Annotated in this window: 115 protein-coding genes and 1 tRNA gene (2 of these 116 running past the window's edge); 43 read left to right on the top strand and 73 right to left on the bottom strand. The window is 67.2% G+C overall.

Going from position 1 to position 108,998, the window contains the following annotated elements:
• The 7 genes from ACAM54_RS23350 to ACAM54_RS23380 all read right to left on the bottom strand — a co-directional run.
• Positions 1-134 carry the start of a hypothetical protein gene (locus tag ACAM54_RS23350; RefSeq protein ID WP_369649087.1) on the bottom strand. It extends 547 nt beyond the left edge of the window, so only the first 134 of its 681 coding nucleotides appear in the window; its start codon is at positions 132-134; its stop codon lies beyond the left edge, outside the window.
• Between the two features lie 35 nt (positions 135-169).
• Positions 170-784: a DarT ssDNA thymidine ADP-ribosyltransferase family protein gene (locus ACAM54_RS23355; protein ID WP_369649088.1), complete on the bottom strand. Its 615-nt coding sequence runs from the start codon at positions 782-784 to the stop codon at positions 170-172.
• A 337-nt stretch (positions 785-1,121) separates the two neighbouring features.
• On the bottom strand, positions 1,122-2,936 hold the full coding sequence (locus ACAM54_RS23360; RefSeq protein WP_369649089.1) for a 3'-5' exonuclease: 1,815 nt from the start codon (positions 2,934-2,936) through the stop codon (positions 1,122-1,124).
• 521 nt (positions 2,937-3,457) lie between these two features.
• Positions 3,458-6,061, bottom strand: a complete 2,604-nt coding sequence (locus tag ACAM54_RS23365) for a DEAD/DEAH box helicase (RefSeq protein ID WP_369649090.1) — start codon at positions 6,059-6,061, stop codon at positions 3,458-3,460.
• Between the two features lie 3 nt (positions 6,062-6,064).
• Entirely contained in the window at positions 6,065-8,200 is a 2,136-nt protein-coding gene (locus ACAM54_RS23370) for a site-specific DNA-methyltransferase (RefSeq protein WP_369649091.1), read from the bottom strand.
• Positions 8,201-8,677: 477 nt separating this feature from the next.
• Positions 8,678-8,752: transfer RNA gene (locus ACAM54_RS23375), tRNA-Arg, on the bottom strand.
• A 43-nt stretch (positions 8,753-8,795) separates the two neighbouring features.
• A complete protein-coding gene (locus tag ACAM54_RS23380) occupies positions 8,796-9,470 on the bottom strand; it encodes a TetR family transcriptional regulator (RefSeq protein WP_369649092.1) in 675 nt (224 codons plus the stop codon).
• A gap of 176 nt (positions 9,471-9,646) precedes the next feature.
• Between ACAM54_RS23380 and ACAM54_RS23385 the strand changes: the two genes are divergently transcribed.
• The 4 genes from ACAM54_RS23385 (at position 9,647) to ACAM54_RS23400 (ending at position 16,259) form a co-directional block, all read left to right on the top strand.
• A complete protein-coding gene (locus ACAM54_RS23385; RefSeq protein WP_369649093.1) occupies positions 9,647-10,936 on the top strand; it encodes an efflux RND transporter periplasmic adaptor subunit in 1,290 nt (429 codons plus the stop codon).
• A gap of 16 nt (positions 10,937-10,952) precedes the next feature.
• On the top strand, positions 10,953-14,117 hold the full coding sequence (locus ACAM54_RS23390; RefSeq protein ID WP_369649094.1) for an efflux RND transporter permease subunit: 3,165 nt from the start codon (positions 10,953-10,955) through the stop codon (positions 14,115-14,117).
• Positions 14,110-15,534 (top strand): efflux transporter outer membrane subunit, encoded by a 1,425-nt coding sequence (locus ACAM54_RS23395; protein ID WP_192328235.1) that lies wholly within the window; start codon positions 14,110-14,112, stop codon positions 15,532-15,534. Before ACAM54_RS23390 ends, ACAM54_RS23395 begins: the two co-directional genes overlap by 8 nt.
• Before the next feature lie 116 nt (positions 15,535-15,650).
• Positions 15,651-16,259, top strand: a complete 609-nt coding sequence (locus tag ACAM54_RS23400) for a cytochrome c5 family protein (RefSeq protein WP_145739720.1) — start codon at positions 15,651-15,653, stop codon at positions 16,257-16,259.
• A 67-nt stretch (positions 16,260-16,326) separates the two neighbouring features.
• On the opposite strand, the gene ACAM54_RS23405 is transcribed toward ACAM54_RS23400, so the two are convergent.
• From ACAM54_RS23405 to ACAM54_RS23415, 3 genes are read right to left on the bottom strand one after another with little or no spacing between them, the layout of a single operon-like run.
• Complete coding sequence (locus ACAM54_RS23405; RefSeq protein WP_369649095.1) at positions 16,327-16,878, bottom strand: DUF2946 family protein; 552 nt, start codon at positions 16,876-16,878, stop codon at positions 16,327-16,329.
• 5 nt (positions 16,879-16,883) lie between these two features.
• Positions 16,884-17,894, bottom strand: a complete 1,011-nt coding sequence (locus ACAM54_RS23410) for a YheT family hydrolase (protein WP_369651011.1) — start codon at positions 17,892-17,894, stop codon at positions 16,884-16,886.
• 50 nt (positions 17,895-17,944) lie between these two features.
• A complete protein-coding gene (locus tag ACAM54_RS23415; protein WP_145739714.1) occupies positions 17,945-18,397 on the bottom strand; it encodes a nuclear transport factor 2 family protein in 453 nt (150 codons plus the stop codon).
• 218 nt (positions 18,398-18,615) lie between these two features.
• Between ACAM54_RS23415 and rutA the strand changes: the two genes are divergently transcribed.
• From rutA to rutF, 6 genes are read left to right on the top strand one after another with little or no spacing between them, the layout of a single operon-like run.
• Positions 18,616-19,728: a pyrimidine utilization protein A gene (gene rutA, locus ACAM54_RS23420; RefSeq protein WP_369649096.1), complete on the top strand. Its 1,113-nt coding sequence runs from the start codon at positions 18,616-18,618 to the stop codon at positions 19,726-19,728.
• A 13-nt stretch (positions 19,729-19,741) separates the two neighbouring features.
• Positions 19,742-20,533 carry a pyrimidine utilization protein B gene (gene rutB / locus ACAM54_RS23425; protein ID WP_369649097.1) on the top strand — a complete coding sequence of 264 codons (792 nt, stop codon included), beginning with the start codon at positions 19,742-19,744 and terminating at the stop codon, positions 20,531-20,533.
• Between the two features lie 36 nt (positions 20,534-20,569).
• Positions 20,570-20,962: a pyrimidine utilization protein C gene (rutC, locus tag ACAM54_RS23430; RefSeq protein WP_307704067.1), complete on the top strand. Its 393-nt coding sequence runs from the start codon at positions 20,570-20,572 to the stop codon at positions 20,960-20,962.
• A gap of 2 nt (positions 20,963-20,964) precedes the next feature.
• A complete protein-coding gene (gene rutD / locus ACAM54_RS23435) occupies positions 20,965-21,765 on the top strand; it encodes a pyrimidine utilization protein D (protein WP_369649098.1) in 801 nt (266 codons plus the stop codon).
• Complete coding sequence (locus ACAM54_RS23440; protein WP_369649099.1) at positions 21,762-22,361, top strand: malonic semialdehyde reductase; 600 nt, start codon at positions 21,762-21,764, stop codon at positions 22,359-22,361. Before rutD ends, ACAM54_RS23440 begins: the two co-directional genes overlap by 4 nt.
• Before the next feature lie 39 nt (positions 22,362-22,400).
• A complete protein-coding gene (rutF, locus tag ACAM54_RS23445) occupies positions 22,401-22,931 on the top strand; it encodes an NADH-dependent FMN reductase RutF (protein WP_369651012.1) in 531 nt (176 codons plus the stop codon).
• Between the two features lie 131 nt (positions 22,932-23,062).
• Here rutF and rutR read toward each other — a convergent pair whose 3' ends face one another.
• Positions 23,063-23,785: an HTH-type transcriptional regulator RutR gene (rutR, locus tag ACAM54_RS23450; protein WP_145739703.1), complete on the bottom strand. Its 723-nt coding sequence runs from the start codon at positions 23,783-23,785 to the stop codon at positions 23,063-23,065.
• 202 nt (positions 23,786-23,987) lie between these two features.
• On the opposite strand from rutR, the gene ACAM54_RS23455 reads away from it, so the two are divergent.
• The 7 genes from ACAM54_RS23455 to ACAM54_RS23485 all read left to right on the top strand — a co-directional run bounded on the left by ACAM54_RS23455 (position 23,988) and on the right by ACAM54_RS23485 (position 31,181).
• Entirely contained in the window at positions 23,988-24,992 is a 1,005-nt protein-coding gene (locus ACAM54_RS23455; RefSeq protein WP_369649100.1) for an isopenicillin N synthase family dioxygenase, read from the top strand.
• A 339-nt stretch (positions 24,993-25,331) separates the two neighbouring features.
• Positions 25,332-25,718: a VOC family protein gene (locus ACAM54_RS23460; RefSeq protein WP_209536506.1), complete on the top strand. Its 387-nt coding sequence runs from the start codon at positions 25,332-25,334 to the stop codon at positions 25,716-25,718.
• Between the two features lie 64 nt (positions 25,719-25,782).
• A complete protein-coding gene (locus ACAM54_RS23465) occupies positions 25,783-26,892 on the top strand; it encodes a BMP family ABC transporter substrate-binding protein (RefSeq protein ID WP_192328220.1) in 1,110 nt (369 codons plus the stop codon).
• Between the two features lie 12 nt (positions 26,893-26,904).
• Positions 26,905-28,437: an ABC transporter ATP-binding protein gene (locus ACAM54_RS23470; RefSeq protein WP_369649101.1), complete on the top strand. Its 1,533-nt coding sequence runs from the start codon at positions 26,905-26,907 to the stop codon at positions 28,435-28,437.
• Positions 28,430-29,581 (top strand): ABC transporter permease, encoded by a 1,152-nt coding sequence (locus ACAM54_RS23475; protein WP_369649102.1) that lies wholly within the window; start codon positions 28,430-28,432, stop codon positions 29,579-29,581. Before ACAM54_RS23470 ends, ACAM54_RS23475 begins: the two co-directional genes overlap by 8 nt.
• Positions 29,578-30,510 (top strand): ABC transporter permease, encoded by a 933-nt coding sequence (locus tag ACAM54_RS23480; protein ID WP_369649103.1) that lies wholly within the window; start codon positions 29,578-29,580, stop codon positions 30,508-30,510. The genes ACAM54_RS23475 and ACAM54_RS23480 overlap by 4 nt, the downstream gene beginning before the upstream one ends.
• Positions 30,507-31,181 (top strand): cysteine hydrolase family protein, encoded by a 675-nt coding sequence (locus ACAM54_RS23485; protein WP_369649104.1) that lies wholly within the window; start codon positions 30,507-30,509, stop codon positions 31,179-31,181. Before ACAM54_RS23480 ends, ACAM54_RS23485 begins: the two co-directional genes overlap by 4 nt.
• A gap of 4 nt (positions 31,182-31,185) precedes the next feature.
• Here the strand turns inward: ACAM54_RS23485 and ACAM54_RS23490 are convergent, their stop codons facing one another.
• Positions 31,186-31,935 (bottom strand): hypothetical protein, encoded by a 750-nt coding sequence (locus tag ACAM54_RS23490; protein WP_369649105.1) that lies wholly within the window; start codon positions 31,933-31,935, stop codon positions 31,186-31,188.
• 56 nt (positions 31,936-31,991) lie between these two features.
• On the opposite strand from ACAM54_RS23490, the gene ACAM54_RS23495 reads away from it, so the two are divergent.
• Genes ACAM54_RS23495 through ACAM54_RS23505 form a run of 3 tightly spaced genes read left to right on the top strand, consistent with a single transcriptional unit; the run spans position 31,992 to position 34,057 of the window.
• Entirely contained in the window at positions 31,992-32,585 is a 594-nt protein-coding gene (locus ACAM54_RS23495; RefSeq protein WP_145740549.1) for a LemA family protein, read from the top strand.
• Positions 32,586-32,597: 12 nt separating this feature from the next.
• Positions 32,598-33,530 carry a YgcG family protein gene (locus ACAM54_RS23500; protein ID WP_145739680.1) on the top strand — a complete coding sequence of 311 codons (933 nt, stop codon included), beginning with the start codon at positions 32,598-32,600 and terminating at the stop codon, positions 33,528-33,530.
• Between the two features lie 2 nt (positions 33,531-33,532).
• Positions 33,533-34,057 carry a TPM domain-containing protein gene (locus ACAM54_RS23505; protein WP_369649106.1) on the top strand — a complete coding sequence of 175 codons (525 nt, stop codon included), beginning with the start codon at positions 33,533-33,535 and terminating at the stop codon, positions 34,055-34,057.
• 115 nt (positions 34,058-34,172) lie between these two features.
• On the opposite strand, the gene pdeM is transcribed toward ACAM54_RS23505, so the two are convergent.
• Positions 34,173-34,856, bottom strand: a complete 684-nt coding sequence (gene pdeM, locus ACAM54_RS23510) for a ligase-associated DNA damage response endonuclease PdeM (RefSeq protein ID WP_192328205.1) — start codon at positions 34,854-34,856, stop codon at positions 34,173-34,175.
• Between the two features lie 76 nt (positions 34,857-34,932).
• Between pdeM and trxC the strand changes: the two genes are divergently transcribed.
• On the top strand, positions 34,933-35,382 hold the full coding sequence (trxC, locus tag ACAM54_RS23515; RefSeq protein WP_209501056.1) for a thioredoxin TrxC: 450 nt from the start codon (positions 34,933-34,935) through the stop codon (positions 35,380-35,382).
• Between the two features lie 6 nt (positions 35,383-35,388).
• On the opposite strand, the gene ACAM54_RS23520 is transcribed toward trxC, so the two are convergent.
• From ACAM54_RS23520 to ACAM54_RS23530, 3 genes are read right to left on the bottom strand one after another with little or no spacing between them, the layout of a single operon-like run.
• Positions 35,389-38,154 (bottom strand): ligase-associated DNA damage response DEXH box helicase, encoded by a 2,766-nt coding sequence (locus ACAM54_RS23520; protein ID WP_369649107.1) that lies wholly within the window; start codon positions 38,152-38,154, stop codon positions 35,389-35,391.
• Positions 38,151-39,806, bottom strand: a complete 1,656-nt coding sequence (locus ACAM54_RS23525; protein WP_369649108.1) for an ATP-dependent DNA ligase — start codon at positions 39,804-39,806, stop codon at positions 38,151-38,153. The genes ACAM54_RS23520 and ACAM54_RS23525 overlap by 4 nt, the downstream gene beginning before the upstream one ends.
• Positions 39,803-40,951 (bottom strand): ligase-associated DNA damage response exonuclease, encoded by a 1,149-nt coding sequence (locus tag ACAM54_RS23530; protein ID WP_369649109.1) that lies wholly within the window; start codon positions 40,949-40,951, stop codon positions 39,803-39,805. The genes ACAM54_RS23525 and ACAM54_RS23530 overlap by 4 nt, the downstream gene beginning before the upstream one ends.
• Before the next feature lie 136 nt (positions 40,952-41,087).
• On the opposite strand from ACAM54_RS23530, the gene ACAM54_RS23535 reads away from it, so the two are divergent.
• The 8 genes from ACAM54_RS23535 (at position 41,088) to hpxZ (ending at position 48,224) form a co-directional block, all read left to right on the top strand.
• A complete protein-coding gene (locus ACAM54_RS23535) occupies positions 41,088-41,993 on the top strand; it encodes a LysR family transcriptional regulator (RefSeq protein ID WP_192328193.1) in 906 nt (301 codons plus the stop codon).
• A 137-nt stretch (positions 41,994-42,130) separates the two neighbouring features.
• Positions 42,131-43,297 (top strand): ring-opening amidohydrolase, encoded by a 1,167-nt coding sequence (locus ACAM54_RS23540; protein WP_369649110.1) that lies wholly within the window; start codon positions 42,131-42,133, stop codon positions 43,295-43,297.
• Positions 43,298-43,460: 163 nt separating this feature from the next.
• Positions 43,461-44,675 (top strand): FAD-dependent oxidoreductase, encoded by a 1,215-nt coding sequence (locus ACAM54_RS23545; RefSeq protein ID WP_369649111.1) that lies wholly within the window; start codon positions 43,461-43,463, stop codon positions 44,673-44,675.
• On the top strand, positions 44,672-45,217 hold the full coding sequence (locus ACAM54_RS23550; protein ID WP_369649112.1) for a VOC family protein: 546 nt from the start codon (positions 44,672-44,674) through the stop codon (positions 45,215-45,217). Before ACAM54_RS23545 ends, ACAM54_RS23550 begins: the two co-directional genes overlap by 4 nt.
• Entirely contained in the window at positions 45,204-46,211 is a 1,008-nt protein-coding gene (locus tag ACAM54_RS23555) for an ABC transporter substrate-binding protein (RefSeq protein WP_369649113.1), read from the top strand. The genes ACAM54_RS23550 and ACAM54_RS23555 overlap by 14 nt, the downstream gene beginning before the upstream one ends.
• An 8-nt stretch (positions 46,212-46,219) precedes the next feature.
• Positions 46,220-47,053 (top strand): ABC transporter ATP-binding protein, encoded by an 834-nt coding sequence (locus ACAM54_RS23560; RefSeq protein WP_209501071.1) that lies wholly within the window; start codon positions 46,220-46,222, stop codon positions 47,051-47,053.
• Positions 47,050-47,826, top strand: a complete 777-nt coding sequence (locus ACAM54_RS23565; RefSeq protein ID WP_369649114.1) for an ABC transporter permease — start codon at positions 47,050-47,052, stop codon at positions 47,824-47,826. The genes ACAM54_RS23560 and ACAM54_RS23565 overlap by 4 nt, the downstream gene beginning before the upstream one ends.
• Positions 47,827-47,834: 8 nt before the next feature.
• On the top strand, positions 47,835-48,224 hold the full coding sequence (gene hpxZ, locus ACAM54_RS23570) for an oxalurate catabolism protein HpxZ (protein WP_261380204.1): 390 nt from the start codon (positions 47,835-47,837) through the stop codon (positions 48,222-48,224).
• Between the two features lie 12 nt (positions 48,225-48,236).
• Here hpxZ and ACAM54_RS23575 read toward each other — a convergent pair whose 3' ends face one another.
• The 17 genes from ACAM54_RS23575 to ACAM54_RS23655 form a co-directional block, all read right to left on the bottom strand.
• Complete coding sequence (locus tag ACAM54_RS23575) at positions 48,237-48,764, bottom strand: DUF3617 domain-containing protein (RefSeq protein ID WP_369649115.1); 528 nt, start codon at positions 48,762-48,764, stop codon at positions 48,237-48,239.
• Positions 48,765-48,844: 80 nt separating this feature from the next.
• Positions 48,845-49,552: a phosphatase PAP2 family protein gene (locus ACAM54_RS23580; RefSeq protein WP_369649116.1), complete on the bottom strand. Its 708-nt coding sequence runs from the start codon at positions 49,550-49,552 to the stop codon at positions 48,845-48,847.
• 49 nt (positions 49,553-49,601) lie between these two features.
• Positions 49,602-50,765, bottom strand: coding sequence for a Gfo/Idh/MocA family protein (locus ACAM54_RS23585; RefSeq protein ID WP_369649117.1), 1,164 nt, complete (start codon positions 50,763-50,765; stop codon positions 49,602-49,604).
• A 57-nt stretch (positions 50,766-50,822) separates the two neighbouring features.
• Positions 50,823-51,785 carry a substrate-binding domain-containing protein gene (locus tag ACAM54_RS23590; protein ID WP_055808012.1) on the bottom strand — a complete coding sequence of 321 codons (963 nt, stop codon included), beginning with the start codon at positions 51,783-51,785 and terminating at the stop codon, positions 50,823-50,825.
• 47 nt (positions 51,786-51,832) lie between these two features.
• A complete protein-coding gene (locus ACAM54_RS23595; RefSeq protein ID WP_369649118.1) occupies positions 51,833-52,834 on the bottom strand; it encodes an ABC transporter permease in 1,002 nt (333 codons plus the stop codon).
• Positions 52,821-54,359 (bottom strand): sugar ABC transporter ATP-binding protein, encoded by a 1,539-nt coding sequence (locus tag ACAM54_RS23600; protein ID WP_369649119.1) that lies wholly within the window; start codon positions 54,357-54,359, stop codon positions 52,821-52,823. The genes ACAM54_RS23595 and ACAM54_RS23600 overlap by 14 nt, the downstream gene beginning before the upstream one ends.
• Entirely contained in the window at positions 54,356-55,525 is a 1,170-nt protein-coding gene (locus tag ACAM54_RS23605; RefSeq protein ID WP_369651013.1) for an ROK family protein, read from the bottom strand. The genes ACAM54_RS23600 and ACAM54_RS23605 overlap by 4 nt, the downstream gene beginning before the upstream one ends.
• 237 nt (positions 55,526-55,762) lie before the next feature.
• Positions 55,763-56,182 carry a F0F1 ATP synthase subunit epsilon gene (locus ACAM54_RS23610; RefSeq protein ID WP_145739649.1) on the bottom strand — a complete coding sequence of 140 codons (420 nt, stop codon included), beginning with the start codon at positions 56,180-56,182 and terminating at the stop codon, positions 55,763-55,765.
• Between the two features lie 12 nt (positions 56,183-56,194).
• Positions 56,195-57,595, bottom strand: coding sequence for a F0F1 ATP synthase subunit beta (atpD, locus tag ACAM54_RS23615; RefSeq protein WP_124958922.1), 1,401 nt, complete (start codon positions 57,593-57,595; stop codon positions 56,195-56,197).
• A 127-nt stretch (positions 57,596-57,722) separates the two neighbouring features.
• A complete protein-coding gene (locus ACAM54_RS23620) occupies positions 57,723-58,112 on the bottom strand; it encodes a hypothetical protein (protein ID WP_145739647.1) in 390 nt (129 codons plus the stop codon).
• Between the two features lie 87 nt (positions 58,113-58,199).
• A complete protein-coding gene (atpG, locus tag ACAM54_RS23625; RefSeq protein WP_145739645.1) occupies positions 58,200-59,075 on the bottom strand; it encodes a F0F1 ATP synthase subunit gamma in 876 nt (291 codons plus the stop codon).
• 21 nt (positions 59,076-59,096) lie between these two features.
• The gene (gene atpA / locus ACAM54_RS23630; RefSeq protein ID WP_145739643.1) at positions 59,097-60,650 is read right to left on the bottom strand and encodes a F0F1 ATP synthase subunit alpha; all 1,554 of its coding nucleotides are present in this window, start codon (positions 60,648-60,650) and stop codon (positions 59,097-59,099) included.
• A 48-nt stretch (positions 60,651-60,698) separates the two neighbouring features.
• A complete protein-coding gene (locus ACAM54_RS23635; protein ID WP_145739641.1) occupies positions 60,699-61,229 on the bottom strand; it encodes a F0F1 ATP synthase subunit delta in 531 nt (176 codons plus the stop codon).
• Positions 61,230-61,237: 8 nt separating this feature from the next.
• Complete coding sequence (locus ACAM54_RS23640) at positions 61,238-61,708, bottom strand: F0F1 ATP synthase subunit B (protein WP_007830193.1); 471 nt, start codon at positions 61,706-61,708, stop codon at positions 61,238-61,240.
• 77 nt (positions 61,709-61,785) lie between these two features.
• Positions 61,786-62,052, bottom strand: a complete 267-nt coding sequence (gene atpE, locus ACAM54_RS23645; RefSeq protein WP_172672154.1) for a F0F1 ATP synthase subunit C — start codon at positions 62,050-62,052, stop codon at positions 61,786-61,788.
• A 57-nt stretch (positions 62,053-62,109) separates the two neighbouring features.
• Entirely contained in the window at positions 62,110-62,979 is an 870-nt protein-coding gene (gene atpB / locus ACAM54_RS23650; RefSeq protein WP_145739640.1) for a F0F1 ATP synthase subunit A, read from the bottom strand.
• 4 nt (positions 62,980-62,983) lie between these two features.
• Positions 62,984-63,469, bottom strand: a complete 486-nt coding sequence (locus ACAM54_RS23655; RefSeq protein ID WP_015867635.1) for an ATP synthase subunit I — start codon at positions 63,467-63,469, stop codon at positions 62,984-62,986.
• Between the two features lie 158 nt (positions 63,470-63,627).
• Here ACAM54_RS23655 and ACAM54_RS23660 point away from each other — a divergent pair, with 158 nt between their 5' ends.
• Genes ACAM54_RS23660 through lipA form a run of 4 tightly spaced genes read left to right on the top strand, consistent with a single transcriptional unit; the run spans position 63,628 to position 66,526 of the window.
• Positions 63,628-64,521, top strand: a complete 894-nt coding sequence (locus ACAM54_RS23660; protein ID WP_369649120.1) for a D-amino acid aminotransferase — start codon at positions 63,628-63,630, stop codon at positions 64,519-64,521.
• Positions 64,518-64,832, top strand: a complete 315-nt coding sequence (locus tag ACAM54_RS23665; protein WP_369649121.1) for a YbeD family protein — start codon at positions 64,518-64,520, stop codon at positions 64,830-64,832. Before ACAM54_RS23660 ends, ACAM54_RS23665 begins: the two co-directional genes overlap by 4 nt.
• Positions 64,833-64,854: 22 nt before the next feature.
• Entirely contained in the window at positions 64,855-65,535 is a 681-nt protein-coding gene (gene lipB / locus ACAM54_RS23670) for a lipoyl(octanoyl) transferase LipB (RefSeq protein ID WP_369649122.1), read from the top strand.
• 7 nt (positions 65,536-65,542) lie between these two features.
• Positions 65,543-66,526 (top strand): lipoyl synthase, encoded by a 984-nt coding sequence (gene lipA / locus ACAM54_RS23675; RefSeq protein ID WP_062364250.1) that lies wholly within the window; start codon positions 65,543-65,545, stop codon positions 66,524-66,526.
• 17 nt (positions 66,527-66,543) lie between these two features.
• On the opposite strand, the gene ACAM54_RS23680 is transcribed toward lipA, so the two are convergent.
• Positions 66,544-68,112, bottom strand: coding sequence for an MFS transporter (locus tag ACAM54_RS23680; RefSeq protein WP_369649123.1), 1,569 nt, complete (start codon positions 68,110-68,112; stop codon positions 66,544-66,546).
• A 113-nt stretch (positions 68,113-68,225) separates the two neighbouring features.
• On the opposite strand from ACAM54_RS23680, the gene ACAM54_RS23685 reads away from it, so the two are divergent.
• The 6 genes from ACAM54_RS23685 to ACAM54_RS23710 all read left to right on the top strand — a co-directional run bounded on the left by ACAM54_RS23685 (position 68,226) and on the right by ACAM54_RS23710 (position 73,947).
• Positions 68,226-69,131 carry a LysR family transcriptional regulator gene (locus ACAM54_RS23685; protein WP_369649124.1) on the top strand — a complete coding sequence of 302 codons (906 nt, stop codon included), beginning with the start codon at positions 68,226-68,228 and terminating at the stop codon, positions 69,129-69,131.
• Between the two features lie 110 nt (positions 69,132-69,241).
• On the top strand, positions 69,242-70,774 hold the full coding sequence (locus tag ACAM54_RS23690; RefSeq protein WP_369649125.1) for a class I adenylate-forming enzyme family protein: 1,533 nt from the start codon (positions 69,242-69,244) through the stop codon (positions 70,772-70,774).
• A complete protein-coding gene (locus ACAM54_RS23695; RefSeq protein ID WP_369649126.1) occupies positions 70,755-71,891 on the top strand; it encodes an SLC13 family permease in 1,137 nt (378 codons plus the stop codon). Before ACAM54_RS23690 ends, ACAM54_RS23695 begins: the two co-directional genes overlap by 20 nt.
• Positions 71,892-71,928: 37 nt before the next feature.
• On the top strand, positions 71,929-72,636 hold the full coding sequence (locus ACAM54_RS23700; RefSeq protein WP_369649127.1) for an AraC family transcriptional regulator: 708 nt from the start codon (positions 71,929-71,931) through the stop codon (positions 72,634-72,636).
• 71 nt (positions 72,637-72,707) lie between these two features.
• A complete protein-coding gene (locus ACAM54_RS23705) occupies positions 72,708-73,550 on the top strand; it encodes a DMT family transporter (RefSeq protein WP_369649128.1) in 843 nt (280 codons plus the stop codon).
• Between the two features lie 73 nt (positions 73,551-73,623).
• Positions 73,624-73,947, top strand: coding sequence for a hypothetical protein (locus ACAM54_RS23710; protein WP_145739624.1), 324 nt, complete (start codon positions 73,624-73,626; stop codon positions 73,945-73,947).
• A gap of 41 nt (positions 73,948-73,988) precedes the next feature.
• On the opposite strand, the gene ACAM54_RS23715 is transcribed toward ACAM54_RS23710, so the two are convergent.
• The 16 genes from ACAM54_RS23715 to ACAM54_RS23790 all read right to left on the bottom strand — a co-directional run bounded on the left by ACAM54_RS23715 (position 73,989) and on the right by ACAM54_RS23790 (position 88,929).
• Positions 73,989-74,999, bottom strand: a complete 1,011-nt coding sequence (locus ACAM54_RS23715; RefSeq protein ID WP_369649129.1) for a fimbrial protein — start codon at positions 74,997-74,999, stop codon at positions 73,989-73,991.
• A complete protein-coding gene (locus ACAM54_RS23720; protein ID WP_369649130.1) occupies positions 74,996-77,647 on the bottom strand; it encodes a fimbria/pilus outer membrane usher protein in 2,652 nt (883 codons plus the stop codon). The genes ACAM54_RS23715 and ACAM54_RS23720 overlap by 4 nt, the downstream gene beginning before the upstream one ends.
• Before the next feature lie 18 nt (positions 77,648-77,665).
• A complete protein-coding gene (locus tag ACAM54_RS23725; protein WP_369649131.1) occupies positions 77,666-78,460 on the bottom strand; it encodes a molecular chaperone in 795 nt (264 codons plus the stop codon).
• A 160-nt stretch (positions 78,461-78,620) separates the two neighbouring features.
• The gene (locus ACAM54_RS23730) at positions 78,621-79,181 is read right to left on the bottom strand and encodes a fimbrial protein (RefSeq protein ID WP_369649132.1); all 561 of its coding nucleotides are present in this window, start codon (positions 79,179-79,181) and stop codon (positions 78,621-78,623) included.
• Positions 79,182-79,350: 169 nt separating this feature from the next.
• The gene (locus ACAM54_RS23735; RefSeq protein ID WP_369649133.1) at positions 79,351-80,394 is read right to left on the bottom strand and encodes an NADP-dependent oxidoreductase; all 1,044 of its coding nucleotides are present in this window, start codon (positions 80,392-80,394) and stop codon (positions 79,351-79,353) included.
• Between the two features lie 116 nt (positions 80,395-80,510).
• Entirely contained in the window at positions 80,511-81,911 is a 1,401-nt protein-coding gene (locus ACAM54_RS23740) for an ATP-binding protein (protein WP_369649134.1), read from the bottom strand.
• A complete protein-coding gene (locus ACAM54_RS23745; RefSeq protein ID WP_369649135.1) occupies positions 81,908-82,606 on the bottom strand; it encodes a response regulator transcription factor in 699 nt (232 codons plus the stop codon). The genes ACAM54_RS23740 and ACAM54_RS23745 overlap by 4 nt, the downstream gene beginning before the upstream one ends.
• A gap of 50 nt (positions 82,607-82,656) precedes the next feature.
• Positions 82,657-83,064 carry a hypothetical protein gene (locus ACAM54_RS23750; protein WP_369651884.1) on the bottom strand — a complete coding sequence of 136 codons (408 nt, stop codon included), beginning with the start codon at positions 83,062-83,064 and terminating at the stop codon, positions 82,657-82,659.
• Positions 83,058-83,558: a DUF4260 domain-containing protein gene (locus ACAM54_RS23755; RefSeq protein WP_369649137.1), complete on the bottom strand. Its 501-nt coding sequence runs from the start codon at positions 83,556-83,558 to the stop codon at positions 83,058-83,060. Before ACAM54_RS23755 ends, ACAM54_RS23750 begins: the two co-directional genes overlap by 7 nt.
• The gene (locus tag ACAM54_RS23760) at positions 83,551-84,018 is read right to left on the bottom strand and encodes a Spy/CpxP family protein refolding chaperone (protein WP_145739614.1); all 468 of its coding nucleotides are present in this window, start codon (positions 84,016-84,018) and stop codon (positions 83,551-83,553) included. The genes ACAM54_RS23755 and ACAM54_RS23760 overlap by 8 nt, the downstream gene beginning before the upstream one ends.
• 45 nt (positions 84,019-84,063) lie before the next feature.
• Positions 84,064-84,435, bottom strand: coding sequence for a DUF4148 domain-containing protein (locus ACAM54_RS23765; RefSeq protein WP_145739612.1), 372 nt, complete (start codon positions 84,433-84,435; stop codon positions 84,064-84,066).
• A 123-nt stretch (positions 84,436-84,558) separates the two neighbouring features.
• Positions 84,559-86,352: a phosphoenolpyruvate--protein phosphotransferase gene (gene ptsP, locus ACAM54_RS23770; RefSeq protein WP_145739610.1), complete on the bottom strand. Its 1,794-nt coding sequence runs from the start codon at positions 86,350-86,352 to the stop codon at positions 84,559-84,561.
• Positions 86,353-86,455: 103 nt separating this feature from the next.
• Positions 86,456-86,725 (bottom strand): HPr family phosphocarrier protein, encoded by a 270-nt coding sequence (locus tag ACAM54_RS23775; protein WP_124958946.1) that lies wholly within the window; start codon positions 86,723-86,725, stop codon positions 86,456-86,458.
• Positions 86,694-87,149: a PTS sugar transporter subunit IIA gene (locus ACAM54_RS23780; protein WP_124958947.1), complete on the bottom strand. Its 456-nt coding sequence runs from the start codon at positions 87,147-87,149 to the stop codon at positions 86,694-86,696. The genes ACAM54_RS23775 and ACAM54_RS23780 overlap by 32 nt, the downstream gene beginning before the upstream one ends.
• Positions 87,146-88,393 (bottom strand): MFS transporter, encoded by a 1,248-nt coding sequence (locus ACAM54_RS23785; RefSeq protein WP_369649138.1) that lies wholly within the window; start codon positions 88,391-88,393, stop codon positions 87,146-87,148. Before ACAM54_RS23785 ends, ACAM54_RS23780 begins: the two co-directional genes overlap by 4 nt.
• Positions 88,390-88,929, bottom strand: a complete 540-nt coding sequence (locus ACAM54_RS23790; protein WP_369649139.1) for a hypothetical protein — start codon at positions 88,927-88,929, stop codon at positions 88,390-88,392. Before ACAM54_RS23790 ends, ACAM54_RS23785 begins: the two co-directional genes overlap by 4 nt.
• Before the next feature lie 89 nt (positions 88,930-89,018).
• Between ACAM54_RS23790 and ACAM54_RS23795 the strand changes: the two genes are divergently transcribed.
• Both ACAM54_RS23795 and ACAM54_RS23800 read left to right on the top strand, forming a co-directional pair.
• A complete protein-coding gene (locus ACAM54_RS23795; RefSeq protein ID WP_124958950.1) occupies positions 89,019-89,516 on the top strand; it encodes a TlpA disulfide reductase family protein in 498 nt (165 codons plus the stop codon).
• 275 nt (positions 89,517-89,791) lie between these two features.
• Entirely contained in the window at positions 89,792-90,379 is a 588-nt protein-coding gene (locus tag ACAM54_RS23800; protein ID WP_369649140.1) for a GNAT family N-acetyltransferase, read from the top strand.
• 12 nt (positions 90,380-90,391) lie between these two features.
• Here ACAM54_RS23800 and ACAM54_RS23805 read toward each other — a convergent pair whose 3' ends face one another.
• The 23 genes from ACAM54_RS23805 to ACAM54_RS23915 all read right to left on the bottom strand — a co-directional run bounded on the left by ACAM54_RS23805 (position 90,392) and on the right by ACAM54_RS23915 (position 107,488).
• Positions 90,392-90,898, bottom strand: coding sequence for a peroxiredoxin (locus ACAM54_RS23805; protein ID WP_369649141.1), 507 nt, complete (start codon positions 90,896-90,898; stop codon positions 90,392-90,394).
• A 96-nt stretch (positions 90,899-90,994) separates the two neighbouring features.
• Positions 90,995-91,264: a 30S ribosomal protein S17 gene (gene rpsQ / locus ACAM54_RS23810; protein WP_015867662.1), complete on the bottom strand. Its 270-nt coding sequence runs from the start codon at positions 91,262-91,264 to the stop codon at positions 90,995-90,997.
• A 9-nt stretch (positions 91,265-91,273) separates the two neighbouring features.
• Complete coding sequence (gene rpmC / locus ACAM54_RS23815; protein ID WP_026284221.1) at positions 91,274-91,483, bottom strand: 50S ribosomal protein L29; 210 nt, start codon at positions 91,481-91,483, stop codon at positions 91,274-91,276.
• 55 nt (positions 91,484-91,538) lie between these two features.
• Positions 91,539-91,955 carry a 50S ribosomal protein L16 gene (gene rplP / locus ACAM54_RS23820; RefSeq protein ID WP_015867664.1) on the bottom strand — a complete coding sequence of 139 codons (417 nt, stop codon included), beginning with the start codon at positions 91,953-91,955 and terminating at the stop codon, positions 91,539-91,541.
• A 28-nt stretch (positions 91,956-91,983) separates the two neighbouring features.
• Positions 91,984-92,910 carry a 30S ribosomal protein S3 gene (gene rpsC, locus ACAM54_RS23825; protein ID WP_015867665.1) on the bottom strand — a complete coding sequence of 309 codons (927 nt, stop codon included), beginning with the start codon at positions 92,908-92,910 and terminating at the stop codon, positions 91,984-91,986.
• A 17-nt stretch (positions 92,911-92,927) separates the two neighbouring features.
• Positions 92,928-93,260, bottom strand: coding sequence for a 50S ribosomal protein L22 (gene rplV / locus ACAM54_RS23830; RefSeq protein ID WP_007838134.1), 333 nt, complete (start codon positions 93,258-93,260; stop codon positions 92,928-92,930).
• Positions 93,261-93,269: 9 nt separating this feature from the next.
• Positions 93,270-93,548: a 30S ribosomal protein S19 gene (gene rpsS, locus ACAM54_RS23835; RefSeq protein ID WP_007838132.1), complete on the bottom strand. Its 279-nt coding sequence runs from the start codon at positions 93,546-93,548 to the stop codon at positions 93,270-93,272.
• 10 nt (positions 93,549-93,558) lie between these two features.
• Positions 93,559-94,383 (bottom strand): 50S ribosomal protein L2, encoded by an 825-nt coding sequence (gene rplB / locus ACAM54_RS23840; RefSeq protein WP_015867666.1) that lies wholly within the window; start codon positions 94,381-94,383, stop codon positions 93,559-93,561.
• Positions 94,384-94,385: 2 nt separating this feature from the next.
• Positions 94,386-94,721 carry a 50S ribosomal protein L23 gene (gene rplW / locus ACAM54_RS23845; RefSeq protein ID WP_007838129.1) on the bottom strand — a complete coding sequence of 112 codons (336 nt, stop codon included), beginning with the start codon at positions 94,719-94,721 and terminating at the stop codon, positions 94,386-94,388.
• A complete protein-coding gene (rplD, locus tag ACAM54_RS23850; protein ID WP_013543942.1) occupies positions 94,718-95,338 on the bottom strand; it encodes a 50S ribosomal protein L4 in 621 nt (206 codons plus the stop codon). Before rplD ends, rplW begins: the two co-directional genes overlap by 4 nt.
• Positions 95,338-96,018 (bottom strand): 50S ribosomal protein L3, encoded by a 681-nt coding sequence (gene rplC, locus ACAM54_RS23855; protein WP_145739596.1) that lies wholly within the window; start codon positions 96,016-96,018, stop codon positions 95,338-95,340. Before rplC ends, rplD begins: the two co-directional genes overlap by 1 nt.
• Before the next feature lie 235 nt (positions 96,019-96,253).
• Positions 96,254-96,790 carry a hypothetical protein gene (locus ACAM54_RS23860; protein WP_369649142.1) on the bottom strand — a complete coding sequence of 179 codons (537 nt, stop codon included), beginning with the start codon at positions 96,788-96,790 and terminating at the stop codon, positions 96,254-96,256.
• Positions 96,791-96,804: 14 nt separating this feature from the next.
• Positions 96,805-98,406, bottom strand: a complete 1,602-nt coding sequence (locus ACAM54_RS23865; protein ID WP_369649143.1) for a hypothetical protein — start codon at positions 98,404-98,406, stop codon at positions 96,805-96,807.
• A gap of 147 nt (positions 98,407-98,553) precedes the next feature.
• Positions 98,554-98,868 (bottom strand): 30S ribosomal protein S10, encoded by a 315-nt coding sequence (gene rpsJ / locus ACAM54_RS23870; protein ID WP_007838118.1) that lies wholly within the window; start codon positions 98,866-98,868, stop codon positions 98,554-98,556.
• A gap of 21 nt (positions 98,869-98,889) precedes the next feature.
• Positions 98,890-100,083 carry an elongation factor Tu gene (tuf, locus tag ACAM54_RS23875; RefSeq protein ID WP_369649144.1) on the bottom strand — a complete coding sequence of 398 codons (1,194 nt, stop codon included), beginning with the start codon at positions 100,081-100,083 and terminating at the stop codon, positions 98,890-98,892.
• A gap of 140 nt (positions 100,084-100,223) precedes the next feature.
• Positions 100,224-102,323, bottom strand: coding sequence for an elongation factor G (gene fusA / locus ACAM54_RS23880; RefSeq protein WP_369649145.1), 2,100 nt, complete (start codon positions 102,321-102,323; stop codon positions 100,224-100,226).
• 96 nt (positions 102,324-102,419) lie between these two features.
• Positions 102,420-102,893 carry a 30S ribosomal protein S7 gene (gene rpsG / locus ACAM54_RS23885; protein ID WP_013543947.1) on the bottom strand — a complete coding sequence of 158 codons (474 nt, stop codon included), beginning with the start codon at positions 102,891-102,893 and terminating at the stop codon, positions 102,420-102,422.
• Between the two features lie 150 nt (positions 102,894-103,043).
• The gene (gene rpsL / locus ACAM54_RS23890) at positions 103,044-103,421 is read right to left on the bottom strand and encodes a 30S ribosomal protein S12 (RefSeq protein WP_013543948.1); all 378 of its coding nucleotides are present in this window, start codon (positions 103,419-103,421) and stop codon (positions 103,044-103,046) included.
• A gap of 191 nt (positions 103,422-103,612) precedes the next feature.
• Positions 103,613-104,782 (bottom strand): D-alanyl-D-alanine carboxypeptidase family protein, encoded by a 1,170-nt coding sequence (locus ACAM54_RS23895; protein WP_145739587.1) that lies wholly within the window; start codon positions 104,780-104,782, stop codon positions 103,613-103,615.
• 55 nt (positions 104,783-104,837) lie between these two features.
• Positions 104,838-105,470, bottom strand: coding sequence for an alpha/beta hydrolase (locus ACAM54_RS23900; RefSeq protein WP_369649146.1), 633 nt, complete (start codon positions 105,468-105,470; stop codon positions 104,838-104,840).
• Between the two features lie 72 nt (positions 105,471-105,542).
• Complete coding sequence (locus ACAM54_RS23905; RefSeq protein ID WP_015867673.1) at positions 105,543-105,896, bottom strand: ferredoxin; 354 nt, start codon at positions 105,894-105,896, stop codon at positions 105,543-105,545.
• Between the two features lie 33 nt (positions 105,897-105,929).
• Positions 105,930-107,045 carry a VanZ family protein gene (locus ACAM54_RS23910; RefSeq protein ID WP_369649147.1) on the bottom strand — a complete coding sequence of 372 codons (1,116 nt, stop codon included), beginning with the start codon at positions 107,043-107,045 and terminating at the stop codon, positions 105,930-105,932.
• A gap of 14 nt (positions 107,046-107,059) precedes the next feature.
• Positions 107,060-107,488, bottom strand: coding sequence for a CopD family protein (locus ACAM54_RS23915; RefSeq protein ID WP_015867675.1), 429 nt, complete (start codon positions 107,486-107,488; stop codon positions 107,060-107,062).
• 363 nt (positions 107,489-107,851) lie between these two features.
• On the opposite strand from ACAM54_RS23915, the gene hemB reads away from it, so the two are divergent.
• Both hemB and ACAM54_RS23925 read left to right on the top strand, forming a co-directional pair.
• The gene (gene hemB / locus ACAM54_RS23920; RefSeq protein WP_145740538.1) at positions 107,852-108,841 is read left to right on the top strand and encodes a porphobilinogen synthase; all 990 of its coding nucleotides are present in this window, start codon (positions 107,852-107,854) and stop codon (positions 108,839-108,841) included.
• Between the two features lie 3 nt (positions 108,842-108,844).
• Positions 108,845-108,998: the beginning of a magnesium transporter CorA family protein gene (locus tag ACAM54_RS23925; protein WP_145739582.1), read on the top strand. 1,007 nt of this gene lie beyond the right edge of the window; the window shows 154 of its 1,161 coding nt (coding positions 1-154); it begins with the start codon at positions 108,845-108,847; the stop codon falls past the right edge of the window.

Genomic DNA, 108,998 nt, shown 5'->3' on the forward strand with positions numbered 1-108,998 from the left:
ACCTTATCCACATGAATCTGCCGCTTGGCTCCCTCGTGCAGGGACGCGATGGACTTACGTGACTGACTCATCGCCATGCCTGGGAACCACTCGAAGTCTACGTGGTGCGTGCGTACGAGCAGCGTGCCGCTCATTGAAGGGGAGAAGATAGGGCGCCTAGCCATGGCAGTCACCAGTGTTGATAGTCCTTACGCCAGCGGTGGTAGGCGGCCATTGCCCTGATGTCGACGCCGGGGAACTTCATGAGTAGCTCTAATCTTACGGCCTCATTCAGAGTGATGATGCCCATGATGTAGTTCCGAGGAACACCGTTCAGCATCAGAACCTCTGCTTGGGGATTTGTCGGATACGCGTCCGGGATCGCGAGGTCCGCGCGCGCTTTAGTCGGCCAGTCCGCATACATCCCTTGCATCGCAGCCAGTCCCTTACGGTTGGCAAGAGGGATTGCTGTCACCATGTTGGAGGCAGCGTTAGTGACGCAGAACGCGCAATCAAGCATCCACAGCGCGGCAGGACGAATTACGAGAACGACCCACCTCTCGTCAGGGTGGTCCTTCTTGCATCCGTGGAACATCTTGTAGTTCGGAAACCCGATCGTCACGCACACCGCATTCGTCTGATCGAAGCGGTACTGATCGTTGAAGCTGGCGTATCCCTCCGCGACTAGCGTGTTTCGCGGCACCAAGCCGCGAGCCATGATCGAGTCTAGATTGCTGACGCGAGTGAAATGCATCAAAGAATTGATGCCACGTTCGGCCACGTACTCTTGTACTGTTGTTGCCATGGAGCCTCCTACGAGGCCAATGCTACTGGATGTTTCATCTCAGACGAGCCCCTCGACTTCCCTCGTGACCCACAACTAGCGTTCGGATGGGGAAGGATCCGGTTTGTCAGGGTGGTGAAGGTCCGCTTCGGGCGGGCTTCTGCCGCTCCTCTGCTCGGACCGAACGACCAAGTTCAGTCTGAAGCGGACCCATACGAAGGGCGCCCACGCAGCGATAGTGCCAATTCGCCTGAACGCATCAAGCGTCGGCAAACCTCGCCGTCGGCGCCCATCCACGACGCAACATGTTCCGGCGCAGGTTGCCGGTTCTGCAGATCGATCAGCAGGTAGGTCTTGGTCACTGCCGGATGGCGTTGGCCACAATGAGGCGGGACGTGGCGCGCGTGGCACCGACGTAGAACAAGCGCATCTCTTCCAATGCGTCGTCGTCCTTGTCGAGCACCTCTTGGCCCGACACCGCCTGGCGCGCCCCCATCACCGCGACCACCGGGAATTCCAATCCCTTGCTGACATGAAGCGTCATCACCTTGATGGTGTCCGCGGCGGGGTCAAAGTCGTTCGTGCCCTTGCGTACCTTGTGCGGCAAGCGACGACGATCCAAGGCTTTGGCGCATTCGTCCATCAACGCCCAGCTTCGGCACAGCACCGCCATATCGCCCCAGGCGTGCCCTTCGTTGTGCGCGCTGGCCATGAGTTCTGCGATCCGGTCGGCCTGCGCCCGGGTGCTCGGCAGGTCGATGACGATGGGCTCCGGCCCCTCCCGGCCGCAGCTCACGGGCTGGACGACCGGGACGCCGTCGTCGTCCTTCTCCTGGGGCCGCAGCAACTCGGTCGCCATCGCGCTTGCCGTTTGCAGGATCTGCCGGGTGTTACGGTAATTGATCTTGAGGATGGTCGTGCGGCCTTGGGCCTGCACGCCCACGCTCTTGAAGCTGAAGGCCTTGCCTCGGCGCTTGTCGTAGATGCTCTGGGCATCGTCGTACAACAGCAGCAAGCTGTTGGTCGTGGGGTCAACCATCTGGGTGACCAGCTTGAGCCATTCGGGCGCAAAGTCGTGGCCTTCGTCGACGAGCACCGCCATGTACTGGCCTGACGGAATCATCTTGCGGTCCACGCCGTCGATGACGTTTTGCACCATCTGGTCCATCTTGGCGCTAACTGCCAAGTCGTTAGGCGGCAGCGGCTGACCGAACGCCACCAACTGGTCCCGGCACCATTTGTGAAAGTGGCGGACATGGACGCGCTCGGCCAATCCCTTGGCCTGCATGGTGACGTGCAGCTTGACCGCCAGCGGTTCGTTGTAGCAAAGCACGAGCACGGGCTTGTGCAGGTCGGTCGCAGCCTTGGCCAGGTACTCGGCGCGGTAACCCAGGATCATGGTCTTGCCGGATCCTGCGACGCCATGAATGACCCGGTGGCCCTCGCCCAGGCTGCGTGCCAGTTGTTCCTGCTGCAGGTCCATCACGCGCAGCAAGTCGGGGATGGTCGCCTTGTCGTCCGCATCGTCGAAGAGCGCGCCCTGCTCGGGGACGCGCACCTCGGGAAACAGGTTCCAGCGCACCCGGTCGATCTGGGGCAACGACAGCGTGCCGCGCATGAGTTGCGGAAACATGTCCCAGAGCCGGCTCTGAAAAGCCTCGGGCTCGGCGTCCTCCAGCATTTCGTCGGAGCAGACCACACGGTTGGGCTCAATCGCGCTCCCAAGGCCTGCGGCCTCGAACTGCTTGCGCGTGATGCGCGTGAAGACGACGCCATAGCTCCACGGGAAGGTCAGCATGCCTTGCCACTTGCCTTCGTGCTGGATCAGCTGGGCATCACGCTTCAGAGCATCGACGACCTGCAGCGCTTGATGCCTGGCTTGCTCGATCGGATTGGGGACGCTCTTGGGAACACCGTCGGGCGCGATCAACCAGTCGCCGCGGCTGGCTTTCTGGATGGTGTCCAGCCGCCAATCCTTGGTTTCGAGAATAAGCAAACCGCGGCGAGGGTGCAGTACGACGAAGTCGGGGTGGCACTGCTTGGGGCCGATGGGGACGTCGAACCACAGCAGGTAATCGTCGTCGAGCTTCTGCTGCAGCCGCTCCGCCAGACGGCGCTCGCCGGAGGTCATGCGGGCGACGCAAGTGCTCAACGCGGGAATCAAGACAGCCATGGAAGATTCGGTCGCCTAGTTTGGTCGACTGGACAAGGTTAGAACCACAACGTACCGTAACATGTCGATACAGGCAATCGCGGTAACCCCGCCCCTCGTTGCACATCGGCCTTCAGCATGTACGGTTGCCTGATCTCATAGCGATTGGCGTGGACTCGACGCCGACGAGCAACGGGTAACTTCGACAGCCAGAGTCTTCGGGATTGCATTGCAGCGGTTGCTAACGTCCACATCGACAAGATCCGATTGTTTTGAAAAATCGGCACTGTGGCACTGCATGACGCAATGCGGCCCTCACAGAATCGACCTAAACGGCCAGGAGACGCGATCGGCATCGAGGCAATGATTTGAGCACCCCCCAAAAAATTGCTTCGAAGAGTTCCGGGAGGAGGTTTTTCAACACAATCGGCCGATAGGACCCATTCAGAAGAGAGCTTGGTCCACTGATCCGCAGGTCTGCGTCAGGAATGACGGCACTCGACTGCCATGCAGTGCCCCGATCCAGCAGCATTCCGAGACGGCTACTGGTAATCGCCGGCGAAATCGCTGCGGTAGAGGGCAAGCACATCTTTCGCTTGGGTTACAGCCTCACGAACGTCTGCGCGCCCCAGGTCAAGTACCCGCAGTTGCTTGTCCACTTCGGCGATCGCTTCGACTCGCCTGAAGGCTTCTGCATGTGCAGCGGCGTACTCGGCCAAGCCCTGCAGTTTCGGCAGCGCGTCCGCCAAGTGATAGCCGTGGGGATCGACGATGTCCGCAACCATTGTGCCGTCTTGCTGCTTGGCGAAGAAGACGAAGTCGGGACGGACGATCTTGTATTGGTCGCCGGCGCGGTAGGCCACGCCCAGCGAAGACTGGCCCGGCTGCTGTGGGTTGCGGTACCAACAGACGAAGCCGGCGCGCTGGCTTTCCGTTGCGATGACAGCCTGCTCCCAGTGGTTAAGGTCGGCCGGATAGTTGCCCTTGGCGTCGCAGAGCAGGTGGTCACGATAGGTCGGCAGCGGCGTGGCCGTTTCGTTATCCAGTGTGGAAGTAGCCTCGTCTCTAGCCTCGGGCCTGATCAGGCCCGAGCTTTGCGGCTCGCTGCTCATCTCCCTGACCTGCCGGTACTCCTCCTGTCGCGCGTCCGACAGGCCCTTGATGGCCACGCGGTACTTCGACAGCCAAGCCTTGGTGATCTTGTCAGCCTCGTCGTCCAGGTACGCTTGTAGATCCGACAGCAGGCCCAGCGCGGCGATGGCAACGCGGGCCTCATTCAGGGCTTCGAGGTACTCCTCGCTTTCCACGTCAGCCGCTTGCCGCAACGCCAGTGCGGCAGTGTAGGTGCGGGCGATGTCTGGCGTAAGGACACGGGCGGCGCGTCGGAAGGCGTCGTCGATCACCGCCATGTCGGCCTCTTCCCAGAACTGGTTGAAGGTCTTGGCCTGGCGGCGCATGTCGGCCACCAGCGACTGACCTTCAACTTTCAACACCTGATCGCGATGAGCTGCGATCTCGTCGCACCATCGGGCTTGCGCGGCGTCCAGCACCTTGTGCAGTTCTGCATGGGCCTTCTTGCCTGCGTCGGGTAGCAGGTTGTCGATGGCCAGTTCGTGGGCCAGCGCGGTCAGGCGCCGAGGTGGCCGCGCGCCCCGCTGTGGACGGGCCTGGCTGGGCAACGACTCAAATTTATCCCAGACTTCTTCGGGCACGTCTGGGTTGGGCGTCATCGTCGCCGGGTTGACGAGCACGCGCCCGGCCTGGGGCTGGTCGTTGTCGTTGTCGTCCCCGCTGCTGCTACCCTTCATGAGCGCATCGGCTACCGCCGCGGCGGTCTTGGGGTCGAACAGCGGCAGCAGGCACTGCACCGTGTTCAACTGGTCATTGCCCGGGATGCGGCGGGCCAGCGGCGTGCGCACCATGCGGCCCAGCAGTTGCGTGATGTGCGTGCGGTCTAACGCGGCGCGGAACGACACCATCACTTCCGCGCGTGGGCAGTCCCAGCCGGTGCTGATGGCGTCTTTGGCCACAACTACTCGCACCCAGGTCGAATCCTGCACCCGCTCGGGCGAGATGTACGGCACCGAGTAAGGCCCAAACTGTTGTGTGGTGTGTTCGCCGAAGACGTGGGCGACGCAGTCGGTCGGCAGTTCCGGGCACTGCTGGAAGATGGTCGCCAGCGCCTGACCGACGTCCCGCGGGTCCGGTGTGTTGGGCACCTGCAGCACCATCAGCGGAACGACCGGCTCGGCATCGCCCTGGCGCTGGGCGTAGTCCGTCCAGGCCATTGTCGCCGCCTTCAGCTTGTCGGCTGCGCGCCGCACAATCACGGTGTCGAACTTCTCGCCGTCCTTTGGAATGTCCAGAACGATCGTGTCCTTGAGCAGGCCTGAGTCCTGCACCTTCTGCGCGTCCACTACCACGTTGGGCAGGGTGCCCCGGCCCTGCGCGCCAGACATGGCGAGGTTGAAGCGGTTCACCGTGGCCGAAATGCCCCACACCACGGGAATGCCCGGCACTCCGTGCGCGCCATTGATCAGCCGCAGCACCAGCGTAGCCTTGGCGTTCTGCGCGGCCTTCGTCGGGTTGCCCATGCCGCGGTGTGCCTCGTCGAGCACAAGGTACAGCGTCAACGCCGGATCTTCGATCGTGTTGCGGATCGTGTCCCAGATGGTGTACGCGTGCATGTCCGGGCGTGATTCGGGGAAAAGGCCGCCGCCTTCGTCGCCGTCGAAGCCACGGACCAACAGGCTATTCTTGCCCAGCTTCTGTGTGTTCAGGAAGTAGATCTTCCGTGGCTCGAACTTCGGTCGATTGAACGTGGTTTCGATCACCACCAGATCGCTGTGCGGTACGCGGTCCGAGGCTTCCATCAGTCGGAAGCGCGTCTGCTCGTTCAGCGCTGGGTCATCACTGAACCAAATGACTACCGCGCCAGGCTCGGCGTCGAAGTCGTACTCGTCGGCCCCGTAGAACAACGCCTCGAAGACGGCGGCGGCCATTACGGTCTTGCCTGCGCCCGTGACGGCGGTCAGCGAGAAGGCATGTTTATCGGCGTCCTCGTGCCAGCGCCTGCGGGCCTTCTTCAGGTTGGTCAAGGTATCGTGAACCGCGTCGTTCTGATAGTCCTTCAGTGTGAATTTCATGGCTCAGTCCCCATTAACAAAACTGAAGTTGGTCAGGTACGACTCGTACAGCCGTACCGGCTCAACCCCACGGGGCAATTGGCGCGTGATGGCTTGGAAGCGTCGTTCGTCATCGGTCACGATGTAAGCGATGCGTAAACCTTCCGCTACGGCGACGGCCTTGCAGAAGGGGCCAGCGGAGTCCACGTCAGCCAGCAGGCCGTAGGCGTCCACTACTGCCCAGCCAGCGGCAGGAAGCCTTTCGATGCGGCGCCCGCGACTGCCCGCACGCAGCCACAGTAGAGGGGCGATGCGGGCGAAGGCGGCGTGGTGACTAACGGCGACGGGTGCTTCATAGCTCAGATTGAAGAACTCAGCGTTCTCCTCGAAGCCTTCGGCTATTGGGAATTCGTCGGTGAACTTGTAGTCGCCTTGGATTGGCTCGCCGTCGGGAGTGAGGCCGGTGATGGCAGCGGCCACGCGAGGCTTAGTGATGTGGTCGCAAATGCCCCACTGCTCCCATTCGGCATCGCCGGGGCGCAGCCCCCTCTCACGCAGCGCCTTCTGTTCGTCGGCCGCGACCTCGTTGTTGGTGACGCAAATGCATTGGCGCTGGCCTCCGTCCTGACGGTTTAATCGCATTACAGCGTGTGCCGTGGTACCGGAGCCGGAAAAGAAGTCGAGGACAACTGCATCTCGATTCTGACTGACAAAGAAGCGCAATGTGTCCTCTACAGCGAACACTGACTTTGGAAATGGGAACCGGCGTCCGGGGATTAGCTTGCTGAGAACCAGGGAGCCGCCGCTCTCAGCGTTATGCGCGGGCACGTTCCAAACGCGCTTGGGGATCACGCCCTTGCGATCAAGGTAAACGCCTCGGACCGCGCCATCCGGATCGCGCCCGGTAATTTCGATCTGCCCCTCTTTGATCGCGTCGACAGTCCCGCTCGGAAGGTAGTGGATTGCCGCTTGACTGAGCGCAGGGTTGTGGTTCCTGGACCGAATGAATCCCTCTTGCAAGTAGCGCGACGCCGTTTCAGGTGTGATGCCCCAAAGTCCTTCATTGCCGTTCGGCCGCAACGGCCAGACTGCGAACGTCCCCTTAGGCGCGACTACCGTAGTTCGATCAACGTCATCGGTGATCGCTGCGCCGATGGAACGAATGTGTCCCGATTCCACGCCTACGAAGATCGGGTAGAACTGATTTGGGCGAGCACCCCGGCGCGCGGTCGGTTCGCGGCGGCGCAGGCCGAGCCACTCAATCTCACGGCCTATCTGTGCTGTGGCAGACCGGGAATCATCCAACATGTTGCGCTCGCCAAGTTGAACGACGGACGCACCTATACGAACGAAGTAGATGAACTCCTCGACGCGCGAAAACTGACCAAAGCGCGCCACGCCCTTCGCGCTAATGACCGACGTCACCATCTCCATAGATGCTTCGGGAAACACCTGCTCCAGCAACAAGCCCAGCCGCAGGTACTCCTTCTCGTCGATCGTGACAATCAGCACCGAGTCGATCGGATTGAGCAGTTCCTTTGCGACCAACAACCGTCGCTCCATCATCGCCAGCCACTTGCTGTGACGGTACAGATCATCGCCTTCAACATAGTCGTTGTTGTACTTCCAGTCCTTCGCCCCAGTGTTGTACGGCGGATCGATGTAGATCACGTCCACCTTGCCGCGGTGCGTGTAGGTCAGGGCCTTCAGCACGTGGTAGTTCTCGCCGTTGATCACGGTGTGGCAGGGCTTGGCGCCGCCGCGCTCCACGCGTCCGGTGCTGACCAGTCCGGGATAGATCGTGTCGCGGAACTCAGCCACCACCACCAGAGCGTCCAGGGCCACGGTCTGCGCGTCGGCCCGAGGCTCGTCCAGTAGTTCCAGGTCGGCCACCTTGTCTTGGCCAGACTTGTGGATGCGCGCCACGCGCCACAACCGTGTGTTGCCGTTCGTAGCGGTGCCGCGCGCTGGCAGCACACGTACTTTGTCGCCCTTACGCACCGGCCGTCGGGGCAGTTCCACGGCTTCGGGGCTGTGCCGCTCGAAGTTCAGGCCGAAGGGCAGGCGCGCGGACAGCACTTTGAACTCGCGCTCAAGGTCGGCGCCAAGCTGTGAATCCTTGGCCTTGGCTTGGGAGATCAGGTCGGTGAGTCGAGACATGGAAATGGACTTCTTGTTGTCGTAGCGTCCGCATCATGGAAGCGGCGGAAAATCTTAGATGGTAGGCCATGCCTCAGGTTGCCCCGCCCAAAACGTGGTGCGGTGAGGTGCTGTTTTTCGGCTCGTCGCCTGGAAGCTCTAGACCATGCCCGCCAGGCGCACCATCCAGCCCTATCGCTGCCATTGACGTCGAACAGTCGGTGTTCGACCAAGCAGTCGCTGCCCGAGACCGGCGTCAACGACCGCCCCCCAGTCTGAAGCCGAGTTTGGCGGACTTGAATGAGCTTACCCAGTCCGCTTTTCGCATATCCCTTGGTCATCGTTGCATCCTTAAGCCCCAAACTCGACGCGCCTCCTGGTGTACGGCATCCGACACCGCGCCAAAAAAATGGAGAGGGGAAGTTGGAAAGGTGTTTCCCAGACAGCAAAACAAAAAGCCGGACACCTTTGAAAGTGTCCGGCTTGATGCTTGATATCTGGTCCCGCCGCCAGGAATCGAACCTGGATCTCAGCCTTCGGAGGGCCGAATTCTATCCGTTGAAATACAGCGAGGAATCTGGGCTCCGGCAGAACCGGAGCCACGCATTATCGCCCATCAGGCGGCGACTTCTTCAGCTTCGTTTCCGATGCCCGCCGCCAAGTTCCGCGCAAAGCCCAGTCCGGCCAGGTAAACGTTGAAGGTGCGCCGGCCGGTGGGCACCAGGTCGAAGGCGGTGGGGTCGAGCAGCCAGTTCTGGATGAGGCCGCTGATCAGCGCGTGCAGGCCCTGGGCCGCCACGTCGCCGGGCACGGGCAGCCTGATGTGGTCGCGCCGCGCGGCCAGGCGCAGGGCTTTTTCGAAATCGCTCACGCAGGCGTTGCGCGCGCTCAGGTGGCGCTGCTGCACCGAGGCCATGTCGTGGGTGTATTCGACCTTGTGGGTGGCCACGTCGAACACGCGGCGCACCTGGGGGTCGGTGGTCATGAGGGTGAGGGCGTGCACCATGCCCTCCTCTATTTCGGCCAGAGGGTCGTCGTCGGGGCCCGCGGCCACGGCGGCGGCCCGGGGGCCGGCCTCCAGCGGGAGGATGACGCGCTCCATCATCGCGTTGAAGAGGGCGGCCTTGTCCTTGAAGTGCCAATAGATGGCGCCGCGCGTGGCTCCGGCCTGCTGCGCAATCTGCTGCAGCGTGGTCTGCGAGACGCCTTGCGCCTGAAACAGCAGCTCCGCGGCATCGAGCAAGCGATTCCGCGTGGCCAGTGCCTCTTCCTTCGTACGACGTGCCACCAAGTCTCCCAATTTGTAAAGCCAAGCCCTTTCCGATTCGTGGGGCCATTCGATGCTGTCACTATACATCCATGAATGTATGTAAACTACCGGGCTTCCCCGATGGCCCGGCTGTTTATGCTGGCTTTCTGTTCGCTCCGCGAACGCGCCATCTCCCGTCTTTGCTTCAAAGGATTCGCATGCCTCTCCTGCATGTTTCGCGTCATTCCTCGTTTTCGCCGCGCCTCGCGATCGTGGCCGCTGCTGTGGTGTTGGCGCTCGCGGCCTGTTCCAAGGCCGATGCGCCGGCCGGCCCGGGTGGCGGTGCCGGCGGCGGCGCCCGCCCCGCGCCAGAGGTGGGGGTGGTGGTTGCCACACCGGGCGACGTGGGCCTGGTGACCGAGCTGCCGGGCCGGCTCGAAGCCTCGCGCGTGGCGCAGGTTCGCGCCCGCGCCTCGGGCATCCTGCTGAAGCGCGAGTTCCGCGAAGGCAGCGACGTGAAGGCCGGCCAGCTGCTGTTCCGCATCGACCCGGCACCGCTGGTGGCCGCCGCGCAGAACGCGCAGGCCACGCTGGCGCGCGCCGAGGCCAACGCGGTGCAGGCCAAGGCCCTGGCCGACCGCTACAAGCCGCTGGTCGAGGCCAATGCGGTGAGCAAGCAGGAATACGCGACGGCCGTGGCCTCGCAAAAGACGGCCGAGGCCGATGTGGCCGCGGGCCGCGCCGCGGTGCAGACGGCCAAGATCAACCTCGGCTACGCTGACGTGACCTCCCCCATTTCGGGCCGCATCGGCCGCGCACTGGTGACCGAGGGCGCGCTGGTGGGCCAGGGCGACGCGACCGAGCTGGCGGTGGTGCAGCAGATCAACCCGGTGTACGTGAACTTCACGCAGTCGGCCTCCGAGGTGCTGAAGCTGCGCCGCGCACTGGCTGCGGGCCAGTACAAGCGCGCGAGCGGCGAAGAGGCGGCCAGCGTGACGGTGGTGCTGGAAGACGGCACCGAGTACGCGCTGCCCGGCAAGCTGCTGTTCTCCGACCTGACGGTGGATTCGACCACCGGCCAGGTCACGCTGCGCGCCGAGGTGCCCAACCCGAAGGGCGAGCTGCTGCCGGGCCTGTACGTGCGCGTGCGGCTGGAGCAGGCGCAGGCCACCAACGCGATCACGATTCCCCAGCAGGCGGTCACGCGCACGCAGCAGGGCGACACGGTGTCGGTGGTGAGCGCGGACGGCAAGATCAGCCAGCGCACGGTGAAGATCAGCGCCGCCAAGGACAACCAGTGGGTGGTGCTCGATGGCCTGAAGGCGGGCGAGCAGGTGATGGTCGACGGCTTCCAGAAGCTGCAGATGATGCCGCCCGGCACGCCGGTGAAGGCGGTGCCCTGGAAGAAGCCCGCGCCCAACGGCGCGGCACAACCGGCAGCGCCGGCGGCGTCTGCCGCGGCGGCGCCAGCGAGCGGTCCGGCGCCTGCCACGGCCGAGAAGAAGTAATCAGGAGCGCGCCCGCATGGCCAAATTCTTTATCGACCGACCGATCTTCGCCTGGGTGATCGCGCTGTTCATCCTGGTGGGGGGCAGTGTCGCCATCACCCAGCTGCCGATCTCGCAGTACCCGCCGGTGGCTCCGCCGGCCATCGTGATCAACGTTGCCTACCCGGGCGCCTCGGCCCAGACGCTGGAGGACAGCGTGCTGTCCGTGATCGAGCGTGAAATGAACGGCTCGCCGGGCCTGATCTACATGGAATCGGTGGCCCAGGCCGACGGCACGGGCACCATCACCATCAGCTTCGAGGCCGGCACCAACCCCGACCTTGCGCAGGTGGACGTGCAGAACCGGCTCTCGCGCGCCACGCCGCGCCTGCCGGCGGCCGTGACGCAGCAGGGCGTGCGCGTGGACAAGTCGCGCAACAACTTCCTGCTGTTCGCGATGCTGTCTTCGGACAACCCGAACTTCGACCCAGTGGCGCTGGGCGACTATGCTGCGCGCAACATCGTGCCGGAGCTGCAGCGCGTGGTGGGCGTGGGCCAGGCGCAGCTGTTCGGCACCGAGAACGCGATGCGCATCTGGATCGATCCGGCCAAGCTGCAGGGCTACAACCTGTCGGCCACGGACGTGAACAACGCGATCCGCGCGCAGAACGCGCAGGTGTCCTCGGGCACGCTGGGCGACCTGCCCAACATTCCCGGCCAGGCGATTGCGGCCACGGTGGTGGTGAACGGCCAGCTGGCCAATGTCGACCAGTTCAAGGAGATCGTGCTGCGCGCCAACACCGACGGCTCGACCGTGCGGCTGAAGGACGTGGCGCGGGTGGAGCTGGGCGGGCAGTCGTATGCCACCTCGGCGCGCCTGAACGGCGTGCCCGCGGTGGGCATTGGCGTGCAGCCCACGCCCAACGGCAACGCGCTGCAGTCGGCCAAGGCGATCCGCGCCAAGATGACGGAGCTGGAGCGCTTCTTCCCGCAGGGCGTGAAGTGGACCATTCCGTACGACAGCTCGCGCTTCGTGCAGATTTCCATCACCGAAGTGGTCAAGACGCTGCTCGAAGCGATTGCGCTGGTGTTCGTGGTGATGTTCCTGTTCCTGCAGAACTGGCGCTATACGATCATCCCGACCATCGTGGTGCCGATTGCGTTGCTGGGCACCTTTGCCATGCTGCTTGCCATGGGCTTCTCGATCAACGTGCTGACCATGTTCGGCATGGTGCTGGTGATCGGTATCGTGGTGGACGACGCCATCGTGGTGGTGGAGAACGTCGAGCGCATCATGAGCGAGGAGGGGCTGTCGCCGCTCGAGGCCACGCGCAAGGCGATGAAGCAGATCTCGGGCGCCATCATCGGCGTGACGGTGGTGCTGATCTCGGTGTTCGTGCCGCTGGCGTTCTTTGCGGGCTCCACGGGCAACATCTACCGCCAGTTCTCGGCGGTGATGGTGACCTCGATCGCCTTCTCGGCCTTCATGGCGCTGTCGCTCACGCCGGCGCTGTGCGCCACGCTGCTCAAGCCGGTGGAAGCCGGCCACCACCACGAGAAGACCGGCTTCTTCGGCTGGTTCAACCGCGGCTTCACGCGCACGGCCAAGGGCTATGAAAGCGTGGTCGCGCGCATCCTGCGGCGCGCGGCGCGCTACCTGATCATCTACGTGGCGATCATCGGCGCGGTGGTGTTCACCTACCTGCGGCTGCCGAGCTCGTTCCTGCCGGCGGAAGACCAGGGCAACATCATCGTGAACGTGCAGCTGCCCCCGGGCGCGACGCAGGAGCGGGCGCTGTCGGTCATGCAGCAGGTCGAGGCCTTCATCCTGAAGCAGCCCGAGGTGCAGAGCATGGTGGGCGTGATGGGCTTCAGCTTCTCGGGCCAGGGGCAGAACGCGGGCCTTGCCTTCGTGACGCTGAAGGACTGGGAAGAACGCAAGGACCCGGCCCACTCGGCCAGCGCGCTGGCGGGCCGCGCCTTTGGTGCGCTCTCGGGCATCCGCGACGCGTTCATCTATCCGCTGAGCCCGCCGCCCATTCCTGAACTGGGCAATGCCAGCGGCTTCAGCTTCCGGCTGCAGGACCGCTCGGGCGCAGGCCACGAGGCGCTGATCAACGCACGCAACCAGCTGCTGGGCATGGCCGGGCAGAGCAAGATCCTGTCGCAGGTGCGCCCCGACGGCCTGGAAGACGCGCCGCAGCTGCAGATCGACATCGACCGCGACAAGGCCAATGCGCTGGGCGTGACCTTCGACGCGATCAACGCCACGCTGTCGACGGGCCTGGGTTCGAGCTACATCAACGACTTTCCGAACCGCGGCCGCCTGCAGCGCGTGGTGGTGCAGGCCGATGCGCCGGCGCGCATGCAGCCGGACGACCTGCTGCAGCTGAACGCGAGCAACACCAAGGGCCAGCCGGTGCCGCTGTCGGCCTTTGCGACCACCAAGTGGGTCAAGGGCGCGACGCAGACGGTGCGCTACAACGGCTACCCGGCCATCCGCATCAGCGGCGACGCCGCCGCGGGCTACAGCACGGGCGCCGCCATGGCCGAGATGGAAAAGCTCGCCGGGCAGCTGCCGCAGGGCTTCGGCTTCGAATGGACGGGCCAGTCGCGCGAAGAGAAACTCGCAGGTTCGCAGGCCATCATCCTGTACGGCTTTGCGATCCTGGCGGTGTTCCTGTGCCTGGCCGCGCTGTACGAGAGCTGGTCGATCCCGCTGTCGGTGATCCTGGTGGTGCCGCTGGGCGTGCTGGGCGTGCTGCTGGCGACCATGCTGCGGGCCTACTCGAACGACGTGTACTTCCAGGTGGGGCTGATCACCATCATCGGCCTATCGGCGAAGAACGCGATCCTGATCATCGAGTTTGCGAAGGACCTGCAGGCGCAGGGCCGGGGCATCGTCGAGTCGGCATTGGCCGCGGCCCACCTGCGGTTCCGCCCGATCATCATGACCTCGCTGGCCTTCGGCCTGGGCGTGGTGCCGCTGGTGCTCGCCTCGGGTGCCGGCTCGGCCAGCCAGCGCGCCATCGGCACGGGCGTGCTCGGCGGCATGGTGACGGGTACGGCGCTGGCCGTGATCTTCGTGCCGGTGTTCTTCGTGGTGGTGCGCAGCCTGTTCAAGGGCAGCGCGCGCCAGCACGAGGCCGACAAGCGGCACGCGGAAGCAGCCGGCATCACGGAAGAAAAAGCACATGACTAAGAAACTGATTCCCACAGCCCTGGCCGCGGCAATGCTGCTGGCCGGCTGCTCGCTGATTCCGACCTACGAACGCCCGGCGGCGCCGGTGCCCACCACCTTTCCGGGCGACCCGGCGCAGCCGGCCGGCCCGGCCGCGGCGGCCGTGCCGTGGGAAGACTTCTTCACCGATCCGCGGCTGAACGGGCTGATCCGCACCGCGCTGGAAAACAACCGCGACCTGCGCGTGTCGGTGCTCAACATCGAGCAGGCGCGCGCGCAGTTCCAGATCGAGCGCGCGGCGCTGTTCCCGGCGCTGGGCCTCACAGGCAGCGGCTCGCGCTCGAGCCCCAACCCGTACCAGGCCTTCGACAGCAGCGCGGGCAGCGTGTCCTCGCAGTACAGCGTGAACCTGGGCGTGACCGCCTGGGAGATCGACTTCTTCGGCCGCGTCCGCGCGCTGAAGGACCAGGCGCTGGCGCAATACCTGGCCACCGAGGAATCGCGCAAGGCCGCGCAAGTGAGCCTGATCGCCGCGGTGGCCACCGGCTGGCTCACGCTGATTGCCGACGACGAGCTGCTCGAACTCACGCGCCAGACGCTGGTCACGCGTGAGGAGTCGGTGCGCCTGACCAAGATGCGCTTCGACAACGGCGTGTCGTCGGAGCTCGACTTCCAGGCCGCGAACTCGCTGGCCGAAACCGCGCGCGCCTCGTATGCGCAGCAGCAGCGCACGCGCATGCAGGACGAGAACGCGCTCGCCCTGCTGCTGGGTGCGCCGGTTCCGGCCGACGCCACGGCGGGCGGCATCAAGGGCCTGGACAGCGTCAAGCCGATGCCTGACGTGCCGGCGGGCCTGCCCTCCGACCTGCTGACGGAGCGGCCCGACATCCGCGCCGCCGAGCAGCAGCTGATTGCGGCCAACGCCAACATCGGCGCGGCGCGCGCCAACTTCTTCCCGCGCGTCTCGCTGACCACCACGCTGGGCACCGCGAGCAGCGAGTTCTCGGGCCTGTTCGACCGCGGCTCCAAGGCCTGGTCGTTCGCGCCCTCGGTCACGCTGCCGATCTTCGACGCGGGCCGCAACCGGGCCACGCTCGACTCGGCCAAGGCCGGGCGCGAGATTGCCGTGGCGCAGTACGAGAAGTCGATCCAGACCGCGTTCCGCGAAGTGGCCGATGCGCTGGCGGGCCGCGCCACGCTGGGCGAGCAGGTGCGTGCGCAGCGTGCGCAGGCCGACGCCGAGGCCGTGCGCTTCCGGCTCTCGGACATGCGCTACCGCAACGGGATTGCCAGCGCGCTCGACCTGCTCGATGCGCAGCGCTCGCTGTACACGGCGCAGCAATCGGCGGTCACCACGCGGCTCTTGCAGCTGCAGAACCAGGTCACGCTCTACAAGACCTTGGGCGGCGGCTGGGCCACGCCAGGCAGCAAGGGCTGAGGCTTTCGCGCGACGGACTCGAAGAGGCCTTCCGTCCTTTGGGCGGAGGGCCTCTCTATAATCGCCGGTTGATTCGAAAAAGCCCCCCGACGAGCCCCCGTTAATTGAGGACGCCAATGAGCGCAGACCCGCATTACCAGGCCACAGAAGAAGCCCACACCGGCCCGATCAAGAACCCGAAGCAACTGCTGCTCGCGGTATTTTTCTCCTTCGTAGCACCCATCCTGATCATCGTGGGCCTTGTGGCCTATGTGGTGTCGGGCAACAAGCCCGCGGGCACGGCCGAGGGCGACAACATGTCGCTGTACGGCGTGTCGAAAGATGCGCGCGACCGCGAAGTGGCCGAGCGGCTCAAGAAGGTCGGCGCCATCGAGATCCGCGATGCCAACCGCCCGCTGGCGGCCGGCGAGGCCGTCTTCAAGGCGCAGTGCGCGGCCTGCCACGCGTCTCCCGGCATTCCCGGCGCCCCGCACTACGGGGACGCTGCAGCCTGGGGCCCGCGCATCGGCCAGGGCTACGAAACGCTGCTCGACCATGCACTGCATGGCAAGGGCGCGATGCCGGCCCAGGGCGGCGGCGACTTCGAAGACCTCGAAATCGGCCGTGCCGTGGTCTACATGGCCAATGCCGGCGGCGCCAAGTTCGCAGTGCCCGAGCGTCCCGCAGCGGCAGCGGCTCCCGCCGATGGCGCGGCTTCGGCGCCCGCGGCGGCCGCCAGCAAGTAAGCGAGCCACGCCCCCAAAGACAAAGCCGGCCTCGAGCCGGCTTTTTCATGGGCGCTGCAAGCTGCAGCTACTCTTTTGATAGCGCGATGAGCCGGCGCCCCGCCGGGCTCAGCACATGGCCGAAGCGCTGCGGCAGATCGGCCGCTTGCACCGGCTCGGGGGTCCACAGGCCCTGCTCCACCGCGTCGGCGGCCAGGCCCACGTCCTGCGTATGGACCAGCCCGAGCCCGAGGGGCGCGGCCAGGAAGAGGCGGCCCTGCTCGTCGAGCAGGCAGGCCGAGATGGCGCCCGACGGCTGCCCGGTGTGGGCCGTGACGGCAAAGCCCGCGCCATCGGCAATGCGCCAGACGAAGGGCGCGGCCTCCAGCTCGACATACACGCGCTGCGGACCGTTCTGGAAGAACCACTGGCCTTCGTCGTCGTGGTCGTAGTTGCGCTGGATGAAGTCGATCAGCTTCTCGTGCCGCAGCATCGAGCCCTTGGCCACGGGGAAGGCGCCTTCGGCCTGGGTGCGGTCGTCGCGCATGTACCAGTTGCCGCGCGCGTCCAGGCCGAGCCAGCCGTAGCAGTGCGGCACGTTGGGCCACTTGGCGAGCGCCTGTTTGACGATGTCGTCCATGGGAGCTATTTTGCGCGCGCCTGCGGCGCAGTGGGTGGTGCAAACCCGGCCAGCCAGCCGCCCACGCGCTCCGGCATGCCGAGCACATGGCCGGGCGGCGGCCCGAGCGGAAAGCCCACGTGGCCGCCGTGCGCGGGCTGCCACAGCGTGACGTGCGGGCCGACCTCGCCGGGGCCGGGCAGGCTGCTGGCGGGGATGAACGGGTCGTTGAGCGCATTGACCACCAGCGTGGGCACGCGGATCGCGCGCAGGTGCGGCTTGGACGAGCCGCGGGCCCAGTAGTCGTCGGTGTTGCGAAAGCCGTGCAGCGGCGCGGTGAACACGTCGTCGAAGGCGTAGAGGTCGCGCGCCGCAAGCAGCCGCTCGCGGTCGAACAGGCCGGGAAACTGCGCCAGCTTGGCGAGCGCCTTGGGCTTCATGGTCGAGAGGAACATGCGCGTGTAGACCAGCCGGTTGAAGCCGCGGCCGATGGCCGCGCCGCCGGCCGCCAGGTCGAGCGGCGCGGACACCGAAGCCACCGCGTTGACCACATCGCGGGCCGTGTCGCCAGCCTCGCAGGCCCAGCGCAGCAGCGCATTGCCGCCGAGCGAGACGCCCACCGCCAGCACCGGTCCGCCGCCCTGGCGCGCGTGCTGGTCGTGCATGCGCTGCAGGATCCAGCCGATCTCTTCGTAGTCGCCCGAGTGGTAGGCGCGCGGCGCCAGGTTCATCTCGCCGCTGCAGCCGCGGAAATGCGGCACCGCGAAGGCCATGCCCTGCGCGGCGGCAAAGGCCGCGAACGCCTCCGCATAGTGGCTGCGGGAGGAACCCTCCAGCCCGTGGAACAGCACCAGCAGCGGCCGCGGGCCGGGCAGGTCCGCATCGACGAAGTCGACGTCGATGAAGTCGCCGTCGGGCGCGGTCCAGCGCTCGCGGCGGTAGGCGGGCGCGGGCCCCTCGAAGCGGCGCGCATAGAGCGCCGGCCAGATGGTCTGCAGGTTGCCGCCGGGCAGCCAGCGCGGCGCCATGTAGCCCATCGACGCCGGCGCGGAGGATGAAGGTGAAACGTCGGCGCGCATCGCACGGCTCAGTGCAGGGTCTGGGGCAGCTCGTTCAGGTCGCTGGGCTCGCGCGCGCTGCCGGGGCTCGCGTGGTGCGCCACCAGGCGCCACCCTTCGACGGTCTTGTGATAGACGTTGGTAGCCAGCACGAAGGCATGCTTGGGGCCTTCGGCCGTGAGCACCTCGATGCGCTCGAGCACGTTGTGCACCGCGCTCGCCAATGATTCGATCTTGCGCACGCGCGCCGGCGTCGCATGGATGGCGCCGTTGCCGAACATCTGCTCAAAGGCCGCGCGGATCGCGGTGGCACCCACCAGCCGCGGGCCGCCGGGATGCACGCAGAACACCTCGTCCTCGTCGGCCCAGCAGGCCATCAGGGCATCGATGTCGCCGCGCTGCAGCGCTTCGTAGAAGGCGGCTTCGATGTCGTCGGCAGTGCCGCCGATGGCCGCGGCGGCGCGAAGTGGGGTCTTGGGCATGGGGTGATTTTGCCGCGCGATCGGTGACATGGGGCTGCACCGCTTTGGCCTTGCGGCGCACCGCGTTGCCGCAGCGCGGGCGGTTCGCCTGCTCCACTTTGGACCAAATGGTCAAAACACAACATCTGAAAACTCTCAAGCCATTGATTTAAAAGGGATTTTCCAATTGGCACGGGCCATGCATAGGGCTTTGCGACCTCGCAACAGGAGCTTTTTGCATGAACGTCGGCATCTTCATTCCCATCGGCAACAACGGCTGGCTGCTCTCGGAAAACGCGCCGCAGTACAAGCCCAGCTTCGAGCTCAACAAGGAGATCACGCTGAAAGCCGAACGCTACGGCGTGGACTTCGTGCTTTCGATGATCAAGCTGCGCGGCTTCGGCGGCAAGACCGAGTTCTGGGACCACAACCTCGAGTCGTTCACGCTGATGGCCGGGCTCGCTGCGGTCACCACGAAGATCAAGCTCTTTGCCACGGCTGCCTCGCTGGTGATGCCGCCGGCCATCGTCGCGCGCATGGCGTCGACCATCGACTCCATCTCCAACGGACGCTTCGGCCTGAACCTCGTCACCGGCTGGCAGCGGCCCGAGTATTCGCAGATGGGCATGTGGCCCGGCGACCAGTTCTTCGGCACGCGCTACCAATACCTCTCGGAATACATCCAGGTGCTGCGCGACCTCTGGGGCAGCGGCCGGTCGGACTTCAAGGGCGAGCATTTCAAGATGGACGACTGCCGCCTGAGCCCGCAGCCGAAGGCCGACATGAAGGTGATCTGCGCGGGCCAGAGCGATGCGGGCATGGACTTCTCGGCCAAGTACGCCGACTACAACTTCTGCTTCGGCAAGGGCGTGAACACGCCCAAGGCCTTCGCGCCCGCGGCCGAGAAGCTCATCGAGGCCACGCGCAAGACCGGCCGCCACGTCACCACCTACGTGCTGATGATGGTGATTGCCGACGAAACCGACGAGGCCGCGCGCGCCAAGTGGGAGCACTACAAGGCCGGCGCCGACCACGAGGCCATTGCCTGGCTGGGCCAGCAGGGCGCGGCCGACACCAAGTCCGGCGCCGACACCAATGTGCGCCAGATGGCCGACCCGACCTCGGCCGTCAACATCAACATGGGCACGCTGGTCGGCTCCTACGCCACCGTCGCGCGCCTGCTCGACGAAATGGCCGAGGTGCCGGGCACCGAGGGCGTGCTGCTGACCTTCGACGACTTCGTGCAGGGCGTGGAGGCCTTCGGCGAACGCATCCAGCCGCTGATGAAGAGCCGCGCGCACGTGCAGAGCCCCGTGCCGTCGCAGGCCGAACCCGAGCGCCTTGCGGCCTGAGCAGGAGCGTCACGTGAGCACTCCGGCACGCAACACCACCCTCACATCGAGCACCCCCGTTGGCGCGCCGCGCCTGCCCGGCGCCCCGGCACCGCGGGTGCTGCCCGCGCGGCCCGAGCCGCTCGCGCTGCATGCCACCGACTCGGCCCTGATCGTGGTCGACATGCAGAACGCCTATGCGTCGATCGGCGGCTATGTCGATTCGGCCGGCTTCGACATTTCCGGCGCGCAGGGCACCATTGCCAACATCGCGCGCACCATTGCGGCGGCGCGCGCGGCCGGCATGCTGGTGGTGTTCCTGCAGAACGGCTGGGACGCCGCGTATGTCGAAGCCGGCGGGCCGGGCTCGCCCAACTGGCACAAGTCGAACGCGCTCAAGACCATGCGCGCGAAGCCCGAGCTGCAGGGCAAGTTCCTCGCCAAGGGCGGCTGGGACTACGAGCTCATTGCCGAGATGAAGCCGCAGCCCGGCGACATCGTGGTGCCCAAGACGCGCTACAGCGGCTTCTTCAACAGCACGCTCGACAGCACGCTGCGCGCACGCGGCATCCGCCACCTGGTGTTCACCGGCATCGCGACCAACGTGTGCGTCGAGTCGACCTTGCGCGACGCCTTCCACCTCGAATACTTCGCCGTGATGCTGGAAGACGCGACGCACGAGCTCGGCGGTGCAGCCATCCAGAAGGCATCGGTCTACAACGTCGAGACCTTCTTCGGCTGGGTTTCCACCGTCGACGACTTTGTCCGCAGCTTCGCGCCGGCCGCCACCGCGCAGCCCGCGCCGAGCGTTGCGCTCGCCGCCTGATTCCGTCATTCAACCCACACACAGGAAGGAGCTCCCATGCCCAAGCAAGCCATCATCCCCGCCGGAACCACCACGCCGATCGCTCCCTTCGTGCCCGGCACCATGGCCGACGGCATCGTCTACGTGTCGGGCACGCTGCCCTTCGACAAGGACAACAACGTGGTCCATGTGGGCGACGCCTCGGCGCAGACGCGCCACGTGCTCGAGACGATCCAGCGCGTGATCGCGACGGCCGGCGGCACCATGGACGACGTGACCTTCAACATGATCATGATCAAGGACTGGGCCGACTACGCGAAGGTCAACGCGGTGTACGCCGAGTTCTTTCCGGGCACCAAGCCCGCGCGCTACTGCATCCAGTGCGGCCTGGTGAAGCCCGATGCGCTGGTCGAGATCGCCTCGATCGCCCACGTCGGCAACAAGGCCTGAGCATGCCGCTGCACTATGAAGTGCACGGGCCGGCCGATGGCGAGGCGGTGCTGCTGTCGTCGGGCCTCGGCGGTTCGGCCGCCTTCTGGCAGCCGCAGCTTGGCGCGCTGGTCGAAGCGGGCCATCGCGTGATTGCGTACGACCAGCGCGGCACGGGCCGCAGCCCCGCGGCGCTGGACGCGGGCTACGCCATTGCCGACATGGCGCGCGACGTGGTGCAGATTCTCGACGCCACCTCGACGCCGCGCTGCCACCTGGTGGGCCATGCACTGGGCGGGCTCGCGGGCCTGCAGCTGGCGCTCGACGAGCCCTCGCGCGTGGCGAGCCTGGTGCTGGTCAATGCGTGGTCGAAGCCCAATCCGCACTCGGCGCGCTGCTTCGATGCGCGGCTCGCGCTGCTCGATGCCTGCGGCCCGCGCGCGTACGTGGAGGCGCAGCCGATCTTCCTGTACCCCGCGGCCTGGTGCGCGGAACATGCGCAGCGCGTGGCCGACGAGGTCGACCATGCGTTTTCGCATTTCCCGGGCGAAGCCAACATGCGCGCGCGCATCGGCGCGCTGCGCGCCTTCGACATCGACGCGCGCCTTGGCGACATCACCGTGCCCACGCTGGTGGCCGCCGCCATGGACGACGCCCTGGTGCCGTGGACCTGCTCGCAGCGCCTGGCCGACGGGCTGCACGACGTCACGCTCCACTTCATGCCGCACGGCGGCCATGCGCACAGCGTGACCGAGGCCGACGCCTTCAACCGCAGCCTGATCGACTTTCTCATCCGGGTCAACGCACCCGGCGTTCCCGCATGACCATGATGAAACCTGCTCTCGACGACGCCGCACTGGCGCTTCTTTTTACCGAGGCGCGCAGCCACAACGGCTGGACCGCCGAGCCCGTGACCGACGCGCAGATCCGGCAGATCTACGCGCTTGCCTGCATGGGGCCGACCTCGGCCAACTGCTCGCCCGCGCGCTTCGTGTTCGTTCGCACGCCCGAAGGCAAGCAGCGCCTCGCGCCGGCGCTTTCCAAGGGCAACCTCGACAAGACCATGACGGCACCGGTCACGGTGATTGCCGCGTGGGACCGCAAGTTCTACGACAAGCTGCCCATGCTGTTCCCGCATGCCGACGCGCGCAGCTGGTTCACCGGCAGCCCCGAGGCCGCGCACGAGACCGCCTTTCGCAACGCCAGCCTGCAGGCGGCCTACCTGCTGCTCGCCGCGCGCGCGGTGGGGCTCGATGCCGGGCCGATGTCGGGCTTCGACAAGGCGAAGGTCGATGCCGCGTTTTTCGAGGGCACCGACTGGAGCGTCAACTTCCTGATCAACCTCGGCCATGGCGATCCGGCCAAGGTGTTCGGCCGCCTGCCGCGGCTGGGCTTCGACGAAGCCTGCCTCCTCGCCTGAATCCCGTCACAGGAATTCCTCCTCATGCTGCTGAACGCAATGGCACCCCACCACGTCATGCCGGGCGGCGCGCCTGCCGCGCTGCCCAAGGCCGACTACCGCAACGCCATGGCGCGGCTGGGCGCGGCGGTCAACATCATCACCACCGACGGCCCCGCGGGCCGCGCCGGCTTCACGGCCTCGGCCGTGTGCAGCGTGACCGACGAGCCACCGATGCTGCTGGTGTGCCTGAACCGCTCGGCCTCGGTGTACCCCGCGTTCACTGCCAACGGCGTGCTCTGCGTGAACGTGCTCGCGGCAGGACACCAGGCGCTCTCGGGCCTGTTCGGCGGCAAGACGCCGATGGACGAGCGCTTTGCCGCGGGCCGCTGGAGCCGCAAGGCCACGGGCTCGCCGGTGCTCGAAGATGCTGCGGCCTCGTTCGATTGCCGCGTGGTGCAGGCCACCAGCGCGGGCACGCACGACGTGCTGTTCTGCGAGGCGCTGGCGATTGCCATCGGCGGCAAGGCGCAGAGCCTGATCTATTTCGATCGGCGCTATCACGAAATCGCGGCGCCGCCGCAGCACTGACCGTCCCTGGGGCGTTTGCATGGCTCCTTCCCCCTCTGGGGGAAGGTTGGGATGGGGGCAGGCAGAGCGCCCGACAGGTACGCCGCTTGCCCCCACCCCTGCCCTCCCCCGGAAGGGGAGGGAGCAACTCCCTAACGCGGCGTGATGCCCTGCAGCACGATGCGCTGCACGTTCTCCACCGTCTGCTCGAAGAAGGCCGGGTCTTCGAGCGTATGCCCCGTCAGCGCCTGCACCTGCACGCCGAAATCGGCGTAGTGCTGCGTGATGGCCCAGAGCGCGAAGATCAGGTGGTGCGGATCGACCGGCGCGAGCTTGCCGGCGGCGATCCATGAACGGATGACCTCCGACTTGCGCTCCACCAGCGTGCGCAGTTCGCGGTCGAGCTCGTCGCGCAAGAGCGGCGCGCCCTGGATCATTTCGAGGCAGAACAGGCGCGATGCATCGGGCCGGTCGCGCGAGACCACGAGCTTGCGGCGGATGTAGCCGCCGATGGCTTCGCCCGGATCCTGCTCGGCGCTGAAGCCTCGCAGCGGCTCGAGCCACAGCGCGAGCAGGTCGCGCAGCACGTTGACGTACAGCTCTTCCTTGTTGGCAAAGTAGTAGAGCAGGTTGCTCTTCGACACGTCGGCGCGCGCCGCCACCTGGTCGATCGACGTGCCATGCAATCCGAAGCGCGAGAACAGGCCCAGCGCGGCGCCGAGGATGGCGCTGCGCTTGTCCTCGATCTGCCGCAGCCTGCGGCTCACCGCGGACGCGCTGCGCACGGCGGGCTTCGCGCGCTCGCGCGCCGGGCCCTTCACCGGGATCTTCTTCTTGGTGCTGCTGGCTGCGGCCAGCGCCTTGGTCTTCGGCATCTTCCCTCGCTTCGTCGATTACTTGCGGACTCTTCTTCCAACGCGCACCACTGTAAGGCCGCGGTGCATCGCGTTGCGCCAGCGCGGCCTCAAGGCACGGCCGGCACGCACCATGCTGACGCGGCCAACGCGTTTTGTCCATTTGGTCCAACTGGCACAGACGTTGCATGGCGAAAGGCATGCCAAGCACGAGGACCGACACATGAGCACCCTGCTGTCCGTACCCATCATCGATCTCGCGCCCTACTTCGCCGGCACGGCCGAAGGCAAGGCGCAGGTTGCGGCCAAGGTCGACGAGGCCTGCCGCAGCATCGGCTTCCTCGTCATCACCAACCATGGCATTCCCGCCGAGCAGATCGCGCGCGTGTCGCAGCTCTCGCGCCAGTTCTTCGACATGCCGCTGGCCGAGAAGCGCAAGGTCGACCGGCCGCGCGAAGACGCGGTGCGCGGCTACAGCGCGGTCGGCGAAGAAGGGCTTTCCTACAGCCTGGAAGAGGCCGCGCCCGGCGACCTGAAGGAATCGTTTTCCATCGGTCCCTCGAACGTGCCGGACGACGACTACCACCGCGGCCCCGCCGCCGGCCCGCACTTCGAGCCCAACAGCTGGCCGCCGATCGACGGTTTCCGCGAAGCTTATGAAAGCTACTTCGAGGCCATGAGCGATCTCTCGCGCTCGCTGATGCGCATCTTCGCGCTCGGCCTTGCGCTGCCAGAGACCTTCTTCGACGACAAGATCGACAGGCACATCAGCATGTTCCGCGTGCTGAGCTATCCGCCGCAGCGCGAAGCGCCGCTGCCGGGCCAGCTGCGCGCGGGAGCGCACAGCGACTACGGCAGCCTCACCATCGTGCTGCCCGACGACAAGGGCCTGCAGGTGTTCAACAAGGCGGGCCAGTGGGTCGACGTGCCGCAGGTGGAAGGCGGCCTGGTGGTCAACATTGCCGACCTGATGATGCAATGGACCAACGACCAGTGGGTGTCCACGCTGCACCGCGTGGTCAACCCGCCGTTCGAGGTGGCCAGCACCAACCGCCGCCAGTCGCTCGTGTTCTTTCACCAGCCCAACTATGACGCGATGGTCGAGTGCCTGCCGAGCTGCCTGGCGCCGGGCGAGCAGCCGAAGTACGCACCCATTTCTTCGGGCGACCATCTCACGTCGAAGTTCGTGAAGCAGACGACCTTTGGTGGGACCAAGGTGGCGGTCTAGATGAAGTCCTGTTTCTATGTTCGTCGCGTTGGTTGTCGTCCAGGGCGCGCTCCCGCCGACGGGGTACGCGGCGAAGCGAATGTCCTCCGGCCTGCGGCCTCCCCCTTGATTTCGCTGCGCAAGGCACCCCATCGACGTGATCGTTGGTCAGAGCAGTCGTTGATCGGCGATGCAACAGCAGCGTGTCCAGGTGCACAGAGCATCGGGTGCTCCCCGCAGCGAAATAAAGGAGAAGGCCGAAGGCCGGGGGACATTCGCGGAGGGGAGTACCCGATGCTCTGTGCACACGCCCCGAGCAAGAACGCCAGAACCACCACGAACGCGCAATGAGCACTTGACATGCCCCATCTCTCCTACGTCAACGTCTTCGCAAAGGACGTGGTCGCGCTCAGCGGCTTCTACCAGCGCGTGTTCGGCTTCCCCGAGATCGAGGCGATCCGCTCGCCGATCTTCCGCGGGCTCGACACCGGCAAGTCGAGCCTCGGCTTCAACGCGCTCGAGGCCTACGAGCTGCTGCACCTGGCCGAATTTTCCGACACACGTGGCGTGAAGTTCCTGCTGAACATCGACGTCGACAGCCGGGACGAGGTGGACCGCATGGTGCCCGTCGCGCTCGAGGCCGGCGCCACGCTGGTGAAGCCGCCCTACGTCACCTACTACAACTGGTACCAGTCGGTGCTGCTCGACCCCGAGGGCAATGTGTTCCGCATCAACTTCATGATGTGACGCGCGCGGCGCGCCCTTCCCTTCTTCCTTCCCTCTCGACACGCTCCCCACGAAAGGTTGCTCCATGCTGCTGCGCACTCCCACACACGGCTTCGCCCTTGGCCTTGCATCGGCGCTCGCGGCCGGCGGCGCGTTGTTCGCGCTGCCCGCCGCGGCGGCCGACGGCTTCACGCTCAAGGACAAGCCGAAAATCGCCATGCTCTACTTCGGCCCGAAAAACGACGGCGGCTGGACGCAGGCCTTCGACGAAGCGCGCGTGAAGATCGAGAAGGAGATCGGCCAGAAGATCCAGTTCGTCGAGAACGTGCCCGAGGACGCGTCGGCCATCAAGCCCGCGGCCGAGAAGTTCATCCAGCGCGGCGCCAACATCGTGATCGGCACCGCCTTCGGCTACTCCGACAGCTTCAAGGACCTGGCCGCCAAGTACCCCGGCGTGGCTTTTCTCAACGGCTCGGGCACCACCAACGGCAGCAATCTCGAATCCTTCTACGGCCGCACCTACGAGAGCCAGTATCTCTGCGGCATGGCCGCGGGCGCAGCCTCCAAAAGCGGAAAGCTCGGCTTCGTCGCGGCCAACCCCTTCGGCGTGGTGAACTGGACCATCAACGCCTTCGCGCTCGGTGCACAGAAGATGAACCCCAACGCCACGGTCAACGTGATCTACACCGGCGCCTGGAACGACCCGGTGAAGGAACGCGCCGCCGCGGCCGCGCTGATCGACCAGGGCGCCGACGTGATCGGCCAGCACGTCGACTCGCCCACGCCGCAGATCGTGGCGCAGGAGCGCGGCGTGTACGGCACCGGGCACCACCGCGACCTGCGCCAGTTCGCGCCCAAGGCCACGCTGTGCTCGTCGGTGTGGGTGTGGGACCGCTTCCTGACGCCCGAGCTCAAGAAGATCATGGCCGGCAACTGGAAGCCCGGCCAGTACGGCGCCTTCATCGAGATGAAGGACGGCGGCACCGACATCGCGGGCTTCGGCCCCGCGGTGCCCAAGGACAAGGCCGCGCAGATCACGGCCGAGCGCGACGCAATCATGAAGGGCAAGCAGGTCTACGCCGGCCCGCTCGCCGACCGCGACGGCAAGGAGCGCGTGGCCAAGGGCGCGGTGCTGTCGGATGCCGATCTCTGGAAGATGGACTGGTTCGTCAAGGGCGTGGTCACGCAGAAGTAAGCAGGCCGGCCAATGCCCAACGCGCTCCAGCTCACCGGCATCCGCAAGTCCTTCGACGGCTTTGCGGCGCTGACCGACGCGCACTTCGAAGCGCGCTGGGGCGAGGTGCATGCGCTGCTGGGCGAAAACGGCGCGGGCAAGTCCTCGCTCATGAACATCGCGGCCGGGCTCTATGCGCCGGAAGCGGGCCAGCTGCTGGTCGACGACAACCCGGTGCACTTTGCCGGACCGCGCGACGCGGCCAGGCACCGCATCGGCATGGTCCACCAGCACTTCAAGCTGGTGCGGTCATTCACGGTGGCGCAGAACGTCCTGCTGACCGCACCGGCGCCGGCCGAGTTCCAGAGCCATGGGGAGCGCCTGCGCGAGATCTCGCGCGACATCCGCAACAAGGCCTCGGAGCTGGGCTTCGAGATCGATCCATCGAAGCGCATCGATGCGTTGTCGATCGCGGAACAGCAGCGCGTCGAGATCCTCAAGGTGCTGCTCGCGGGTGCGCGCATCCTGATCCTCGACGAGCCGACCGCGGTGCTCACCGACCAGGAAGCCGCGCGCCTGTTGCAGACGGTGCGGGGCCTCGCGCGCGGCGGCTCTGCCGTGGTGCTGGTCACGCACAAGATGGCCGACGTGAAGACCTATGCCGACCGCGTGACGGTGATGCGCGGCGGCCGCACGGTGGCCACGCTGGAGCCCGGCGCCACCTCGGTGGCCGAGCTCGTGAAGCTCACGGTGGGCGAATCGGTTGCCACGCAGGGCTTCGAGCCCGCGAAGTCGCCGCGTGGCCCGGTGCGGCTCACGGTGCGCGGCCTGCGCTCGGCCGCATCGCCCGAGGGCCGCCGCGTGCTCGACGGGGTCGACCTCGAACTGCATGCGGGCGAAATCTATGGCCTGGCCGGTGTCGGCGGCAACGGGCAGGGCGAGCTGGCCGGCGCCATCATGGGCCTGCCGGATGCCGGCGGGCCGCTCGAAGGCGAGATCCATCTGAGCGGCCACGGCGACCTCAAGGCCATGCCCGCGCCGGAGCGCCGCAACGTGGGCATTGCCGCGATCCCGGCCGACCGCTACGGCCTCGCGCTGGCCGGCGGCCTTTCGGTGGCCGAGAACTACGCGATCGGCCGCGTGCACACGGGCCGCTACGGCCCCGCCTGGCATCTGCGGCGGCGCCGCATCCAGGACGATACGCAGGAAGCGGTTCGCGCCTTCGATGTGCTGGGGGTGCGCTCGGTGGCGCAGAAGGCCGCGCTGCTGTCCGGCGGCAACGCGCAGAAGCTGGTGCTCGCGCGCGAGTTCGGCAAGGCCCCCTCGCTGGTGCTCGCGCACAGCCCGAGCCGCGGGCTCGACGTGCGCGCGAGCGCCGAGGTGCATGCGCGGCTGCGCGCCGCACGCGACGGCGGCGCCGCGGTGCTGCTGATCAGCGAAGACCTCGACGAGGTGCTGCAGCTGGCCGACCGCGTGGGCGTGATGACGCGCGGGCGCATTGCCGGCGAATTCGCGCAGCCGGCCGACCGGCAGGCCATCGGACAGGCGATGGTGGACCATGGTTGACGCCACGCTCGCGGCCATCGCGCAGCCGGCGCAGACCGATCCGGAGGCCGCGCTCCGGGCGCGGCGCCAGCCGCTGGCGCGCCGGCGCTATGCGCTGGAGATCCGCCAGCACATGGGATGGCGGCGGCAGGCGCTGATCCTTGCGGCAGCGCTCCTTGCCGGCCTTGCGATTTCCGCCGCCATCCTGGTGGCGGCCGGCGTTCCCGCCAACGAGCTCGCCAACGAGTTCGTGATGCAGACCTTCTTCGACGGCCAGAACTTGCGCGCCGTGCTGTTCCAGGCTGCGCCCATGATCCTCGTGGGCCTGGCCGGCTCGCTGGCGTTTCGCGCGCGCTTCTGGAACCTGGGGCTCGAGGGCCAGATGATCTGGGGTGCCATCGGCGCGACGGCCGTCTCGATGTGGCAGATCGGGCCCGAGCCGCTGCGCCTGCCGCTGATGTTCGCGGCCGCCATCGGCTGCGGGCTGCTCTGGGTGCTGGGGCCGGCGTGGCTGAAGATCAGGCTCGGCGTGAACGAGATCATTTCCACGCTGATGCTCAACTACATGGCGGCCAACTTCCTGCTGCACCTGGTCTATGGCAGCTGGAAGGACCCGAAGGACAACTTCCCCTATTCGCCGCAGTTCCGCGCCTTCGAGCGGCTGCCCGAACTGGGCGCCGGCGTGAGCAGCGCCATCGCGCTCGCGGCCGTGGTGGCGCTCTTCGCATGGTGGCTGGTGGGCCTGAGCCGCGCCGGGCTGTACCTGCGCTTCGTCGATGCCAATCCGCGCGTGGCGCATGCCAATGGGGTGCCGGTGCGCCGCACCATCTACGGCGCCGTGCTGCTCTCGGGCGCGATGGCCGGGCTGGCGGGCTTTGCGGTGGCCTCCGGGCAGGAAGGGCGGCTCACGCAGGCCTTCTACCAAGGCTACGGCTTCTCGGGCATCCTGATTGCCTTTCTCGCGCGCAACAACCCGCTCGCGGCCACCGTGGTGGCGCTGCTGGTGGCGGCCCTGTTCGTCACCGGCCGCAGCCTGCAGGTGTTCTACCAGGTGCCGTTCTCGATGGTGCAGCTGATCCAGGCCATCATCGTGGTGTGCGTGGCGGCCAGCGATTTCTTCATTCGCCATCGGCTGCGCCGCGTGGGTGCGGAGGCCGCGCAGTGAGCGGCAGCGTCGTTCTCAACTGGCTCGCGAGCACGCCCGATTTCGCGGTGCCCTATGCGCTCGCCGCGCTGGGCCTGATCATCAGCGAGCGCGCGGGCGTGCTGTCGCTCGGCGCCGAAGGGCTGATGTTGGTCGGAGCGCTCGCGGGCATCGGCGCGCAGCTTGCCATGGGGCAGCCGGCCGTGTCGCTGGTGATGGCGATGCTCGCGGCCAGCGCGGTGTCGCTGCTGTTCGCGGTGATGGTGATCTGGCTGCGCGTGAACCAGGTGATCGCGGGGCTCGCGCTGGTGTTCTTCTGCCAGGGTCTCACGGCACTCGTCGGCTCGCTGGCCGAATGGACCAACCATGCCACCGAGGGCATCGGCACGATGGCGCTGTGGCCGCTGTCGCTCCTGCCCGGCGCCGGCCGGCTGTTCGAGCAGAACGCGATGGTCTGGCTCACGCTGCCGATCTTCCTTGCCGTGGCGTGGTTCTTCTCGCGCACCTCGGCCGGGCTGCGGCTGCGCGCGGTGGGCGAGAACCCGCAGGCGGCCGATGCGGCCGGCATCCGCGTTGCCATGTGGCGGCTGGCCGCGGTGCTCGCGGGCTCGGCGCTGGTGGGGCTGGCGGGCGCATACATCTCGGTGGTCAGCACCAAGCTGTGGATCGCGGGCATGACCGGCGGGCGCGGCTGGATCGCGGTGGGGCTGGTGATCTTCGCGCGCTGGTCGCCGTGGAAGGCGCTCGCGGGCGCGCTGCTGTTCGGCTGCATCGAGGCGCTGATCCCGCAGCTCGCGGCGGCCGGCGTGCAGCTGCCGCAGTACTTCGTGATGATGACGCCCTATGCGGTGACGCTCGGCGTGATGGTGTGGGTCGCGCTCTCGCGGCGCGGCGCCGAGGAAGAGCCCGGTGCGCTGGGTCAACCCTATGTGCGGGAAGAGCGCAGATGAAGGCCTGGGTCTACAACGAGGAGCGCGAGCTCGACGCGGCGCAGTTCGCCGACTACCTGGACCCGGCCACCACCGCGGTCGTGTCCATCGACATGCACCGGGGCCACCTGGACGACAGCCCCGACTGCCCCTGCCCCGCCCCGCGGGCGCGCGACGTGGTGGCGCCCATCGACACCTTCCATGACGCGGTGCGCGCGCTGGGCGTGCGCATCGTGCACATCAGGTCGGTGCTGCGGCCCGGCGGCGTGGACGACGTCCACGGCATTCCGTCCGCATGGCGGCGCACCTTTCCGCTGCACGTGGGCGCAATACCGAATGCCGACGCGCACGCCATCGAAGGCTCGAAGTGGACCGAGTGGGTCACGCGCGTTGCGCCCGGCGACATGCGCGTGGACAGCAAGCGGCGCCTCTCGGCCTTCTACCCGACCGACCTCGACTTTCTGCTGCGCAACCAGCGCATCGAGACGGTGGTGCTCAACGGCGGCTTCACGGACTGCTGCGTGCTCAACACGGCCTTCGACGCCAGCAACCGCAACTACCGCGTGATCGTGCTGCGCGACCTGGTGCGCGGCACCGATGCGCATCTGGAAGGCGCGGCGCTTGCGATGGTGTCGCTGCACCTGGGGCTGGTGCTCGACTCGGCTGAAATGCTGCGACAGTGGCGCCGCTGAAAAGCTAGCCGAGCCAGCGGCGCGCCACGGCCTGCATGTCGCCCTGCGCAGCCTCCCACACCAGCTCCGGCGCCGCCACGTGCACACCCGGCGGCGCGATGCGCAGCGCCAGGTCGACCAGCTCGGCCACCTTCGACGCACGCACCGGCTGCTCGCTCGTCGGCACCATGAAGCGCACGATCGAGAGCATCCACGCCGCGAGCCTTTCGGCGGGGTTGGCGAACTTCGCGTTGAGCGGCTTGCGCGCCGAGCGCACGAGGATCACGCGGTCGAAGCCGTTGGCGACCACGGCCTGCTCGTCGAGGCTCGCAAGGCCGCGCTTGAGCGCCTCGGGCAGCTTGCCCTGGTCGTGCGGCTGCACGATGGCCAGCGTTTGCACGCCGCAGGCGCGCAGCCAGCGCGCGAGCTCGGGCAGGTCCGAAGGCTGCGGCACCCAGAGCGCGCGTTCGCGGTCGTGGTAGAGCCGCGGCGGGTCGAAGGCGATGACCGCGCTGTCGGCCGATATCAGCGGCCATTGCGCGATCGGCAGGCCGGGGGCGAGGTAGGTTTCAACGCCGCGCAGCCCGTCGCGTATGGGCTCGCGCGCCAGCACGCGCGCATGGGCGAAGCGGTGGCTGCCCGCAAGCCGGCGCAGCAGCTCCTGGCCCAAGGCGCCGGTCGCGCCGGCCATCAGCAGCGTGCCGGCGCCTGCCGCCGCAGCGGGCAATGCTGCGCGGTTCGCGCCTTGCAGCGCATGGAGAGGATCGAGGGCCATGGAGCCTTCTATGCTAACTTCGGCTTCCTTCTGCGGAGGTAATGCAAATGACGATGATGAAACGCTGGCTCCTGATTCTTGCAGCGGCGCTGTCGCTGAGCGGCTGCGGCTACAACCAGTTCCAGTCGCTCGACGAGGCCAGCAAGTCGGCCTGGAGCGAGGTGCTCAACCAGTACCAGCGGCGCGCCGACCTGGTGCCCAACATCGTGGCCACCGTGAAAGGCGAGGCCAGCTTCGAGCAGGACACGCTCACCAAGGTGATCGAGGCGCGCGCCAAGGCCACCTCGATCCAGGTCTCGCCCGAGACGCTCAACAACCCCGAGGCCTTCAACAAGTTCCAGCAGGCGCAGGGCGAGCTTTCCTCGGCGCTCTCGCGGCTCATGGTGGTGGCGGAACGCTATCCGGAGCTGAAGGCCAACCAGGCCTTCCGCGACCTGCGCGTGACGCTCGAAGGCACCGAGAACCGCATCACCGTGGCGCGCAACCGCTACATCCAGACGGTGCAGGAGTACAACGTGCTGGCGCGCAGCTTCCCGACCAACATCACGGCCAAGATCTTCAGCTACCAGCCCAAGCCCAACTTCTCGGTGCAGAACGAAGCGCAGATCTCGACGCCGCCCACGGTCGATTTCAGTGCACCTAAAAAGTAAGACGCCCGCCTGATGGCTCTTGCCCTCTTCCGCCGCGCACTGGCCACCGTCCTGCTGGCTGCGGCCGCATGGGGCGGTCTTGCGGCGGCGGCATGGGCGCAGGGCCTGCTGCCGGTGCCGGCGCTCACGGCGCGGGTGATCGACCAGACGCAGACGCTGGCCGACTCCGAGCGCGCCGATCTCGAAGCCAAGCTGGCCGCATTCGAACAGCGCAAGGGCTCGCAGATGGTGGTGCTGATGGTGCCCACCACCGAGCCCGAAGACATTGCGAGCTATGCCAACCGCGTGGGCAACGCCTGGAAGATCGGGCGCAAGGAGGTCGGCGACGGCATCCTGGTGATCGTGGCCAAGAACGACCGCAAGATGCGCATCGAAGTGGCCAAGGCACTCGAGGGCGCAGTGCCCGACCTGGCGGCCATCCGCATCATCGACGAGGAGATGAAGCCGCGCTTTCGCAACAACGACTTCGCGGGCGGGCTGAACGCGGCCGTGGCCCGGCTCATCGGGCTGGTCGACGGCGAGGCGCTGCCCGCGCCTTCCAGTGGCGACGGCGGCAAGGATTCCAGCGAAGGCATCGACTGGGAGAACCTCGCGATCTTCCTGTTCGTGGGCGTCTTCATCGCGGCGCCGATCGTGCGCTCGATCGTCGGCAAGAAGCTGGGCTCGGTGGTCATGGGCGGCGGCATCGGCGTGATTGCCTTCCTCATCACGACCAGCATCGTCATCGCGGTGCTGGCGGGCCTGGCGGCGCTGATGGTGTCGCTGTTCTCGGCCGTGGCTGCGACGAGCCCGGGACGCCGCGGCGGTGGTGGTGGCGGCTTCGGTGGTTGGGGCGGCGGCGGTGGCGGCGGCTGGAGCAGCGGCGGCAGCAGCGGTGGCGGCGGTGGCTTCAGCTCCGGCGGCGGCGGCGATTTCGGGGGCGGCGGCGCCTCGGGGGACTGGTAGGCATGGCAACGGCAACGCTTTTCTCGAAGCTGGCCCGCATCTGGCGCCACCAGTGGATGGATGAAGCCGATGTGCGGCGCGTGCTGCCCGATGCCGCCATGGAACGCCTCGCGGCGCGCGTGGCCGCGAGCGAGCGCCGCCACAGCGGCGAGATCCGCATCTGCGTGGAGGCGGGCCTGCCATGGTCCTACCTGCGGCGCGATGCTTCGGCGCGCGAGCGTGCCGTCACGCTGTTCGGCAAGCTGCGCGTGTGGGACACCGAGCACAACAACGGCGTGCTGATCTACCTGCTGCTGGCCGAGCATGCGATCGAGATCGTGGCCGACCGCGGCATCGATGCGCGCGTCGACGATGCCGAATGGGCCGCAATGGCGCAGCGCATGGGCGCGGCCTTCCGCGAAGGCCGCTTCGAGGACGGGCTCACGCAGGCGCTGGAAGAGATGTCGGCCTTGCTGGTGGCGCACTTTCCGTTGGCCGAGGACGCACCCGACACCAACGAACTGCCCGACGAGCCTGTGGTTCTTTGAATTTCACCCTCCCCTCCCGGGGGAGGGCCGGGGTGGGGGCAAGCGGCGTTGGCAGTGGGCACGCTCTGCCTGCCCCCATCCCAGCCTTCCCCCGGAGGGGGAAGGAGCTAAATCCTTACTCCGATGACGGCAGCGCCCACACGGCCGCGCCGCCCACTGCGTAGAAACGCCGCCCCGGCGCACGCTCCATCAGCCACCCGCCCGTGAACTCGCCAAACGCCGGCAGCACGGCCTGCTGCGCATCGCTTGCAAAGCACGGCAGCCGCACGCTGTCGCGTCCCGGGCCATGCAGCCTGCACACGGGATGCAGGTGCCCCGCGAGCACGAAGTGCGTGGCATGCGCCTGCGGATGGTGGCAGCAGGCAAAAGGCCCGAGCAGATAGGGCTCGTCGACCACCTCGATACCGAGCGCGGCGGGCGGATCGCCCGCGCGGCTGTCGTGGTTGCCCCGCACCAGCACCATGCCGACGGAGGCATGCGCGGCGCGCCAGGCGGCCAGCGCCGCCAGCACCTGCGGCGTGCGCGCCTGCGCCGCATGCAGGAAATCGCCAAGGAACACGATGCGCTGCGGCGCATGGGCCGCGACGAGCGCGTCGAGCCGCGCCAGGTTCTGTTGCGTGGTGCCGCCCGGCACCGGCTGGCCGAGCGCGCGGTAGGTCGCGGCCTTGCCGATGTGCAGGTCGGCAATGAACAGCACGCGGCCTTCGGGCCACCAGACGGCATGCTCGGGCAACAGGTGCAACAGTTCGCCGGCCCACTGGACGGGGAGCGCCGATGCGGGGAGATTCGAAGCGGTCACGGGCCACGAGTGTCGCAAAAGACGGCCGGGCCGGCGGCCGTCTTGCAATTCACCCCGCGGACCCCAGTTCTTCGTCATGACCGAAACGCCTTCGCTGCACATCGTCTGCCCGCACTGCCACACGACCAACCGCGTGCGCGCCGCGCAGCTGGGCAGTGCGCCCGACTGCGGCAGCTGCCACCGCGCGCTGTTCACCGGCCATTCCGCCGCGCTGCCGGACGAAAAGACCTTCGACCGCCACATTGCGCGCAATGAAATCCCGGTGCTGGTGGACTTCTGGGCGCCCTGGTGCGGCCCCTGCCGCCAGATGGCGCCGGGCTACGAACAGGCTGCAGCCCAGCTCGAACCGCAGGTGCGGCTGGCCAAGGTGGACACGGAAGCCGTGCCGGCGCTGGGCGCGCGCTTCAACATTCGCAGCATCCCGACGCTGGCGCTGTTCCGCGGCGGCCGCGAAGTGGCGCGCCAGGCCGGCGCCATGGGCGCGGCGGACATCGTGCGCTGGGTCAAGGCGCACGGCGCGGGCTGAGCACGCTCACAACGGCGGCAAGGGCCGCGACGGCCGCCTGCGTTCGCGGCGCGGCGCGGCCGGCGGCTTGCCCGGGCCTTCCTGGCCGAATGCGAGCGTGCGCTTCACGCGCTCCACGCCCCCGGCCGTGACCACGCCGCCCGCGGCCTTTTCGAGCTGCTCGACCATGCGCGCGATGCGGTCGGCCACGTTCTCGTTCGACAGCTTCTCGCGGAACAGCTCGACCATGAGCGGGAACGAGAACGGCGTGGGCCGCTCGAGCGGCTTCAGCACCAGCTGCTGAGCCGCCATGCGCGCGAGGCTGGCACCCAGGCGCCCGATCTCGAGTTCCTGCGCAAGCAGTTCCTGCTCGGCCTGCAGCAGCAGCTTGTTCGCCGGGTCGTACTTGCGGAACACCTCCCAGAACAGCGACGAGGAGGCCTGCAGTTGCCTGCTGCTGCGCTTCTCGCCCGGATAGCCCTGAAAGACCAGCCCCGAGACGCGCGCAATCTCGCGGAAGCGGCGCTGTGCCAGTTCGCCCGCGTTGAGCGAGGCCAGCACCTCGTGCAGCAGCGTGGCATGCGCATCCTCGCCCTGGGGCAGGCGCAGCACCTGCGGCAGCAGCGCGAGCCAGTCGACCGGCGTGGCGCTCAGCAGCTCGAAGCCGTAGTCGTTCACCGCGATGGAGAAGGTGCGCGCCTCGTGCTGCGCCACGCGCCAGGCCAGCAGGCTCGCAAGCCCCATGTGCACGTGCCGGCCCGCGAAGGGATAGAGGAACAGGTGCGAACCTTCGCGCGTGGCGAGCGTTTCGGCCAGCAGGGTCTCGGGCGTGGGCAGGGCCGACCATTGCTGCTGGATCTCGAGCAGCGGCCGCACGCATTGCAGCTCGGGCGATGGATAGCGCCCCTCGCCGGCCAGCGCGAGCTGCTGCACCACTGCGTCGGCCAGCGTGGTCGACAGCGGCATGCGCCCGCCGTTCCAGCGCGGCACCGCGGCGCGCTTGCCAGTGGCGCGCCGCACCCAGGCCGTCATGTCGTGGATGCGCACGAGCTCGAGCAGCCGGCCGCCGAACAGGAAGCAGTCGCCGGGCTTCATGCGCGCGACAAAGCCCTCCTCGACGCTGCCGATCCTGGCGCCGCCCATGTACTGCACCGCCATGCTGGCGTCGCTCACGATGGTGCCGATGTTCATGCGGTGCCGCCGCGCAAGCCGCGCATCCGGCACGCGCCAGACGCCCTCTGCATCAGGCACCGCGCGGCGGTAATCAGGATAGGCGGCCAGCGAAGGCCCGCCCTGCGAGACGAAGGACAGACACCAGGCCCAGCTCTCGCGCGACAGATCCGCATAGGCGGCGGTGCCGCGCACTTCGGCATACAGATCGTCGGGCACGAAGCCGCCGCCGAGCGCCACCGTGACCAGATGCTGCACCAGCACGTCGAGCGGCTGCAGCGGCGTGTGGCGCGCCTCGATGTGGCCGGCCGCGATGGCCGCGCGCGCCGCGGCGCCTTCGACCATCTCGATGCTGTGCGTGGGCACGAGCGTGATGCGCGAGGGCTGGCCCGGCGCATGGCCCGAGCGCCCCGCGCGCTGCAGCAGCCGCGCCACGCCCTTGGGCGAGCCGATCTGCAGCACGCGTTCGACCGGCAGGAAGTCCACCCCCAGGTCCAGGCTCGAGGTGCAGACCACGGCCTTGAGTTCGCCGTTCTTGAGGCCCAGCTCGACCCACTCGCGCACCGCGCGGTCGAGCGAGCCGTGGTGCAGCGCGATGATGCCGGCCCATTCGGGCCGCGCCTCGAGCATGGCCTGGTACCAGATCTCCGATTGCGAGCGCGTGTTGGTGAACACCAGCGTGGTGCTGCTGGCGGCAATCTCGTCGAGCACCTGCGGCAGCATCGTGAGGCCCAGGTGGCCGCCCCACGGAAAGCGTTCGGCACGGCCGGGCAGCAGCGAATCGACCACCAGCTTCTTGGGCACCGCGCCCTGCACCAGCACGCCCTCTTCACGGCCCAGCAAGGCGTGCATGGCCTCCTGCAGGTTCCCCAGCGTGGCCGACATGCCCCACACGCACAACGAAGGATTCCAGCGCCTGAGCCGCGCGAGCGCCAGCTGCACCTGCACGCCGCGCTTGTTGCCAAGCAGCTCGTGCCATTCATCGACCACCACCATCCTCACGCGGCCCAGCACCTCGCTGGTATCGGCGCGTGCGAGCAGCAGCGACAGGCTCTCGGGCGTGGTGACGAGCACGGTCGGCAGGCGCTCGTTCTGCGCGCTGCGCTCGGCCGGCGAGGTGTCGCCGCTGCGCGCGCCGGCGCTCCAGCGGTGCACGTCCGCACCCTGGGCTTCCATCGCCTCGAGCGGCTGCTGCAGCGCGCGCAGCGTGTCGGCCGCGAGCGCGCGCATGGGCGTGATCCACAGCACGGTGAGCGGCGGCGGCGTGGTCTTTCCGCTGCGCGAGGGTGGCGGTGCCGCGGACGAGAACGCCTGCAGCGCGCCGAGCCACACGGCGTAGGTCTTGCCTGCGCCGGTGGTCGCATGCAGCAGCCCCGAGCGCCCTGCAGCCACCGCCTTCCACACGTCGCGCTGGAACTTGAAAGGCTTCCAGCCGCGCGCTGCAAACCAGGCGTCGAGCGCCGCCTTGACTGCTGCTGCCCTGCTCCTTCCCCTTCCGGGGGAAGGCTGGGATGGGGGCACGCGGCCTTCGAGAGGCGGCGGATCCTTGATACGCCGCTGGCCCCCACCCCGGCCCTCCCCCGGGAGGGGAGGGAGAGATGCGGGGTCCGGCTGCGTGGTCATGACGGCAGCAGCGCGGCCAGCGTCTGCAGGGTGTCGGCTTCCGCCACCGGCTTGTCCTCGCGCCAGCGCAGCATGCGCGGAAAGCGCACCGCGATGCCGCTCTTGTGGCGCGTGCTGCGCGCGATGCCTTCGAAGCCCAGCTCGAACACCAGCGTGGGCTTGACGCTCTTCACCGGGCCGAAGCTCTCGACGGTGGTCTTGCGGATGATCGCGTCCACGCGCGCCATCTCGGCGTCGGTGAGGCCCGAATAGGCCTTGGCAAAAGGCACGAGCTTGCGGCCTTCCTGTTCGGGCGGGCCGTCCCAGACGGCGAAGGTGTAGTCGGTGTAGAGGCTCGCGCGCCGGCCGTGGCCGCGCTGTGCGTAGACAAGCACGGCGTCGATGCTGAGCGGATCGATCTTCCACTTCCACCACACGCCCACGTCCTTGGTGCGGCCCACGCCGTACTGCGCGTCGCGGCGCTTGAGCATCATGCCCTCCACGCCCATGCTGCGCGCCGCTTCGCGCCGGCGTGCGAAGTCGCTCCACTCGATGCCGGTGAGCATGGGGCTCGGCAGCAGCGAGGGATGCTGCATGCGCGTGACCAGCTCGTCGAGCAGCAGCCGGCGCTCCGATTGCGGCAGCGCGCGCAGGTCGCGCCCTTCCCATTCGAGGAGGTCGTAGGCCAGCAGCACCACCGGGATCTCGCGCAGCAGCTTCGCGCCCAGCGTCTTGCGGCCGATGCGCTTCTGCAGCTCCGCGAAGGGCTGCACCCGGTCGCCGCGCCAGACGGCAATCTCGCCGTCGAGCACTGTGCCGTCGGGCAGCGCATCGCCCAGCACGGCCAGCTCGGGGAAGCGCTCGGTCACCAGCTCCTCGCCGCGCGACCACAGCCATGCGGCGCCTGCGCGCTTGACCAGCTGCGCGCGGATGCCGTCCCACTTCCATTCGACGATCCAGTCGGCCGGCGGGCCGAGCACGGCATCGAATTGCTCGAGCGGCAGGTTGAAGGCATGCGCGAGAAAGAACGGGTAGGGCTGGCCGCTGGTCTTCTGCACCTGCTCCGCACCCGACTCCGGCGCGATCAGCGCGCGGTAGTCTTCCACGCGCGGCCGGCCGCCGATGTGGGTGTAGCCCATGAGGCGCTGCGCCACGCGCTTGGGATCGATGCCGCCCACGCCCGCGAGCGCCTGCGTGACCTGCAGCTTCGACACGCCCACGCGGAAGGCGCCGGTGATGAGCTTGAAGTACACCAGCCGTTCTTCGGCCGCGAGCTGGCGCCACTGCGCGCGCAGCCGTGCGGGCAGTTCGTCGGGCGCCGCCTTGCCGGCCTCGCGCAGCGGCAGCAGGTGCTCCTCGACCCAGCGCGCCAGGCCGAGGTCGTGCGCCTCGGTGGGCGGCGGCAGCAGCAGCGCGATGGTTTCGGCCAGGTCGCCGACCGCCTCGTAGCTCTCGTCGAACAGCCATTCGGGCAGGCCCGCGGCCTCCTGCGCGAGCAGCCGCAGCAATTTGGTGGGCACCAGCTGGCGCGGCTTGCCGCCAGCCAGGAAGTACACGGCCCACGCCGCATCGGCCGGATCGGCCTCGCGCAGGTAGCGCTGCAGCGCGGCCTGCTTGGCGAGGCTCGAAGTGCTGGCGTCGAGCTCGCGGTAGAGCGCGGCGAACGCTTTCATGCCTTCGCTCCTTCCCCTTCCGGGGGAAGGTTGGGATGGGGGCTCTCGGCGTCCCCATCGAGCGCCGCCAGCCCCCTCCCCGGCCCTCCCCCGGAAGGGGAGGGAGTCTCCTGGTCGTCCTCGTCGCCGTACTCGGTCCTGAAGCCCTGCGCATCCAATCCGTTCTCGCTGAGCCAGCGCACCATCACCGCCACGCTGCCGTGGGTCACGAACACCCGCTCGGCCCCCGTGCCCGCAATGGCCTGCTGCAGGCCGGGCCAGTCGGCGTGGTCCGACATCACGAAGCCGCGGTCCACGCCGCGCCGCCGGCGCGTGCCGCGCAGCTGCATCCAGCCGCTCGCGAAGGCGTCGGCATGGTTGTTGCCGAAGCGGCGCATCCACGGCGTTCCCTGGGCCGAGGGCGGTGCCAGCACCAGCGCGCGCTTGAGCAGCGCGGCATCAACGCCCGGATCGGTCACGCGCAGCGTCGGCGGCAAGGCCACGCCCGCGGCGCGGTACACCGCGTTGAGCGGCTCCACGGCGCCGTGCACCACGATCGGCCCGATGGAGGCATCCACGCCATGCAGGATGCGCTGCGCCTTGCCGAAGGCATAGCAGAACAGCACCGACGCGCGGCCGGCCTCCGCGTTGGCGCGCCACCAGGCGTCGATCTCTGCGAACAGTGCCGCCTGCGTGGGCCAGCGGTAAATCGGCAGGCCGAAGGTCGACTCGGTGATGAAGGTGTCGCAGGGCACGGGCTCGAAGGGCGCGCAGGTGCCGTCGGGCTCGGTCTTGTAGTCGCCCGAGGCCACCCACACGCGCCCGCCGTGTTCGAGCCGCACCTGCGCCGAGCCCAGCACGTGGCCGGCCGGATGCAGCGAGATGCGCACGCCGCGGTGCGCGATCGCCTCGCCGTACGGCAGCGTCTGCAGCGCGATGTCGCCGCCAAGGCGGGTGCGCAGCGTGCCGGCGCTGTCGGTGTGCGCGAGGTAGTGGCCGTGGCCGGCGCGCGCGTGGTCGGAGTGCGCATGGGTGATGACGGCGCGCGCCACCGGCCGCCAGGGGTCGATGTAGAAATCGCCCGGCGGGCAGTAGAGGCCCTCGGGGCGCGCCACCACGAGGTCGCCAGGGCGCAGGGCGGAACTGTGGGGCAGCGGCGCGGTCATGGCCCGACATCGTAGGCCGGCGCGGTGGTCCGCGTGCCGAAGGCCGGGCGCGAAGCGGTGTGGGCGGCGGCCTACGCTCGCTTCGCCGGCCCGGCTGCGCATGGCCCTGTGGAACAATCTTTGCCACCCACTCCCCATGCTGCATCCGCCTCGCCACTTCGTCTACCTCGATGCCGTCGCGCGCGCGGGGTCGATCCGCAAGGCAGCCGAGAAGCTGCACGTGGCCTCGACGGCGCTCAACCGCAAGATCCTCGAGATCGAGTCCGACATCGGCACGCCGCTGTTCGAGCGCCTGCCGCGCGGCGTGCGCCTCACGGCAGCGGGCGAGGTGCTGATCACCGCGGTGCGGCGCAGCATGGCCGACATGCGCTCGGCCGAGTCGCAGATCGAGCAACTGCGCGGGCTGGTGCGCGGCACGGTGCGCATCGGCTGCGCCGAATCGGTCGCGACCGACCTGATCCCCGGCACCATCGCGCACTACCAGCAGACGCACCCGGGCGTGCAGTTCCAGATCGTCTCGGGCGTGACGGGCAACCTGGTCGCGTCGCTGATGGCCGACGATGTGGAACTGATCCTGGTGCACGACCCGCAGCCCTCGGAGACGCTGCGCGTGATCAGCGCGATCGCGCAGCCGCTGTGCGCAATGCTGCGGCCCGACCATCCGCTGGCGAGGCGCGCCACGCTGCGGCTGGCCGATTGCCAGAAATACACCGTGGCGCTGGGCGACCGGTCGTTCGGCAGCCGCCGGCTGCTCGACGACGTGATGGCGCGCTCGCGCATCGCGCTGCAGGTCGCGCTGGAGGCCAGCACCGTGCAGACGCTCAAGGAGTTCACGCGGCAGACGGGCGCGATCAGCTTCCAGTTCCAGATCGGCACGCTCAACGAGGTGCGGCGCGGCGAGCTGGTGTCGATCCCGCTGTCGGACCGGGCGCTGGCGCACAGCCAGCTGGTGCTGGCGGCGCGCGCCGGCCGCATGCTGCCGATCGCCACGCTGTCGTTCATGGAAACGCTGGTCAACCGGCTGGCAGCGTTGCCGGGCTGAGCGGCCCGCGGCCGCGCGCCGTCCACGCGGCGAATTTCGTACTGCACACAATTTGCGCTCGGTCCGAGCGAAACATTGCGCTGGAGGTTTGCACCCCGGCTGCCCATACTGCGTTCATCTGTTGCACCGCAGCATCCATGGACGCCCACACCCTCCTTCCCCCAGGCACCGCGCCGACGCAGGCCGCCACGCGCCCCCGCCTGGCCGTGCACCGGCTGACAATGGCCCATCCGGGCGACCTCTCGGCGCTCGCCGCGCTGTTCGACGAGGGCGTGATCGAGCCCGCGCAGGTGGTGGCCGTCATCGGCAAGACCGAAGGCAATGGCGGTGTCAACGACTTCACGCGCGGCTACTTCACCCAGACGCTGATGAGCCTGCTGGCCGCGCGGCTGGGCCGGCCGGCCGCCGAACTGCTGCGCGAGCTGCCCTGCATCCTGTCGGGCGGCACCGAGGGTGTGCTGAGCCCGCACTACGTGGTGTTCGCGCGCACCGGGCAGCCCGCCGCGGCCGCCGGGCCCGGCCCGGGCGCACTGGCGATCGGCACGGCCGTCAGCGCGCCGCTGCCCGCGCAGCATGTCGGGCGCTGGGCGCAGGTGGCGTCGGTGGCCGGCGCGGTGCGCGAGGCGATGCGCGGCGCCGGCATCGCCCGCGCCGAGGACGTGGCCTTCGTGCAGGTCAAGTGCCCCTGCGTGACGGCCGCGCGCGCCCAGGCCGCCACCGCGGCCGGCCACACGGTGCTGACCGCCGACTCCGGCCGCTCGATGGCGGCGGCGCGTGCCGCCGGCGCTTTCGGCGTGGCGATCGCACTGGGCGAGCTGCCCGACGACCCGGCGCTGGAGGCCTCGATGCTGGCCGACTTCGAGCGCTTCTCCCGCCGTGCGAGCATTTCGTCGGGCGTCGAGGTCGAGGCCAACGAAGTGATCGTGCTCGGCCACAGCGCGGCATGGGAAGGCACGCTGCGCATGGCCTGCGCACCGATGCGCGACGCGCTGGACATCGGCGCGGTGGCCGAGGCGCTGCGGCCGCTGGGCATGAACGCGGCGCCCCAGCTGAGCGCGGCCGATGCAGCACGGGTGGCGGCGGTGTTCGTCAAGTGCGAGCCCGACCGCCGCGGCCACGTGCGCGGCCTGCGCCACACCATGCTCGACGACACCGACATCAATGCCCAGCGCCACATCCGCGGCGCGGTCGGCGGCATGGTAGCCGGCGTGCTGGGGGACGCGCGCATCTTCGTTTCGGGCGGCGCCGAGCACCAGGGGCCGGACGGCGGCGGACTGGTCGCGGTGATCGCGCACGCGGCATGACAGCACGCTTGCAAACCGATGCCGGCGCGGACTTGGTACGCATCCTGCAGGTGACCGCACCCACCATGCACGCCACCGGCCACGCCTTCGAACAACGCCATCCCCGGCAACGCCGGCGTCGCGCGCCTGCCGCGGCGGCGCCTCTCAGCGAGACCTCATCCGCATGAAGATCGTGATCATCGGAGCCGGCGTGGCCGGCGCCATCCTGGCCCGCCGGCTCGCCGCGCTGCCTGGCGTCGAACTGCATTGCCTGGAGCGCGTCGGCCCCGACGACCACTCCGAGGCCGGCACCGGCCTCAACGTGGGCCCCAATGCGGTCAAGGCGCTGCGCCTGTGCGACACGGCGCTGGCCGCCGAGGTCGAGGCCGCGAGCCTGCCGTGGAAGCACTGGCAGATCGCGCTGACCGACGGCACGGTGCTGTTCGACCTGCCGCTGTCGCAGGTGGCGGACAACCCCGGCATCCGCATCCGCTGGTCGGAGCTCTACCGCGTGCTGCGCGAAGGCGCGGGCGCGGCGATCCGGTACGGCTGCGAGATCGCGTCGATCGCCGCGGCCACGGGCGGCGGCGGACGCACCGCCGTGCGCTACATCCAGGGCGGCGTCGAGCACCGCATCGACGACATCGACCTGCTGGTCGGCGCGGACGGCCGCTATTCCGCCACCCGTGCGTCGTTCTCGGGCCTGCCCGAGCCGCGCCATGTGGGCGTGGCGATCCTGCGCACGCTGGTGCCCGACACCAGCGCCGGCCTGATCGACGACTACGGCCAGTGGTTCAACGGCCCGCACCGGCTGCTGGCCTTCCGCGTGCCGCCGGGGCATGTCTACATCGCGGCGACCTACCCGGTCGAACCCGGCGCGCCGCTGCGCGACGAATGGAAGACCGAAGCCACGATGCGCGCCACCTACCGGCCCGCGCAGGGTGCGCCGAGCGCGCAGGTGCAATGGCTGATGGACGCCATGTGCGCAAACCTGCCGCACAGCCACTGGGCCCGCATGCAGGAGTCCGACGTGCTGTTCGGCGAAGCCGATTTCAATGTGATGTACCTGGGCGACAGCGCCCACGGCATGGCCCCCACGCTGGGCCAGGGCGCGACCCAGGCCATGGAGGACGCCTGCGCCGCCGCGCTGATCCTCGAGCGCGAGATCCGCGCCGGCCGCCAGGCGCCGCGCGACTGGCTGGCGCTGGTGGACGCCGCGCGGCGCGAGCGCATCCGCTTCGCGATGGCGCTGTCGATCACGGCCACCGACACCATGCTGGCCGGCGCCGATCCGGTGGCCGGAACGCGCTGGAAGACCGGGCCCGGGTTCCTCGGCGACCTTTCCACCCTGTTCCGCGACGTGTCGCTGGGCCAGCGCGAGCCGGTGCCAACGCCATGACAACGACGAACGCCGCCATCACGCACGGCCTCTTCCATCTCGCGATCAAGACCGCGGACCTTGGCCGCACCCGCGCCTTCTGGACCGGCGTGATCGGCCTGCGCGAGATCGCGCGGCCCGACTTCGGCTACCCCGGCGCATGGCTGGCCTGCGGACAGCCGGGCGGCCAGGCCATCATCCACGTCTATGCCGGCGGCCCGGCGCTCGGCCAGGGCGGCCAGGTGCCGCACGGCAGCGGCGCCATCGACCATGTGTCGCTGGCCTGCTCGGGCTACCACGCATACGTCGCGCGCTTTCGCGCCGCGGGGCTGGACTGGCGCGAATTCCTCGTGCCCGGCACCACGCTGTGGCAGCTGTTCGTGTACGACCCGAGCGGCGTGCAGCTCGAGCTCACCTTCGAAGGCGCGGTGGAAGACGGCGCGCCGCCCGACATGTCGGCCGCGCGCGTGTACCGCGCCGGCAGCTCATTCTTCGATCCGCTGACCTATCCCGCCCTGACCCCGCCACCCCGTTCCGGAGAACCCCACGATGCCACGCCCTGAGCTTTCCTTCGCCGCGCCCCTTCGTGCCGCCGCCCGTCTCGCCGGCGCCGCGGCCTTCGTCCTCGCCGCGTTCGCGGTGCTGCCGGCCCAGGCGGCCGACCGGATCAAGGTCGGCGTGTTTCCCTCGAGCGCGGCACTGCCGTTCTACGTGGCCGTGAACCGCGGCTACTTCAAGGAGGCCGACCTGGAGATCGAGGAGGTGCCCATGACCAGCCACCCGCTGACCGTGCAGGCGCTGGTGTCGAACGGCATCGACGCGGCGGTGAACCTGGTGACGCTCGAAGGCGCCAACATGGAATCGCGCCGGCCCAACACGCTGAAGTACATCTCGCTCAACGGGCAGAACGCGCAGCACGTGATCGAGCAGTTCGTCGTCAAGGCCGACAGCCCGGCGCGGACGCTGAAGGATTTCAGGAACGGCTTCAAGCTGTTCTCGGCGCCCGGCCCCGCCAACATCGGCGCTGCGCGCGCGGTGCTCAGGAAGGTGGGTCTGGCCGAAGGCCGCGACTTCACGATCCAGGAGCAGCAGATCGGCGTGCACCTGGGCGCGCTGCAGTCGGGCAACTTCGACGGCGGCTACACGCTCGAGCCGTCGGCCACCATCATGGTCGCGCAGAAGATCGGCAAGCGCATCGAGGCCGGCGTGATCTCCACCTACCTGCTGGGCAACAAGAGCGCCTCGGCCTTCGCGGCCGGCGCCGTGATGTCGGGCAGGTTCATGGCCGACAAGCCCGACGTGGCCAGGCGCTTCGCCGCCGCCTGGGCGCGCGGCGTGAAGGAAGCGCAGGCCGACAGCAGCGCGCGCGGCTACCTGGTGCAGGGCATGAAGGTGCCGCCCGAGCTGGCCGCCACCGTGCCGCTGCCGCGCATCGTGATGGCCGAGGACATGACCCCCGCCGATGTGGGCGACTTCCAGAAGTTCCTCGACATCGGCACCGAGCTGGGTGTGGTCAAGGACAGGATCGACGGCAAGGCGCTGGTGCGGGCCTTCTGATGCGCACCATGAGCACCCACCTGCCGATCGGCACCGCCGCGCCCGATGCCGCGGACGGCGGCGCCTCGCACCGCTGGTACCCGAAGGGCACGCACATCACGATCCGCGGGCTGACCAAGCGCTTCCAGGACGCAACCATCTACGACAACTTCGACCTCGACATTCCGAAGGGAAAGATCGTGTCGGTGTTCGGCCCCAACGGCTGCGGCAAGAGCACGCTGATCAACATGATCGCGGGCATCCTGCCGTGCGACAGCGGCCAGATCCTGTTCGAGGGCAAGGAAGCGCGCGAGACGCGCATCGGCTACGTGTTCCAGAACTACCGCGAGGCGGTGTTCCCGTGGCTGCGCGCGATCGACAACATCCGCTACCCGCTGCAGTACCTGAACCTGTCGAAGGTGGAGCAGCAGTCGCGCATGGACAGGCTGATGGAGAGCTTCGACGTCAAGCTCGACCTGCAGCGCTACCCCTACCAGATGTCGGGCGGCCAGCAGCAGCTGGTGTCGATCATGCGGGCACTGGTGGTCGATCCCGAGGTGCTGTTCCTCGACGAGCCTTTCTCCGCGCTCGACTACGAGATGGTGATGTTCCTGCGCGAGCGGCTGCAGAAGGTGCTGGTCGAACGCCGGACCACCACCTTGCTGGTCTCGCACGACCTCGACGAGGCCGTGCTGCTGGCCGACGAGGTGCTGCTGCTGACCAAGCGGCCCACGCGCGTGGCCGAGAACTTGCCCTTCGACGTGGCGCGCCCGCGCACGGCCGACACCACGATCACGCCGGCCTTCATCGCCACCAAGACCCGCGCGCTGGACGTGTTCCAGCGGGAGGTGCGCAAGCCATGAGCCTCGCCCATCGAGCCAACGCCTTCGGCGCCCACCTGCGGCCGCTGTTCGGCATCGCCGCGCTGATCGGCCTCTGGGCCTTCGTGCATGCGACGCGCGCGGTCGACCCGGTGCTGCTGCCCTCGCCGCTCGAAGCCCTCGCCGCCTTCTGGAACGGCCTTGCGCACGGCACGCTGTGGGGCGACTTCTTCAAGACCATCGTGCGCACCGTCACGTCCTTCGGCCTTGCGCTCGTGATCGCGGTGCCGCTCGGCATCGTGCTGGGGTCGAACGAGAAGATCTACGAATCGATCGAGTTCGCGATCGACTTCTTCCGCTCGACGCCGGCCTCGGCCATGTTCCCGCTGTTCCTGGTGCTGTTCGGCGTCGGCGAGGCCACCAAGATCGCGGTCGCGGCCTTCGGCGCGGCGCTGGCCATCCTGTTCAACGTCGCCTACGGCGTGATGAGCGCGCGCAAGCAGCGCCAGCTCGCGGCCAAGGTGATGGGCGCGCCGCGCTGGCGCGTGCTGACCGACGTGATCCTGCTGGAATCGATGCCGCAGGTGTTCGTCGGCATGCGCTCGGGCGTGTCGATCGCACTGGTGATCGTGATCGTGGCCGAGATGTTCATCGGCTCCACCGATGGCCTCGGACAGCGCATCATGAACGCGCAGACCATCTTCGACATGCCCGACATGTACGCCTCGATCTTCGCGGCGGGCCTGCTCGGCTACGTGATGAACCTCGTATTCCTGGTGGCGGAGCGGCGCTTCGTCCACTGGGGCGGAAAGTAAGACAAGCCATGACCGTTTCCATGACCGACATCAACCTGCCCGCCGTGCTCGCCGAAGTCGAGGCCGCGTTCGCCGAGTACGAACGCGCGCTCGTCACCAACGACGTGCCGGTGCTCGACAGGCTCTTCTGGGATTCGCCGCACACGCTGCGCTACGGCGCCGGCGAGAACCTCTACGGCTATGACGCGATACGCGCGTTCCGCCAGGGCCGGCCTGCGGTCAACCTCGAGCGCGAGATCACCGCCAAGGCCATCACCACCTTCGGGCAGGACTTTGCGGTCGCGAACGTCGAGTTCAGGCGCGCGGGCAGCGACCGCACGGGCCGCCAGAGCCAGACCTGGGCCCGCCTGCCGGAAGGCTGGCGCGTGGTGTCGGCGCACGTGAGCCTCATGGGCTAGGGCCAGCCAGCGCTATTTCTTCGGCTGGCCCTTCATCATGTCGATGACGTTCATCTTCATGCCGTTCCCCATGATCATGTCGCCGGGCTTCTGCCCGGCCTTGCACGGGCCGACCCACTTCGCCTCCATGACGAAGCTCCCGCCGGATTTGCCCATCATCGGCGGCTTGTAGGTCGAGCTGCTCTCCATCCGGTAGCTGGAACCGAAGTCGCCCGTGACCACCGCGTGGCTGGTGGCGGTGGTCGTGCCCATGCTGCACACGGAATCGATCACGAGCGTGCCGCCTTCCCTGCGCATCTCCTGCTTCGAGCAGGCGTCCTTGCCCATCCCCTGCCCCATGTCGCGCAGCGCCTGGTCGGTGGCGGCGTCGATGCATTGCTGCATGGTCTGCGCCGGCGCGCTGTTGGCGCCACCGGCGCCGTCCCCCATCTTCATCTCCCAGAGGCCGGGCTTGCGCGCGGGATAGTCGATGGCCAGTGCCGGCAAAGCCGTGCTGCAGGCCAGCATGAAGAAGGCGATGGCCGATGGACGAGTCTTCATGGCGGGCTCCGCATCAGTTCAAAGAAAAGGATGCCCAGGTTCTACCGCGCGCGGTGCGCCGGTGGAATAGCGCAATCGGCCTACGCCGGCCGTGCCTGCACGGCGGCTGCCGCCACCGCGGCCTTGCGGGGACGCGAGGCCCACCCGAAGCCGATGCCCAGCGCCAGCCCGCCGAGCACGTCGACCAGCACGTGCTGGCGCACCGCCATCGTCGAATAGACGATGGCCACGGCCCACGCGATGTTGAGCGCGCGAGCCCATGCGGGTGCAGCCACCTCGCGCAGCTGCCGCGCGAGCACCACGCTGGCAAACACGGAGAACGACACATGCAGCGACGGAAACGCGTTGCCGGCCGCATCGACGGTTTTCAGCAAGTGCAGCGAGGTGCCCGGGCTGGTGTCGATGCTGAAATTCGGGATGGCTGTCGGCACGAACCAGAACACCGCGAGCGCGATGCCGGTCATGAAGGCGCAGCCCAGCGCAAAGCTCCACAGTTCACGCCTGTCCTTGGCAAGGAACACCGGCAGCGCGATGTAGAGCCACAGCGAAAGATAGACCGGCAGCAGCGCCGGCCAGAAGGCGATCAGCCGGTCGAGCGCAGTGAGCGGCAGCGTCCAGGGCTGGCCGGCGTTCTTCATGATCCAGAAATACAGCGGGAAGAAACCCGCGGTCGCGACCGTGTTGCCGACCAGCTTCAGCGGCCAGAGCGCGCGGCACCGCCGGCCCAGGGCGTGAAGCCAGGGCCGTGGATTCGAAGGCGGCGGATCTTTGAAAGAAGAAGGTGTCATGAACGCCCGATGCGGTGCGCCTGGAACTCGCGCAAGCGAGCCCGCGGCCCTACCAGGGCGTCCATTTTGATTCGCTTTGGGCCGAGGCCACCGTGCGCTCGATGAAGCGCACGCCGCGCGCCCCGTCTTCCACGCGCGGGTAGTCGGCCGCGATGGCATCGGCCGGCTGTCCTGAATGCCGTGCGCGGATGTCTGCCACCACGCCGGCATAGATGTTGGCAAAGGCCTCGACGAAGCCTTCGGGATGGCCGGCAGGCAGGCGGCTCGCGCGCTGCGCGGCCTCGCACAGCCAGGGCGAGCCGCGCGTGAAGATCTGCTTCGGCCCGTCCTGCGGCAGGTGCACCAGCTGGCTCGGCTGCTCCTGCCGCCACTCGAGCGTGCCGAGCGTGCCCGAGACGCGCAGCCGCAAGTCGTTCTCCAGGCCGGTGTTGATCTGCGAGGCAATCAGCACGCCGCGCGCGCCGCCCTTGAAGCGCAGCAGCAGGCTGCCGTCGTCGTCGAGCATGCGGCCCGGCACCAGCGCGCTCAGGTCGGCGCACAGGCTCTCGATCTCCAGGCCGGTGACGCTCGCGACCAGGTTCTCGGCATGCGAACCGATGTCGCCGATGGCGCCGGCCGCGCCGCTCCTCGCGGGATCGGTGCGCCAGCCGGCCTGCTTGTTGCCGGCGCCTTCGAGCTGGCTCGCGAGCCAGCCCTGGTTGTATTCGACCACCACCTTGCGCAGTTCGCCGAGCCGGCCCGAGCGGACCATCTCGCGCGCCTGCCGCACCATCGGGTAGCCGGTGTAGTTGTAGGTCACGCCGAACAGCGTGCCCTGCTTCTTCACGGCCGCAACCAGCGCATCGGCCTGCGCGCGCGTGTGCACCAGCGGCTTGTCGCACACCACGTGGAAGCCGGCTTCGACGAAGGCCTGCGCGACCGGAAAGTGCACGTGGTTGGGTGTGACGATGGAGACGAAGTCGATGCGCTCCTCGGGCGGGCGCTTCAGCTCGTCGGCCAGCAGCGACTGCCAGTCGCCGTGGTTCCGGCCGTCGGCCAGGTGCAGGTCGCGGCCCGAGGCGCGCGCCTTGTCCGGGCTCGACGACAGCGCGCCGGCCACGAGCTCGATCTGCCCGTCGAGCGCCATGGCGTTGCGGTGCACGGCGCCGATGAAGGCGTCGCGGCCGCCGCCAACCATGGCGCAGCGCAGCTTGCGGGGAGGTTGATCAGTCATCGATAGGAAGTCCTGGTAGTTGTCCCCTCTCCCCGAGGGTTGAGGGAGCAAGGCAACTCAGAACGGCGAGTTGGGGTGGTAGAAGTCCTTGGCGTTTTCCTTGGTGATCAGCACCGAAGGAATGATCGTGGTCGCGGGCAGCTTCTCGCCCTTCAGCCGCGCCTCGGCCGTGAGCTTGATCGCGTCGTAGATGAACTTGGGCGAGTAGCTCACGTCGGCGCCGATGCGCTTGTCCTTGCCGTCCATGATGGTCTTGACCATGCCCTTGGCGCCCGCGCCGCCGAAGACGATCTTGATGTCGTCGCGCTTGGCCTGCTCGATGGCCTTGAGCACGCCCACCGCCATGTCGTCGTCGGCGGCCCAGATGGCGTCGATGTTCTTGAAGCGCGTGAGATAGTCCTGCGTGACCTTGAAAGCGTCGTCGCGGTTCCAGTTGGCGTACTTGGCGTCGAGCAGCTTGATGTCGGGATGGTTCTTGAGCACCGCATTGAAGGCATCCATGCGCTCGTTGTCCAGCGTGGTGGCAATGCCGCGCAGCGCAACCACGTTGCCCTTGCCGCCGAGCTGCTTGGCGATGTACTCGGCCGGGATGCGGCCGAAGGCGGTGTTGTCGCCGGCCACGTAGGCGTCCTGCGCGCTGGTGTCGGTGAGGCCGCGGTCGACCACGGTCACGTAGGCGCCCTTGGCCTTGACCTGCGCCACCGGCTTGGTGAGCGCGGCCGATTCGAACGGAAACACCACCAGCGCATTGATCTTGGTGACGGTCGACAGGTCCTGCAGCTGGTTCGCCTGCTCGGGCGCGTTGGCCGCGGTCTTGATCGTGATCTTCAGGTCCTTGTGTTCCTTCTCCAGGTCCTTCTTCGCCTGGTTGGCCCAGTAGTTGATGCCGCCCATGAAGCTGTGCGTGGCCGCGGGAATCGAAACGCCGAGGTTCACCTTCTCGGCAGCGAATGCGGGCAGGCTCGCGAGCGCTGCGGCCGCCACGGCCGTGAGTGCGATGCGACGTGTGAAGCTTGTCATGCTGGATGTCTCCTCTTGGTGGATGGAACGGAACGAACGGGAAAGAACTAGCGCCGGCCGCGTTGGAGGAACGCGACGATGATGATCACGAAGCCCTGCACCGCGGCGTTGAGGTACACGCTGATGATGCTGGTGAGGTTCAGGATGTTGCTGATGACCGAGAGCAGGATGGCGCCGATCACCGTGCCGGTGATGCTGCCCGCACCGCCCTTGAGCGCGGTGCCGCCGACGATCACCGCGGCAATCGCCTCGAGCTCCCACAGGAGGCCCGTGGTCGGCGAGGCCGATCCGAGGCGCGGCACGTACAGCAGCGTGGCAATGCCCACGCACACGCCGAGCAGCACGTAGGTGAGGATCTTCACGCGGTCCACGTCCACCGCCGCATAGCGCGCGACCTGCTCGTTGGAACCGATGGCCTGCACGTAGCGCCCGTAGGCCGTGCGGTTCAATATGACGCCGCCGATGATCGCGACGATCACGAACACCCACACCGGCACCGGGATGCCCGCGAGGCTTGCGTAGTACACCGGCGCATAGAGGTCCGACAGCTCGTTGTCGAGCGTGAGCGCGCCGCCGTCGGCAAAGTACGTGAGGTAGGCGCGGAAGATGCCGAGCGTGCCCAGCGTGACGATGAAGGGCTCGATGCGCCCCTTGGTGATCAGCAGCCCGTGCGCCAGGCCGAACAGCGCACCCAGCACTACCGCGAGCACCGCGCCCATCACCACCGCCATCAGCGGCGAGCCCGAGGCCGGCCCGGCCCAGTTGATGAACATGATCACGCTGCCCGCGATGAGCGCCGCCATCGAGCCCACCGACAGGTCGATGCCGCCGGAGATGATCACGAAGCACATGCCCACCGCGATGATGCCGATGAAGGCCGTGCGCGTGAGCACGTTCATGGCGTTGTCAACGGTGGCGAAGTCGCTGTTCAGCAGCGTGCCGCCGATGCACAGCAGCACCAGGCCGATGACCGGGCCGAGCCCGTGCAGGTGCTCGGTCCAGCGCGGCCCGCCGCCGCTGCGGTGTTGCGCGGCTTCAGGCTGCGGCATGGAGGTCTGCGGTTCCGGTGGCATGAGCGATGAGCTCCTCTTCAGTCAAGTGGTCGGCGTTGAGCGTGGCAACCAGGCGGCCCGCGCGCATCACCGCGACGCGGTGGCACAGGCCGATGAGTTCCATCAGCTCCGACGAGACGACGATCACCGCGAGCCCTTCGCGGGCGAGTCGCTGGATCAGGAAATAGATGTCGCGCTTGGCACCGATGTCGACGCCGCGCGTGGGCTCGTCGAGCACCACCACCTTCGGTCTGGGCTGCAGCACCTTGGCGAGCGCGAGCTTCTGCTGGTTGCCGCCCGAGAGCGACGATGCGCGCACCTCGAGCGAACCGGTGCGGATGCCGTAGTCCTTCACGGCCTCGGCCAGCGCGCCGCGTTCGGCCTCGGGCTGGAGCCATGGCTTCGCGTAACGTTCGAGCGCCATCAGCGTGAGGTTCTGGCGCAGGCCGAAGTTCACGTGCAGGCCCTTGCCCTTGCGGTCCTCGCTCAGGTAGGTGAGGCCGTGCCTGGCGGCATCGCGCGGATTGCGCCAACCCTTGCGGTGGGGCACCGGCCTGCCGAGCATCTCGACATCGCCGCCCGCGGGCCTGAGGCCCAGCAGGCCTTCGAACAGCTCGGTGCGGCCCGCGCCGACCAGCCCCGCGAAGCCGAGGATCTCGCCGGGGCGCACCTCGAAGTTCACATCCTGCGCCCAGCCGGGCACGCTGAAGTTGCGCACGCGCATGGCGGGCGCGTCGGCGGCCACCACCACGTCGCGCGGCGGGTACAGGTCGGCCAGCTCGCGGCCCACCATGAGGTTGGCCATCTGGTGGCGCGTAAGCTCGGGTGTGGGCGCACGCGCCACGAAGCGGCCGTCGCGCATCACGATCACCTCGTCGGTCACCTGCTCCACTTCGTCGAGCTTGTGCGAGATGTAGACGATGGTCACGCCGTCGGCGCGCAGCTGGGCGATGAGCTTGAAGAGGCGCTCGGTTTCGCCGGGCGTGAGCGTGGCCGTCGGCTCGTCCATGACCAGCAGGCGTGCTCGGCGTGCAATGGCCTTCGCAATTTCGACGAGCTGCTTCTCGGCCACGATGAGCCTGCGCACCTTGGTGCGCGGATCGATGTTCAGGCCGACGGCGGCGAGTGCGGCGGCGGCATCGCGCTCCATCGCTGCATCGTCGAGCAGCCAGCCTTTCTTCTTCTCGTGGCCGAGGAAGATGTTCTGCGCCACGCTCAGGTCTTCGGCGAGATTGAACTCCTGGTGGATCAGCACGATGCCCAGCGCCTCGGCGTCGCGCGAACTCGCGAACTGCTGCGGCTGGCCGTTGATGCGCAGCGTGCCGCCGGTGAGCGGCTCGTAGCCCGACAGGATCTTCATCAGCGTGGACTTGCCCGCGCCGTTCTCGCCGAGCAGGCCGTACACGCGTCCGGGCGCGAGCGAGAAGCTCACGCCGTGCAGCACCTGCACCGGACCGAAGGCCTTCACCACGCCGTCGAATTCGACCGCGACGCTTCCCCTGGTTTCTTCTGCTGCCGTCATGGCGCCACTCCGCGGACCTTCAGCGTTTCGTGCATCGCGAGCACGCCGGCACCCACCAGGCCGCCCTGCACGCCCAGCGGCGTGTACTGGATTTCGAGATGCCGCGTCGAAAGCGCGAGCGAGCGCTGGTACACGCTCTGCCGCACGGCCGCCAGGAACAGCGGCCCGATGCGCGTGATGCCGCCGCCGATGAACACATGCGAGGGATTGAAGAAATTCACCACCGACGCCAGCATCTGGCCGATGAGGTTGCCCGCGCGCTGGATGATGCCGTTCGCGGCCGTATCGCCGGCGCGGCTCGCCTGGCCCACGTCGACGGCCTCGATGCGCCCGTGCAGGCGCAGGCACTCGGCCAGCATGGCGCTTTCGCCGGCTTCGGCCGCCTGCACGGCCATGCGCGTGATGGCCGGGCCTGCGGCCATGGCCTCGACGCAGCCGACGTTGCCGCAGTGGCAGCGCGGGCCGTCCTGGTCCACGCAGATGTGGCCCACGTCGCCGGCCGACCCGGCCGCGCCGCGATAGACCTCGCCATGGCAGACGATGCCGCAGCCGATGCCGGTGCCGATCTTGATGACGAGGAAGTTGTTGAGCGAACGCTTCAGCCGCCAGAGCTCGCCGAGCGCCATCAGGTTCACGTCGTTGTCCACGAAGACGGGCGCCGCGTAGTCCTCGCGCAGGTAGTCGCGGATCGAGAAGCTGTCCCAGGCCGGCATCAGCGGCGGATTCACGAGCTGGCCGATTTCGAAGTTCACCGGACCTGGCACGCCGATGCCGATGCCCAGCACCTCCTTCGGGCCGTGGCCGCAGCGCGCGAGCAGCTCCCGCATCAGCGCGCGCACCCGCGCCAGCACCACGGCCGGGCCTTCGCGCACATCGGCCGGTTCGTCGTGCTGCGCGAGCACCGTGAGGTCGGGGCGCAGCACTGCAACGTCGAGACTGGTGGCGCCGATGTCGATGCCCACGAGCACGCCGAGGCCGGCATGCAGCTGCAGGTTCTCGGCGCGGCGCCCGCCCGAGGAACGCTGCAGGCCCGCTTCGGCCAGCAGGCCTTGCTCGACCAGGCCGGCGATCAGCGCATTGGCCTTGCTCTTGGAGAAGCCGAGCTGTTCGGCCATGGCATGGCGCGAGCCGCCGGCCGACCAGAAGGTGGTCTCCAGCAACCGCATCTCGTCCGCAGTGATGCCACTCCAGGGTGCCACGCGCTTTGTCTCCAGATATTCTTTTGGCCGCCGGCTGCAGCCGCTGCAGTCCGGGGCGAAGGCGAATACTAGGGGCGCAGCTTCAGCCGGACAAGGCCGAACTTCGACCATGTTCAAACCAAAGTTGGGCTTTTGCAGGAGCGCCGGACGCAAAAAAGCCGCCCGGAGGCGGCTTTTTCGTGAAGAGCTTTTCTGCGCTCCTGCTTACTTCTTCTGGCGGTACTTGCGCAGCGCAGCGATCTGCGCAGCCATCACGGCCAGTTCCGACTGCGCCATCGCGATGTCGATGTCGCTCTTGGCGTTCTTGAGCGCTTCCTCGGCGGCGGCCTTGGCCAGGTTGGCCTTCTCGTCGTCGAGGTCCTTGCCGCGGATCGCGGTGTCGGACAGCACGGTGACGGCGTTGGGCTGCACTTCGAGAATGCCGCCGGCCACGAAGACGAATTCCTCGCCGCCGTCGGCCGTTTCGATGCGCACCGCACCCGGACGGATGCGCGTGATCAGCGGGGTGTGGCGCGGGTAGATGCCGAGCTCACCGGCTTCACCGGGCAGCGCGACGAACTTGGCTTCGCCCGAGAAGATCGACTCTTCCGCGCTGACCACGTCCACATGAATGGTGCCTGCCATGGTGATTCCTTTTTAAGCGACCTTCTTGGCCTTCTCGAACGCTTCGTCGATGCTGCCCACCATGTAGAACGCCTGTTCCGGCAGGTGGTCGGCTTCGCCGTTCACGATCATCTTGAAACCGCGGATGGTTTCGGCCAGCGGCACGTACTTGCCGGGCGAACCCGTGAACACTTCGGCCACGTGGAACGGCTGCGACAGGAAGCGCTGGATCTTGCGGGCGCGGGCCACGGCCAGCTTGTCTTCCGGTGCCAGTTCGTCCATGCCCAGGATCGCGATGATGTCGCGCAGTTCCTTGTAGCGCTGCAGCGTGCCTTGCACGGCGCGGGCCACGTTGTAGTGCTCTTCGCCGACCACGTTCGGGTCGAGCTGGCGCGAGGTCGAATCGAGAGGGTCCACGGCGGGGTAGATACCGAGCGAAGCGATGTCGCGCGACAGCACCACGGTGGAGTCCAGGTGGGCGAAGGTGGTGGCGGGCGACGGGTCGGTCAAGTCGTCGGCCGGCACGTACACGGCCTGGATCGAGGTGATCGAGCCAACCTTGGTCGACGTGATCCGCTCCTGCAGGCGGCCCATTTCCTCGGCCAGCGTCGGCTGGTAGCCCACGGCGGAAGGCATGCGGCCCAGCAGGGCCGACACTTCGGTACCGGCCAGCGTGTAGCGGTAGATGTTGTCCACGAAGAACAGCACGTCGCGGCCTTCGTCGCGGAACGACTCGGCGATGGTCAGGCCGGTCAGCGCCACGCGCAGGCGGTTGCCCGGGGGCTCGTTCATCTGGCCGTAGACCATGGCCACCTTCGAGTCCTCGAGCTTCTCGAGGTTCACGACGCCGGAGTCGGCCATCTCGTGATAGAAGTCGTTGCCTTCGCGGGTACGTTCACCCACACCGGCGAACACCGACAGGCCCGAGTGAGCCTTGGCGATGTTGTTGATGAGTTCCATCATGTTCACGGTCTTGCCCACGCCGGCGCCGCCGAACAGGCCCACCTTGCCGCCCTTGGCGAACGGGCACACCAGGTCGATCACCTTGATGCCGGTTTCCAGCAGGTCCTGCGAAGGCGACAGCTCGTCGTATGCGGGGGCCTTGCGGTGGATCGATGCGGTGAGGTCCTGGCTCACGTCGCCGCGCTCGTCGATCGGACGGCCGAGCACGTCCATGATGCGGCCGAGCGTGGCCTTGCCGACCGGCACCGTGATGGGCGCGCCGGTGTTGGTCACGATCAGGCCGCGGCGCAGGCCGTCGGACGAGCCGAGTGCAATGGTGCGCACCACGCCGTCGCCGAGCTGCTGCTGGACTTCGAGGGTCAGTCCGCCGCCTTCGAATTTCAAGGCGTCATAGACCTTGGGCATCTGGTCACGCGGGAACTCCACGTCGACCACGGCGCCGATACATTGGACAATTTTTCCTTCAGCCATGGCGTTTCCTTCTGGATCTCAATAATGTTGCGACAGGTTCTTGCAGAAGCGTCCTTGTGCCATCGCGGGCCGCTTTTGCAAGAATGCCGGACGGGCCGGCACCCTTGGTTTCTTCAGATACTTCCGATCAGCACTTCATGGCCGCGGCCTGTGCGGCGAAGGCATCGCTGGCAGCCTTGCAGGCCTGGCCCAGCGCGGCCTTGTCGGTGCCCATCGAAGCCCATGCCGCCTTGGTCTGCTCGACGCTCGCCTTCATCGCATCGGCGGCAGCGCCGCTTTGCGCCGACACGCACGCCTGGGCCTTGGCCAGGTAGTCGTTGCACTCCTGCGGCAGGTCCGCGGCCGATGCCGTGGGAGCGGCGGCTGCGGGCGCGGCCGGTGCCGCCGGAGCGGCAGGCGCCGCGGGAGCGGGCGCCGGTGCAGCGGCAGGTGCCGGCGGTGCAGCAGGCGCCTCTTCCTTCTTGGAGCAGGCAGTCAGGGCGGCGGCCATGGCCACCAGAACGAGAAGTTTCTTCATTTGTGCAGAGTCCCCAGAAAAAGGCCTTCGGTTATCGGTTCGCAGTGCGAAGCGCGAATGGCAATGTGGCCCGGTCCATTGCCGCAATCAAACACCGGCAGCCGCAGCGGCGCCGGACACGATTTCCGAAAGCTCCTTGGTGATGCCTGCCTGGCGGGTCTTGTTGTAGACCAGCTTGAGCTCGTTGATCACATTGCCGGCGTTGTCCGTCGCCGCCTTCATTGCGACCATCCGGGCGGAGTGCTCGGACGCCATGTTCTCGGCCACGGCCTGGTAGACCAGCGACTCCACATAGCGCACCAGCAGCTCGTCGATCACGCTCTGCGCATCGGGCTCGTAGATGTAGTCCCACGAATGCTGGCCGGCCTCGACCTGCAGCGAGTCTGCGGCCAGCGGCAGCAGCTGCTCGACGAGCGGCTCCTGCTTGATCGTGTTGATGAACTTCGTGTAGCACAGGTACACGGCCGACAGCTTGCCTTCCGCATAGGCGTCGAGCAGCGTCTTGACCGGGCCGATGAGCTTGTCCAGGTGAGGCGTGTCGCCCAGGTGGGTGACATGGGCCACCACGCGCGCACCGATGCGGTTCAGGAAGCCCAGGCCCTTGCTGCCGATGGCCACCGACTCGATCGCGATGCCCGCGCTCTGCGCTTCCCGCAGCTTGGCCGTCACGGCGCGCAGCAGGTTGGTGTTCAAGCCGCCGCACAGGCCCTTGTCGCTCGTGACGATGATGAAGCCGATGGCCTTGGCCTCGTTCTTCTTCATGAACGCGTGCGTGTACTCGGGATTCGCCTTGCCCAGGTTGGCCGCGATGTTGCGGATCTTTTCGCTGTAGGGGCGGGCGGCACGCATGCGCTCTTGCGCCTTGCGCATCTTGGAAACCGAGACCATTTCCATGGCCTTGGTGATCTTCTTGGTGTTTTCCACCGATTTGATCTTGCCGCGGATTTCCTTACCAGCTGCCATGAGTGCTCCTTGTCCGGCCGATCAGGCGAACGACTTCTTGAACGACGTGATGGCGGCGGTCAGCTCGGCTTCGGCGTCCTTGTCGAGTGCCTTGGCCTTTTCGATCTTGTCGAGCAGCGCAGCATGGCTGGACTTCAGGAACTGGTGCAGCCCGTGTTCGAACGGCAGCACCTTCTTGATGTCCAGGTCGTCCATGAAGCCCTTGTTCACCGCGAACAGCGTGGCGCCCATCAGCGAGATCGGCAGCGGGCTGTACTGGGCCTGCTTGAGCAGTTCGGTCACGCGGGCACCGCGGTCGAGCTGCTTGCGGGTGGCTTCGTCCAGGTCGGAGGCGAACTGCGCGAACGCAGCCAGCTCGCGGTACTGGGCCAGGTCGGTACGGATACCGCCCGACAGTCCCTTGATGACCTTGGTCTGCGCCGACGAACCCACGCGCGACACCGAGATACCGGCGTTGATGGCGGGGCGGATACCGGCGTTGAACAGGTTGGTTTCCAGGAAGATCTGGCCGTCGGTGATCGAGATCACGTTGGTCGGAACGAAGGCGGACACGTCGCCGGCCTGCGTTTCGATGATCGGCAGCGCGGTGAGCGAACCGGTCTTGCCCTTGACTTCACCCTTGGTGAAGGCTTCGACGTAGTCGGCGTTCACGCGGGCTGCGCGCTCGAGCAGGCGGCTGTGGAGATAGAACACGTCGCCGGGGTAGGCTTCGCGGCCCGGCGGGCGGCGCAGCAGCAGCGAGACCTGGCGGTAGGCCACGGCCTGCTTGGAGAGGTCGTCATAGACGATGAGCGCGTCTTCGCCGCGGTCGCGGAAGTATTCGCCCATGGTGCAGCCCGAGTAGGCCGACACGTACTGCATGGCGGCCGATTCGGAGGCCGATGCGGCCACCACGATGGTGTAGTCCATCGCGCCGGCTTGTTCGAGTGCGCGCACCACGTTCTTGATCGACGAAGCCTTCTGGCCGATCGCAACGTAGACGCAGGTCATGTTCTGACCCTTCTGGTTGATGATCGCGTCGATCGCCACGGCCGTCTTGCCGGTCTGGCGGTCGCCGATGATCAGCTCGCGCTGGCCGCGGCCGATCGGCACCATCGAGTCGATCGACTTGAGGCCGGTCTGCATCGGCTGGTCGACCGACTTGCGGGCGATCACGCCCGGTGCGACCTTCTCGATCACGTCGGTCATCTTGGCATTGATCGGGCCCTTGCCGTCGATCGGCTGGCCGAGGGCGTTCACCACGCGGCCGATGAGTTCGGGGCCGACGGGCACTTCCAGGATGCGGCCCGTGCACTTGACGGTGTCGCCTTCGGAGATGTGCTCGTACTCGCCCAGAATCACGGCGCCGACCGAGTCGCGCTCGAGGTTCAGCGCCAGGCCGAACGACGGCGTGCCGTCGGCCGTGGGCGGGAACTCGAGCATTTCGCCCTGCATTGCATCGGACAGGCCGTGCACGCGCACGATGCCGTCGGTCACCGAAACCACGGTGCCCTCGTTGCGGATGTTCGCGCTGACTCCGAGGCCCTCGATGCGGCTCTTGATCAGTTCGGAAATTTCTGCGGGATTGAGTTGCATGACTCTTTCCTTCTTTCTTTGAGGCTACAAGTAGAGGGCTGAAGACCGTCAGGCCGCCAGCGCAACTTTCATTTGTTCAAGGCGCGCTTTGACGGAGGTGTCGAGCACCTCGTCGCCGACCACCACACGAATGCCGCCGATCAGCTCCGGCTCCTGCTGGACCGTGACCTGCAGCTTGCGGCCGAAGCGCTTTTCGAGCGCGGCCGCCACATTGGCCAGGGCCGAGGCGTCGATCGGGAAGGCGCTGTAGACCACGGCGTCGGACGAACCGCTCTTCGCGTTGGCCAGTGCCCGGAACTGCTTCGCAATTTCCGGCAGCACCGAGAAGCGCCCGTTGTCGAGGAGCGCACCCAGGAAGTTCTGGGCATGGGCGGGCAGCGGCGCACCGAAGGCGCCGGCGACCACGCCGAGAACCTGCTCGGCCGTGGCCTTGGGGTTGTCGGCGAACTGCTGGAGCTCCGGACTGGCCGCGATGACGGCCATCTTTTCGAGCCAGGCGCTGGTGCCGGCAACGTCGGACGACGAGGCCTTGAAGAGCGCCTCGGCGTAGGGGCGTGCAATGGTGGCGAGTTCTGCCATGGCTTCTATCAGAGTTCGGTCTGCAGGCGGGCGAGCAAATCGGCGTGAACGCCTGCATTCACTTCCTTGCGCAGGATCTGCTCTGCGCCCTTGACGGCCAGGGCCGCGACTTGCTCGCGCAGCGCTTCGCGCGCCTTCAGTGCCTGCTGGTCGGCTTCGACGCGTGCGGCTGCAACGATCTTGTTGCCTTCCTCGGTCGCGCGGGCCTTGGCCTCTTCAACGATGGCCTGGGCGCGACGTTCGGCGTCGGCAAGACGCTGTGCGGACTCGTTGCGTGCCTGGCCCAGTTCGGCTTCCACGCGCTTGTTGGCGGCGGAGAGTTCGGACTTGGCCTTGTCGGCGGCAGCGAGGCCTTCGGCGATCTTCGCAGCGCGGTCGTCCAGCGCCTTCGCGATCGGCGGCCACACGAACTTCATCGTGAACCCGACCAGGATCAGGAACACGATCATCTGAACGATCAGGGTACCGGTAATGCTCACTTTTCACCCTCTCTTTGGGATTGAATGCGAAGCCATTCCACAGAGGGGAACGACGACACGGGTCCGACGAGAAAGACTTACTTCGGCAGGTTGGCGATCTGAGCCAGGAACGGGTTGGCCGTTGCGAACCAGAGGGCGATACCGGTGCCGATAATGAAAGCGGCGTCGATCAGACCAGCCAGCAGGAACATCTTGGTTTGAAGTTCACCCATGAGTTCAGGCTGACGTGCGGCCGACTCGAGGTACTTGCTGCCCATGATGCCGATGCCGATACATGCGCCCACAGCGCCCAGACCGATGATCAGGCCGGCGGCCAGTGCAACAAAGCTAATAACTTCCATGATGACTCCTAGAGGACTTTGGTTGAAGAGAAAACAAAAAACGAAAACGAAACCGTGCGATCAGTGGTGATCGTGGGCCTGGCCGATGTAGACCAGCGCCAGCATCATGAACACGAACGCCTGCAGCGTGATGATCAGGATGTGGAAGATGGCCCAGGCCGTGCCCGCGATGATGTGGCCGATGGCCAGGCCAATACCGGTGGCCGACAGCGACCAGGCGCCGCCCATCAGCGCGATCAGCAGGAAGATCAGTTCGCCGGCGTACATGTTGCCGAACAGCCGCATGCCGTGCGAGACGGTCTTGGCGATGAACTCGATCATCTGCATCGCGAAGTTGAACGGATACAGCGCCCAGTGGTTGCCGAACGGCGCCGTGAAGAGCTCGTGCACCCAGCCGCCCAGGCCCTTGATCTTGATGTTGTAGTAGAGGCAGACCAGCAGCACGGCCACCGACATGCCCATTGTCACCGAGAGGTCGGCCGTGGGCACGACGCGCAGGTAGGCATGGTGCGGGTCTTCGCCGGCGATGTGGAAGATCTTGGCCCAGATCGCCGGGAACAAATCGACCGGGAACAGGTCCATTGCATTGAGCAGGAAGATCCAGACGAAGATCGTGAGCGCCAGCGGGGCCACGAACTTGCGGCTGGTGGCGTTGTGGACGATGCCCTTGGCCTGCTGGTCGACCATTTCCACCAGCAGTTCGACGGCCGCTTGAAAACGGCCGGGAACGCCCGAAGTAGCCTTGCGGGCCGCCAGCCAGAGCAGCCAGCAACCCAGGATGCCCAGTGCTATCGAGAAGAAGAGCGAGTCGAAATTGAAAACCGAAAAGTCCGCAACACCGCCCGGCTTGGAGCTTTGCAGGTGCGTCAAGTGGTGAATGATGTATTCACCCGCGGTCTGACCATGTTCCGCAGCGTTTTCAGCAGCCATTCAGTTACTCGTCTCTATGTTGCCGGCGCCGGGGCGAGAACATCACCGCCAACCAGGCCGCCTTCATTGTCACCACCAAACCGATCAGCATTGCTGGCCAGCTCAGCGCCGTTATCAGCCTTGGCGCTGCGAACAACATCGCAATCGACAAGGCCATCTTGACCATTTCCCACAGGAAGAACCCAACCACCGCAGTGCCCGGATTCAGGGAAGAAAACCGGCCGGTCAGGCCCCGCGCGAACACCGCAGCAGGAATGACCACCGCAATCGCGCCGTAGCCGGCGGACCACCCCAGATTTTGCCTCCCCGTCAGTCCCCAGGCGGCCAAAGCCACCAGCAGACCGACAACCAACTGCCCCGCGATGACCCACCAGGGGGAGATCGAGGGATGCCTTGCTCGCAGTTCACGCGCCTCATCGGCGGTCAACGGCTTGTATTCTGCGTCGAGGTCTTCCGCGACTTGCTCATCTTTTCGGGCGATTGTTTTCATTTCGAATGAAGCCCGGATGACGACCCAGAATTTCTACAAAGCCATTGATTATAAGTAAAAACCCAGCCCGTCCGGCCACCCGAGCTGTCGCGTTTGCAAATCGAGGCTTCGTTGGCTGACGAGAACCCGACCTGCCGCGCGCAACCATAATTCCAGACATGCACCCTCTTACCGCCGCACTCCCCTCCACGCTCTGCTACCTCGACGGCGAGTACACCGCACTCAAGGACGCACGCATCAGCGTGCTCGACCGCGGCTTCATCTTCGGCGACGGCGTCTATGAAGTCGTCCCCGTCTACGGTGGCCAGCCCTTCTGCTTCGATGAACACATGGCACGGCTCGATCGCTCGCTGGCCGAACTGCAGATCGCCAACCCACTCACGCTCGCCCAGTGGCGCGGCATCGTGATGCGGCTCGTCGAGCCGGGCGGCGATGCGCCCCAGGCCGTGTACTTTCAAGTTACCCGCGGTGTCGCGCCGCGCGATCATGCCATGACCCGGGGCGTGCGCCCGACGGTGTTCGTGATGGTGAATCCGCTGCCGCCGGTGGCCGATGCCGTGCGCGCCAAGGGCGTGGCCTGCGTGAGCGCGGCCGACTTCCGCTGGCAGAAGGCGCACATCAAGAGCACCAGTCTGCTGGGCGCGGTGCTGGCGCGGCAGATCAGCGTCGAGGCCGGCGCGGCCGAGACCATCATGTTCCGCGACGAATGGCTCAGCGAGGCATCGTCCAGCAATGTGTGGATCGCCAAGGATGGCGGCCTTATCGGACCGCCCAAGGACAACCTGGTGCTGACCGGCATCCGCTACGGCCTGCTCGAACGCCTGTGCGCCGAATGCGGCATCCCGTTTGCGCTGCGCCGCATCTCGCGCAGCGAAGTGTTCGGTGCCGACGAGCTGCTGCTTTCGTCGGCCAGCAAGGAGGTGCTGCCGGTCGTGACGCTCGATGGCCAGCCCATTGGGAACGGCCGCCCCGGCCCCATCTACCAAGCCTTGTATGCGGCTTACCAGAAGGCCAAGCTGCACAACGCGCAAACGCAAGGAGTTCCCGCATGACCGACACCAAGGACAACATCGAAACCGCCACCGTTCACGTTCCCGATCCGCGCAAGGAATCGCTGATCGAGTACCCCTCGCAGTTCCCGATCAAGGTCATGGGCGCCAAGGCCGATGGCTTCGTGCATGCCATCACGCAGATTGCCGAACGCTTCGATCCGGTCTTCGATGCCACCACGGTCGAGCTGCGCGACAGCAAGGCGGGCAACTACCTGGGCGTGACGATCACCGTCACCGCCACCAGCCGCGAGCAGCTCGACGATCTCTACCGGGCACTGTCGAGCCATCCGATGGTCAAGGTCGTTCTCTGAAGCAGTGAGCGCCGAGCACGCAATGCGCACGGGCATCGAACTGAAATGGCTCGGTGCCACCGACTACGCCGCCACCTACGGCGCGATGAAGCAGTTCACGCTCGAGCGCCTGCCCGAGACGCTCGATGCGCTGTGGGTCTGCGAGCACACGCCGGTCTTCACGCAGGGCCTCGCCGGCAAGCAGGACCACATCCTGAACCCCGGCAACATCCCGGTCGTGCAGACCGACCGCGGCGGCCAGGTCACTTTCCACGGCCCCGGCCAGGTGGTGGCCTATCCGCTGATCGACCTGCGCCGCGCCGGCTACTTCGTGAAGGAATACGTCTTTCGCATCGAGGAATCGGTGCTGCGCACGCTGGCGCACTTCGGGGTGACGGGCCACCGCGTGGCGGGCGCGCCGGGCATCTACGTGCGGCTCGACGACCCTTTTTCGCATGCCGCGCTGACCGGCCCGCTGCCCGCCGGCGACCCGTTCCGCGGCCTCGGCAAGATCGCCGCGCTCGGCATCAAGGTGAGCCGCCACGCCACCTACCACGGCGTGGCGCTCAACGTCGCGATGGACCTCGAACCCTTCTCGCGCATCAACCCTTGCGGCTATGCGGGGCTGCAAACGGTCGATCTTTCTACAATCGGGGTCCAAACCACATGGGAAGAAGCTGCCCGGGTCCTGAGCCAGAAGCTCAGCACCTACCTGGCGCCTTGACACTCCAATGAGCACCACAGAAGTCGTCCGCGACGCCCAGAGCGCCGAAACCTACAACCCGCTGGCCAAGCAGAAGGCCGCGGCCAAGCTCTCGCGCATCCCCGTCAAGGTGGTGCAGCAGGGCGAGGTGCTCAAGAAGCCCGAGTGGATCCGCGTGAAGGCCGGCAGCCCCACCACGCGCTTCTACGAGATCAAGCAGATCCTGCGCGAGAGCAACCTGCACACGGTCTGCGAAGAAGCCTCGTGCCCGAACATCGGCGAATGCTTCGGCAACGGCACCGCCACCTTCATGATCATGGGCGACAAGTGCACGCGCCGCTGCCCGTTCTGCGACGTGGGCCACGGCCGCCCCGACCCGCTCGACAAGGACGAGCCGCTCAACCTCGCGAAGACCATCGCCAAGCTGCGCCTGAAGTACGTGGTGATCACCAGCGTCGACCGCGACGACCTGCGCGACGGCGGCAGCCAGCATTTCGTCGACTGCATCACCAACATCCGCGAGCTCTCGCCGATGACGCAGATCGAGATCCTCGTGCCCGACTTCCGCGGCCGCGACGACCGCGCGCTCGAGATCCTCAAGGCCGCGCCGCCGGACGTGATGAACCACAACCTCGAAACCGCGCCGCGCCTCTACAAGGAAGCGCGCCCGGGCAGCGACTACCAGTTCAGCCTCAACCTGCTGAAGAAGTTCAAGGCGCTGCATCCGCAGGTTCCGACCAAGAGCGGCATCATGGTGGGCCTGGGCGAAACCGACGAAGAGATCCTTCAGGTGATGCGCGACATGCGCGCGCACGACATCGACATGCTGACCATCGGCCAGTACCTGTCGCCGTCGGGCTCGCATCTGCCGGTGCGCCGCTACGTGCATCCCGACACCTTCAAGATGTTCGAGGAAGAGGCCTACAAGATGGGCTTCAGCCACGCGGCGGTGGGTGCGATGGTGCGGTCGAGCTATCACGCGGATCAGCAGGCGCACGCCGCCGGCGTCTGAGCGCCCCCCGACGAGCGTCAGTGCCCGCCGGCCGCCCGAGGTGATGCGTCCCGCGCGGACGAAGCCTGACGACGACCGAACACCGCGAGGCTGAGCGCCGCGGCCAGCCAGGCGCCGAGCCCGCCGTACAGCATGACCCAGCCGAAGCCATGGGCCACGGCGGCCTGCAGGAGTGCAGCGGAGGCATCCGGCACCGCCAGCGTCGCCAGCGCCTGCTGCGCGCCCGCCATATCCCCGCCCGCGAGCTGCCCGGCCAGGGCGCGCAGCCGCGCCGCATCGAGCGCCGTCCCCAGCGAGCCCCGCAGCGCAGCCAGGATGCCCGCCACCAGCACCAGGCCCATCAGCGCGATGTTGATGGCCAGCGAGATGAGCCGCGCGCTGACGTCCATGCCCGAGGCCATGCCGGCGCGATGCGCGGGCACCGAGGCGGTGGTCATGTTGGTCGCGGGCGTGGTGGTCAGGCCCAGGCCGATGCCGGCAATGAGCGCACCGGGCAGCACCGTCCAGCCGCCCAGGTGCGCGAGGCCGCTGCCCCACTTCATCGCCATGAAGCCCAGGCCGATCAGGAACAGGCCGGCGGGGATCACGAAGCGCGCCTGGTAGCGCAGCAGCAGCCATTGCGCGATCGGCGGCATCACCAGGAAAGGCACCGTGTAGACCAGCAGCGCCAGCCCCACGGTGGCCGTGTCGTAGCCCAGGCCGGCGGAAAAATACAGCGGCAGGTAGATCATGAACGGCCAGTAGCTGCAGTTCATGCCGATGCAGCCGACGATGGCACCCGAGAAGTCGCGGATGCGGAACACCGAGAAGTCGAACATCGGGTGCGGATGGAAGCGCTCCACCGCGACGAAGGCTGCGAGGCCCGCCGCGGTGACGGCCATCAGCCCCAGCGCGGCCGGGCTGGTCCAGCCCAGGCTGTCGCCCTGCGTGATCAGCCAGGTGAGCCCGAGCACCGCGATGGTCAGCGTGACGATGCCCGCCAGGTCCAGCTTCTGCTGGCTGGCCAGCGGATCGCGGGACTCCGCCACGCCGGCCATGATCAGCGCCAGCCCGAGCAGCGCCAGCGGCGCATGCACCAGGAAGACCCAGTGCCAGCTGGCCAGCGCAATGATCGCGCCGCCCACCACCGGCCCGAAGCCCAGGCCGATGCCGGCCACCACGCCCCAGATCGCGAAGGCACGGCCGCGCGCCCGGCCATCCGGAAACTGGTGCGACAGGATCGCAATGGAGCAGATGAACATCGCGCCGCCCGCCATGCCCTGCAGGAAGCGCGCGGCAATCAGCACCGGCGTGGCGGCCGCCAGGCCGCACAGCAGCGAGGCCACGCCGAAGGCCAGCACCGTGAGCGCGAACATGCGGCGCCGCCCGTAGCGGTCGGCCAGGGTGCCGGTGGCCATCAGCACCGTGGTGCAGGCGATGGTGTAGGCGTTCATGATCCATTGCAGGTCCTGGAAGTCGGCGTGCAGCCGCGCCTCCAGCACCGGCAGGATGATCGGCACGCTGGAAATCTCCAGGCCGAACATCAGAGCCGCCAGGCAGATGGCGGCCAGCGCGAGGGAGGGATGGCGGGGGGAGGAAGAGGACATCGGGGCCTGAAGGGAAAGAAGGTGGTCCGAGGCATTCTCAAGACCCCGATTTCATTAGGCAAATGATTAAATTTCTACCCATTCAATACGTAATTTCATTAATCTAGGTAGCCATGAGCTTCGACACCGGCCTGCTGCAGGCCTTCATCGCCGTCCACCGGGCCAACGGCTTCACCCGCGCCGCCGAGCAGCTGCACCTGACGCAATCGGCGGTCAGCCACCAGATCCGCCGGCTCGAGGAACTGGTCGGGCGCCCGCTGTTCCACCGCACCACGCGGCGCCTGCGCCTGACCGCCGATGGCGAGGACTTCCTGCGCCATGCCGAGCGCATCCTGCAGGCGCAGGACGCGCTGGCGCGGCACTTCCGCTGCTCGCCGATCGAAGGCACGGTGCGCTTCGGCGTGCCCGAGAGCTTCATGAGCGAGGGCCTGCCGCAACTGCTGCAACAGTTCGCGCGCAGCTGCCCCAACGTGCGGCTGGAAGTGAGCGTGGGCCTGACGCTCGACCTGGCCACGATGGTGCGCGAGCGCGAGCTCGACCTGGCGGTGGTGGTGTCGGTCTCGGGCGAGGTCGAGGGCACGCTGCTGCGGCGCCTGCCGATGGTGTGGGCCGCGGCCGAAGGCTTCGAGCGCACGGAGGGCGCCTCGCTGCCGCTGGCCTATTCGCCGCCGCCCTGCGTATGCCGCCAGGTCAGCATCGATGCGCTGAACCAGGCCGGCATTCCCTGGCACGGCGCCTTCAGCTCGCACAGCCTGCAGGACCTGCGTATGGCAGCGCTGAGCGGCCTCGCGGTGGCCACCTTCACGCGCGACAACCTGCGCCCCGGCATGGCGGCGCTGGACGAGCGCGACGGCCTGCCCGCGCTGCCAATGCTGGACTTCACGCTGGCCTACGGCGAAGGCGATGCGGGGGAGCGCAGCCCGGCCGTGGCCGAACTCGGCCGCCTGATCGAACAGGCCGAGTGGGCGCGCCGGGACAAGCCTGTGCGGCAGCCGCGCCGCACGCTGCGCGCGGCATAGGCTCGCGCCCGTCGCATGCGGCTCACCGCCGGGCTGGCGTCTTCGCTATCCTGCCGTCTGGCCAAGACGAAGGATAGATTTTGCAAACGCACCCTGCCATTCAAGCCGCCATGGAGCGCAGCTTCGGCGCCATCGCCGACCTGGTTCGCCTCCACGCACAACACACGCCCGACCATGCCGCGCTCGCGGACACGCAACAGGCACTGAACTATGGCGCGCTCGACGCGCTGATGGACCGCGTCGCGGCCAGCCTGCAGCGCGATGGGCTCCAGCCCGGCGATGCCATCGCGGTCTGCGCGGCGTCCTCGGTGAACTATGCGGCGGTGTTCCTCGGCGCCTTGCGCGCGGGCGTCGCGGTCGCGCCGCTGGCACCCGGCTCCACGCCGGCCAGCCTGGCCCGCATGATCGAGGATGCCGAGGCGCGCATCCTCTTCACCGATGCGTCGGCAGCCGAGGTCGTCGGCCCTGCGAAGGAAGACGGCATCCCGCGCGTGGCGCTCGACGGCTCCGCCGCCGGGCAGGCCCTCGAGCGCTGGCTGGCTCCCGCAGGCACGCAGCCGCGTGCCGTGGAAACGCAGCCCTCGTGGCCCTTCAACATCATCTATTCGTCGGGCACCACCGGCGAGCCCAAGGGCATCGTGCAGGGCCACGGCATGCGCTGGGCCCATGTGCAGCGCGGCGCCAAGTACGGCTATGGCCCGGACACCGTCACGCTGCTGTCGACGCCGCTCTATTCGAACACCACGCTGGTGGTGTTCTTTCCGACCATTGCCTTCGGCGGCTGCGTGGTGCTGATGCCCAAGTTCGACGCGCTCGGCTACCTGCAGCTGGCCGAGCAGCGCCGCGTGACGCACACCATGCTGGTGCCGGTGCAGTACCAGCGCCTGATGGCGCATCCGCGCTTCGACGCGCACGACCTCTCGTCCTTCCGCTTCAAGTTCAGCACCAGCGCACCCTTCAACGCCGCGCTCAAGGCCGACGTGCTCAAGCGCTGGCCCGGCGGGCTGATCGAGTTCTACGGCATGACCGAAGGCGGCGGCACCTGCATCCTCGAAGCCCATCTGCATCCGGACAAGCTGCACACCGTCGGCCAGCCGGCCGAAGGCAGCGACATCCGCCTGATCGACGAGGAGGGCCGCGAGATCCCGCGCGCCAGCATCGAGCTGGCCGGCGAGGTGGTGGGCCATTCGGCCGGCATGATGACCGGCTACCACCGCCAGCCCGAGAAGACGCGCGAGGCCGAGTGGTTCGACGCCGCCGGCAAGCGCTTCATCCGCACCGGCGACATCGGCCGCTTCGATGCCGAGGGCTTCCTCACGCTGTTCGACCGCAAGAAGGACATGATCATCAGCGGCGGCTTCAACATCTATCCAAGCGATCTCGAAGCAGTGCTGCGCAGCCATGCGGCCGTGGCCGACGTGGCGGTGGTCGGCGTGCCTTCTGAGCAATGGGGCGAGACGCCGGTGGCCTTCGTGGTGCGCCGCGCGGGCGATGGCACTTCCGAGGACGCGCTGCTGCAATGGGCCAATGCGCAGCTCGGCAAGACGCAACGCCTGGCGCGGCTGCAGTTCATCGACGAGCTGCCGCGCAGCGCGATCGGCAAGGTGCTCAAGCGGGAGTTGCGTGAACTCGTCGGCCGCTGAAGCACAGGCGCAGGCAGCCGCGTCCTCCGAACAAGGCGGCGGCAACGGCCTGCTGTGGCTGCTGGCCGCCGTTGCGGTGCTGTTCGCCTTCCTGCGCCCGCGTGCGCCGATGGACTGGCTCCGTTTGGTCGACTGGCAGACCGTGGGCGCGCTGGCCGGGCTGCTCGCGATCACGCAGGGGGTCGAGAAAAGCGGCATGCTGCAGGCCGCCGCCGAGCGCCTGCTCGCGCGCACCCACAGCCAGCGCAGCCTGGCGCTGCTGCTGACCGCCAGTGCGGCGTTCCTGTCCGCGCTGGTGACCAACGACGTGAGCCTGTTCCTGCTGGTGCCGCTGACGCGCGTGCTCGCCAGCCAGGCGCACCTGCCGCTCGCGCGGCTGGTGGTGCTCGAGGCACTGGCCGTCAATGCGGGTTCGGCCCTCACGCCCATCGGCAATCCGCAGAACCTCTACCTCTGGCACCGCTCGGGCGAGAGCTTCGTCGGCTTCATGGGCATGATGCTGCCGACCGTGGCCGTGATGCTGTTCTGGCTCTTCGCCGCGGCCTGGCTGCTGGTGCCGCGCACGCCCATCGCGCTCAAGCCCGAGACCGAAGCCGCGCCGGTGCAGCCGCGCCTTTTGGCACTGGCGGGCGTCCTGTTCGTCGGTTTCGTGGTCGCGCTCGACCGGCACTGGCTGCTCGCGGGCCTGGGCGTGGTGTTCGCGGTGTTCCTGCTGACTTATCCGCGCGTGCTGAAGGGCATCGACTGGGCACTGCTCGCGATCATTGCGCTGATGTTCGTGGACCTGCGGCAGCTGGCCGAGCTGCCGGCGGTTCAATCGTTGCTGAACCACTGGCCCATCACCGAAGGATGGCGCGCCTACCTCGCCGCCATCGTCGCCTCGCAGCTCATCAGCAACGTGCCGGCGGCGATCCTGCTCGACGGCCATGTGCGCGACCTGCCCGCGCTCGCGGCCGGCGTGAGCGTGGGCGGCTTCGGCTGCGTGCTGGGCTCGCTGGCCAACCTGATCGCGCTGCGGCTGGCCAAGTTGCCGCACGGGCTGCGCGAGTTCCATCGCATCAGCATCCCGTTCCTGCTGGTGTGCGCGGCCTCGGCGCTGCTGCTGCGGCTGGGGTGACAGGCGGGGATCCCCGCAGGACAATGGCCCCTCTCCCATGCGCCAGCCCGCCCCGCCCACCCTTTCGCTGCGCAGCTACGGCACCTCGCGCGGCAGCCATGCGCACGACCACTTCCAGGTGCTGGTCGGCCTCGAGGGCGTGCTGGAGATCGAGGTCGAAGGCCGCGGTGCCGGCATCGGCGCGGGCCAGGCGCAGGTGGTCGCGCCGGGCGACAGGCACGACTTCGAAGCGCGCGGCAGCGGCAGCATGTGCCTCGTGCTCGACACCACGCATGCGACCTGGGCCCGGTGCGCCGAACGCGCGCCGGCCGACGTGCCGCAGCTGCACGCGCTCGCGCGCTATCTCGCGCACTGCATGAAGCAGCCCCGGCAATTCGCGCTCGCGTTGCAGCAGGGCCCCGCGCTGCTGCTGGAAGCCTGGAACCCCGCGCCTTCTTCGATGCCGCACGCGCGCCGCCGCCGCATCGACTGGCCGGCGCTTGCGGCCTGGGCCCGGGCGCGGTGGCACGAGCCGCTCACGGTCGCCGACCTGGCCAGCGTCGCCTGCCTGAGCCCGAGCCAGCTCGCACAGCGCTGCCGCGAGGAACAGGGCATGAGCGCGATGCACTGGCTGCGCGGCCTCAGGCTCGCGCATGCGCGCGAACTGCGGCTCGAAGGCATGGGCGTCGCCGAAACCGCGCGCCGCACGGGCTACCGCTCGCCTTCGGCGCTCACCGCCGCGCTGCGCCGGCTCGATCGCTGCTGACCGGCAACACCGTCGTTGCGCGACGACGCACCGGCGCTGCGCGACGGCCGGCCGGGTTAGCCTCGTTCTCCATGTCGCCCACCTTCCACGCCCTGCTCGCGATTGCGCTCTGGGCCACGCTCGCCTCGCTCGGCACTGCCCTCTCGCACTTGCCGCCGTTCCTCTTGACCGGGCTCGCGCTGATCATTGGCAGCCTGCCGAGCTGGCCGCTGGTGCTGCGCGACCGCGCGGCCTGGCGCGTGCCGCCGCGCACGCTGGCCCTCGGTGTCTACGGCCTGTTCGGCTTTCACTTCCTGCTGTTCATCGCGCTGCGGCACGCGCCGCCGGTCGAGGCCAACCTCGTCAACTACCTGTGGCCGCTGTTCATGGTGGTGCTGGCGCCGGTGCTGCTGCCGGGCATGTCGCTGCGGCCGCTGCACCTGGTGGCGGCGCTGCTGGGCTTTGCGGGCGCGGCGGTCGCGATCCTGGGCACGCGAGGCGGCGGCAACAGCGCGCCCCACGGGTACTGGGGCTTCCTGCCGGCGCTGGGCTCGGCCTTCATCTGGGCCAGCTATTCGCTGTGGACGAAGCGCGTCGAGGCCTTTCCAAGCTCGGCCATCGGCCTGTTCGGGCTGGTCTCGGGGGTGCTCTCGCTGGCCTGCCATGCGGTGCTCGAAGCGCAGGTGGCGCTCTCCTCCAAGGACTGGCTGCTGCTCGCGCTGTGCGGCCTCGGCCCGCTCGGCGCGGCCTTCTTCGTGTGGGACATGGCGCTCAAGCGCGGCGACCCGCGGCGCATCGGCATCCTGAGCTATCTCACGCCTCTGGGCTCGACCGCGCTGCTGCTGCTCGTGACCGGCCGGCCGCTGACCTGGACCATCGCGCTGGCGGCCCTGCTCATCATTTCGGCGGCAGTCATGGGCACCCGCGCCCGCTGAATGGCTCCTGTCCGACGGAGCCGCGCGTTTTTATGGCTAGAGTGGAGGCTCAGGAAAAAAGGAGCCCCCACTCATGGAAAACAAGAACAAGAACGAAGATTTCGAGATCACGCCCAAGCTGGTGTTCGACCTGAACCTGGCGCTGTACCTCGACCTGGTGGCCGCACTCGAGGGCGCGGGCGCCATCACCTACCGCCAGATGGCGGCCCGGGTGCTCAACATCAGCATGGACGCGCGCGCCGACGGCGAGACCGGCCTCGCAACGGCGCTGGAAGGCGTCGCCAAGGGTTTCGCCGGCCAGGGCGGCGGCCTGTCGATCGAACTGCTGAAGGCCGCACGCAGCCTGCGCGAGGACGACGCGATGGGCGACATCCCGATGCGGCCCGACGAAGGCTGAGCTGCCAACCCAGGCCGGCGCGGCGTGAACGCCGCGGCGACTTATTTGTAGTCGAGCGTGAAGGTCGCAGTTCCGTCGGCGCGCCCCGGCGTCACCCTGTCGCCCGTCTGGAAATAGCGCGCAGTGTAGGACAGCACATAGTCGCCATCCTTCGATGGGCCGACCAGCGCGTCTTCGCCGAACTTCACCGGCACGCTCTGGTTGTCGACCAGCTGAATGCCTACGCCGGTGGCGGTTCCGGTGCCGCCCTGCGTGATCCTCAGCACGCCCTGCGTGTTCGACGGGTCCGGCGTCGCGTCCATGCGCAGGTAAACGGTGTTCTGCGCGTTCTGCCCGGCCTTGCAATTGAGCTTGATGCTGAAGCTGCGGTCACCCGTGGTGGTGCCCCTGCCCTTGAAGTTGTTCTGAGGCACCCTGCCGAACTGCACCGAGATGTTCCGCGATCCCAGGTCCACCGAGCATGACGGCGTGACGATGGTGATGCCGTTGCCAGAGAGCATGGTGGTCAGCATCGACACACCATCGCCGTCGCCGTAATACCGGGTATAGGTTCCCGAAGCCAGCGGGCCGTTTCCGGTAACGGCCGCTGTTTTTATCAGCTCCACCTGGAACTGTGTACCCGTCGCAAAGTAGATGTAGGCCGGTCCCCGCGAAAGCCGATGCGGGTAGGTCACCGTCAGATATGCATCGATCACCCGCGACAAGCGGATGCCGACACCCGGTACCGCCGTCGAGTAGATCGTCGGATCGCTCGGCATGGGTGCTCCCTGCAGCATCTCGCCGATGAGCGTGCCGCCGCCTGCGGTGCAGTCGAATATGTATTCCGAGGTATCCCTGGTCGGAATGGAAAATGACTTTCTCGCGATGACGGCTCCGACAGGCAGATCGTTGGGAACGACCACATTGCCCATGTCCATGTTGATGATCTTCGCTGCAGTTCCCGGATAGCGCACGCATGCCGCCCACGCCTCCTGCGCACCGGCCAGCAGCATGAGAACCGGCACGCAGTGGCGCAGGAACTTCGTCGCGCCCGATGGTTTGCTGCGGTTCATTCCGCCTCCTTCTGCTTCGTCGTGCCCGGCTCGGCCGCAGCACATTGGCCGTTCAGCTCGCGGATCGGCGGCGGGTTCTCTTCATCGGGCAGGCTGTAGGGCACGACGCACTGGTCGGCCTTGTCCTGGCTCCATCGCACGGTCAACTGTCCGCTGTTGCCCGCGCCGGTCACGAAGGCCTGGCCATCGGGGCCGACGATGCCGACCTCCTGGCCCACCTCGTTCTCGATCTTCGAACCCAGCGGCAGCGCGCGGCCTTTGCGGTCGGTCAGCACCATCAGCAGGCGGAAGCCCACCGAGGTCTCGAACTTCGCGGCCACCACCGCGCCGCGCGTGGGCACCACCTCGGTGGCGGCGTTCTTCACTTCCACCGTGTCGCCGAGGTCGGCGGTGCGGATGGCCAGCCGGTTCAGCCGGTACGGCGTCAGGTTGGGGATGACCGCGTTGCCGGCCCAGTCGGTCGCCACGCCGGGCTGCGACTCGAAGCCCACGCCCTGGGCCTTGGGTGCCTGCACCAGCGCGACAGTCTCGCCGAGCGGCTGCGACAGCGTGACGCCGCCGCCGTGGACCAACAACCCGCCGGCCATGCCGAAGGTGCTCTGGCCATAGCCCCGGCCCATCGAGTGACCCAGGTCGAAGCGGCCGACCGGCGACAGGTAGCTCGCGCCCGCGCTGCCGCTGCTGCTGCCGCCCTGGTTCGCATGGCCGGCCGTCACGTTGTAGGTCAGGCGGCTGTCGTCGAAGGCCGAGCCGTAGACGCTGGCCTGCTGGCTGACGCGGCCGGTGCCGTCGCGGGTCACGGCGTACTGGGCACTGGCGCGGGTATCGCCGAGCGGAACGCTCAGCATGAACATGAGCTGGCGGCTCGCCGGGCGGTTCAGGCTGGTGGTGTGGTTGTAGAAAACGCTGTAGCCGAACTGCTTGTAGTTGCCCGAGTAACCCACCTGCAACAGCCGGTCCTTGGCACTGGTGCCCCAATAGCTCTGCTGGCGTGCGGACGCGAACACGCTGCCCCAGTCGCCGATCTGCTGCGAAAGCTCGAAGCGCACCTCGTTGCGGCGGCTGTGGAACGACTCGAAAGACCGCAGGTCCTGCATCTGCACCGCCTCCTGGAAGGTGCGGTAGCCGCTGGTCGAATAGCGGTAGCCCGCCACGCGGAAGTTGGTGCCCGAATCGAGAAAAGCCTTCGAATACAGGAAGCGCAGCGACTGCCCGTCGTACGTCTTGATGCCATCGACAGGGGTGCGGTCGGTGGTGCGCGCGCTCGACAGGTCGACCGACACGGCGCCGAAGTCGCGCAGGTTCTTGCCTACGCCCACGAGCAGCGACTGGTACATGTTCGCCATCAGCAGGCCGCCGTAAAGCGAGAACTCGTTGCCCAGGCCGCGCGCCAGTGTCGCCTGCATGAAGGCCGGCTGCGAAAGCGAAGGCCGTGCGCCCAGCGTGCTGCCGTCGTAGCCGTTGCGGTACTTGCCGAGGGTGGCCGAATAGCGCCAGGTGCCTTCGCGCAGTAGCGTGGGCACGGCCGAGAAGGCCTGGGTGTATTTGGTCTGCCGGCCGTCGGCTTCGGCGATGGTCACCTCGAGATCGCCGCTCGATGCGGTGGGGTAGAGGTCGTCGATGACGAACGGGCCCGGCGCCACGAAGGTGCTGTAGACCACATAGCCGTTCTGGCGCACCGTGACGCGCGCATTGGTCTGCGCCACGCCGCGAATGGTAGGCGCGTAGCCCTGCTGGCTGTCGGGCAGCATCGCGTCGTCGGACGACAGCTGCACGCCGCGGAACGGCAGGCTGTCGAAGAAGTTGCCCGGCGTGTTGCCGTCGCCGATGAGCAGCCGCCCGTTGATCGAGGCCAGATCGCGCTGCATGTAGGTGCTGATGCCCTGCCAGCGGCTCTTGCCGTCGATGCCGCGGTTGTAGGTCGAGAAATGGCGAAAACGCCAGTCGCCGTAGTTGAAGCCGGCGCGCAGGCCCGCGAACAGGGTGTTGTGCTGCAGGTTTTCGTCGCGCCTGGCGAAGGCGTTGCCGTCGAACACGTTCTGCGGCGGCGCAAAAGGGAACGCGTCATTGCGGTAGCTGTTGCCGCTGTAGCGCGCGAAGTTGAGCTGGTAGTCCAGCATGCCGGCGGTGATGCCCCTGTCCCATTTCTCGGGGCCGACCGCGCCGCGCGCCGATCGCCTGAGCGCCGCCTGCGGGATGCTGACGAACAGGCGCTGCTTGCCCGCGTCGTAGTGCACTGCCGCATCGGGAATGACCTTGAGCAGGTCGATGCAGGCTTCGTCGACGGCGCCCGCGAGCTCGGGAAACACCGCCACGTTGACGCCCCACGCATCGAGCATGCCACGCGTGAGACAGGGCTCGGCATCGTGCTTGCCGTCTTTCGCGGCGAAGCGGATTTCGGTCTGCCCCGCGCCGCGCTCGTTGAGCGACACGTCGACCATGTACTTGCCCGCGAGCACGCGGTTGCCGAAGGAGAAGAGGGAAAGGTCGGCATGCGGCTGGTCGCCGCCGATGCCGAGGAATTCCTCATTGAAGCTGGAGCCGGCCAACTGCTGCTGCGCATGGCCGGGCATGCCGAGCGCGCCCAGCAGGGCTGCGCACACGGCCCGCCGAAGCGATGCACGAAGAGGAGGTGACGCGCGGCGCATGGCGATGTGGTCCTTGCGTCAGCGCTTCGCCGCGTCGCCAGACGGCGGAGAAGGCGCGGTCGGGGGAACGAGTTCCGCCTTCACGGCCACGGGCTCTGCACCCGCCGGCACTTGCACGCGTTCTTCGGGCGTCTCGCCGCCGTAGTCGTTGAGCGTGGTGAAGTCGACCTGGATCGGCTGCGGCGTCTTGACTGCGCTCAGCGGATACGCCATCTCGCCGAAGGGCGGCACCATGTCGGCATTGATCAGTTGCTGGCCGCTGTTGATGTTCAGCGCGGTGAAGGTCACGTGGTAGGCCGTGGGGTTGCCGACCTTGAGCACGGCGCCCTGGCCTTGCGCGCCGGCACCGACGGCCCACCTGAGCTGGGCGCGCGATTCCTCGGGCTTGCCGGCGAGCTTCGCGGGGCGGTAGAACAGCTTGATGCGGCTGCGCACCGCGATCTGCAGCACGTTCTCTTCCTTCGACTTCTCGGGGATCTCCTTGACGTTGAGCCAGAACACCGACTCGCGGTCGGTTGGCAGATCGCCGGCCACACGCATGATGCGCAGGATGTTTTCCATGCCGGGGTCCAGCCGCGACAGCGGCGGCGTGACGAGCAGCGGCGTCTTGTTCCTGCCTTCGCCGGCATCGATCCAGGCCTGGACCACGTAGGGCGAAGTGCCGGTGTTCTTCACCGGGATGGAGGCTTCGCGATCCTTCTCGCCGAGGATCACGCGCGTGCCGCCGAGCATCACGCCCGCTGCGGCGGGCCATTGCAAGCCCAGCATCAGCAGGATGGCGAAAGCCCACCGACGGCGATTGTTGCTGCACATAGGAAGAGAAATCCTTGACGGGCGGACGCATGACGCGCGCAGCCCGGCACCGCGGCGCATCGAGTCGCCGAGGAAAAAAGAAAAAAGGAATTGCCGGCGCCGGCGGACCCTCGAGTCCGAACGCGGCGCGGACGGAGGCGGCACCGTGGCCGCCGGCGGCTTACTTGTAGGTCACCGTGAACTGTGCGACCGCGTTGGCCGGGCCCACCGTCACGGCGGTCTTGGTCGCAATGTATGCAGCCTGGAACTTCAGCGAGTTGTCGCCCAGGCCCAGGATGTATTCGCCCGATTTGCCCGTGTTCAGGGCGATCTTTGCACCGGTGGAATCAGCGAGTTCGATCGCCACGCCCGACGCGGCACCCACGCCCACTTGGCCGGCATTGGCCAAGCGCAGATAGGTGGCGTCGTCGAGGTCGGCGGTGCCCGAGAAGCTCACGGTCGCACCGGTCGCCGACGCGCCGCAGCCCAGCAGGTCGATGGTGAACTTGGCGGGCGTGGCCTTCTTGCCGACCGCCGCGGTGCCAGCGGTTCCGCCGTCGAATGCGGTGCGCGACACCTTGCCGAGCGGCACCGTCAGGTTCTGGCTGTTGGGCGAAATCGAGCAAGGCGCATCGACGATTTCACCGGTGAAATTGATGGTGCCGTCGGCGGCGGAGGCAGCCTGTGACAGCACGCCGGCGACGGCCAGCGCTGCGAACTTGACGAATACGGTCTTTTGCATTTTGGGTTCCCTGGGATTGATGTGACTGCGCCTGCTTGTGCAAGGCAGGGCGCAGCTTATTCACACAAAGATGCAAAAGAACACCGTCTGTCGTCAGTTGATGATAGTTAACACTCCCTACCCGGATCTTCGTGACTTAGGTCACGGACCAAGGCGGGCAGCGACCGGACTAAGCCTCCGCCACCTGCAGCACCAGCTTGCCGAAGTTCTCACCGCTGAAAAGGCGGTTCAGCGCCTCGGGGAAGGTGTCGAGCCCCACGACCACGTCTTCCTTGCTCTTCATGCGGCCGTCCTTGAGGTAGCCGGCAAGCTCGGCCACGGCAATGGGGAAGCGGTCCGCGTAGTCGAACACCACGATACCTTCCATGCGCGCGCGGTTCACCAGCAGGCTCAGGTAGTTCCGGGGGCCGGCCGCGGGCATGCTGTTGGCGTTGTTGTACTGGCTGATGGCACCGCAGATGATCACGCGGGCCTTGCGCGCGAGTCGCGCGAGCACCGCGTCGAGGATCTCGCCGCCGACGTTGTCGAAGTAGATATCCACGCCTTTCGGACAGTGCGCCTTGAGGCCGTCGCGCACCGCCGCGGCGCCGGCCTTGTAGTCGATGCAGGCGTCGAAGCCCAACTCCTTCACCACCCAGTCGCACTTGGCCTGGCCGCCGGCGATGCCGACCACGCGGCAGCCCTTGATCTTCGCGAGCTGCCCGACCGTCTGCCCCACGGCGCCCGCGGCACCGGAGATGACGACGGTTTCGCCCGCCTTGGGCTGGCCCACGTCCATCAGCCCGAAGTAGCCGGTCATGCCCGGCATGCCGAGCACGTTGAGCCACTGGTGGATGGTGCCCGCGCGCAGGTCGATTTTGGCAAGCCCGCTGCGCTTGATCTCCTCCTGGGGCACGAGCACGTATTCCTGCACGCCCAGCGTGCCGTAGACCGTGTCGCCGACCGCGAAGTCCGGGTTCTTCGAGGCGACGACGCGGCCGATGCCGCCTGCGCGCATGACGGCGCCGATTTCCACCGGCGCGATGTAGCTCTTGGCATCGTTGAGCCAGCCGCGCATGGCGGGGTCGAGCGAGAGCGAGAGGGTCTTGACCAGCACGCCACCCTCGGCGGGTTCGCCGACCGGCTCGGTCGTGAACTGCCAGTGTTCGCGCGTTGCCGCGCCCTCGGGCCGCTTGGCGAGCCTGACCTGGTGATTGACGGGCGCTTCGGCCATGGGAGGTCTCCTTGGAAAGGTCGTTGTTGCGGCGCCATGCTAGCGGCGCGCGGCGCAGTTGGCCGTAGCGCAGGCGACAGCCCCGCGCCGGAACCGCGCCCAGGCGTGGTTTCCGCTCAGGCCAGTCGCACGACGATCCGCAGGCCCGGATTCGCGTTGCGCACCGCGAGGCTGCCGCCGTGCGCCTCGGCGATCAGGCGGCAAAGGTACATGCCCAGCCCGACGCCGCCGGTGGCACGCTGGCGCGCGCCGTCGGTGCGGTAGAAGGCCTCGGTCAGGCGTTCGAGCTGGGCCTCGTCGACACCGGGGCCGTGGTCGCGGAACTCGATCTCCACGCCCTGCTGCGCCGGCCCGTCGACCACGGCGCGCAGCGACACGACGGGCGGACGGGGCGCGTCGGTGCTGTAGCGCAGGGCGTTGTCCAGCAGGTTGCGCACCAGCAGGCGGATGCGCATGCGGTCGACGGCATGCGGCGGCAGCCCCTCGGCCAGGTCCAGGTGCACCTGCGGCGCGCCCGGCATCTCGGCCGCGACCTCGCGCACCAGCGCCGCCAGGTCGACCGGCTCGCGCTGCAGCGCCACGTGCGGGCTCGCGAGGCGCTCGCTCTCGAGCAGGTCGCTGATCAGGTCGCGCATTTCGTTGAGGTCGCGCAACAGCGCCTCGCGCTCGGCCTGGCTTTCCGGCGTGGCCGGCAGCAGCTCGGCATTGAGCCGGGCGCGCGTGAGCGGCGAGCGCAGTTCGTGGCTCAACGCGAGCAGCAGCCCGCGCTTGGCATCGAGCATGGCCTGGATGTCGTCGGCCATGGTGTTGATGTGCTCCGCAAGATCGCCGAGGTCGTCGTTGCGGCGGATCGGGATCGGCTGAGTGAACTCGCCGCGGCCGAAGCGCTGCGCGCCTTCGCGGATATCGATCAGTGGCCGCAGCAGCCGGCTGACATAGGCATAGCCCAGCACCACGAGCAGCAGCAGCGCGCAAAGGGTGGCCCAGCCGACGATGCGCGGCGCAAGCTGCCAGAGCCTGGGCGACCAGCCGAAGATGACGCGGTGGCCGTCCGCCGTCGGGCGGACGAACCATTTGTCGTTCCAGGGCTCCTCGTCGCGGCCATGCATCCAGCCGCCGCGGCCATTGCTGCCGCCGGGGTTGGAGTCCCAGTTGACCTTGGGGCCGGTGATGCGGATCGTGATCGGCAGCCGGGCGACCAGCGCCTGCGCGCGTGCCACGTCGGGCGGCGTGCCGATCTCGGCGACGAGCCGGTCGGCATAGTCGACCAGCATCGGCTTGGCGGCCTCGGCCCAGCCGGTGGAAAAGGACTTCTTCATGCCGCCCATGAACACCGCCGCCATCACCAGCGCCAGCATCACGAACATCATGACCAGCCGGATGCGCAGCGAACGGCGCCAGCGGCGCTTGCCCTGCACCTTCTCGTGCCACTGCGCATGCCATTGCCTGTGCAGCTCCGCGCGGCGGCATGCCAATTCGCGCCACGCCTGGCGATGGCGCTCCCAGCGAAGTTTCATGCGGGCTCGCTGCGCGCCACGGCCAGCGCATAGCCGGCATTGCGCAGCGTCTTGATGCAGTCCAGCGGCTCGAGCTTCTTGCGCAGGCGGCTCACCACGATGTCGACCGCCCGGGTGTAGAGCTCGGCCTCGTGGCCGCGCAGGCGGTTCAGGATGTCGTCGCGGCTGAACACCTTGCCGGGTTCGGCCGCCAGCAGCGCGAGCAGTTCGAACTCGGTGCCGGTCAGTTCGATGCGCTCGCCTTGGCGCAGCACCTGGCGCCGGTCGAGGTCGATCGACAGCCCGTCGAACACGCGGTGCTGGGTGCCGTTGCTGTTGGCCGCCGCCGGCGTGCTGCGCTGGCGGCGCAGGATGGTCTGCACGCGCGCCACCAGTTCGCGCGGCTCGAAGGGCTTGGGCACGTAGTCGTCGGCGCCCAGCTCGAGGCCGACTACGCGGTCCATCACCTCGCCGCGCGCAGTGAGCATCACGATGGGAATGTCGCTCTCCTTGCGGATCTCGCGGCACAGCGCAAAGCCATCCATCTCGGGCAGCATCACATCGAGGATCGCCGCGTCGTACGGCTGCGCACGCAATTTGGCGAGCCCTTCGCTCGGGCGCACCGCGCTCTCCAGCGTGTAGCCGAAGCGGGCGAAGTAGGTGGTCAGCGGCGCGGCGAGATGTTCGTCGTCGTCGATCAGCAGGATGCGCGGCATGGCGGGATTGTGCCTCCTGACAAGAAGGTGGCGAATGACCTCGCCGACCATCAGACCGGCCGGCATCGCACCGCCCAGGCCACGCCCGTCACGAGAACGCAGAGCAGCAGCGCGTGGTAGGCCAGGTCGGGCACCGTGCGCGGACCGATGCCCGCGATGATGGTGCCGAGCCCGACCAGCGTGCCCAACAGCGCGAAGCCCTGGCCGAAGATGGCGGCGCGGCGCGCATGATGGGGACGCAGCCAGGTCTCGGCCGAGGCCAGCACCAGCACGGTGGCTATCACCGCCTCGGCGTTGCGGGCCGCAGCATGCGCGTAGCCGGACACCAGGAACCCCGCGTGCACGGTCGACGCGAGCCCGAGCATGAGCGCCTCGGCCAGCATCCATGCACGCGCGGCCGGCGCGTGCACCGCGGGGGAAGCGCTGCGGCCGCTGCGCATGGACGCGCCGCTCACCATGGATCGGCCCTGCCTATGCGGCCCAGGTGCGTGCTGGCGAAGCCCGCTGCGTACTTGAGCCCGTAGCCCAGCGCGCGGTCGACGCCGATGTGGGCCAGCCAGATCAGGCTGCCGGCCACCGCCCAGGGCACGGCCGCGAGCACGCCGAGCGCCAGCAGCAGCACCGGGCCGACGTACGAGTGCGCCGCGTTGTAAAGCGCCGCGCCCGTGCGCGGGCCCGCGAGGTAGCCCAGCAGCGACAGATCGGGCACGAGCAGCCAGAGCGCGAACACGCCCCAACCCGCGCCGAACTGGGCGTAGGCGGCGAGCGCCACGCCCAGCACCGCGGCGCCTTCGAGCCGCAGCAGCGCGCGCACGCCGCCCGTCGCGGCCACCGCCTGGTCGCGGGACGCCGCGGAACCGGCTGCACCGGGCCGCAGGTATCGCCCGCCGGCAGGGGGTTGGCGAAGCGATACGAAGTGCGCGAAGGCCGGGAGTGAGCCAAGCCTAGCCATGATGGCGCCAGCGGCGTCCACCGCGGTCCATGAAGTCACGCACCTTCTGCTGCTGCTCGGCGTTCAGGCTGTCGAAGAAATCGGCGGCGGCCGCGATGATCTCCGGGCTGCCGTTGCGCACGGCCGTGGTCTTCTCGTCGACGAGCCGCGTGGCGGCTGCCTGGTCGAGCTTGTTGCCCGCGAACAGCGCCTTGAACTGCGAACGCGGATCGCCCGACCCGCCCGCGCCGCGCATGGCTTCGCGCTGCGCCTGCAGCTTCTCGGCCAGCACGGTGAGCTTCTGCTTCTGCGCTGCGTCGAGTTCCAGCTTGCTGCCGACGCGTTCGACCATCCTGGTGCGGAACTCCGCGGAATCGCCGCTGCCCCAGCCGTGCCGATGGCCGGCGCAGCCGGCAATGCTGCCCGCCACGACCGCAAGGCCGGCGAAACCGAAGAGAGTGCGTTTGATCCAGTGCTTCATGATGTTCCTTGCGGCCCGCGGAGTGCCCTGCGGGCGTGATGGGTCTTAGAGCCTGTTGCTGTTGCCGGCGGCTGCGGCACGTGCATCGACAGGGTTCTGCAGGGTCGAGATGACCTTGCTGTTCACGCGCGAACCCGAGGTCACGTTCTGGTCGGGTGCGGCGGCGGTGCGCATGGCTTCGAAGACGACGCCGGCGCGGTCTCTCGACACGGCCATGGTCTCGGCGCCGCGCGAACCGCGCACGACGTTCTGGTCTGGAGCGGAAGCCTCGCGAACGGCCTCGGCATTGACTTCGGCGCGGCTCTTTGCCGAGGTGAGAGGCTGGACGCCTTCGTAGGATTCGGCCTTGGCCCCGGCTGCAGCGAGCAGCGCGAAGGAGCCGACGGCGACGACTTGGGTCAGGGAGAGAGATTTCATGGTCAGGCCTTTCTGTGGTGGAAGAGGAGACCTGATGGTGCTTGCCGCAGTGCGGCAAGTCCTTTCGCCGCGGTTTCGGCGTGTTTCGTTATGTTTCGCTTCTGGAAGCGAACCGCGCGCGGCTCAGCCGGCCAAGGCGGCCGCAGGATCGTCCGACTCGAGCACGCCCTTGGCCCATTCCTCGAGCTTGCTGGTGTCCGCGCGCAGCACCTCCTGCTTGACGGCCAGGATGCGCGAGGGATGCATCGAGAAGCTGCGCAGTCCCAGGCCGAGCAAGAGGCGCGTGAAGGCCACGTCGCCCGCCATCTCGCCGCACACGGCCACGCTCTTGCCCTGGCGGCGGCATTCGGCAATGGTGTCGGCCACGAGCCTCAGCACTGCGGGATGGGCCGGGTCGTAGAGGTGGGCCACGGCCTCGTCGGCCCGGTCGATGGCCAGCGTGTACTGGATCAGGTCGTTGGTGCCGATCGACAGGAAGTCGAAGTACTTCAGGAAGGTCTTGAGCGTGAGCGCGGCGGCGGGAATCTCGATCATCGCGCCGAGCTTCACCTTGCCGTACACGGCGCCGCGGCTGTCGAGCTCCGAGCGCGCAAAGTCGATCAGCGACAGCGTCTGGCGGATCTCGCTGACGTGCGCGAGCATGGGGATCAGGAGGTGGATCTCGCCATGCGCCGCCGCGCGCAGGATGGCGCGCAACTGCGTGAGGAACATCGCCGGGTCGGCCAGGCTCCAGCGGATGGCGCGCAGGCCGAGCGCGGGGTTCAGGTGTTCCTGCTTGCTGGCCGCCTTGCCGTCGAGCGGCTTGTCGGCGCCCACGTCGATGGTGCGGATGGTGACCGGCATGCCCTGCATGCCCTCGACCGCGCGCTTGTAGGCCTGGTATTGCTCCTCTTCGTCGGGCAGGCGGGTCTGGCGCTGCGACTCGCGGCCCATGAAGAGGAACTCGCTGCGGAACAGCCCCACGCCCACTGCGCCGGCCTTGACGGCGCCGACAGTGTCCTCGGGCATCTCGATGTTGGCGAGCAACTCGACGCGCTGGCCGTCGAGCGTCACCGCGGGCTTGTGGCGCAGGCGCGCGAGCCGGCCGCGCTCGAGGTCGCCCTGGCGCTGCTTGAAGCCGTACTCGGCCAGGATGATCGGCGAAGGATCGACGATCACCACGCCGGCATCGCCGTCGATGATCACCCAGTCGTCCTGGCGCACCAGCTGGCTCGCGGTACGCGCGCCCACCACGGCCGGAATGTCCATGCTGCGCGCGACGATGGCGGTGTGCGAGGTGCGCCCGCCCACGTCGGTCACGAAGCCGGCGAACACGCTCTTCTTGAACTGGAGCATGTCGGCCGGCGACAGGTCGTGCGCAATCAGCACCAGCGGCGCGTCGATGCCGTCGCCGGCTGTCGGGTCGTCGTCCTCCTCGGCCGCGGGGCGCTTGCGGCGCGGCGGGCTCGGCGCCAGCACCGCGGCCGTGCCCTTCATGCGGTGCAGCAGCCGCTCGACCACCTGCTCGAGGTCGGCCTTGCGCTCGCGCAGGTACTCGTCCTCCATCTCGTCGAACTGGCGCGCGATGATTTCGAGTTGCGTGGTCAGCGCCCACTCGGCGTTGTAGAGCCGGTCGGTGATCCAGTGCTTGACGCCGCCGGTGAGCGCCTCGTCCTGCAGCAGCATCTGGTGCACTTCGAGCAGCGCCGCGAGCTCGTGCGGCGCATCGTTGGGGCCCATCAGCGCCACGCTCGCCTGCAGCTTGGCAAGCTCGTCGGCCACCGCGTTGCGGGCCATGCGCACCCGGTCGATCTCGGTTTCTATTTCTTCGGGCTTGATGAAATAGTGGGCCACGTCGATGCGGCTGGACACCACCAGCACCGCGCGGCCAATGGCAATGCCACGGGCGACAGGGAGGCCGTGGACTGCGAAGGTCATGGGCGCCTATCGAAGTTCACCGGCCGCCGCCGGGCCGCCCCAAGGCGGCCGAGCCCCCTCGGGGGGCAGCGACGACACGCAGTGCGGAGCGTGGGGGCCACCTTCATTCGCCTTCGCCGAACTTGTCGTTCATGAGTTGGACGAGGGCATCCATCGCCTCTTCTTCCTGCTGGCCGTTGGTCTCGAGCTCGACGGTCGAGCCGAGCCCGGCGGCCAGCATCATGACGCCCATGATGCTCTTGGCATTGATGCGGCGATCGCCGCGCGAGAGCCACACCTCGCAAGGAAAGCTGCCTGCGATCTTGGTGAGCTTGGCCGATGCGCGCGCATGGAGGCCCAGCTTATTGCTGATGGTCACGGATTTCTTGATCACTGTGCTTTCTCTTCGCCTGGTTCTGGGGTGCCGCCACCGCCACCTGCATGACACCCGCGGTGCCGCCCGCGATGGCGCGCTGCACCAGCGTTTCGAGTGGCTCGTGGCGGTAGGTCACCGCGCGCAGCAGCATCGGCAGGTTGACGCCCGCCACCAGCCGCGAGCGGACGCCGTCCACCAGCTTCTGGGCCACGTTGCAAGGTGTTGCGCCGAACACGTCGGCCAGCACCAGCACCTGCGAGCGCGGCGCATTGAGCTGCTGCGCGAGCGTGATGCGGGCGGCCGCCAGCGTTTCTTCGGGCGACACGTTGGGCAGCACGTCGAGTGCGACGATGGCCTGTTCGCAATCGGGGAACACATGCAGCGCGCACCGCCGCAGCGCCTGCGCGAACGGTGAGTGGGCGATGATGAGGATGCTGTTCATGCGGGTCGGGGGACTACGCACCGATTATGCGGGGGCGCCCAAAGGAAGTAGACATACGACATAACGCAGCAGGCCAGGAAAAAGGACAGGGCCGCGCGGAACGCGGCCACTGGATCGAGCCCGGCGCTGGCGAACAGGTCGATCAGCAGGCCGATGCCCCACTGCACGACAAATACGCCTGCAAAGACCACCAGGTTGTAGGCCGACAGCGCGCGGCCCGCGAGCGCTGTCGGCAAGGCCAGGGCGACGGCGGGCTGGGCCAGCGTGACGACGGTGGAGACGCACAGGAAGACCACCCAGGCCACCGTCCCCGCCGCGGGACCAGCTATCAAAACGAGAGCAAGCGCGAGCATCCCGAGCGGCATGCCCCACGCCAGCAGCCGGGCGGCGGGGATACCGCGGTGCGCGAGCCGCGGGTTGACCATGCCCCAGAGCCCATAGGTGGCGAGCAGTGCGATGCTGATCCAGAACAGCGCGCCGGCAGCCTCCTGGGGCGTGTAGCCCGCCACGCGCGTGAGCCATGGCACGACCCAGAGCGTCTGCATCGCGACGAAGCCGCCGTAGTTGAAGAAACCGATCGGCGCAAGCTTGCGGAAGAAGGGATCGCGCCATACGGCCGCGTAGCTGCCCTCGTCCTGATTTTTCTCCTTCGCGCCGGTTTCGTCGTGCCATGCCGGTGCAGCCCATGCGATCAGCGCCATCGACACGAGCACACCCGCCGCCAGCAGCCAGAACAGCGGCCGCCAGCCGAGGTAGGGCATGAGCCACTGCACCGGCAAGGTCGCGCCGACCAGGCCGAAGGAGCCCACCATCAGCATCCACGAGTTGCTGCGCAGCTGCATGGGCGGCGTCAGCCAGCGCCGATAGCCGGTGAGCGGCGCCATCAGGCAGGCGCTCACGCCGACGCCGGTCAGCACGCGCGCCGCCATCAGCAGCCAGAAATGCGTGGCCACCGAAAACAGCAGGCAGCCGGCCACTGCGGCAGACAGGAAGCAGACGATCACGCGCTTGGGCCCATGGCGGTCGAGCCAGGTGCCCATGGGCAGCTGGGTGAACGCGAAACCCAGGAAATAGCCGCCCGCGAGCAAACCAAGGTCGCGCGACTCGAGTCCAAATTCAACGGTGAGCGCGGGCGACAGCGTGGCCGTGATGGCGCGCACCAGCGTCGAGAGGAAATAGGCGAAGGCAAAGGCCAGGAAGACAGTGGCGATTTGCCGCCGTCCGGCAAGCAGGCCGCCGCTCATGGGAGACGCAGGCCCTCGAAGAAGGTGTTGGCCGCCTCGGGCGCAGAAGGGCGGCCGAGCACGGTCGCCTGGTAGAGCGAGACACCGCCGTTCTTCTTCGACTGGGCGAACCAGAGCACCTGGACCGGCGCGGCGCCCTTTCGCAGCGGCTGGGCATCGAGCCGCACCGGCGCGGGCGCGGCTGTCGCGCGTTTCAGCGCCGCGGGGGCTTCGGTCATCGGCGCCTCGCCCAGCTGGCTGCGGGTGGCAGCACGCCACGCCCTGAGCCAGGCCTCGGCCTGCGCCGGGCTCTCGGCGGATGCATGGGCCACGGCAAAGGTCGCACCGCCGGTCTCGCAGCCCGCCATGTCGACCTGCACCGACTCGACGCCCAGCGGCAAGGCACGATGGGCGCGGTCCGGCTTGCAGGGCAGGAGGACGACGAGGCCGTCGTCGGCAACCGGCACCTCGCGCCAGTTGAAGGTGGGGCTGCAGGCGGCAAGCGCGAGCGCGGCGGCGGCCAGCGCGGGCCGGAAACGGGAAACGGGCGATGGCATCGGGGAACGATTATCGAGCCGCCCGGCCGGGTGCCAGCACGATCCGGCCGGCGGAACTAAAATCGCCCGGCCTTCCTCCATCCGCTGCCATGAAAAAATACATCGCCGTCGCCGCAGTCGCGCTTGCATTGGCCGCTGGCGTGGGGGTGTACCTCGGCTCCGGCGCCACCGCGGCACCGGCCTCGACCTTCGTGCTGCTCGACGGCAGCAAGAAAAGCACCAACGACCTGAAGGGCAAGGTCACCCTGGTGAATTTCTGGGCCACGAGCTGCGTGACCTGCGTGGCAGAAATGCCCAAGGTCATTGCCACCTACGACAAGTACAAGTCCAAGGGCTACGACACGCTGGCCGTGGCCATGAGCTACGACCCGCCCAGCTACGTCGTCAACTTTGCCGAGACCCGCAAGCTGCCGTTCAAGGTGGCGATCGACAACACCGGCAGTGTGGCCCAGGCCTGGGGCGACGTGAAGCTCACGCCCACCACCTACCTGGTCAACAAGAAGGGCGAGATCGTGAAGCGCTACGTGGGCGAGCCCGATTTCGCCGAACTCCACAAGCTGATCGAGAAACTGCTCGCCGAGGCTTGATCCGCCCTCCGGCACCACGAAGGCGCTGCGTTCGGCAGCGCCTTTTTTGTTGCTGCCGCTCTCGAGGCGCCCGGGATGCAGGGGCGGCTTGCCGAACGCATAGCAACAACCCGAAGCATGCTTCGGCCCGGACTTTGCTAATCTGCACCTTCCGCAGTTCTTGCGCACCTTGCCTCTTCGATGACCGACTCTCCCGTGGCCGCCTCGCGCGAGCCCGCACCGATCCTGTTCGCCGCATGCGCAGGCATGGCCGACTGGATTTCATCGCTGCGCGTATGAGCTTTTCGGTTTCACGCCCGCTGCCGCTGGCCGACACGCCAGCCGTCGTGCTCCTGACGCCGGAGGAGCCTCGCGAACTCGATGCGGCACGCGCGATCTTCCGCGACTACGCCGCCTCGCTGGGCATCGACCTGTGCTTCCAGAACTTCGAGGAAGAGGTCGCCACGCTGCCAGGCGACTACGCCGAACCGCGCGGCGCCCTGCTGCTCGCGCTGGTCGATGCCGCCCACATCAAGGAGGAAGCCGGCCAACGCGCGCCGACCCTCCTGCGCGCCAACGGCACGCTGGCGCACGTGGCCGGCTGCTGCGCGCTGCGCCCGCTCGACAACACCGACTACGCCAATGCCGCGGAGATGAAGCGGCTGTTCGTGCGGCCCGGCTTTCGGGGGCTGGGGGTCGGGCGGCAGCTCGCCGAAGCCATCCTCGACGCCGCGCGCGGCGCGGGCTATGCCTGCGTGCTGCTCGACACGCTGGACGAGATGGAGTCCGCCCGCGCGCTCTACGAAGACCTGGGTTTCGAGGAAGTGCCGCCCTACTATCACAACCCGATCGCGGGCGCGCACTACCTCAAGGTGGATCTTTAGTCAGCTCGGCCGTCAGCCGCGGGCCTGGGCCAGCAGCGTCTCGGCATTGCTGACCTCGAACTTGCCCGGCGCCTCGACGTTCAGCGTGGCCACCTTGCCGTCCTTCACGAGCATCGAATAGCGGTTGCTGCGCAGGCCCATGCCGCGGCCGGTCAGGTCGAGCGTGAGGCCGGTGGCCTTGGCGAAATCGGCGCTGCCGTCGGCCAGCATGCGCACCTTGGTGCCGGTCTTCTGGTCGCGCGCCCAGGCGCCCATCACGAAGGCGTCGTTCACGCTCACGCACCAGATCTCGTCCACGCCAGCGGCCTTGAAGTCGTCGTAGTGCTGCACATAGCCGGGCACATGCTTGGCCGAGCAGGTGGGCGTGAAGGCGCCCGGCAGCGCGAACAGCGCAATGGTCTTGCCGGCCGTGGCCTTGCCCACGTTCACCGGGTTCGGTCCGATGCTGCAGCCTTCGCCTTCGACCTCGGAATATTCCTGCAGGGTGGCCGAAGGAAGGGTGTCGCCGACTTTGATCATCTGAGTGCTCCTGAAAAAGAAAAACGGCCCACATTGTGGGCCGTTTCCGGATGGGTTGCCTTCGAGAGGCTTCCCGAGAGGTCGATCAGCCGGTGATCAGACCAGCACGGCCTTCTCGACCAGGCGGGTCACGACCCAGTTCTTGGTCTTCGAGATCGGACGGCTTTCCGTGATCTCGATGGTGTCGCCCAGCTTGTACTCGCCCTTTTCGTCATGAGCGTGGTACTTGCTCGTCTTGGCCACGATCTTGCCGTAGAGCTCGTGCTTCACACGGCGCTCGACCAGCACGGTCACGGTCTTGGCACGCTTGTCGCTGACCACCTTGCCGATCAAGGTGCGCTTGAGGGATTTTTTAGCTTCCGTCATGTTCACTCCTTACTTGGCGGCTTGGGTTTCTTGCTGCTTCTGAGCAAGAATGGTCTTGGCGCGCGCGATGTCGCGGCGCGTCACGCGCAGCGTCGAGGTGTTCGACAGCTGTTGCGTGGCTTTCTGCATGCGCAGGCCGAAATGGGCCTTCTGCAGGTCCTTGATCTCGGCTTGCAGGCCTGCGACGTCCTTCGTGCGCAGGGTTGCAGCCTTGGTCACCTTGGCCGGAGCCGCGGTTTCTTTTTTCTTACGTGTTGCCATGGATGTTCTCCTCTCAGGCGCCGAGCTGGCGAGCGACGAAGGTCGTACGCAGCGGAAGCTTGGCGGCGGCCAGGCGGAACGCTTCGCGGGCGAGTTCTTCGGGCACGCCGACGATCTCGAACACGATCTTGCCAGGCTGGATTTCAGCGACGTAGTACTCGGGGTTGCCCTTACCGTTACCCATCCGCACTTCGGCGGGCTTGGTAGAGATCGGCTTGTCCGGGAACACGCGGATCCAGATACGGCCACCACGCTTCACGTGACGCGAAATCGCGCGGCGAGCGGCTTCGATCTGGCGCGCCGTGAGGCGGCCGCGGTCGGTGCATTTGAGACCGAAGTCACCGAAGGCAACCGAGTTGCCCCGGGTTGCGACGCCGGTGTTGCGGCCCTTTTGTTCCTTGCGGAACTTTCTGCGTGCAGGTTGCAGCATTTTTAATACTCCGTAGTTCTAAGACCGATCACTCGGTCTTGGCACCGTCAGCTGCTGCAGCTGGCGCGGCTTTGCGGACGCGCTTAACGGCGGGTTTCGAGTCTGCACCCGGAGCAGCGGGGGCTGCGCCAGTGGCTTCTGCGGGCTTGTCGCTGCCGTCGGCCGGGGCGGTGTTGCCACCGATCGGGCCACGGGCACCGGCGCGCGGGCCGGGACCACGGCGGTCCGAACCCGGACGGTCGCCACCCGGGCGGCCATCGCGGCGCGGACCACGCGGACGACGCTCGTCGTCCGGACGCGGCGTCTCGACGGCCGGCAGGTCGTTGCGGCCCAGCGTGTCGCCCTTGTAGACCCAGACCTTGACGCCAATGACGCCGTAGGTGGTCTTGGCTTCCGAGGTGCCGTAGTCGATGTCGGCGCGCAGCGTGTGGAGGGGCACGCGGCCTTCGCGATACCACTCGGTACGGGCAATTTCGATGCCGTTCAGGCGGCCAGCCGACATGATCTTGATGCCCTGGGCACCCAGACGCATGGCGTTCTGCATGGCGCGCTTCATGGCGCGGCGGAACATGATCCGCTTTTCGAGCTGCTGCGTGATGCTGTCGGCGATCAGCTGGGCATCGATTTCGGGCTTGCGCACTTCTTCGATGTTCACTGCCACCGGCACGCCGAGCTGCTTGCCCAGTTCGCGCTTGAGGTTCTCGATGTCTTCGCCCTTCTTGCCGATCACGACGCCCGGACGAGCCGAGTAGATCGTGATGCGCGCGTTCTTGGCGGGACGCTCGATCATGACGCGCGACACCGAAGCGTTCTTCAGCTTCTTCTTGAGGTATTCGCGGACCTTGATGTCTTCGGCCAGCATGCCCGCGAAATCGCGGTCGCTTGCGTACCAGCGGCTGGACCAGTTACGGGTAACCGCAAGGCGGAAGCCGGTCGGATGGATTTTCTGTCCCATATTTCTTCCAGGCGTTCTTAGTTGCCAACCGTCACGTACACATGGCACGTGGGCTTGCTGATGCGGTTACCGCGACCCTTGGCTCGCGCGGTGAAGCGCTTGAGCGTTGCGCCCTGTTCGACGTAGATGGTCTTGACCTTCAGTTCGTCGATATCGGCGCCATCGTTGTGCTCGGCGTTGGCAATTGCCGACTCGAGCACCTTCTTGATGATCACAGCGGCCTTCTTCTGCGTGAATTGCAGAACGTTGAGCGCTTGATCAACCTTCTTGCCGCGGATCAGGTCAGCGACCAGACGGCCCTTGTCGACCGAGAGGCGGACACCGCGGAGGACTGCACGTGTTTCAGACATGGTCGTTCCTTACTTCTTCTGGACTTTCTTGTCCGCGGGGTGCCCCTTGAACGTGCGCGTGAGCGCAAATTCGCCGAGCTTGTGGCCGACCATCTGGTCGGTGATGTAGACAGGCACGTGCTGCTTGCCGTTGTGCACGGCAATGGTCAGGCCGATGAACTCGGGCAGAACCATCGAGCGGCGCGACCAGGTCTTGATCGGCTTCTTGTCCTTCGTCGTCACGGCCTTGTCGGCCTTGGCCACGAGGTGATGGTCAACAAACGGACCCTTTTTGAGAGAGCGAGTCATTTGCTATCCCTTACTTCTTGCGGCGCGACACGATGAAGACCTGCGTGCGCTTGTTGTTACGGGTACGGTAGCCCTTGGTCAGGTTGCCCCACGGGTCGACAGGATGGCGGCCTTCGCCGGTCTTGCCTTCGCCACCACCGTGCGGGTGGTCGACCGGGTTCATCACCACGCCGCGAACGGTCGGGCGAATACCCATGTGGCGCTTTACACCGGCCTTGCCGAGTTGGCGCAGGCTGTGCTCTTCGTTAGCGACTTCACCGATGGTGGCGCGGCATTCGATGTGGATGCGGCGCACCTCACCCGAACGCATGCGGACCTGGGCGTAGACGCCTTCGCGAGCCAGCAGCGTGGCCGACGTGCCGGCCGAACGCGCGATCTGCGCGCCCTTGCCGGGCTGCAGTTCGATGCAGTGGATCGTCGAGCCGACCGGAATGTTGCGGATCGGCAGCGTGTTGCCGGCGCGGATCGGGGCTTCCGAACCGCTCAGCAGCGTTGCACCAGCCTCAAGACCGCGCGGGGCGATGATGTAGCGGCGCTCGCCGTCGGCGTAGCAGACCAGGGCGATGTGGGCGGTACGGTTCGGGTCGTACTCGATGCGTTCGACCTTGGCCGGGATGCCGTCCTTGTTGCGCACGAAGTCGACAACGCGGTAGTGGTGCTTGGCACCGCCGCCACGATGACGGATCGTGATGTGGCCGTTGTTGTTGCGGCCGGCCTTCTGGAACTGGGGTTCCAGCAGAGGCGCGTGAGGAGCACCCTTGAACAGGTGGTCCCGCGAGATCTTCACCGCGCCACGTTGGCCCGGCGAAGTGGGTTTCATCTTGATGACGGCCATGATTAAGCGCCTTCCCCGACGAGGTTGAGCTCTTGACCGGGCTTCAGCGTCACATAGGCCTTGCGAACGTTGTCGCGGCGGCCGATGGACTTGCCAAAGCGCTTGGTCTTGCCCTTGGTGTTGAGCACCGACACGCCCTGGACTTCGACCTTGAACATCAGTTCGACAGCGGCCTTGATCTCGGGCTTGGTGGCGTCTTGCAGCACCTTGAAAGTGACAGCGTTCGACTTCTCGCCGACCATCGTGGCCTTTTCGGACACGATCGGGGCGACCAGCACCGCCATCAGGCGGCCTTCTTCGAACGTACGTTCAGCGGCGGTAGGGTTCACGCGGCTCATGCGAACATCTCCTTGAGCTTGTCGACGGCACCCTTGGTGACCAGCACCTTCTTGTAGTGGACCAGCGACACCGGATCGGCGTAGCGGGGTTCGACCACGAGAATGTTGACCAGATTGCGCGAGGCAAGGTACAGGTTTTCGTCGACTTCTTCGGCGATCACGAGCACGGACTCGAGATTCATCGCCTTGAAACGGGCTGCCAGCGGCTTCGTCTTGGGCGAATCCACGGTCAGCGAATCCACCACGGCCAGACGGCCTTCGCGAGCGAGCTGCGAGAAGATGGCGGCCATGCCGGCGCGGTACATCTTCTTGTTGATCTTCTGCGAGAAGTTTTCGTCAGGCATGTTCGGGAAGATCCGGCCACCCCCGCGCCACAGCGGCGAGGACGTCATACCGGCACGGGCGCGGCCCGTTCCCTTTTGCTTGAAAGGCTTCTTGGTCGAGTGCTTGACCTGCTCGCGGTCCTTCTGGGCGCGCGTGCCTTGGCGGGCGTTGGCCTGGAACGCAACGACGATCTGGTGGACCAGGTCTTCGTTGTAGTCACGGCCGAACACGGTCTCGGGGGCGTCGTACTTCGACGCGGCCTGGCCCTGTTCGTTCAGGAGTTCGAGTTGCATTACTTCGCTCCTTCAGCCGCTTGCGGCTTGGCCTTGATGGCGGGACGCACGGTGACGAAGCCACCCTTCGAACCCGGGATCGCGCCCTTGATGAGCAACAGTTGACGCGCTTCGTCGATGCGGAAGACATCGAGGTTCTGCGTGGTCTTGGTGACGTCGCCGAGGTGGCCCGTCATGCGCTTGCCGGGGAACACGCGACCGGGGTCTTGTGCCATGCCGATCGAGCCGGGAACGTTGTGCGAACGGCTGTTGCCGTGCGACGCGCGTTGCGAGCTCATGTTGTGGCGCTTGATGGTGCCGGCGTAGCCCTTGCCGATCGAAGTGCCTTGCACGTCGACCTTCTGGCCCACCGAGAACACGCTGCTCGCGGCGATCACGGCGCCCGGCTTGTGCTGGCCAGCGGTATCGGCGGTCACGCGGAATTCGCGGATGATTTCACCAGCTTCGACACCCGCCTTGGCGAGGTGGCCGGCTTGCGGCTTGGTCACGCGCGATGCCTTGCGCGAACCGAACGTCACTTGCAGTGCGACGTAGCCGTCGGTCTCTTGCGACTTGATCTGGGTCACACGGTTGTTGGACACATCCACCACCGTGACAGGAACTGCGTCCCCGTCATCGGTGAAGAGACGCATCATCCCCACCTTGCGGCCCAGCAACCCGAGGGAGTTGCTCAGACTCATTTGTTTTCTCCAAAAATGGAAGCTTCCTTCGCCGCTGCCACTTCAATTGGCGACAGCGTTTGCCGGGTTTCCCCGAACAGCGGAAGAAGGTTGATAAATCTCGGCTCTCACGGCGCCCAAATGGACGCACGAAGGGCAGAGCCAGCGATTATAGCCCGCGAGGCGGGCGCAGTGCAAGCTGCACTGCGAAGCGGCCCGAAGGGCGCCCCGCCCCCTGGTTTTACAGGCTTCCGGCCTATTTGACAGGCATCGTGATGATGCTGTCGCCACCTGGCGTGGTCTTCATTTCGCCGCTGGACTTCAGGGTTGGCGCCGCCGTGCCGGTCTGGATGGGGACCGAAACCACGCTCGAGGCGCCGCCCTGCTTGATGAACACATTGAGGTAGGCCAGCCCCTCGGTCTCGCTCACCACGAGGACGGTGGCCGTGGTCCGCTTGCCGGCCGGCAGCACGAGGGTGCTGCTTCCCTGAAGGGCCAGCCCCTTGTCGGCGCTCAGGCGGACCGTGGCACCCTCGGCCTCCGTCACGCCCTCGAATTGCAGCATCACAGGCGTGGCCTGGCCCAGTTTCGGTGCGCCATCGAGCCGATATTCGAGCTTGACGCCGGCGCCGCCGGGCTTTTGCGGCGCCGCGGTCATCGGGGCGGCATGGCGTGGCGACGCCGGATGCCCGGCGTTGCGCGACGCAGGCTCGCCGTCGGCCGCGGCCGGCGCCGACAGCGTTGCCAGTGCGAGGCACGCGAGGGCCATCATCGAATTCGATCGGATGTTCATGGCGGCCTTTCTTGCTACTGAATGGAGACGTTGAAGCATGCGTCGAGACTGCTGAGGTCCGTCACTGCCAGAACGTACTCGCCAGCCGACAGGCTGACCGTATTGCCGGTGCGGGCAATCAGGCCGCCCCTGAAGATGTCGAAATCGGGATTGGATCCCGACGGACCGCCATTCACGACGATCTGGTAGCTGCGGTTGGCAGGCGCAATGAAACGAACATAGGAGAAGTTGCCGAGCTTGTTGCCCGTGCCGGCGTCGTTGGAAACGCAGGCCTGGGTCACCCCGCCGCCCACGGTCGCCGCCTTGTACATCGGGATTGTGACCGGATACCCGCCGTCGTTCGTTTCGGCACCGCCGAACGGATCATTGTCCGTCGCGTTGATGCTCTGCCCGGCGAGCAAGGTGGCCAGGGCCTGGGCGCTGCCCGGGGCGGTCGCGTTGAAGGCCGCCGAGAAAGGATGGATCGAGGTGACCGCCGCGCCGCTCCTGAACTGGAAGCCGGTCAGCGTGTCGTGGATCGGCTTGAAGCCGACCTGCTGGTTGAGGTTCCAGAAAATCGACTGGATCGAGGTCTCGCGGTACCAGCCCGGCTGAGTTGCCGCACCGGCGGAAAGGTCGATATTGATGCGCTCCTCAGCGGACGCCTGTTGCGCGCCGCCCGAATCGACATAGTTCCGGCGCCCGAGCGCAATGCCCGACCAGGCATTGCCCCAGCCTTCCGAGAACGCGAGCCGGCGATCGGTACGCTGGCTCTGGCTGTGGTCCCCGCCCATCGAGTCGTCGCGGCTGAAGGCGGACTGGTAGTAGTGCCCCCATTCATGGGCGATCACTGAAGTGTCGTATTCATCGGTGTCGACGTCTTCCTTGCCCAACACGTAGATTTCTCGGCCGTTGCTGCCTCTGTCGACGAAGAAGGTGGTGCCGATCTGCCCCGCCGCCACACTGCCAGGGGAGGGCGCATTGTTGGGACTCCAGAACACGCGCAATGCCGGAAACGCCGTTGCAGGCGCAACCGACACCACTTTCTGCATCGCGGTGTAGACCGTATCGAGTACGGCGAACGGCGCCGCCACCCGGTCCCCGGTGTAGCTCGAGCCACCCCAGCCCGAAGGTGCGTGGAGGTCGCGCACCGAGGCGACCACGCCCGACGAGAAGGTGGGACTCTGCATGGTGTAGAGGCCGCCGGAGCGCGTGTTGTCGCGCACCGTCACATCCCAGCTTGCACCCGGGCCACTTCGAACCAGCTGGGCCTTGACCCGCACCGCGATCGCCGTGTTCGCGGGCACGGACACCGCATAGGCGCCGTTATCGTCGGTGGTGGCCGTGGCCAGTTGCGCGGACGTTGCCGCATTGAGCACTTCCACACTGGCCCCTCGCACGGGCCTGGGGGCCGAACTGGCATAGACCAGGGTGCCGTTCGGATTCGGCACGGATTCATAGGTGGCCGTACCGCTCAGGGTCACCGGACCCGCCACCGGCAGCGGGAAGCCGGCCAGGCCGCCGCCACCTCCCCCACCTCCGCCACCGCCACCGCCACCGCCACCGCCACCGCAGCCGGCCAGCAGCGCCGCAGCAACACATACCGCGATCCATGCAGAAGAGTTCTTGTAGCTCATAGCGTGTACCGCCCTCGTTTCAGTCCCGGCCCCTGCTTGCCCTGAAGAATACCGGTGCGCGAGGATGCCATAGTTGGGAGACAAATGAAAAAAGCCCGCTTGCATTTCTGCAAGCGGGCTTTTCAGGAAACGCAGCGCGAGGCCGGCTTACTGCAGCTTGATCTCGACGTCCACGCCGGCCGGCAGGTCGAGCTTCATCAGCGCGTCCACGGTCTTGTCGGTCGGGTCGACGATGTCCATCAGGCGCTGGTGCGTGCGGATCTCGAGCTGGTCGCGCGACGTCTTGTTGACGTGCGGCGAACGCAGGATGTCGAAACGCTTCATGCGGGTCGGCAGGGGCACGGGGCCCTTGACGATCGCGCCGGTGCGCTTGGCGGTATCAACGATTTCGGCTGCCGACTGGTCGATCAGCTTGTAGTCGAACGCCTTCAGGCGGATGCGGATTTTTTGCTTGGTGGCCATGGTGATTCCTTTGCGTGCGGCTTAGATGTCGAGGATCTTTGCCACGACGCCCGAACCCACGGTGCGGCCGCCTTCGCGGATGGCGAAGCGCAGGCCTTCTTCCATCGCGATCGGGTTGATCAGCTTCACGGTGATGCTGACGTTGTCGCCAGGCATGACCATTTCCTTGTCCTTGGGCAGCTCGATCGCGCCGGTCACGTCCGTCGTGCGGAAGTAGAACTGCGGACGGTAGTTGTTGAAGAACGGCGTGTGACGGCCACCTTCGTCCTTGGACAGCACATACACCTCGGCGGTGAAGTGCGTGTGCGGCTTGATCGAGCCGGGCTTGCACAGCACCTGGCCGCGCTCGACTTCTTCGCGCTTGGTGCCGCGCAGCAGCACGCCCACGTTGTCGCCCGCCTGGCCCTGGTCCAGCAGCTTGCGGAACATTTCCACGCCGGTGCAGGTGGTCTTGACGGTCGGGCGGATACCCACGATCTCGATTTCCTCGCCGACCTTGATCACGCCGCGCTCGACGGCGCCGGTCACCACGGTGCCGCGGCCGGAGATCGAGAACACGTCTTCCACAGGCATCAGGAAGGTGCCGTCCACGGCGCGCTCGGGCGTCGGGATGTAGGTGTCGAGGGCGTCGGCCAGCTTCATGATGGCTTCTTCACCGAGCTTGCCCTTGTCGCCTTCCAGGGCGAGCTTGGCCGAGCCGTGGATGATGGGGGTGTCGTCGCCCGGGAATTCGTACTTGTCGAGGAGTTCGCGCACTTCCATTTCGACGAGTTCGAGCAGCTCGGCGTCGTCCACCATGTCGCACTTGTTCAGGAACACGATGATGTAGCCCACGCCCACCTGGCGCGCCAGCAGGATGTGCTCACGGGTCTGGGGCATGGGGCCGTCGGCGGCCGAGCACACGAGGATGGCGCCGTCCATCTGGGCAGCGCCGGTGATCATGTTCTTGACGTAGTCGGCGTGGCCGGGGCAGTCGACGTGGGCGTAGTGGCGGTTGGCCGTCTCGTACTCGACGTGGGCGGTGTTGATGGTGATGCCGCGGGCCTTTTCTTCGGGCGCCGCGTCGATCTGGTCGTAGGCCTTGGCTTCGCCGCCGAACTTGGCCGACAGCACCGTGGCGATGGCCGCAGTCAGCGTGGTCTTGCCGTGGTCAACGTGACCGATCGTGCCCACGTTCACGTGCGGCTTGGTGCGGGTGAATTTACCTTTTGCCATTTTTCAATCCTTGAAAGAGCATTCCCGTGTATTGGTTTTATGTCTGCATCCGATTGCTGGGTCGCCTCGCACGGGAACGCGGCGGCACCGGATCGCAGACAACGAGGGCCGCGCACTGCGCGGCCCTGCATTCTTGAAACTTACTTTGCGCGAGCAGCCACGATGGCTTCGGCCACGTTACGGGGAGCTTCGGCGTAGTGCTTGAACTCCATCGTGTACGTGGCGCGGCCTTGCGACATCGAGCGCAGCGTGGTCGAGTAGCCGAACATTTCCGACAGCGGCACTTCGGCCTTGATGGCCTTGCCGCCACCGACCATGTCGTCCATGCCCTGCACCATGCCGCGGCGTGACGAGAGGTCGCCCATCACGTTGCCGGCGTAGTCTTCGGGGGTTTCGACTTCCACGGCCATCATCGGCTCGAGGATCACGGGGTTGGCCTTGCGGGCGCCTTCCTTGAAACCGAAGATCGCGGCCATCTTGAACGCCATTTCGTTCGAGTCCACATCGTGGTACGAACCGAAGTGCAGCGTGACCTTGACGTCGACGACGGGGTAGCCCGCCAGCACGCCTTGCGTCAGCGCTTCCACAACGCCCTTTTCCACCGCGGGGATGTATTCGCGGGGAACCACACCGCCCTTGATGGCGTCGACGAACTCGAAGCCCTTGCCGGCTTCCTGCGGTTCGATCTTGAGCACGACGTGGCCGTACTGGCCCTTGCCGCCCGACTGGCGAACGAACTTGCCTTCGGCTTCTTCGACGGTCTTGCGGATCGTTTCGCGGTAGGCCACCTGCGGCTTGCCGACGTTGGCTTCCACGCCGAACTCGCGCTTCATGCGGTCCACGATGATTTCGAGGTGCAGCTCGCCCATGCCCGAAATGATGGTCTGGCCCGATTCCTCGTCGGTCTTGACGCGGAACGAAGGGTCTTCCTGCGCGAGGCGCTGCAGGGCGATGCCCATCTTTTCCTGGTCGGCCTTGGTCTTGGGCTCGACGGCCTGCGAGATCACCGATTCAGGGAACACCATGCGCTCGAGCGTCACGACGGCATCCGGATCGCACAAGGTTTCGCCCGTGGTCACTTCCTTCAGGCCCACGCACGCAGCGATGTCGCCGGCACGGATTTCGCTGACTTCCTCGCGGTTGTTCGCGTGCATCTGCACGATCCGGCCGATGCGCTCCTTCTTGCCGCGCACCGGGTTGTAGACGCTGTCGCCCTTGGTCAGCACGCCCGAATAGACGCGCACGAAGGTCAGCTGGCCCACGAACGGGTCGGTCATCAGCTTGAACGCGAGCGCCGAGAACTTCTCTTCGTCGTCGGCCTTGCGCACCACCGGCGCTTCGCTTTCGTCGGTGCCGGAAACCGGCGGGATGTCGGTCGGTGCGGGCATGTATTCGATGACCGCGTCGAGCATGGCTTGCACGCCCTTGTTCTTGAAGGCCGAGCCGCACAGCATCGGCTGGATCTCGCCGGCGATGGTGCGCTGGCGAATGGCCTTCTTGATTTCTTCCTCGGAGAGCTTCTCGCCTTCGAGGTACTTGTTCATGAGCTCTTCGCTCGCTTCGGCGGCGGCTTCGACGAGCTTCTCGTGGTATTCGTTGCAGACGTCGACCAGGTCGGCCGGAATCTCGCCGTAGGTGAAGGTCACGCCCTTGTCCTCGTCCCAGATGATGGCCTTCATCTTCACGAGGTCGACGATGCCCTGGAACTTGTCCTCGGCGCCGATCGGGATCTGGATCACGACCGGGTTGGCCTTCAGGCGGTCGATCATCATCTGGCGAACGCGCAGGAAGTTGGCGCCGGTGCGGTCCATCTTGTTGACGAACGCAAGGCGCGGCACCTTGTACTTGTTGGCCTGGCGCCAGACGGTTTCCGACTGGGGCTGCACGCCGCCGACGGCGTCGTACACCATGACGGCGCCGTCCAGCACGCGCATCGAGCGCTCGACTTCAATCGTGAAGTCCACGTGGCCGGGGGTGTCGATGATGTTGATGCGGTGCTCGGGGAAATTCTGGGCCATGCCCTTCCAGAAGCAGGTGGTGGCAGCCGAGGTGATCGTGATGCCACGCTCCTGCTCCTGCTCCATCCAGTCCATCGTGGCGGCGCCATCGTGCACTTCCCCGATCTTGTGGTTCACACCGGTGTAGAACAGGATGCGCTCGGTCGTCGTGGTCTTGCCGGCGTCGATGTGCGCGGAGATGCCGATGTTGCGGTAGCGCTCGATGGGGGTCTTGCGGGACATGATTTACTTTCGGGTTAAATGCGTTGAGCGCTGGGCCTTGAGCACGGGCGACACCGCCCGAAACCCAACACCCAACGCCCAAGCGAAGTTTGATTCTTAGAAGCGGAAGTGGCTGAACGCCCGGTTGGCTTCTGCCATGCGGTGCACTTCGTCGCGCTTCTTCATGGCGCCGCCACGGCCTTCCGTGGCTTCCATGAGTTCGTTGGCCAGGCGCAGGGCCATCGACTTCTCGCCGCGCTTGCGGGCAGCTTCCTTGATCCAGCGCATCGAGAGCGCCAGGCGGCGCACGGGACGCACTTCGACCGGCACCTGGTAGTTGGCACCGCCGACGCGGCGCGACTTGACTTCGACCATCGGCTTCACGTTGTTGATGGCAACGGTGAAGGCCTCGAGCGGGTCCTTGTCGGGGTTCTTCTTTTCGATGAAGTCGAGCGCGCCATAAATGATGCGCTCGGCGATCGCCTTCTTGCCGCCTTCCATGATCACGTTCATGAACTTCGACAGCTCGACATTGCCGTACTTGGGATCCGGCAGGATTTCACGTTTGGGGACTTCGCGACGACGTGGCATTTTTCTAACCTCTTTGCTTCAGTTGGCATCGTTTCCGATACCGCGAGAGCCATTCCGGACTCTCACTTACTCGACCCGGGATTGGGTCACTTCGTTCGATGTGCCCGCCAAGGCAACCGAACACCGTTTGTTTTTTGGCAACAGGAAGGCTTAAGCCTTCTTGGGACGCTTCGCGCCGTACTTGGAGCGCGACTGCTTGCGGTCTTTCACGCCTTGCAGGTCGAGCGAGCCGCGCACGATGTGGTAGCGAACACCGGGCAAGTCCTTGACACGACCGCCGCGAACCAGCACGACGCTGTGTTCCTGCAGGTTGTGGCCTTCGCCGCCGATGTAGGAGATGACTTCGAAGCCGTTGGTCAGGCGGACCTTGGCAACTTTACGAAGCGCCGAGTTGGGCTTCTTGGGCGTCGTGGTGTAGACGCGGGTGCAGACACCGCGGCGTTGCGGCGAGTTCTGCATGGCAGGGCTCTTCGAATTGATCTTTTCGACCGTTCGACCCTGACGCACCAGTTGATTGATGGTTGGCATGAATGAATTAGTCCCAAAACAACCCGGCTTTTGGCTGTGAAGCCGCCCCTGCCTTGTCGTGACGCAAGAAAAGGAAACCGGGAATAACGAAAACGTGAAACCCTTCGGAAAATTCCGAAAAGCCCACGAGTATAGCAGGCGGGCTTGAAACGGCAAGGACAGCGTCGGCCGGCGTTGCCTGGCGCCCTTCCTTACTTGATCCAGAGCCGGACGGCATCCCAGGCGCGGCCGAGGATGCCCGCCTGCTCGACGCCTTCCAGCGCCACCAGCGGCACGTCCGCCAGCGGCTGGTCGTCCAGGGTCACCTTGAGCGAGCCCACCGGCTGGTACTTGGTGAACGGCGCCACCAGCGGATCGGGACGCGCCACCTGGGTCTTGATCTTGCTGGCGGTACCGGTCGGTACCGCGACCACGATGGCTTCCGGGCGGCCCAGCTTGAGCGTGTTGGCCTTGCCTTTCCAGACCGCCGGCGTGGCGGCCGGCTGGCCGGCGTCGAACAGGCGCACGGCGTCATAGGCGGTGTAGCCCCAGTTCAGGAGCTTTTGCGATTCGTTCGCGCGCACGGTCTCCCCCGAGGTGCCCAGCACGATCGACAGCAGCCGGCGCCCGCCGGTCAGGTTGGGGAAGTCGCGCTTGGCGGTGGCGATCATGCAGTAGCCGGCCGCTTCGGTGTGGCCGGTCTTCAGGCCGTCGACGGTCGGGTCGCGGAACAGCAGCAGGTTGCGGTTGGTGTCGTTGGTCGACGGTGTGCCGGGATAGCGGTATTTCTTGATCGCGTAGTACTTGGCTTCCTCGGGGAAGTCGCGCACCAGGCGCGTCGCGAGAATGCTCAGGTCGCGCGCCGTGGTGGTGTGGCCGGGCGCGGTGAGGCCTTCGGGGTTCTTGTAGGTGGTGTTCTTCATGCCCAGCGCCTTGGCCTGGGCGTTCATGAGCTCGACGAAATGCTCCACGGTGCCGCCCACGCCTTCGGCCAGCGCCACGGTGGCGTCGTTGCCCGACTGCACGATCAGTCCCTTGATCAGGTCTTCGACCGGCACCTGCATCTTGGGATCGATGAACATGCGCGAGCCGGGCATCTTCCAGGCGCGCTGGCTGACCGGCATGGTCTGGGTCAGCGTGATCTTCTTGGCGCGCAGCGCGTCGAACACGATGTAGGCCGACATCAGCTTGGTGAGCGACGCCGGTTCGACCGGGCTGTCGATGTCCTTCTGCGCAAGGATCTGGTTGGCCGTGACGTCGAGCAGCAGGTAGCTGCGCGCGGCGATCTCGGGCGGCGCCGGCACCTGGGCAGCGGCGATCATGCAAGCCGATGCGGCGGCGGCCAGCACCAGCGCGCGAAACGCGTCAAAAAAACGATTCATGGGAGCAATAGGAGAGAAGCGGGGAGGAGACGAAAACACAAGCCCGTGAGGCTTTTCATGGGGCGCCCGCGCGCAGATGGCGGACAACCAGGCTTTTGAGGAGGGGCAATTGTCCGTGAAAGAAATGGCCGCCCCCCGGAATAACCGTGACAGGCAGTGACTGCGGCCGCGCCCAGTCCATGACCGCCGCCAGCGGCACCGTGTCGTCGGCCTCGCCGTGGACCACCAGCGTGCGCTCGTGCGCCTCGGCCGGCAGCGTGGCGACGGAAAAGCGCGAAGCCGCCGTTCCAACGAGCACGAGCTGCCGCAGGTCGCGGCCGGCCCAGAGCTTTTCGGCCGCGCAGCTTGCCACGAAGGCGCCGAACGAGAAGCCGGCAATCGCCAGCGGGCCTTGGGGCGCGAGCTGGGAGACGACGTCCAGCATGTCTTCGCACTCGCCGCGCCCCTCGTCGTGCACGCCTTCGCTCGCACCCACGCCGCGGAAGTTGAAACGCACCGCGGTCCAGCCGCAGGAGACGAATGCGCGCGCCAGGGTCTGCACCACCTTGTTGTCCATGGTGCCGCCGAACAGCGGATGCGGATGGGCGATCACGGCGATGCCGCGCGCAGCCTCGGCCGGCTGGTCGCGCTGCACCTCGATGACGCCGGCGGCGCCCTGGAGGCGGATCTTCTCGGTCTGGGAATTCATGGTGCGAGGAATGGAAGCACCCGGCCGCGAGGGTCCGGGCGCAGGGTACGAGCGCCGGACTTCGCGAAAAGTTCAGCGCCCGACATCGGGAGGCAGCAGCAGGCGCTCGACGACCTGGCCGTTCTTCAGGTGCGAGTCGACGATCTCGTCGATGTCGTCGGCATCGACGAAGGTGTACCAGACCGCTTCGGGATAGACCACCGCCACCGGGCCGCCGGCGCAGCGGTCCAGGCAGCCTGCCTTGTTGACGCGCACCTTGCCGGGACCGGCCAGTCCCGCCTCCTTGACCTTCGCCTTGCAGCGGTCGAAACCTGCCTGGGCGTTGTGCAGGGCGCAGCAGTCTTCCCCGTTCTTGCGCTCGTTCAGGCAGAAGAAGATGTGGCGGCCGTAGTAGCCGCGCGGCGCGGCGGAAGAGGAACTGGGCATCGGGAGATTTTAGTGACGCCCGCCGCGATGCCATCAGCCTGCCGGCCGCCCCCGCCGCGACAGCGCCGCCACCACATAGGCAAGGACCGCGAACGGCCACAGCCACCCGAGCCACTGCGCCAGGCCGTGGAAGCGGATGAAGCGCCCCTGCTCCCAGGTGGCGAGGGTCTGCGCGAAATAGGCGCTCTCGGGCGCCTGGTTCAGCAGGCTCAGCTGGATCACCAGCGCCACCAGCAGCAAGGCCGCGCACAGCCGGCGCGGCGCTCCCAGCAACAGCACGCCGGCAACGAGTGCCGTCGCGATGCCGACCTGCACCGGCAGGCCCAGCCAGGCCCATGCGTGCTCGGGGCCGTAGCTCAGCGCCGCCGACAGCGCCGAGGCGCCGATGCCCGCCAGCAGCGTGAGCGGCAGCAGCACGGCACGCCGGGCGACCGTGCGCGTCACCATGAAAGCCAGCAGGCACGGCACCAGGGCGCCGAGCATCACGCACAGCAGCTCGACGGCCGGCACCAGCGGCTCCAGCTCGAACTGGCGCAGCGGCATCCAGTCGATGAAAGGCGTGTCGAGCAGCCACTCCGAGACCGCGACCTCGAGGCGCTCGAACACCTGGCCGAGCCCGAAGGTGACGGCGGCCGGGAACAGCAGCGCCAACGGCCACAGCGCGAGCAGCACCAGCGCGCCGCGCGAGTCGTCGACGAACCACTGCGAGCGCGCGCGGCTCCAGTGCGCCACCGCGCCGAGCCGTTCGAGCCCCGCCGCGAGCAGGGCCCCCAGCAGCGCGCCGGAGCTGTTCAGGCCCAGGTCGACATTGGAGGGAATGCGCGCGGGCAGATAGCTCTGCAGCGTTTCCATGGCAAAGGCCACGGCCGCGCCGGCCAGCGTGGCGCGCAGCACCGCGCGCCAGACGCTGGCGTCGCGCCGCGTTCGCAGCACCGCCAGCGCACACAGGAAGCCGAAGGGAACGTAGCCGCCCACGTTGATCGCGAAATCGAAGCCCGTCCAGTACTTGGGCCACGACGCCGACAGGTAGGCCCAGGGGGCGATGCCCTGGTCGCGCCAGTCGGCGAACGGGTACAGGCTGGCATAGACGATCAGCGCGGCGTAGGCCAGCGCCAGGGGCAGCGCGGCGGACTTGTGCTGTGTCTCCACCGTGGCTTTCGGGCTCAGAACGGCTTGACGACCACCAGCACCACGATGCCGAGCAGCAGCAGCACCGGCAGTTCGTTGAACCAGCGGTACCAGCGGTCGTTGCGCTGGGTACCTCCGGCCACGAAACGGCGCAGCAGCACGCCGCAGGCATGGTGATACCCGATCACTGCCAGCACCAGCGCCAGCTTGGCATGCAGCCAGCCGTTGCCGGGGCCGCGCCCGATGCCATAGCCCAGCCAGAGCCAGAGGCCGAAACCCAGCGCCGGAATGGCCAGGAAGGTGGTGAAGCGCAGCAGCTTGCGTGCCATCAGAAGCAAGCGCTCGCGTTCGGCCACGGACTCGGGCGGCACCATCGCCAGGTTGACGAAGATCCGGGGGAGGTAGAACAACCCCGCGAACCAACTGGCAATGAAGACGATGTGAAGAGATTTAACCCAGAGCATGGGGCCAGTTTAGTGGCGGGGCCGCGCCATGCACGCCGGGCTTTGGCGCCGGCGCGGATGCAGCGGGCAAAAAAAAGCCCGACGTCTTCACGTCGGGCTGGGAAGCCCTTTTGCTGTCACACATCAAGGCACCCGCTCAGGGAGGAAAAGCGGGGAGCGGTAAACCGCCCGCTTTTGAATTTAACAAAGGCGAAACAAAGTTTCAAGCGGCTCGGGCCAGATTCTTTGACAATTCCGCGCAAAAAAAGAGAACCTTTGGTCTACGCGTCCGGAGGGTTGTCGGACAACACTTGGCCAGCCGCTCAGCGCACGGGTGGAGGCTTCAGGCACAATTTTCCGCCTATGACGCCATCTTCCTTTGCCATGTATCCCGCCGGCCGCCCGCGCCGCCTGCGCCGCGACACCTTCACCCGCAACCTGGTCAGGGAGCATGCGCTGACGGCGCACGATCTCATCTATCCGGTGTTCGTGCAGGAAGGCGAGAAAAAACGCGACGCGGTGGCGTCGATGCCCGGCGTGGATCGCCTGAGCCTCGACCTGCTGCTGCCGGTGGCAGAGCAGTGCGTGGAGGCCGGCATTCCGGTGATGGCGCTTTTTCCGGTGATCGACGCCAGCCTCAAGACGCCCGCGGGCGACGAGGCCTTCAATCCCGACGGGCTGATCCCGCGCGTGGTCGCGGCACTCAAGTCGCGCTTTCCGGAACTCGGCGTGATGACCGACGTGGCGCTCGACCCCTACACCAGCCACGGGCAGGACGGCCTGCTCGACGACACCGGCTACATCCTCAACGACGCCACCGTGGAAGTGCTGGTGAAGCAGGCGCTCACACAGTCGCAAGCCGGCGTCGACATCGTGGCGCCGAGTGACATGATGGACGGCCGCATCGGCGCGATCCGCACCGCGCTGGAGGCCCGCGGCGACATCCATACCCGCATCATGGCCTACAGCGCCAAGTACGCGAGCGCCTTCTACGGCCCGTTCCGCGACGCCGTGGGCTCGGCCGCGACACTCGGCAAGAGCAACAAGAAGGTCTACCAGATGGACCCGGGCAACAGCGACGAGGCGCTGCGCGAGGTCGGCCTCGACATTGCCGAGGGCGCCGACATGGTGATGGTCAAGCCCGGCATGCCGTACCTCGACATCGTGCGCCGCGTGAAGGACGAATTCCGCGTGCCGACCTTCGCCTACCAGGTGAGCGGCGAATACGCGATGCTCAAGGCCGCAGCCCAGAACGGCTGGCTCGACCACGACGCGGTGGTGCTCGAGAGCCTGCTCGCCTTCAAGCGCGCCGGCGCTGACGGCGTGCTCACCTACTTTGCGCTCGACGCCGCGCGGCTGCTGCAAAAACAATAGCGCATGCGCATCTTCGAAATCGACCGCTCGCGCGTGAGCGAGCATCCGGCGCTGGCGCCTCTCGCACTGCCCGGGGCCTGTGCCGCGCAAGGCTATCTCTGGATTTCGCTCACACGCGAGGAATTCCGCGCCTCGCTGTCCGAGGTCCAGCAGATCC

The organism is Variovorax sp. V93, from assembly GCF_041154485.1.
GTDB classification, from domain to species: domain Bacteria; phylum Pseudomonadota; class Gammaproteobacteria; order Burkholderiales; family Burkholderiaceae_C; genus Variovorax; species Variovorax beijingensis_A.

Excerpts from the sequence above, each read along its gene's own strand:
- ACAM54_RS23355 (WP_369649088.1), bottom strand. The coding sequence starts at position 784 with ATGGCAACAACAGTACAAGAGTACGTGGCCGAACGTGGCATCAATTCT.
- ACAM54_RS23360 (WP_369649089.1), bottom strand. The coding sequence starts at position 2,936 with ATGGCTGTCTTGATTCCCGCGTTGAGCACTTGCGTCGCCCGCATGACC.
- ACAM54_RS23365 (WP_369649090.1), bottom strand. The coding sequence starts at position 6,061 with ATGAAATTCACACTGAAGGACTATCAGAACGACGCGGTTCACGATACC.
- ACAM54_RS23370 (WP_369649091.1), bottom strand. The coding sequence starts at position 8,200 with ATGTCTCGACTCACCGACCTGATCTCCCAAGCCAAGGCCAAGGATTCA.
- ACAM54_RS23385 (WP_369649093.1), top strand. The coding sequence starts at position 9,647 with ATGCCTCTCCTGCATGTTTCGCGTCATTCCTCGTTTTCGCCGCGCCTC.
- ACAM54_RS23390 (WP_369649094.1), top strand. The coding sequence starts at position 10,953 with ATGGCCAAATTCTTTATCGACCGACCGATCTTCGCCTGGGTGATCGCG.
- ACAM54_RS23395 (WP_192328235.1), top strand. The coding sequence starts at position 14,110 with ATGACTAAGAAACTGATTCCCACAGCCCTGGCCGCGGCAATGCTGCTG.
- ACAM54_RS23400 (WP_145739720.1), top strand. The coding sequence starts at position 15,651 with ATGAGCGCAGACCCGCATTACCAGGCCACAGAAGAAGCCCACACCGGC.
- ACAM54_RS23405 (WP_369649095.1), bottom strand. The coding sequence starts at position 16,878 with ATGGACGACATCGTCAAACAGGCGCTCGCCAAGTGGCCCAACGTGCCG.
- ACAM54_RS23410 (WP_369651011.1), bottom strand. The coding sequence starts at position 17,894 with ATGGGCTACATGGCGCCGCGCTGGCTGCCCGGCGGCAACCTGCAGACC.
- ACAM54_RS23415 (WP_145739714.1), bottom strand. The coding sequence starts at position 18,397 with ATGCCCAAGACCCCACTTCGCGCCGCCGCGGCCATCGGCGGCACTGCC.
- rutA (WP_369649096.1), top strand. The coding sequence starts at position 18,616 with ATGAACGTCGGCATCTTCATTCCCATCGGCAACAACGGCTGGCTGCTC.
- rutC (WP_307704067.1), top strand. The coding sequence starts at position 20,570 with ATGCCCAAGCAAGCCATCATCCCCGCCGGAACCACCACGCCGATCGCT.
- rutD (WP_369649098.1), top strand. The coding sequence starts at position 20,965 with ATGCCGCTGCACTATGAAGTGCACGGGCCGGCCGATGGCGAGGCGGTG.
- ACAM54_RS23440 (WP_369649099.1), top strand. The coding sequence starts at position 21,762 with ATGACCATGATGAAACCTGCTCTCGACGACGCCGCACTGGCGCTTCTT.
- rutF (WP_369651012.1), top strand. The coding sequence starts at position 22,401 with ATGGCACCCCACCACGTCATGCCGGGCGGCGCGCCTGCCGCGCTGCCC.
- rutR (WP_145739703.1), bottom strand. The coding sequence starts at position 23,785 with ATGCCGAAGACCAAGGCGCTGGCCGCAGCCAGCAGCACCAAGAAGAAG.
- ACAM54_RS23455 (WP_369649100.1), top strand. The coding sequence starts at position 23,988 with ATGAGCACCCTGCTGTCCGTACCCATCATCGATCTCGCGCCCTACTTC.
- ACAM54_RS23460 (WP_209536506.1), top strand. The coding sequence starts at position 25,332 with ATGCCCCATCTCTCCTACGTCAACGTCTTCGCAAAGGACGTGGTCGCG.
- ACAM54_RS23465 (WP_192328220.1), top strand. The coding sequence starts at position 25,783 with ATGCTGCTGCGCACTCCCACACACGGCTTCGCCCTTGGCCTTGCATCG.
- ACAM54_RS23470 (WP_369649101.1), top strand. The coding sequence starts at position 26,905 with ATGCCCAACGCGCTCCAGCTCACCGGCATCCGCAAGTCCTTCGACGGC.
- ACAM54_RS23475 (WP_369649102.1), top strand. The coding sequence starts at position 28,430 with ATGGTTGACGCCACGCTCGCGGCCATCGCGCAGCCGGCGCAGACCGAT.
- ACAM54_RS23485 (WP_369649104.1), top strand. The coding sequence starts at position 30,507 with ATGAAGGCCTGGGTCTACAACGAGGAGCGCGAGCTCGACGCGGCGCAG.
- ACAM54_RS23490 (WP_369649105.1), bottom strand. The coding sequence starts at position 31,935 with ATGGCCCTCGATCCTCTCCATGCGCTGCAAGGCGCGAACCGCGCAGCA.
- ACAM54_RS23495 (WP_145740549.1), top strand. The coding sequence starts at position 31,992 with ATGAAACGCTGGCTCCTGATTCTTGCAGCGGCGCTGTCGCTGAGCGGC.
- ACAM54_RS23500 (WP_145739680.1), top strand. The coding sequence starts at position 32,598 with ATGGCTCTTGCCCTCTTCCGCCGCGCACTGGCCACCGTCCTGCTGGCT.
- ACAM54_RS23505 (WP_369649106.1), top strand. The coding sequence starts at position 33,533 with ATGGCAACGGCAACGCTTTTCTCGAAGCTGGCCCGCATCTGGCGCCAC.
- trxC (WP_209501056.1), top strand. The coding sequence starts at position 34,933 with ATGACCGAAACGCCTTCGCTGCACATCGTCTGCCCGCACTGCCACACG.
- ACAM54_RS23520 (WP_369649107.1), bottom strand. The coding sequence starts at position 38,154 with ATGACCACGCAGCCGGACCCCGCATCTCTCCCTCCCCTCCCGGGGGAG.
- ACAM54_RS23525 (WP_369649108.1), bottom strand. The coding sequence starts at position 39,806 with ATGAAAGCGTTCGCCGCGCTCTACCGCGAGCTCGACGCCAGCACTTCG.
- ACAM54_RS23530 (WP_369649109.1), bottom strand. The coding sequence starts at position 40,951 with ATGACCGCGCCGCTGCCCCACAGTTCCGCCCTGCGCCCTGGCGACCTC.
- ACAM54_RS23535 (WP_192328193.1), top strand. The coding sequence starts at position 41,088 with ATGCTGCATCCGCCTCGCCACTTCGTCTACCTCGATGCCGTCGCGCGC.
- ACAM54_RS23540 (WP_369649110.1), top strand. The coding sequence starts at position 42,131 with ATGGACGCCCACACCCTCCTTCCCCCAGGCACCGCGCCGACGCAGGCC.
- ACAM54_RS23545 (WP_369649111.1), top strand. The coding sequence starts at position 43,461 with ATGAAGATCGTGATCATCGGAGCCGGCGTGGCCGGCGCCATCCTGGCC.
- ACAM54_RS23550 (WP_369649112.1), top strand. The coding sequence starts at position 44,672 with ATGACAACGACGAACGCCGCCATCACGCACGGCCTCTTCCATCTCGCG.
- ACAM54_RS23555 (WP_369649113.1), top strand. The coding sequence starts at position 45,204 with ATGCCACGCCCTGAGCTTTCCTTCGCCGCGCCCCTTCGTGCCGCCGCC.
- ACAM54_RS23560 (WP_209501071.1), top strand. The coding sequence starts at position 46,220 with ATGAGCACCCACCTGCCGATCGGCACCGCCGCGCCCGATGCCGCGGAC.
- ACAM54_RS23565 (WP_369649114.1), top strand. The coding sequence starts at position 47,050 with ATGAGCCTCGCCCATCGAGCCAACGCCTTCGGCGCCCACCTGCGGCCG.
- hpxZ (WP_261380204.1), top strand. The coding sequence starts at position 47,835 with ATGACCGTTTCCATGACCGACATCAACCTGCCCGCCGTGCTCGCCGAA.
- ACAM54_RS23575 (WP_369649115.1), bottom strand. The coding sequence starts at position 48,764 with ATGAAGACTCGTCCATCGGCCATCGCCTTCTTCATGCTGGCCTGCAGC.
- ACAM54_RS23580 (WP_369649116.1), bottom strand. The coding sequence starts at position 49,552 with ATGACACCTTCTTCTTTCAAAGATCCGCCGCCTTCGAATCCACGGCCC.
- ACAM54_RS23585 (WP_369649117.1), bottom strand. The coding sequence starts at position 50,765 with ATGACTGATCAACCTCCCCGCAAGCTGCGCTGCGCCATGGTTGGCGGC.
- ACAM54_RS23590 (WP_055808012.1), bottom strand. The coding sequence starts at position 51,785 with ATGACAAGCTTCACACGTCGCATCGCACTCACGGCCGTGGCGGCCGCA.
- ACAM54_RS23595 (WP_369649118.1), bottom strand. The coding sequence starts at position 52,834 with ATGCCGCAGCCTGAAGCCGCGCAACACCGCAGCGGCGGCGGGCCGCGC.
- ACAM54_RS23600 (WP_369649119.1), bottom strand. The coding sequence starts at position 54,359 with ATGACGGCAGCAGAAGAAACCAGGGGAAGCGTCGCGGTCGAATTCGAC.
- ACAM54_RS23605 (WP_369651013.1), bottom strand. The coding sequence starts at position 55,525 with ATGCGGTTGCTGGAGACCACCTTCTGGTCGGCCGGCGGCTCGCGCCAT.
- ACAM54_RS23610 (WP_145739649.1), bottom strand. The coding sequence starts at position 56,182 with ATGGCAGGCACCATTCATGTGGACGTGGTCAGCGCGGAAGAGTCGATC.
- atpD (WP_124958922.1), bottom strand. The coding sequence starts at position 57,595 with ATGGCTGAAGGAAAAATTGTCCAATGTATCGGCGCCGTGGTCGACGTG.
- ACAM54_RS23620 (WP_145739647.1), bottom strand. The coding sequence starts at position 58,112 with ATGAAGAAACTTCTCGTTCTGGTGGCCATGGCCGCCGCCCTGACTGCC.
- atpG (WP_145739645.1), bottom strand. The coding sequence starts at position 59,075 with ATGGCAGCTGGTAAGGAAATCCGCGGCAAGATCAAATCGGTGGAAAAC.
- atpA (WP_145739643.1), bottom strand. The coding sequence starts at position 60,650 with ATGCAACTCAATCCCGCAGAAATTTCCGAACTGATCAAGAGCCGCATC.
- ACAM54_RS23635 (WP_145739641.1), bottom strand. The coding sequence starts at position 61,229 with ATGGCAGAACTCGCCACCATTGCACGCCCCTACGCCGAGGCGCTCTTC.
- atpB (WP_145739640.1), bottom strand. The coding sequence starts at position 62,979 with ATGGCTGCTGAAAACGCTGCGGAACATGGTCAGACCGCGGGTGAATAC.
- ACAM54_RS23655 (WP_015867635.1), bottom strand. The coding sequence starts at position 63,469 with ATGAAAACAATCGCCCGAAAAGATGAGCAAGTCGCGGAAGACCTCGAC.
- ACAM54_RS23660 (WP_369649120.1), top strand. The coding sequence starts at position 63,628 with ATGCACCCTCTTACCGCCGCACTCCCCTCCACGCTCTGCTACCTCGAC.
- ACAM54_RS23665 (WP_369649121.1), top strand. The coding sequence starts at position 64,518 with ATGACCGACACCAAGGACAACATCGAAACCGCCACCGTTCACGTTCCC.
- lipB (WP_369649122.1), top strand. The coding sequence starts at position 64,855 with ATGCGCACGGGCATCGAACTGAAATGGCTCGGTGCCACCGACTACGCC.
- lipA (WP_062364250.1), top strand. The coding sequence starts at position 65,543 with ATGAGCACCACAGAAGTCGTCCGCGACGCCCAGAGCGCCGAAACCTAC.
- ACAM54_RS23680 (WP_369649123.1), bottom strand. The coding sequence starts at position 68,112 with ATGTCCTCTTCCTCCCCCCGCCATCCCTCCCTCGCGCTGGCCGCCATC.
- ACAM54_RS23685 (WP_369649124.1), top strand. The coding sequence starts at position 68,226 with ATGAGCTTCGACACCGGCCTGCTGCAGGCCTTCATCGCCGTCCACCGG.
- ACAM54_RS23690 (WP_369649125.1), top strand. The coding sequence starts at position 69,242 with ATGGAGCGCAGCTTCGGCGCCATCGCCGACCTGGTTCGCCTCCACGCA.
- ACAM54_RS23700 (WP_369649127.1), top strand. The coding sequence starts at position 71,929 with ATGCGCCAGCCCGCCCCGCCCACCCTTTCGCTGCGCAGCTACGGCACC.
- ACAM54_RS23705 (WP_369649128.1), top strand. The coding sequence starts at position 72,708 with ATGTCGCCCACCTTCCACGCCCTGCTCGCGATTGCGCTCTGGGCCACG.
- ACAM54_RS23710 (WP_145739624.1), top strand. The coding sequence starts at position 73,624 with ATGGAAAACAAGAACAAGAACGAAGATTTCGAGATCACGCCCAAGCTG.
- ACAM54_RS23715 (WP_369649129.1), bottom strand. The coding sequence starts at position 74,999 with ATGAACCGCAGCAAACCATCGGGCGCGACGAAGTTCCTGCGCCACTGC.
- ACAM54_RS23720 (WP_369649130.1), bottom strand. The coding sequence starts at position 77,647 with ATGCGCCGCGCGTCACCTCCTCTTCGTGCATCGCTTCGGCGGGCCGTG.
- ACAM54_RS23725 (WP_369649131.1), bottom strand. The coding sequence starts at position 78,460 with ATGTGCAGCAACAATCGCCGTCGGTGGGCTTTCGCCATCCTGCTGATG.
- ACAM54_RS23730 (WP_369649132.1), bottom strand. The coding sequence starts at position 79,181 with ATGCAAAAGACCGTATTCGTCAAGTTCGCAGCGCTGGCCGTCGCCGGC.
- ACAM54_RS23735 (WP_369649133.1), bottom strand. The coding sequence starts at position 80,394 with ATGGCCGAAGCGCCCGTCAATCACCAGGTCAGGCTCGCCAAGCGGCCC.
- ACAM54_RS23740 (WP_369649134.1), bottom strand. The coding sequence starts at position 81,911 with ATGAAACTTCGCTGGGAGCGCCATCGCCAGGCGTGGCGCGAATTGGCA.
- ACAM54_RS23745 (WP_369649135.1), bottom strand. The coding sequence starts at position 82,606 with ATGCCGCGCATCCTGCTGATCGACGACGACGAACATCTCGCCGCGCCG.
- ACAM54_RS23750 (WP_369651884.1), bottom strand. The coding sequence starts at position 83,064 with ATGGTGAGCGGCGCGTCCATGCGCAGCGGCCGCAGCGCTTCCCCCGCG.
- ACAM54_RS23755 (WP_369649137.1), bottom strand. The coding sequence starts at position 83,558 with ATGGCTAGGCTTGGCTCACTCCCGGCCTTCGCGCACTTCGTATCGCTT.
- ACAM54_RS23760 (WP_145739614.1), bottom strand. The coding sequence starts at position 84,018 with ATGAAGCACTGGATCAAACGCACTCTCTTCGGTTTCGCCGGCCTTGCG.
- ACAM54_RS23765 (WP_145739612.1), bottom strand. The coding sequence starts at position 84,435 with ATGAAATCTCTCTCCCTGACCCAAGTCGTCGCCGTCGGCTCCTTCGCG.
- ptsP (WP_145739610.1), bottom strand. The coding sequence starts at position 86,352 with ATGACCTTCGCAGTCCACGGCCTCCCTGTCGCCCGTGGCATTGCCATT.
- ACAM54_RS23780 (WP_124958947.1), bottom strand. The coding sequence starts at position 87,149 with ATGAACAGCATCCTCATCATCGCCCACTCACCGTTCGCGCAGGCGCTG.
- ACAM54_RS23785 (WP_369649138.1), bottom strand. The coding sequence starts at position 88,393 with ATGAGCGGCGGCCTGCTTGCCGGACGGCGGCAAATCGCCACTGTCTTC.
- ACAM54_RS23790 (WP_369649139.1), bottom strand. The coding sequence starts at position 88,929 with ATGCCATCGCCCGTTTCCCGTTTCCGGCCCGCGCTGGCCGCCGCCGCG.
- ACAM54_RS23795 (WP_124958950.1), top strand. The coding sequence starts at position 89,019 with ATGAAAAAATACATCGCCGTCGCCGCAGTCGCGCTTGCATTGGCCGCT.
- ACAM54_RS23800 (WP_369649140.1), top strand. The coding sequence starts at position 89,792 with ATGAGCTTTTCGGTTTCACGCCCGCTGCCGCTGGCCGACACGCCAGCC.
- ACAM54_RS23805 (WP_369649141.1), bottom strand. The coding sequence starts at position 90,898 with ATGATCAAAGTCGGCGACACCCTTCCTTCGGCCACCCTGCAGGAATAT.
- rpsQ (WP_015867662.1), bottom strand. The coding sequence starts at position 91,264 with ATGACGGAAGCTAAAAAATCCCTCAAGCGCACCTTGATCGGCAAGGTG.
- rplP (WP_015867664.1), bottom strand. The coding sequence starts at position 91,955 with ATGCTGCAACCTGCACGCAGAAAGTTCCGCAAGGAACAAAAGGGCCGC.
- rpsC (WP_015867665.1), bottom strand. The coding sequence starts at position 92,910 with ATGGGACAGAAAATCCATCCGACCGGCTTCCGCCTTGCGGTTACCCGT.
- rplV (WP_007838134.1), bottom strand. The coding sequence starts at position 93,260 with ATGTCTGAAACACGTGCAGTCCTCCGCGGTGTCCGCCTCTCGGTCGAC.
- rpsS (WP_007838132.1), bottom strand. The coding sequence starts at position 93,548 with ATGACTCGCTCTCTCAAAAAGGGTCCGTTTGTTGACCATCACCTCGTG.
- rplB (WP_015867666.1), bottom strand. The coding sequence starts at position 94,383 with ATGGCCGTCATCAAGATGAAACCCACTTCGCCGGGCCAACGTGGCGCG.
- rplW (WP_007838129.1), bottom strand. The coding sequence starts at position 94,721 with ATGAGCCGCGTGAACCCTACCGCCGCTGAACGTACGTTCGAAGAAGGC.
- rplD (WP_013543942.1), bottom strand. The coding sequence starts at position 95,338 with ATGCAACTCGAACTCCTGAACGAACAGGGCCAGGCCGCGTCGAAGTAC.
- rplC (WP_145739596.1), bottom strand. The coding sequence starts at position 96,018 with ATGAGTCTGAGCAACTCCCTCGGGTTGCTGGGCCGCAAGGTGGGGATG.
- ACAM54_RS23860 (WP_369649142.1), bottom strand. The coding sequence starts at position 96,790 with ATGAACATCCGATCGAATTCGATGATGGCCCTCGCGTGCCTCGCACTG.
- ACAM54_RS23865 (WP_369649143.1), bottom strand. The coding sequence starts at position 98,406 with ATGAGCTACAAGAACTCTTCTGCATGGATCGCGGTATGTGTTGCTGCG.
- rpsJ (WP_007838118.1), bottom strand. The coding sequence starts at position 98,868 with ATGGCCACCAAGCAAAAAATCCGCATCCGCCTGAAGGCGTTCGACTAC.
- tuf (WP_369649144.1), bottom strand. The coding sequence starts at position 100,083 with ATGGCAAAAGGTAAATTCACCCGCACCAAGCCGCACGTGAACGTGGGC.
- fusA (WP_369649145.1), bottom strand. The coding sequence starts at position 102,323 with ATGTCCCGCAAGACCCCCATCGAGCGCTACCGCAACATCGGCATCTCC.
- rpsG (WP_013543947.1), bottom strand. The coding sequence starts at position 102,893 with ATGCCACGTCGTCGCGAAGTCCCCAAACGTGAAATCCTGCCGGATCCC.
- rpsL (WP_013543948.1), bottom strand. The coding sequence starts at position 103,421 with ATGCCAACCATCAATCAACTGGTGCGTCAGGGTCGAACGGTCGAAAAG.
- ACAM54_RS23895 (WP_145739587.1), bottom strand. The coding sequence starts at position 104,782 with ATGAATCGTTTTTTTGACGCGTTTCGCGCGCTGGTGCTGGCCGCCGCC.
- ACAM54_RS23900 (WP_369649146.1), bottom strand. The coding sequence starts at position 105,470 with ATGAATTCCCAGACCGAGAAGATCCGCCTCCAGGGCGCCGCCGGCGTC.
- ACAM54_RS23905 (WP_015867673.1), bottom strand. The coding sequence starts at position 105,896 with ATGCCCAGTTCCTCTTCCGCCGCGCCGCGCGGCTACTACGGCCGCCAC.
- ACAM54_RS23915 (WP_015867675.1), bottom strand. The coding sequence starts at position 107,488 with ATGCTCTGGGTTAAATCTCTTCACATCGTCTTCATTGCCAGTTGGTTC.
- hemB (WP_145740538.1), top strand. The coding sequence starts at position 107,852 with ATGTATCCCGCCGGCCGCCCGCGCCGCCTGCGCCGCGACACCTTCACC.